The organism is Phycisphaerae bacterium (assembly GCA_041652575.1).
In the GTDB taxonomy this organism is placed as follows: domain Bacteria; phylum Planctomycetota; class Phycisphaerae; order Sedimentisphaerales; family UBA12454; genus UBA12454.
Map to the genome: position 1 here is coordinate 115,343 of JBAZHC010000003.1, position 115,343 is coordinate 230,685.

Annotated in this window: 89 protein-coding genes (1 of these 89 cut by a window edge); 43 read left to right on the plus strand and 46 right to left on the minus strand. The window is 43.8% G+C overall.

Annotated elements, in window-relative coordinates:
• Window positions 1-273: 273 nt before the first annotated feature.
• The 3 genes from WC496_03410 to WC496_03420 form a co-directional block, all read right to left on the minus strand.
• Window positions 274-948, minus strand: a complete 675-nt coding sequence (locus WC496_03410; protein MFA5292061.1) for a hypothetical protein — start codon at window positions 946-948, stop codon at window positions 274-276.
• 11 nt (window positions 949-959) lie between these two features.
• Window positions 960-4,568, minus strand: coding sequence for a pyruvate:ferredoxin (flavodoxin) oxidoreductase (gene nifJ, locus WC496_03415; GenBank protein ID MFA5292062.1), 3,609 nt, complete (start codon window positions 4,566-4,568; stop codon window positions 960-962).
• A gap of 215 nt (window positions 4,569-4,783) precedes the next feature.
• Entirely contained in the window at window positions 4,784-5,857 is a 1,074-nt protein-coding gene (locus tag WC496_03420; GenBank protein MFA5292063.1) for a hypothetical protein, read from the minus strand.
• A gap of 465 nt (window positions 5,858-6,322) precedes the next feature.
• On the opposite strand from WC496_03420, the gene WC496_03425 reads away from it, so the two are divergent.
• From WC496_03425 to WC496_03435, 3 genes are read left to right on the plus strand one after another with little or no spacing between them, the layout of a single operon-like run.
• Window positions 6,323-6,658: a hypothetical protein gene (locus tag WC496_03425; GenBank protein ID MFA5292064.1), complete on the plus strand. Its 336-nt coding sequence runs from the start codon at window positions 6,323-6,325 to the stop codon at window positions 6,656-6,658.
• 2 nt (window positions 6,659-6,660) lie between these two features.
• Window positions 6,661-7,629 carry a hypothetical protein gene (locus WC496_03430; GenBank protein MFA5292065.1) on the plus strand — a complete coding sequence of 323 codons (969 nt, stop codon included), beginning with the start codon at window positions 6,661-6,663 and terminating at the stop codon, window positions 7,627-7,629.
• A gap of 3 nt (window positions 7,630-7,632) precedes the next feature.
• Window positions 7,633-8,871, plus strand: a complete 1,239-nt coding sequence (locus WC496_03435; protein MFA5292066.1) for a hypothetical protein — start codon at window positions 7,633-7,635, stop codon at window positions 8,869-8,871.
• A gap of 1,263 nt (window positions 8,872-10,134) precedes the next feature.
• On the opposite strand, the gene WC496_03440 is transcribed toward WC496_03435, so the two are convergent.
• A complete protein-coding gene (locus WC496_03440) occupies window positions 10,135-10,965 on the minus strand; it encodes an aminotransferase class IV (protein MFA5292067.1) in 831 nt (276 codons plus the stop codon).
• A 27-nt stretch (window positions 10,966-10,992) separates the two neighbouring features.
• Complete coding sequence (locus tag WC496_03445) at window positions 10,993-11,289, minus strand: hypothetical protein (GenBank protein ID MFA5292068.1); 297 nt, start codon at window positions 11,287-11,289, stop codon at window positions 10,993-10,995.
• Between the two features lie 258 nt (window positions 11,290-11,547).
• Here WC496_03445 and WC496_03450 point away from each other — a divergent pair, with 258 nt between their 5' ends.
• The 9 genes from WC496_03450 to WC496_03490 all read left to right on the plus strand — a co-directional run bounded on the left by WC496_03450 (window position 11,548) and on the right by WC496_03490 (window position 20,490).
• Window positions 11,548-12,570 carry a sodium:calcium antiporter gene (locus WC496_03450; GenBank protein ID MFA5292069.1) on the plus strand — a complete coding sequence of 341 codons (1,023 nt, stop codon included), beginning with the start codon at window positions 11,548-11,550 and terminating at the stop codon, window positions 12,568-12,570.
• Window positions 12,571-12,691: 121 nt separating this feature from the next.
• On the plus strand, window positions 12,692-13,078 hold the full coding sequence (locus tag WC496_03455) for a hypothetical protein (GenBank protein ID MFA5292070.1): 387 nt from the start codon (window positions 12,692-12,694) through the stop codon (window positions 13,076-13,078).
• A gap of 47 nt (window positions 13,079-13,125) precedes the next feature.
• A complete protein-coding gene (locus WC496_03460) occupies window positions 13,126-13,668 on the plus strand; it encodes a cob(I)yrinic acid a,c-diamide adenosyltransferase (GenBank protein MFA5292071.1) in 543 nt (180 codons plus the stop codon).
• Window positions 13,669-13,757: 89 nt separating this feature from the next.
• Window positions 13,758-14,516 carry a 2-C-methyl-D-erythritol 4-phosphate cytidylyltransferase gene (gene ispD, locus WC496_03465; protein MFA5292072.1) on the plus strand — a complete coding sequence of 253 codons (759 nt, stop codon included), beginning with the start codon at window positions 13,758-13,760 and terminating at the stop codon, window positions 14,514-14,516.
• 84 nt (window positions 14,517-14,600) lie between these two features.
• Window positions 14,601-15,431 (plus strand): hypothetical protein, encoded by an 831-nt coding sequence (locus WC496_03470; protein ID MFA5292073.1) that lies wholly within the window; start codon window positions 14,601-14,603, stop codon window positions 15,429-15,431.
• A gap of 68 nt (window positions 15,432-15,499) precedes the next feature.
• Window positions 15,500-16,930: a tRNA lysidine(34) synthetase TilS gene (gene tilS, locus WC496_03475; GenBank protein ID MFA5292074.1), complete on the plus strand. Its 1,431-nt coding sequence runs from the start codon at window positions 15,500-15,502 to the stop codon at window positions 16,928-16,930.
• A gap of 82 nt (window positions 16,931-17,012) precedes the next feature.
• Window positions 17,013-18,800 (plus strand): hypothetical protein, encoded by a 1,788-nt coding sequence (locus WC496_03480; protein ID MFA5292075.1) that lies wholly within the window; start codon window positions 17,013-17,015, stop codon window positions 18,798-18,800.
• Between the two features lie 185 nt (window positions 18,801-18,985).
• Window positions 18,986-19,735, plus strand: coding sequence for a PEP-CTERM sorting domain-containing protein (locus WC496_03485; protein MFA5292076.1), 750 nt, complete (start codon window positions 18,986-18,988; stop codon window positions 19,733-19,735).
• Window positions 19,736-19,806: 71 nt separating this feature from the next.
• Complete coding sequence (locus tag WC496_03490) at window positions 19,807-20,490, plus strand: PEP-CTERM sorting domain-containing protein (GenBank protein ID MFA5292077.1); 684 nt, start codon at window positions 19,807-19,809, stop codon at window positions 20,488-20,490.
• Between the two features lie 108 nt (window positions 20,491-20,598).
• Here WC496_03490 and ubiE read toward each other — a convergent pair whose 3' ends face one another.
• The 7 genes from ubiE to WC496_03525 are packed head-to-tail and all read right to left on the minus strand — an operon-like array spanning window position 20,599 to window position 25,789.
• The gene (gene ubiE, locus WC496_03495; GenBank protein MFA5292078.1) at window positions 20,599-21,309 is read right to left on the minus strand and encodes a bifunctional demethylmenaquinone methyltransferase/2-methoxy-6-polyprenyl-1,4-benzoquinol methylase UbiE; all 711 of its coding nucleotides are present in this window, start codon (window positions 21,307-21,309) and stop codon (window positions 20,599-20,601) included.
• A 4-nt stretch (window positions 21,310-21,313) separates the two neighbouring features.
• Window positions 21,314-21,856: a hemerythrin domain-containing protein gene (locus WC496_03500; protein MFA5292079.1), complete on the minus strand. Its 543-nt coding sequence runs from the start codon at window positions 21,854-21,856 to the stop codon at window positions 21,314-21,316.
• A gap of 25 nt (window positions 21,857-21,881) precedes the next feature.
• Window positions 21,882-22,598 carry a DUF1638 domain-containing protein gene (locus tag WC496_03505; protein ID MFA5292080.1) on the minus strand — a complete coding sequence of 239 codons (717 nt, stop codon included), beginning with the start codon at window positions 22,596-22,598 and terminating at the stop codon, window positions 21,882-21,884.
• Window positions 22,598-23,092 carry a hypothetical protein gene (locus tag WC496_03510; GenBank protein ID MFA5292081.1) on the minus strand — a complete coding sequence of 165 codons (495 nt, stop codon included), beginning with the start codon at window positions 23,090-23,092 and terminating at the stop codon, window positions 22,598-22,600. The genes WC496_03505 and WC496_03510 overlap by 1 nt, the downstream gene beginning before the upstream one ends.
• Window positions 23,089-24,327, minus strand: coding sequence for a bifunctional 3,4-dihydroxy-2-butanone-4-phosphate synthase/GTP cyclohydrolase II (locus WC496_03515; protein ID MFA5292082.1), 1,239 nt, complete (start codon window positions 24,325-24,327; stop codon window positions 23,089-23,091). Before WC496_03515 ends, WC496_03510 begins: the two co-directional genes overlap by 4 nt.
• Window positions 24,328-24,335: 8 nt before the next feature.
• Complete coding sequence (locus WC496_03520) at window positions 24,336-24,941, minus strand: CDP-alcohol phosphatidyltransferase family protein (protein ID MFA5292083.1); 606 nt, start codon at window positions 24,939-24,941, stop codon at window positions 24,336-24,338.
• A complete protein-coding gene (locus WC496_03525) occupies window positions 24,938-25,789 on the minus strand; it encodes an SDR family oxidoreductase (GenBank protein MFA5292084.1) in 852 nt (283 codons plus the stop codon). Before WC496_03525 ends, WC496_03520 begins: the two co-directional genes overlap by 4 nt.
• 201 nt (window positions 25,790-25,990) lie before the next feature.
• Here WC496_03525 and WC496_03530 point away from each other — a divergent pair, with 201 nt between their 5' ends.
• The 3 genes from WC496_03530 (at window position 25,991) to WC496_03540 (ending at window position 31,767) form a co-directional block, all read left to right on the plus strand.
• Complete coding sequence (locus WC496_03530; GenBank protein MFA5292085.1) at window positions 25,991-26,728, plus strand: pyridoxine 5'-phosphate synthase; 738 nt, start codon at window positions 25,991-25,993, stop codon at window positions 26,726-26,728.
• A 202-nt stretch (window positions 26,729-26,930) separates the two neighbouring features.
• Window positions 26,931-27,803, plus strand: a complete 873-nt coding sequence (dapA, locus tag WC496_03535) for a 4-hydroxy-tetrahydrodipicolinate synthase (protein ID MFA5292086.1) — start codon at window positions 26,931-26,933, stop codon at window positions 27,801-27,803.
• Window positions 27,804-27,855: 52 nt separating this feature from the next.
• Window positions 27,856-31,767 (plus strand): ankyrin repeat domain-containing protein, encoded by a 3,912-nt coding sequence (locus WC496_03540; protein MFA5292087.1) that lies wholly within the window; start codon window positions 27,856-27,858, stop codon window positions 31,765-31,767.
• A gap of 10 nt (window positions 31,768-31,777) precedes the next feature.
• Here WC496_03540 and WC496_03545 read toward each other — a convergent pair whose 3' ends face one another.
• The 4 genes from WC496_03545 to WC496_03560 form a co-directional block, all read right to left on the minus strand.
• Window positions 31,778-32,848, minus strand: coding sequence for a mechanosensitive ion channel family protein (locus WC496_03545; protein ID MFA5292088.1), 1,071 nt, complete (start codon window positions 32,846-32,848; stop codon window positions 31,778-31,780).
• Window positions 32,849-32,887: 39 nt separating this feature from the next.
• Window positions 32,888-33,988, minus strand: a complete 1,101-nt coding sequence (locus tag WC496_03550; protein ID MFA5292089.1) for a glycosyltransferase — start codon at window positions 33,986-33,988, stop codon at window positions 32,888-32,890.
• A gap of 3 nt (window positions 33,989-33,991) precedes the next feature.
• Window positions 33,992-34,819 carry a 3-methyl-2-oxobutanoate hydroxymethyltransferase gene (gene panB, locus WC496_03555; GenBank protein MFA5292090.1) on the minus strand — a complete coding sequence of 276 codons (828 nt, stop codon included), beginning with the start codon at window positions 34,817-34,819 and terminating at the stop codon, window positions 33,992-33,994.
• 557 nt (window positions 34,820-35,376) lie between these two features.
• Complete coding sequence (locus tag WC496_03560) at window positions 35,377-35,544, minus strand: hypothetical protein (protein MFA5292091.1); 168 nt, start codon at window positions 35,542-35,544, stop codon at window positions 35,377-35,379.
• 126 nt (window positions 35,545-35,670) lie between these two features.
• Here WC496_03560 and WC496_03565 point away from each other — a divergent pair, with 126 nt between their 5' ends.
• From WC496_03565 to WC496_03640, 16 genes are all read left to right on the plus strand, one after another.
• Complete coding sequence (locus tag WC496_03565; GenBank protein MFA5292092.1) at window positions 35,671-36,120, plus strand: hypothetical protein; 450 nt, start codon at window positions 35,671-35,673, stop codon at window positions 36,118-36,120.
• Between the two features lie 268 nt (window positions 36,121-36,388).
• On the plus strand, window positions 36,389-37,918 hold the full coding sequence (locus WC496_03570) for a sigma 54-interacting transcriptional regulator (GenBank protein ID MFA5292093.1): 1,530 nt from the start codon (window positions 36,389-36,391) through the stop codon (window positions 37,916-37,918).
• A gap of 215 nt (window positions 37,919-38,133) precedes the next feature.
• A complete protein-coding gene (locus WC496_03575) occupies window positions 38,134-38,895 on the plus strand; it encodes a hypothetical protein (GenBank protein ID MFA5292094.1) in 762 nt (253 codons plus the stop codon).
• Window positions 38,896-38,935: 40 nt separating this feature from the next.
• A complete protein-coding gene (locus WC496_03580) occupies window positions 38,936-40,288 on the plus strand; it encodes an ammonium transporter (protein ID MFA5292095.1) in 1,353 nt (450 codons plus the stop codon).
• A gap of 12 nt (window positions 40,289-40,300) precedes the next feature.
• Window positions 40,301-40,642, plus strand: coding sequence for a P-II family nitrogen regulator (locus WC496_03585; protein ID MFA5292096.1), 342 nt, complete (start codon window positions 40,301-40,303; stop codon window positions 40,640-40,642).
• Between the two features lie 367 nt (window positions 40,643-41,009).
• Entirely contained in the window at window positions 41,010-42,305 is a 1,296-nt protein-coding gene (locus WC496_03590; GenBank protein ID MFA5292097.1) for an ammonium transporter, read from the plus strand.
• A gap of 27 nt (window positions 42,306-42,332) precedes the next feature.
• Window positions 42,333-42,674, plus strand: coding sequence for a P-II family nitrogen regulator (locus WC496_03595; GenBank protein MFA5292098.1), 342 nt, complete (start codon window positions 42,333-42,335; stop codon window positions 42,672-42,674).
• Window positions 42,675-42,991: 317 nt separating this feature from the next.
• Window positions 42,992-44,314, plus strand: coding sequence for an ammonium transporter (locus WC496_03600; GenBank protein ID MFA5292099.1), 1,323 nt, complete (start codon window positions 42,992-42,994; stop codon window positions 44,312-44,314).
• Window positions 44,315-44,332: 18 nt separating this feature from the next.
• A complete protein-coding gene (locus tag WC496_03605) occupies window positions 44,333-44,674 on the plus strand; it encodes a P-II family nitrogen regulator (protein MFA5292100.1) in 342 nt (113 codons plus the stop codon).
• A 264-nt stretch (window positions 44,675-44,938) separates the two neighbouring features.
• Window positions 44,939-47,047: a glutamine synthetase III gene (locus WC496_03610; GenBank protein MFA5292101.1), complete on the plus strand. Its 2,109-nt coding sequence runs from the start codon at window positions 44,939-44,941 to the stop codon at window positions 47,045-47,047.
• 92 nt (window positions 47,048-47,139) lie between these two features.
• On the plus strand, window positions 47,140-51,696 hold the full coding sequence (gene gltB, locus WC496_03615) for a glutamate synthase large subunit (GenBank protein MFA5292102.1): 4,557 nt from the start codon (window positions 47,140-47,142) through the stop codon (window positions 51,694-51,696).
• Window positions 51,689-53,110 (plus strand): glutamate synthase subunit beta, encoded by a 1,422-nt coding sequence (locus tag WC496_03620; protein MFA5292103.1) that lies wholly within the window; start codon window positions 51,689-51,691, stop codon window positions 53,108-53,110. Before gltB ends, WC496_03620 begins: the two co-directional genes overlap by 8 nt.
• Before the next feature lie 35 nt (window positions 53,111-53,145).
• On the plus strand, window positions 53,146-54,786 hold the full coding sequence (locus WC496_03625; GenBank protein MFA5292104.1) for an NAD+ synthase: 1,641 nt from the start codon (window positions 53,146-53,148) through the stop codon (window positions 54,784-54,786).
• Between the two features lie 22 nt (window positions 54,787-54,808).
• Window positions 54,809-57,994: a carbamoyl-phosphate synthase large subunit gene (gene carB / locus WC496_03630; protein ID MFA5292105.1), complete on the plus strand. Its 3,186-nt coding sequence runs from the start codon at window positions 54,809-54,811 to the stop codon at window positions 57,992-57,994.
• Between the two features lie 10 nt (window positions 57,995-58,004).
• A complete protein-coding gene (carA, locus tag WC496_03635; GenBank protein MFA5292106.1) occupies window positions 58,005-59,120 on the plus strand; it encodes a glutamine-hydrolyzing carbamoyl-phosphate synthase small subunit in 1,116 nt (371 codons plus the stop codon).
• Between the two features lie 99 nt (window positions 59,121-59,219).
• Complete coding sequence (locus tag WC496_03640) at window positions 59,220-60,284, plus strand: carboxypeptidase-like regulatory domain-containing protein (GenBank protein ID MFA5292107.1); 1,065 nt, start codon at window positions 59,220-59,222, stop codon at window positions 60,282-60,284.
• 48 nt (window positions 60,285-60,332) lie between these two features.
• Here the strand turns inward: WC496_03640 and WC496_03645 are convergent, their stop codons facing one another.
• Window positions 60,333-62,753 (minus strand): FAD-dependent oxidoreductase, encoded by a 2,421-nt coding sequence (locus WC496_03645; GenBank protein MFA5292108.1) that lies wholly within the window; start codon window positions 62,751-62,753, stop codon window positions 60,333-60,335.
• A 307-nt stretch (window positions 62,754-63,060) separates the two neighbouring features.
• Complete coding sequence (locus WC496_03650; protein ID MFA5292109.1) at window positions 63,061-63,294, minus strand: DUF559 domain-containing protein; 234 nt, start codon at window positions 63,292-63,294, stop codon at window positions 63,061-63,063.
• A 187-nt stretch (window positions 63,295-63,481) separates the two neighbouring features.
• Between WC496_03650 and WC496_03655 the strand changes: the two genes are divergently transcribed.
• The 11 genes from WC496_03655 (at window position 63,482) to WC496_03705 (ending at window position 75,716) form a co-directional block, all read left to right on the plus strand.
• Window positions 63,482-64,051, plus strand: coding sequence for an RNA polymerase sigma factor (locus tag WC496_03655; GenBank protein MFA5292110.1), 570 nt, complete (start codon window positions 63,482-63,484; stop codon window positions 64,049-64,051).
• Window positions 64,039-64,305, plus strand: a complete 267-nt coding sequence (locus tag WC496_03660; protein MFA5292111.1) for a hypothetical protein — start codon at window positions 64,039-64,041, stop codon at window positions 64,303-64,305. The genes WC496_03655 and WC496_03660 overlap by 13 nt, the downstream gene beginning before the upstream one ends.
• Complete coding sequence (locus WC496_03665) at window positions 64,299-64,721, plus strand: hypothetical protein (protein MFA5292112.1); 423 nt, start codon at window positions 64,299-64,301, stop codon at window positions 64,719-64,721. The genes WC496_03660 and WC496_03665 overlap by 7 nt, the downstream gene beginning before the upstream one ends.
• A 162-nt stretch (window positions 64,722-64,883) precedes the next feature.
• Window positions 64,884-66,791: a TolC family protein gene (locus WC496_03670; protein MFA5292113.1), complete on the plus strand. Its 1,908-nt coding sequence runs from the start codon at window positions 64,884-64,886 to the stop codon at window positions 66,789-66,791.
• On the plus strand, window positions 66,784-68,565 hold the full coding sequence (locus tag WC496_03675) for an efflux transporter periplasmic adaptor subunit (GenBank protein MFA5292114.1): 1,782 nt from the start codon (window positions 66,784-66,786) through the stop codon (window positions 68,563-68,565). The genes WC496_03670 and WC496_03675 overlap by 8 nt, the downstream gene beginning before the upstream one ends.
• 2 nt (window positions 68,566-68,567) lie before the next feature.
• On the plus strand, window positions 68,568-69,245 hold the full coding sequence (locus WC496_03680) for an ABC transporter ATP-binding protein (protein MFA5292115.1): 678 nt from the start codon (window positions 68,568-68,570) through the stop codon (window positions 69,243-69,245).
• Window positions 69,245-70,519: an ABC transporter permease gene (locus tag WC496_03685; protein ID MFA5292116.1), complete on the plus strand. Its 1,275-nt coding sequence runs from the start codon at window positions 69,245-69,247 to the stop codon at window positions 70,517-70,519. The genes WC496_03680 and WC496_03685 overlap by 1 nt, the downstream gene beginning before the upstream one ends.
• 40 nt (window positions 70,520-70,559) lie before the next feature.
• Complete coding sequence (locus tag WC496_03690) at window positions 70,560-72,257, plus strand: family 20 glycosylhydrolase (protein ID MFA5292117.1); 1,698 nt, start codon at window positions 70,560-70,562, stop codon at window positions 72,255-72,257.
• Window positions 72,248-73,351 (plus strand): anhydro-N-acetylmuramic acid kinase, encoded by a 1,104-nt coding sequence (locus WC496_03695; GenBank protein MFA5292118.1) that lies wholly within the window; start codon window positions 72,248-72,250, stop codon window positions 73,349-73,351. The genes WC496_03690 and WC496_03695 overlap by 10 nt, the downstream gene beginning before the upstream one ends.
• Entirely contained in the window at window positions 73,348-74,247 is a 900-nt protein-coding gene (gene murQ, locus WC496_03700; protein ID MFA5292119.1) for an N-acetylmuramic acid 6-phosphate etherase, read from the plus strand. The genes WC496_03695 and murQ overlap by 4 nt, the downstream gene beginning before the upstream one ends.
• A complete protein-coding gene (locus tag WC496_03705; GenBank protein ID MFA5292120.1) occupies window positions 74,244-75,716 on the plus strand; it encodes a sodium/solute symporter in 1,473 nt (490 codons plus the stop codon). The genes murQ and WC496_03705 overlap by 4 nt, the downstream gene beginning before the upstream one ends.
• A 2-nt stretch (window positions 75,717-75,718) precedes the next feature.
• On the opposite strand, the gene WC496_03710 is transcribed toward WC496_03705, so the two are convergent.
• The 9 genes from WC496_03710 to WC496_03750 form a co-directional block, all read right to left on the minus strand.
• Complete coding sequence (locus WC496_03710; GenBank protein ID MFA5292121.1) at window positions 75,719-76,966, minus strand: DEAD/DEAH box helicase; 1,248 nt, start codon at window positions 76,964-76,966, stop codon at window positions 75,719-75,721.
• Between the two features lie 325 nt (window positions 76,967-77,291).
• Complete coding sequence (locus WC496_03715) at window positions 77,292-78,632, minus strand: endo-1,3-alpha-glucanase family glycosylhydrolase (GenBank protein MFA5292122.1); 1,341 nt, start codon at window positions 78,630-78,632, stop codon at window positions 77,292-77,294.
• Window positions 78,632-80,563 (minus strand): hypothetical protein, encoded by a 1,932-nt coding sequence (locus WC496_03720; GenBank protein MFA5292123.1) that lies wholly within the window; start codon window positions 80,561-80,563, stop codon window positions 78,632-78,634. The genes WC496_03715 and WC496_03720 overlap by 1 nt, the downstream gene beginning before the upstream one ends.
• The gene (locus WC496_03725) at window positions 80,547-81,788 is read right to left on the minus strand and encodes a glycoside hydrolase family 99-like domain-containing protein (GenBank protein MFA5292124.1); all 1,242 of its coding nucleotides are present in this window, start codon (window positions 81,786-81,788) and stop codon (window positions 80,547-80,549) included. The genes WC496_03720 and WC496_03725 overlap by 17 nt, the downstream gene beginning before the upstream one ends.
• Before the next feature lie 3 nt (window positions 81,789-81,791).
• The gene (locus WC496_03730) at window positions 81,792-82,931 is read right to left on the minus strand and encodes a glycosidase (GenBank protein MFA5292125.1); all 1,140 of its coding nucleotides are present in this window, start codon (window positions 82,929-82,931) and stop codon (window positions 81,792-81,794) included.
• 18 nt (window positions 82,932-82,949) lie between these two features.
• Window positions 82,950-84,743 carry a sodium:solute symporter family protein gene (locus tag WC496_03735; protein MFA5292126.1) on the minus strand — a complete coding sequence of 598 codons (1,794 nt, stop codon included), beginning with the start codon at window positions 84,741-84,743 and terminating at the stop codon, window positions 82,950-82,952.
• A gap of 43 nt (window positions 84,744-84,786) precedes the next feature.
• The gene (locus WC496_03740) at window positions 84,787-85,644 is read right to left on the minus strand and encodes a prepilin-type N-terminal cleavage/methylation domain-containing protein (protein MFA5292127.1); all 858 of its coding nucleotides are present in this window, start codon (window positions 85,642-85,644) and stop codon (window positions 84,787-84,789) included.
• Between the two features lie 90 nt (window positions 85,645-85,734).
• A complete protein-coding gene (locus WC496_03745; GenBank protein MFA5292128.1) occupies window positions 85,735-87,639 on the minus strand; it encodes a hypothetical protein in 1,905 nt (634 codons plus the stop codon).
• Between the two features lie 72 nt (window positions 87,640-87,711).
• A complete protein-coding gene (locus WC496_03750; protein ID MFA5292129.1) occupies window positions 87,712-88,500 on the minus strand; it encodes a hypothetical protein in 789 nt (262 codons plus the stop codon).
• 277 nt (window positions 88,501-88,777) lie between these two features.
• Between WC496_03750 and WC496_03755 the strand changes: the two genes are divergently transcribed.
• Window positions 88,778-89,962 carry a substrate-binding domain-containing protein gene (locus WC496_03755; protein MFA5292130.1) on the plus strand — a complete coding sequence of 395 codons (1,185 nt, stop codon included), beginning with the start codon at window positions 88,778-88,780 and terminating at the stop codon, window positions 89,960-89,962.
• Between the two features lie 25 nt (window positions 89,963-89,987).
• On the opposite strand, the gene WC496_03760 is transcribed toward WC496_03755, so the two are convergent.
• The 19 genes from WC496_03760 to WC496_03850 all read right to left on the minus strand — a co-directional run.
• Entirely contained in the window at window positions 89,988-91,763 is a 1,776-nt protein-coding gene (locus tag WC496_03760; GenBank protein MFA5292131.1) for an FHA domain-containing protein, read from the minus strand.
• Window positions 91,760-91,912 (minus strand): hypothetical protein, encoded by a 153-nt coding sequence (locus tag WC496_03765; protein ID MFA5292132.1) that lies wholly within the window; start codon window positions 91,910-91,912, stop codon window positions 91,760-91,762. The genes WC496_03760 and WC496_03765 overlap by 4 nt, the downstream gene beginning before the upstream one ends.
• A gap of 24 nt (window positions 91,913-91,936) precedes the next feature.
• Complete coding sequence (locus WC496_03770; GenBank protein MFA5292133.1) at window positions 91,937-93,721, minus strand: protein kinase; 1,785 nt, start codon at window positions 93,719-93,721, stop codon at window positions 91,937-91,939.
• A 24-nt stretch (window positions 93,722-93,745) separates the two neighbouring features.
• A complete protein-coding gene (locus WC496_03775; GenBank protein ID MFA5292134.1) occupies window positions 93,746-95,512 on the minus strand; it encodes an SPFH domain-containing protein in 1,767 nt (588 codons plus the stop codon).
• Window positions 95,513-95,527: 15 nt separating this feature from the next.
• Window positions 95,528-96,175, minus strand: coding sequence for a hypothetical protein (locus WC496_03780; GenBank protein MFA5292135.1), 648 nt, complete (start codon window positions 96,173-96,175; stop codon window positions 95,528-95,530).
• A 19-nt stretch (window positions 96,176-96,194) separates the two neighbouring features.
• Window positions 96,195-97,154: a hypothetical protein gene (locus tag WC496_03785; protein ID MFA5292136.1), complete on the minus strand. Its 960-nt coding sequence runs from the start codon at window positions 97,152-97,154 to the stop codon at window positions 96,195-96,197.
• 20 nt (window positions 97,155-97,174) lie between these two features.
• Window positions 97,175-97,540: a helix-turn-helix domain-containing protein gene (locus WC496_03790; protein MFA5292137.1), complete on the minus strand. Its 366-nt coding sequence runs from the start codon at window positions 97,538-97,540 to the stop codon at window positions 97,175-97,177.
• Between the two features lie 149 nt (window positions 97,541-97,689).
• Complete coding sequence (locus tag WC496_03795; GenBank protein ID MFA5292138.1) at window positions 97,690-99,588, minus strand: hypothetical protein; 1,899 nt, start codon at window positions 99,586-99,588, stop codon at window positions 97,690-97,692.
• Between the two features lie 53 nt (window positions 99,589-99,641).
• On the minus strand, window positions 99,642-102,797 hold the full coding sequence (locus tag WC496_03800; protein ID MFA5292139.1) for an SUMF1/EgtB/PvdO family nonheme iron enzyme: 3,156 nt from the start codon (window positions 102,795-102,797) through the stop codon (window positions 99,642-99,644).
• 58 nt (window positions 102,798-102,855) lie between these two features.
• On the minus strand, window positions 102,856-103,464 hold the full coding sequence (locus WC496_03805; GenBank protein ID MFA5292140.1) for a hypothetical protein: 609 nt from the start codon (window positions 103,462-103,464) through the stop codon (window positions 102,856-102,858).
• A 33-nt stretch (window positions 103,465-103,497) separates the two neighbouring features.
• Complete coding sequence (locus WC496_03810; GenBank protein ID MFA5292141.1) at window positions 103,498-104,685, minus strand: ATP-binding protein; 1,188 nt, start codon at window positions 104,683-104,685, stop codon at window positions 103,498-103,500.
• Window positions 104,686-104,761: 76 nt separating this feature from the next.
• Window positions 104,762-105,385, minus strand: coding sequence for a hypothetical protein (locus tag WC496_03815; protein MFA5292142.1), 624 nt, complete (start codon window positions 105,383-105,385; stop codon window positions 104,762-104,764).
• 22 nt (window positions 105,386-105,407) lie between these two features.
• On the minus strand, window positions 105,408-106,187 hold the full coding sequence (locus tag WC496_03820) for a hypothetical protein (GenBank protein ID MFA5292143.1): 780 nt from the start codon (window positions 106,185-106,187) through the stop codon (window positions 105,408-105,410).
• Window positions 106,188-106,241: 54 nt separating this feature from the next.
• Window positions 106,242-108,983, minus strand: a complete 2,742-nt coding sequence (locus tag WC496_03825; protein MFA5292144.1) for a protein kinase — start codon at window positions 108,981-108,983, stop codon at window positions 106,242-106,244.
• Between the two features lie 52 nt (window positions 108,984-109,035).
• Window positions 109,036-109,545: a hypothetical protein gene (locus tag WC496_03830; GenBank protein MFA5292145.1), complete on the minus strand. Its 510-nt coding sequence runs from the start codon at window positions 109,543-109,545 to the stop codon at window positions 109,036-109,038.
• An 18-nt stretch (window positions 109,546-109,563) separates the two neighbouring features.
• Window positions 109,564-110,688, minus strand: a complete 1,125-nt coding sequence (locus WC496_03835; GenBank protein MFA5292146.1) for an ATP-binding protein — start codon at window positions 110,686-110,688, stop codon at window positions 109,564-109,566.
• A gap of 667 nt (window positions 110,689-111,355) precedes the next feature.
• Window positions 111,356-113,794 (minus strand): beta-galactosidase GalA, encoded by a 2,439-nt coding sequence (gene galA / locus WC496_03840; protein ID MFA5292147.1) that lies wholly within the window; start codon window positions 113,792-113,794, stop codon window positions 111,356-111,358.
• Window positions 113,795-113,875: 81 nt separating this feature from the next.
• Complete coding sequence (locus WC496_03845) at window positions 113,876-114,991, minus strand: glycosyl hydrolase 53 family protein (GenBank protein ID MFA5292148.1); 1,116 nt, start codon at window positions 114,989-114,991, stop codon at window positions 113,876-113,878.
• 5 nt (window positions 114,992-114,996) lie between these two features.
• Window positions 114,997-115,343, minus strand: partial view of a beta-galactosidase gene (locus WC496_03850; protein MFA5292149.1) — the end only. 1,726 nt of this gene lie beyond the right edge of the window; only the last 347 of its 2,073 coding nucleotides appear in the window; the start codon falls outside the window, past its right edge; the stop codon is at window positions 114,997-114,999.

The following is a 115,343-nucleotide window of genomic DNA, read 5'->3' on the forward strand; positions in this document are numbered from 1 at the left end:
CATCTCATCGCACAAAAAATTACGTGATATAATCTTAATGTTATTATCGGCAGTTAATTGCGGCAGACTGAAAAAATAGATATAGTCAGGCTGAAATTAAAAAGCCGTCCTCCCTGAAAGCCATAACTTGTTATGGCATAATCTTCTATGCAAGAATGCCATATAGCGGTTTGAATCAGGCCGCGAAATATGCTACTTATACTCTCCGCCAGTTGAGATTGTTCAATGAATTCCCCATTTCGACAGAGATTTGTGCTGTATTATCGGAAGTTTCTACCTTAAGGAACAGCTTATCTGTGCGATAAGTTCTTTGTCGGAATCGGCATGATAGAGGTAAATGTCGAGCCTTGAAGGATAGAAACCATACTGGCCATCTATTTTTTTCATTTTCCGATAATTAAAACCATGAAAAAGGTAAAGCTTGTCGGCTTTATCGCCGGATGTTACGAGGTCAATTTTGCCGGTAGCCTGATTGCGATAAATATTTACCATGGAACCGGTTTTAGCGGAAAGTTCGTAAGCTTTACCTTCAAAGGTTAATAATTCTTTTCCTGTTTGAGCTGCCGGATTTGCGGTTAAGCCGGCAAGATAAAGTTCAAGCAGCCCCGCGGCGATAGCTTTATCTGTCATAAGACTGTAAAGCTCCTTATCGTAAACCATGCCGGCCGCACTTTTCTGCACGGCATATTGACCGTTTTGTACTGACCAGACAACTTCGCCGAAAGGCTCATCTGCCGTCAGTATTATCGCTTTGGGATTGGAAGAAATTTCATGTTTTTGCTCGGTCAAATACCTGCTGCCATCACTGCGTATGAATTCCGCGACACATGACAACTTCAGGTCGGCCGGAGTGCTGATGTCTCCGGCATTTTTCTTCTGCTGCTGTTGGCAGCTTGTTAAACTGCAAAGCAGTATCGCTGCTGCAAAAACAGAAATTAATTTTTTCATATACTCAGCCTTTATTCTTTCGATTCAGTTTTTTGACACTGGCCGCATTGGAGATTAGCAAGCTGCTGAACAAGATTGAATCTTTCAGCGACATCGGCAGTTGCCTGTTTCATAAGTTCCGCAGCTATCTCGGGCTTTGAATCCTTCAGTGTACGATACCTGTTTTCGCTGTATGCGTAGTCTGCAAAATTGACAGTCGGAGCCTTGGAATCGAGCTGTAGCGGGTTTTTGCCTTCTGCCTTTAAAGCAGGGTTATACCTGTATAACGGCCAATAACCGCTTGCGACAGCCTGTTTCTGGTGTTCATATCCCTGAAGCAGATTAAAGCCGTGCGCTATGCAGTGCGAGTAAGCGATAATCAGCGACGGTCCTTTATAATTTTCAGCCTCGACAAACGCCTTTACCGTCTGAACCGGACTTGCGCCCAGAGCTATCCTTGCGACATAAATACTTCCATAAGTCATCGCGAGCATCGCGAGGTCTTTTTTCGCTACCGGCTTTCCGCCTGCCGCGAACTGAGCGACTGCCGCTCTCGGCGTCGATTTCGACATCTGTCCGCCGGTATTGGAATAAACTTCCGTATCGAGCACAAGAATATTTACATCCTTACCGCTTGCAAGAACATGGTCGAGTCCGCCGTAGCCGATATCGTAAGCCCAGCCGTCGCCGCCGACCGCCCAGACGCTCTTGCGAACAAGATAATCTGCCACGCTCAGAAGCTGACTGCACTCGGCACATTTACTCTTTGTGCAGAGGTCTTTCAATTTCGTAACTCTGACCCGCTGTTTTTCAATTTCGACCTGTGACGGGTCGCCTGCAATCGCAGCCTGGCTAAGTTCTTCGGCAAAGGCCTTTTCAATACAGCCTTTTTCCGCCACTCTGCCAACCAGTTCGACCGCAAATTCTCTGAACTTATCGACAGTCAGTCTCATACCCATTGCAAACTCAGCGTTATCTTCGAACAAGCTATTGCTCCATGCCGGGCCTTTGCCGTCCGGTCTGACGGAATAAGGCGTCGTAGGAAGGTTTCCGCCGTAAATCGACGAGCAGCCTGTGGCATTGCCAATCAGTGCCCTGTCGCCGAAAAGCTGAGTGAGCAGTTTCACATAAGGCGTCTCGCCGCAACCGGCACAGGCGCCTGAATATTCGAACAGCGGTTGAGCAAGCTGGCTGCCTTTTACCGTACTAAGATTGTAAAGAGCAGGGTCGGTATTCGGAATCGAGAGGAAATACTCATAATTTTCACGCTCGGCAATTCGCAGCGGCTCCTGCAGAGACATATTGATTGCCTTTTTGCCTGTAGGCTTTTTCTCTGCGTCTTTTTGCTGCGCCGGGCATACCATCACGCAGTTTCCGCAGCCGGTACAATCTTCAGGTGCGATTTGCACTGTCCATTTCATACCCACAAATTCTTTGCCTTTCGAATCTGCGGACTTGAAAGTTTTCGGTGCTTTATCGAGATATTTTTTATCATAATTCTTTACTCTTATCGTAGCGTGCGGACATACAAGCGAACACTGGCCGCACTGGATACAAACATCAGGCTCCCAGACAGGAATATCGACAGCGATATTTCGTTTTTCGTATTGAGTTGTCGCTGACGGGAACTTACCGTCTGCCGGCATTTTGCTTACCGGTATCGCATCGCCTCTGTCAGCAATAATTTCGCCGACAACTTCTTTTACAAACTTCGGTGCATTAGTCGGCACAGCAGGCGGCATAACCGTTTTGCTCGTAACAGAAGCAGGTACTTTCACTTCGTAAACTTCCGACAAAGCCGCATCGACAGCGGCATTGTTCATATCGACAACTTTTTGGCCTTTTTTGCCATAACTCTTTTGAATAGCTTTCTTTATGTAGTCCACCGTTTTTTCAATCGGAATGATATTGCTGATTTTGAAAAACGCGGTCTGCATAATGACGTTGATTCTGGCGCCGAGTCCGAGTTTTTGTGCGATTGAAATCGCGTCGATGCAATAGAACTTGAGTTTCTTATCTACAATCTGCTTCTGAAGTTCCTGCGGCAGAGTGTCCCAAATTTCATCTTTGCCGTGCATACTCGTCATCAGGAATGTTCCGCCCGATTTGATATTTGCGAGCATATCGTATTTTTCCACGAAGCTCGGATTATGGCAGGCGACAAAATCGGCCTGACGAATCAGGTAAGGCCTGCGAATAATATTTTTGCCGAACCGCAGATGCGAAACAGTTTTCGCTCCCGCTTTTTTCGAATCATATACGAAATAACCCTGTGCGTAATTGTCGGTCAGGTCGCCGATGATTTTGATTGAATTCTTATTTGCGCCAACCGTACCGTCAGAGCCGAGACCGAAGAACATCGCGGTATAAAGACCTTCCATCGGCACAATGAACGAATCATCGACACTAAGGCTGCTGTTTGTTACGTCGTCATTAATTCCGACTGTAAAGTGATTCTTCGGTTCTTTCGCGTCGAGGTTGTCAAATACTGCCTTTGCCATCGCAGGAGTAAATTCCTTTGAGCCAAGTCCGTATCTGCCGCCGAGGACCAGCGGATAATCGGTAAACGGAGCGTATTTATCAGCCATCGCTTCGCCGATTCCTGTTCGTACATCAAGATATATAGGCTCGCCGAGTGAGCCCGGCTCTTTTGTTCTGTCCAGAATCGCTATTTTTTTGACTGTCTTTGGAATCGCAGCCATGAAATGCCTATTGCTGAAAGGCCTGAAGAGTCTTATCTTTAAAACGCCGACTTTCTGGCCTTTGGAGACAAGATATTCGACCGTTTCGTGAACCGTTTCGGCTCCCGAACCCATAATTATAATTATTTTCTCGGCATCAGGCGCGCCGACATAATCGAAGAGGTTATATTTTCTGCCGACTATTTTTTCGAACTTCCGCATCGTTTCTTCGACAATTTGCGGAACAGCCTGATGATATTTATTGACTGTTTCGCGTCCCTGGAAATAAACGTCAGGATTCTGGCTTGTGCCGGAAATCTGCGGACGGTCGGGACTCAACGCTCTTTGTTTGTGCGCCCGTACAAGCTCATCGTCAATCATCGCACGCATCTGGTCGAAACTTATCTCGTCAACTTTTTGTATTTCATGACTTGTTCTGAACCCGTCGAAGAAATGCAGGAAAGGTATGCGGGATTTCAAAGTCGACTGCTGAGCAATCAGCGCGAAATCCATTACTTCCTGTACATTGTTCGAGCAAAGCATTGCGAAACCAGTCTGCCGACAGGCCATAACGTCGGAATGGTCGCCGAAAATAGACAATGCCTGACAGGCAAGCGACCTTGCCGAGACCTGAAAAGTAGTCGGCGTAAGTTCGCCTGCGATTTTATACATATTTGGAATCATCAGCAGAAGTCCCTGCGATGCGGTAAATGTCGTTGTTAAAGCCCCTGCCGCCAAAGCGCCGTGAACTGCGCCGCTTGCCCCGCCTTCGGACTGCATTTCAGTAACACTCGGAATTGTGCCCCAGATATTCTTTTCGCCCGCCGCCGATTTTGCATCGGAGATTTCGCCCATATTCGAGCTTGGCGTAATCGGATAAATCGCGATTACTTCATTTGTCGCGTGACCGACGTGAGCCGCTGCGGTATTGCCATCAATCATTACCTTTTTAGAACTCATAACTACTCCTATTTAACTATTTAAAATTACAGAACTTATAACTTATCAAACGAAAAGACTCTCTACCCTGTCAATGGCTTAGAAAGTCAAGAATACCTGATTTTATACTTATCAGGCGAAATGGCAATTATTTTTTTCCTCCCCCTGCCGGAGAAACAAAAAGGCCGGCTAAAATAACCGGCCTTGGGCCCTGTTTATAGAATGAAAGTTTTATTTTATTTGCCGTAAATCAGTTTCAACTGTTCTTCCGTAGGCATATCAGGATAGCGTTCACCTTTTGGACCTACAAACTCCGAACCTTCTTTTTTCAGAACAACTACTGTTTTGGTGCCGTCATTTTTTGTAATTTCAAAGTTCAGCTCGCCCTGTTGCCCCCCGTTATCTCCCGTACCATACAGAAGCTTAAGCTGTTCTTCTGTTGGCAGGCTGGTATATTTTTCACCTGCCGGGCCTGTGTATACCGAACCGTTTTTCTGCAAAGTAATCGGTGTTTTGGAACCATCGCTGTTGTTAATCCAGATTACAGTATTTCCGGAGTCAACTTTTTTGGGCTTCTGGCCGTAAATCATCTGCAGTTGTTCTTTCGAGGGAACGTTTGCGTAATGTTCGCCTTTTGGGCCGACATAATCTTCGCCCTGCCTGGAGAGAACTATCGGTAATTTATTACCATCAACATAGTCTATCCAGACAGTAACACTATTTTCAGCAGACGTGTTAGTACGCAATCCGTACAAAGCCTTAAGCTGTTCTTCTGTGGGCATCGCCGGATAAAATTCATTCGATGGGCCGATAAAGCCATTGCCTGAGGGAGTAAGCGTTATCGGTGTTTGCGAACCGTTATCATTGGTAATCCAAACCGTAAAGTTAGCCGGTTTGGTCTGAACGGTTTTTATGCCGTACAATGTTCTTAACTGGTCTTCAGTCGGCATATACGAATAATATTCACCTCGCGGGCCAATATATCCGCCGTCGGAAGCCCTGGTTAGTCTGACTTCGGTTTTGGAACCGTTATCATTTGCAACCCAAATAATAACTGTTTCATCAACAATAGTTTCCCTGACAGTAGTCGTAGAGCCGAAGACGATGGTCGGACTGATTATTATTCTTCGCGGCGGGAAAATCACTACCGGCCTTATGCGAGGCGGAATAATTATAACGCCTCCTCTAAAACCGCGATGATAGTCTCGGCCGTGGCCGCCTCTCGAACGTCCGCCGAACGCAAATGTATTTTCTGTAACCGCCAGTAACGCAACACCTGCCAACACAATCAATATTAATTTCTTTGCCATTGTAAACCCCTTTAATCCCGGTATTCCTTATTAATTTTTATAGTATGACGCTTATAAACATCATTCTTATTGCATACCTCAATTTTATCTTTGTCTGTAGTAATAGTGGCCGGCCTGTGTGAAAGGTAACATAAGCGCAGCAGGTTTCTTTTGGGGAATTGAAGAAATGCTTTTTTGTAGCCACTAAGGCATCCCGATGCGTTGGGACTTTCGCTCCGCTTCAGCAAAGACACCCCGATGAGATAGCCGAAGCGGGCATCTCACAGGGCAGGCGAAGAAGGGTTACGCGGATTTTATGGTCTAAATTAAAAACTAAGAACTAAGATTTATCCGCCTAAGGCGGAATTAAAAACTAATTTCCCCCCTTGCTTTTCGACGGCGTTTAAGGATATAATACCCTTTTATAAACTACATTGCCAGTTTATATATAACATATAATCATTCTTATGATTTAAAGGGGAAAATATGGACGGTAATAAAATATCGAAATCATTAAGTTTTTGGAGACACTTTGAAGAACCCATATTAGAAGCGAATTTAAATTCCAGTAACAATTATACTACACATACTAGACAACTGCGTGATGAACCTGAACAACGAAATATATCCATCTCAGGAGGTACGTTAACGATAACGAATACAAGAGAAGAATCAGATCAAGATCCTGGAAATAAACAATATTGTGCAATCCCATCGCATGTTTCCTACGGAACTAAAACACATACATTTACAAGAGAAGAACCTGAACAAGATGAAAGTAGTCACAAATATGCTTTAATGCCTGTTAGTACAAGAGGATAAAAATGAGTGCTGAACATATTTTAGTCCTCACAAATTCGTCAGATGTTACCTCGGATTATATTTGTTCAAAGTTTAAGCAAGAGAAAATCCGTTTCTCTCGATTTAATACTGATAAAGATTGTCAAACAGCTACGTTTTCGTATAAATCAGGAGTTAGTAGGCTAGAATGGCCCCAAGGCACACTTAAACCGGAACAAATAACAACTATTTTGCTTCGTCGGCCTAAACCCGTCAAAGTTTACAAAATTGACGATATATATTCCGAGAGACATGCAGCGGGAGAATGGTCAGAGGCGATAGAAGGATTCTTAGCTCATGTTGAGGAAAAACGTTGGATCAATCATCCAGCAAGAAATAGCGAAGCAAGTCATAAAATAGAACAACTTAGTCGCTCAAAAAGCTACGGCTTAAATATTCCTCGAACCGTTATAACTAACAATATCAGCGAAGCTAAGAAATTTATCCATTCTGAAAATAATAGTGTAATTGTGAAACCATTAAACAGTGGATACATTGAAAGAGAAAGCCCAGAAAAAGATACAATTATTTATACTCGTCAGTTAAAAAAAGAAGATTATCCCTTTCTTGAAGGAATTGAATTTTGTCCCGTTCTTTTTCAAGAAATGATTCCAAAAGTAGTTGATGTTCGTTTAACAATGCTTGACGGAATTATTGTTGCCACAGGAATAAGAGCTGTCGAAGTTGACGGCAATCAACGTTTGGATATCCGACGGAATAACATGTCTGATGTGGAATATTTACCTTTAAAAGTACCGGATAATGTGTCTATATCTGTAAGGTCGTTAATTCGGAGTTATGGATTGCGATTTGCAACCCTCGATTTTGGCGTTACAAAATCAGGAGAATGGTTTTTCTTTGAAATTAACCCCAATGGCCAATGGGCATGGCTTGACTTATATGGTAAAACTGACATTGCGTCAGTATTTATTAAACAATTGAAAGGAAACTAACTTTTGAGAATTTATGATTTTCTTTCAAGTATTTTTAAGTCTCTTGAAAAATACTGCAAAATTTGCGCTAATATAGCAACCTATGTTTTTCTATTTATGCTTAATGGTGGAGGAGATTATACTTATGCCGAAGTCAAGGACGGGAAACTACATGTGAAAGAGGGCTTTGAATCTAAATTTAGAAAAAATGGAATTGTCAAATCTGCTCGTGCATATTTTAAGGAGGAAATTAAAAGAAGTCAAGTCCTCGATGAAAAAAACAAAGTGCTTCTGACTATAACAGCATTACTAGTTGCAGCAAATGCAGCCATTGCGTCTAAAATTGAACCTAAATGGCCTATTCTTATTTCTTTAATTCCAACTATCATTTCAATATTTCTTATTCTGGTTCATTTTGGCGTTCAATCTATTCCTATACCAGATTACAGAAAGTCTGAACAAGAATTAGCAAATTCATATTATGATTGCATGGAAAAATATCAACAAGCTAATTGTTTTAGGGTAGGAGTATATCTTGCCTCATGTCGTGCAACAACTTTTGGTGTTCTATTATTATTAGCTGTCTTTGTTTATTTCGCTTTCGCTAGTAAATCTTTTTCCGAAGATAAGCTTATTGAATCTATGAAAAATAACTCAGAATCAAGATTTATTTTACGTGCTCCACAAGAGGAGTACCTGAGTGGAGAAAAAAACATAGAAGGATTACAGAGTTCTATTAAGCCCTTGTCGAATACAATGAGAGATTATGTGGTAGTTATTGCTGCAATAATTGCAGGTGTATCAGCAATAATATCAGCTATTATTGCATGGAGACTTAATTCATACACGACAGAGAAGTTAAGGGGACTTAGCCTCAAAAAAGAGAAATATGACGAATTTAAAGATTTATATACTAGTACATTTTCTTTGTTTGAAAATACGATTAGACAAATTCTAGATTTTGATGAATATACTTTTGCTCAGGATTTTAGTAAAATGAATGCAAATATTCATCTTCTTGCTTCAGAGAATATTACCAAGCAATATAATCTGACAATTTTAGCTTTGGAAAGCTGGTCTTCTTTATATGTCAAAGCTTCCCCCAAAAGAATGAAGATCGGTGATACTAAGTGCATAATACTACAAGCTCCTGACCCAACCCAAAAATTTATAGAACCTGCCAAAAAAGAATATGAGCATCTGCAAGAGGAAATGGAGAAGCTATTCGACTTAATGCGAGCAGATTTGCATAAATTGCAATAAAATTAATAGTTTTGCTTTGTTTACGCCTAATGTAAGAAAAGAAGTAGTTCTCCGGCGGCCGGTAAGTTACTCAGTTGATTATTACGGAATATTTTTAGCCTGCATATTTATCAAATTTTTAAACAGAGTGGTTTATTATGCTAATAAGATAAAGTATAATATAAATTAAAGCTGCTATTCCTGAGGCAGAAATCGAGAAAAAAATAATAACTTTTGCACAATCTGATTCTGTCCATTTAGAAAATTGTTTGGCTTGGATACGATCAAAGCCTATTATAAAACTTAAAAGTTTCACAACCGATCTCAAGAGAAATCCGATTATCTGCAGAGCCCACCAAACCAGATTGAATGTATTGAACCACGCTCGTAAAGCATTTTTCTTGTAAGTATCTATATCACATCTTAATGCTATACTGATTTGTTGATAATCAAAAAGATTGAACTCGTATCATAGAGGAATTTGCTTAGGAGGAGAATTAGGTTGATTTTTAGACGAAAAAAATTCATAGATTTCGGGCCATTTCTTACAAAGGTCAGCATTAATTCTGTCATCTAAATTTCGGGATAAATAATCTTGTAATAAATTATAGAATTCCTCTAAAGCTTTTATTCTTCGCTTATTCTCCATAATCGAAATATTATGATATACTTGCATAATCTCAGAAATATTTAATCTCAGGCATTATATAAAATCTATATCTAAAGAACAACTGCTATTACATTGCTTGGCAGACTTTCTCCTGCTGCGTTAACGGCTTTAATGCGGTATTCGAACCTTGTCATTTGCGGCTGGAATAAGTTATAGGTCGTTAGCCGCAAGTTACCTGAAATTTTTCAGTCTTATAATGTAAATCCTCATTTTTACTACTGAAAAAGCCTTTTTCAAACTTTACCGTCCGAAAACCAGAGATGAAACGCTGCATATCAAGCATCATATTTCAATTCTCAAGCTTAATATGTCATATATGAAGCTTCATATGCCGTATCTTAAGCTTCATATGTCATAGATGAAGTGTCATATGCCGTATATCAAGCTTCATATGTCGTATATCAAGCTTGATATGTCGCAAAGTAAGCTTAATATGCCGCATATTAAGCATCAAATGCCGTGTTTCAAGTGTGAAATGCCCCGGTTCAAGCTTCAAAAACCTCTTGTCGAACGTAAAAAATCTTCGGGTAAATAAAAAACAGTGTTACGCCGTCGCTAAACAAGTAATCCGCCTTTAAATATCTCTGTGTTTTCTGTGTTCTCTGTGGCTATTTTTATTTGACGAGCTTTTTGAACTCTTCCATAAGCAATTTTGTATATTTGCCGGGCTTGCCGTCGGCAATTTGCATTTCGTTAAATTTTACCACCGGCACAATATCCTTGCTCGAAACAGCGATAAAAAGCTCATCGGCATTTGTGGCTTCTTCGGCTTTTGTTTGTTTTTCGAGAAGTTCAAGGCCGGCGTTTTTGTAAATTTTCAGAACAAACTGCCTTGTTATCGAAGGCAAAATATTCACAGCCAGCGGCGATGTCTGGAGTTTATCGCCGAAGATTGCGAAAAACGCGCTGGACGAGCCTTCTGTTATTCCGCCATTGTCATCGACAAATATCGCTTCATCGCAGCCTCTTTTATGAGCCAAACGTTTGGCGAGCACATTCGGCAGAAGGTTCAGCGATTTGATATCGCATCGTTTCCATCTCTTATCGGGAACGGTCATTGCCGATATGCCGGTTTGCTTTTGCCGGCTCGTATCTTCAATCTCTGTTACCATAAGAAAGAATCTTGGAGTCAGACCTTCGGCGGCGTGGTCTCTGAGGCCTGCGCCTCGTGTAATATGGAAATAAATCTTTGCGTTGGAAATGCCGCTTTTCTGCCAGGTACTTATAACCTTATCGCGGATATCATTAATATCGACGCCTTCGATTTCTATTTCGGCAAGCGAGCGTTTGAAGCGAGCCAGATGTTCTTCGATGGCGAAGAGTTTGCCGTCATAACTTCGCAGAACCTCGTAGACACCGTCGCCGAAAAATGTGCCGTAGTCAAGATATGCCGAATCGAGTTTATTCGCCTCGATGAGTTTGTCGCCAACCATTGCAAGCTGCATTATAAAAATCCCTTTAAAATCAGTTTTTCAAAGAAGCTTATCGTCCTGGCCCTTATCCGGGTCATCGTCAACCTTCCACTTTTCGCTTTCGTCGATATCCCCCATTTCCCGCTCCATATACTTGAATATCTTGTCCTGCAGCGGGGCAATCTTTTCCTGCCAATGCTGCATCCCCCGGTAAGTTACAAGGAGCATATCGAGCCGGATTAGCTGCCATTTTGCGATACATTCCGGCTCTTTGATGTTAATAAACGGGTCACATTTGAAAACCCTGCGGTTATCAGGCCCTATTTCGCAAAACTCACAGTCTTTACATTGTATCATTACTGCACCTGAAAAATAACATTTTATGCCAATCGGCACTTGCAAAAATCTATAATATCATATATCTTACCCGTTTAGAAGTTTTTAGAAAAGCATAAAAATTACCATATATGGAGTGTATTAATGGCTAAACCGAGACGCAGGCGTAAAATTGGCAGCAAGAAAAGACATAATCGCTGGAAAATCAGGCATAACAAATAATAGGCTAATCGACGTATAGTTTTCGATTTTACTTATAAGTCCGTACAGATATGACAGATGCCCTATTTCTTTCCTGATCAGTGGTTTGAATTTCTTGCCGCAAAGGGTATATTCTGGATTTTCTGTGCCCTGCTGGCAAGTTTTCTTGCCCTGTTCAAAGGCTCGGACTGGTTCGTAGAGGGGGCGGCCGGGGCGGCTAAAAAGCTCGGCATTCCCATTGTTATCATCGGCGTAACAATTGTAAGTTTAGGCACAACGAGTCCCGAAGCAACCGTTTCAATAATGGCAGCCTTTGCCGGCAAATCCGGCTTTGCGCTCGGAAACGGTATCGGCTCAATCATCTGCAATACCGCTCTTATCTTCGGGCTGGGCTGCACACTGTCGAAAATACCCGCTGACAGGTTCGTATTCAAAAGACAGGGTATGGTAAAACTCTTCTCATGTATGGGATTTGTTTTGTTATGCTACCTTCTGCTGCTTTTCGGCAGTCATTATATTTCAAGACTGTTCGGCTTTATCCTGCTTGGCGTTCTCATCTGGTATATTTTCGCCTCTTCGAAATGGGCCAAACAGCATCACGAGGCAGGCATCATTGACGAAAAAGACATAAAAGCCAAAAGGCCGCTTTTTATTCTCGCGTTGATTTTCCTTGCAGGTCTGCTTTTAGTAATCATCGCCAGCCGGGTCCTTATCGCTTCCGCAACACAGGTCTGCCTCAGATTCGGCGTGCCTGAAACTGTCATAGCCGCTACGGTAGTCGCATTCGGGACATCGGTTCCGGAGCTTACGACTGGTATGATGGGTTTGATTAAAGGACACAAGGAAATACTCCTGGGCAACATAATCGGGGCGAATATATTAAACATTTTTGTCGTTATCGGTGGCTCAATTAGTGTTGCCGGCCTTAAAATTACGCCGGCCTTTTATTACCTGCATTTCCCGTTTTTTGTGCTGGTCTTAGGCCTTTTCACCATTGCTTCAGCCGTCAGCAAGCAATATTACAGCCGCCTTTTCGGCCCTGTTTTCCTGCTTATTTATGCCGCTTATGTAGCAATCCAGTACGCACTGGGGATAAATTAAGACAACCTCTAAAGATGTCATTAATTTCTGTTTGCAATCGTCAAAAATCTATAGATAATTATAAGAACACAAACCGTCTGTATAAAAATACAAGGATGTCAAATATTTAAGGAGAAACAAAATGACAGACGCTCAAATCTTTCAGATTCTGGGAATCGCCTACCTGATAATCGGCATCGGCATACTTAGCAACCCCGATTTTTACAGAAAAATGATAAGAGACTTTACGGAAAATCCGCCGGCTATTTACCTGGGCGGTCTTATCGCCCTGGTCATAGGATGCTTTCTGGTAGTATTGCATAATAACTGGACCAAAGACTGGTCAGTTATTATTACTATTTTCGGATGGGCCGCCCTTATAAAAGGACTGTTTCTGATTATACTGCCACAGGTATCTGTCAGGTTCAGCAATGCTTTTAAAGAGATGAAGAATTTCCTGAGAATCTGGGGAATCATCGCGGCAATACTCGGCGCCCTGCTCTGCTGGCTCGGTTTTTATGCTATGTAAATAAAAAGACTTTTGCCTTTTTGCCCTTGTATTCTTATCATACTGCTATGGCGGAAAAAGGATTAGTCCAGATTTATACAGGCCCCGGCAAAGGTAAAACTACTGCCGCTCTCGGTCTTGCCCTGCGTGCATCAGGCTGGGGCAAAAGTGTCGTCATTTATCAGTTCCTCAAACCCGGCGACCTGAAACTCGGTGAACGAAGAGCCATTGCAAAGGTAAACCTGCCGATAAAAATTGTACCTGTCAATATCGAATGGAATATGAAAAAATCCCTCGGTGATAAGAAGGTAATCGAAAAGACCTTAAAGAGGATTAACCAGATTTGCGATAAAATCGCAGACGATGCGAAAAAGAAAAAATACGACGTTATAATCCTCGACGAAATAGTATTTTGCCTGTCGAAAAAACTGGTCGGCCTGGAATTGATAAAAAATATAATTAAATCAAAACAAAAATCCGTCGAGATTATCCTTACCGGTCGCGGCGCAACAAGGGAATTAATAAAACTCGCAGACCTTGTAACGGAAATGAAAGAAATAAAGCATCCATTTACTAAAAACGTTAAAGCCCGAAAAGGAATAGAGTTTTAAAATAATCGCTGATTACACTGATTAAAGGATTTTTTATTTAATACTTCAGTGAAATCTGCGTATCTGCGATTAAAAATAGGAATGAGAAAATGAACATTGCGGTAATAATTTGTGCGGCGGGAAGCAGCAAAAGATTCGTTAAAGACCAGAAACATAATCTTGAAAAAGCAAAGAAAAAACAATTTTCTGATGTCGCCGGCAGGCCTGCGTTTTTGCGAAGCGTAGAATTTTTCGCCGGCAGAGATAACGTAAAGCAGATGATACTTACCATTCCCGCTGAAGACGAAGAAATGTTTAAAATTACACACGGCGCAAACTTAAGTTTTCACGGCGTAAAATTATGCATCGGCGGAGATGAAAGATTCGAAACTGTCGCAAAAGCTCTTGTCCTTGTCAAAGACGATATTGACATCGTGGCGGTTCACGATGCTGTCCGGTGCTGCCTGACGGAAAAATGGCTGGATGACGTCTTTAAACTCGCTGAAAAAACCGGCGCTGCGATGCTTGCCTGCCCTGTCGTAGCGACGCTGAAAAAAGTCGAAAACGGTCAAATTATCGAAACTGTTGACCGAACAGGTCTTTACGAAGCCCAGACGCCGCAGGTATTTAAGAAAGATTTGCTCAAAAAGGCATACGAAAATTTGGGTAAATTGGATAAATCTAAAATCAGCGACGATTCACAGCTTGTCGAAGCTTTGGGACAGAAAGTATCGATAGTTGAAACCGATTCGTCGAATATCAAGATAACTACAAAGGCTGATATTGTGATTGCTGAAGCGATAATAAAATCCAGACCAAAACCGAAACCTCAGGGTCCTGCCGGAGCGTATTATGAAGCGGAATGGTAGGCTAATTGAATCTGCTTGACAAGCACTTAGAAGTTGATAATGTTATAACATACTAAGGAACTTGAAGTTGGAAAGGATTTGACTATGAAAAAGACTTTATTTACGACAGCTTTTATTGTTTTCACGTTTGCAGTCGTCGCTTTCGGTGCGAAAGATAAGCGATTTATGGTGGATAAACCCGGCCCGGATGTCTTCGAACAGATAACTCCTTCGGCTGCCACTGAAATTGCTCTGGCTGAGGAACTCGCGCAGAAACGCCTTGCGTATCACAAGCAGCTTGAAAAAATTAAATCCTTCTACGAACAGAGCGGCAATCAGCTCAAGCTCGAATGGGTAACAAGAGAGCTCGGCTCGCTGGACGCTATACCGCGATATCGCTATCTCCTTCAGGCCGAAGTGGCAGGCGACAAACTCCAGGCCAAAGATTCCATTCCAAAGGCCGACTTGCTCTACAAAGACGCTTTAAATATTTATAACCACACAGACCTTATTTTCCCTATTCCGATGCTTGTCAAACACGAAGATATAGCTCTTCATCATCCTACGATGTATGTCAGCAAAAAGAAACTGCAACGTGCTCTTAACAAGTGCAATGACCTGATAAGAGATTATCCGACCAGCGACAAAATTGACGATGCCGCCTATCTGGCCGGGGAAATTCATGAATACTTCGGTGATTATTCTATCGCTGTTCTTTATTACAAAAGAGCCTTCCAGTGGGATTCGCTCACACCGTATCCGGCACGCTACAAAGCAGCGAGTCTCCTGGACTATAAGCTTTCCGAAAGGGATCAGGCCCTGCCGCTTTACAGAGAGTCACTTAAAAAGGAAGCACTGTATCACAACGCCAGCGATGCAATATCGCAGAGAATTAATGAACTGGCAGGCGACCCGAATTCTGTACCAATTAAATAGACTGCTTCCGTTTTAGCGATATATACAACAGGCCTGTAACTGTACTACAGGCCTTTTTTTTGAATGATATGCAGAACGTCGAAAAAAAAACAGATGGCTTTATTAAGCAGAATAATCTTTTGCCGAGCGGCGCAAAGGTTCTTTTGGCGATTTCAGGCGGCGCCGATTCCGTCGCGCTCCTGAAAATATTTTTAAGTCTGAAACTTTCCGGAAAAATAAATAATGATTTCCATATTGCGCACATAAACCATCTGCTACGGGCGGAAAAGAGCCTTGAAGATGAAAAATTCGTAAAGGCCATGGCCCAAAAACACAAACTGCCGATAACCATCGAAAGAGTGGATGTAAAAAAATACGCAAAGGAAAACAAACTCTCGATTGAAACCGCCGCACGCAGCCTCAGGCTTGCCGCATTACGGCGAATCGCAGACAAATACAATTGCGGATATATCGCAACGGCCCATCATAAAAACGACAACGCGGAAACGGTAATTCACCGTATGCTTCGGGGCACAGGTTTTAAAGGCCTTGCAGGAATCAGACCGGCGACGGTTATAAACGGCAAAACTTTTATAAGGCCCCTCTTATGCCTTACGCGTCAGGAAATAGAAGAATATCTCAAAAATCAAAATGTTCCATGGCGGACAGACCATACAAATCTCGATTGCCGTTTTACCCGCAACCGGATAAGGCATAAAATTCTTCCGTATCTTGAAAAAAATGCGCCGAATCTGCCTGAACTGATTTTTTCGCTGTCGCAGCATTGCGCAACTCTTGCAAAAAATATAGAAAAAGATACCGACTCTGCCGCACAAATTTGCATTATTGCCAAAGATAGTTCACAGATAGTTGTCAGCTTAAAAGATTTTATCGGTTTGTACGAACCTGTTAAGGTCGAAATGATTCAATATGCCCTGCGGGAGCTTGGCTGCGGTCTGCAGAAATTCACTTCTGAAAGCTATAAAAAAATTACAGACTTTGTGAAATCAGCGCAGTCGGGCAAAACTTTAACCGTGCCGGAGAAAATAAAAATAACGAAAGGGTATGATAAGTTTTTCATTACCGCCCCATCCAAAACATCCGGCGATATGCCGCGGGAAATTATCTTATCTGTGCCCGGCAAAAATCTTTTTGGAAATCAGTTGATTGAGACTGAAATTCTGTCGGCGAGTAATCTCGACATTAAAAATATAAAAAACAAGAAAAACAATCTTGTCGAATGGTTTGACCTCGAACAAATCAGGATGCCTTTAGTTGCCCGGTCCCGGCGGCAAGGCGACAAATTCATACCTTTTGGACAGGAAAAATTTAAAAAAATCGGCAAATTTCTTACCGCTGAAAAAATCGATGTCAACAGGAGAAAAAGCGTTTTTTTGATTGAGGACAGGGAAAAAATCCTCTGGCTTGTGCCGATTCGCAGGAGCAGAGAAGCGGCAATAACAGCCCAAAAGCGGCCTGTTATGCAAATTAAAATAAGTATAACGCCTTTTAAGCCTTGACTTTATGCTAATCTGTTGGTAAAATTTCTGTTGGAGAGTACGAATATAATTTGTATTTCGGAAGGAAGGAAGAAGTATATCTATGGGGTTCTTGCCCGGAGCAGGCAATCTCAAAGGATTATTTTTCGGGCTTATAGTATGCCTGTTGTGTTCAGCTGTTTTCGGACTTATTGAACCAAATCAGGTTCTCGTATTAGTAAATCAGAACAGCCCTACGAGTATTTATATTGCAAAATTGTACCGGCAATACTATCCCGAGATAACCAATTCACAGATACTTTATCTGTCGAATAATCCAACCCGGCCGGACTTATCTCTGCCGGACTGCAGCGGAACAAACAGCACTCCAGATGATGAAATAATAACACGAGAGGAATACGAAATACTTATTGCCAACCCCGTCAGAAAATACCTTATTGAAAATAATATGGTCAACTCCATATATGTAATTATAACCACTGCCGGTCTGTCCTATAGAATAGAAGACACAACTTACAGTACGATAATAACACCGGCCGGCGGAGTCGCCTATGCCTCAAGTCTTGAAGCTTCCATAGATGCAGCTTCCGTAGAAGCAGAATTGGCGATTCTGTTCCAGAACGACCCCAATAACCCGGCAACAGTCGGTTATTTTGATAGAGTGGTCAACACTTACCAGGGATATCGCAATAGCGGAATTGAACTTTTTAATCACGATATATTAAATAACCTTAACAATCTGGACTGGCATCGCCCAAGAAAATTATTCTCAAGCCATTATCCTCCCTGGATGGAAGGTGACCTTGCAAGGTCGGAAGGTGTGCAGGGACGGAGTTTCTCGGCCGGTGATATGTATCTTACCTGCAGACTCGACGGGCCCAAAAAACAAGGCCAAAGCGCTGTTTTTGCGGTACATGATATGCTCGAAAGGTCACGAAGGGCTTCAAGCCCTGATTATGGAATTAATCCCAGTCAGGCAGTTGTCGTTCTTGACGATGCCCCCCTTGCGGTAAACCATAACTACAACCGTATATATAATGTGAATAGAGATGTCGATTATATAATATGGACAGAAGGAACTCAGCAGCCGCCGAATACTTATTATGCGGAGTATCGAGACGATTATGAGAGCGGATTTTATCAGATGAGCGGCGAGAATATTATGTATGATATTCTTAACGTCGGGACAATGGAACCGGCCGACTATCTGAAAATACTCTGTGACGAAAGGGTAGGTATCCGTACAACTCAAAACGACCTCGGGGCAGGAGAATTGGCAATAGCTGTAGCCTGTTACGGTATAAATGGTGACGAAGCCAGCAATAAATATTATATACTTTCTGCAGGACCTCAGGGCGGAGCTCTATTTAAATTGGCATACGGGGCCGTATTCTGTTCAATAGAAAGCTTCAATGCAGTTACAATGTTTTCCGATGCCTCAAGTGCACAGGCCAAGATAATAGACTTTTTAACAATAGGCGGTTGCGGTGCAATCGGTCATGCGTTCGAGCCCCTCTCCGATGCGACAATCGACACTGAGTTTATGTTTTATAATCTGCTGGCTGACAGCGATGATAATGGTTATGCGGATATGACCTTTATTGAAGCTGCATTTACAGGAATTCCTTATGTAAGCTGGAGCGAAGTTGTTATTGGGGACCCATTAATGAGGATAGCCTACGGCCCCGGCGGCCAGGCACAATCTTTAATATCTGCAGATCTTGATGGCGATGGAATACCTGCTACGCTAAGCGATTTCGCTCTCTGGTCTGATTCTTATCTATACTCTATAAATGATGAGGGCCAATCCTATAACGACCTGGCTGATTTGGATAAAAATGGAGTTGTAAATTTAAAAGATTTTGCTTATTTTGCAGGGCAATTTGAATAACTTGTTTAAAAATATATACTTAAATCGAATAATAAATAAAAAAAAATAGTTTTTTTTCTTGACTTTTTGAGATTATAACTTAAAATTATCTGTAATTATAGGACTCTGCCATTGGTATTGTAGGCGGGGTTTCGTTTCGGAGAAAATGGAAGTCGACCGGATTTTGGGTCTAAAGGAGGAAGAAGATGAGAAGTTATGGATGGTCTATCTTTGTAGTTGGAGTACTCGTTTCAGTTCTGTTTACAGTCCCCGTTAAATCAGCTCAAATCGAAGCCATGCAGTATTTTCTTACTACCGGAGACTTTTTCTTCGGTGGAGAATACGGCGGTACGATGTACGATAGAGAGTTCTTTATCGAACAAACTACTTCTGAGTCAACTTCTACAACGGGCTGGTTAAGACTCGACGATACAAGCGGAACACAATATGAAATCAAAGGCGGTTCGATATACCTATCGCCAAGCGAATTACTTTCAGATTTAAGTTACGCCAATCCAATCCCGTTTTTCAATCCTTATATAGCTCTTGGGCATTTTGCTTCAGGGGCAACTTTAACAATAGAAGGTACTCTTACCGTTCAGGGATCAACTGTCCCCATTTACACTGGTACACTTCTTGAGGCCACAGTAAATGTTAATTTCTATGGAGAAGAACAATCCATGGAATCTAACTATATTTTCTTTCAGCTGCATTTTGATACAACCGGCGGCGAGCTCTCAACTGGAACTAATGTCGGGTTTACCATCACGGACAAGTTTTATATCGATGTGGAATTAAGAAACTGCTCTCCGGCCCCTGTAACAAACTTTCAAAATGATATGGGCTATGCAGCTCCAAGCTGGTTATTAATTAATCCGATAATTCCCACACCAGAACCTGCCACTTTACTTATCTTTGGGTTAGGCGCTATAGCTTTGGTTAGAAGAAAAAAATAAGAATGGAGTCGATATTTTGACGTTCTATACGGAGAAAAAAATAAAAAATAAAAAATAAGGAGTAAGGGAAAATGTTTAAGAAAGTTCTACTGTTGAGTGTATGCATAATGTTTGTTGTAGCTGGTTTTGCTTCTGCTGCTATGGAAAAAATTGAAGTTGTACTTCAATTTGGAACAGCAAATTACTTTGATGCCAGTGAAGAAACACAAAGTATCCAAAGCACAAATGGCGCCTGGACTTATATGGATAATGGTCAGGCTCAGCAATTCAGCACGACAAATACCGGCGCAATAATTACAGGGGCGGCAGATAATTCCAGCGGAGGCATGGCGAGTGCAAACTTCAGCGGCGGAACATGGCTCGTGCAACTGTATAATGGCGCTCTTTTAGAAGAAAACCTTGTTTTCAGACTCGGCGGTACCATAGACTGGTACGTTGAAACTGAAAGCGACCTGTTTGCCAACAAAGTCGATGGTTCAGGAAAACTTACTATCAATAATTCTTTAACTATCATCGATGAAGATTTCTGGGGTACAGGAGTTACCTGGGCATCTACCAATGGCAAAAGCGCTCTCGAAACTTCAATGTCAGGCGCACAAAAGGTCGGCGGCGGCTCACTTGAAAACTATTTAACCGACTGGTATTCAGGTAACGGCACAATGGTTATATGGGCCGATTCAAGCAAGGCTGTTCCTGAGCCGGCAACAATGGCATTGTTAGCACTCGGCGGTTTGCTTTTAAGAAAACGCAGGTAATTTAAAAAGACGCAGTGCAGCGCATTCTCAGCGCTGATATAATATAGATAGCCCGAATCAGAGGCGACCCCTCTGGTTCGGGCGTGCGTTTTTACAGGCAAATCTGCTTTAAGATTTCACACCGGAATAAAGAGTAACAACACCGAAAGTCATTGGAATCTCCCGGACATCTGCGAAACCTGCTTTTTGCATTTGCCGGCAGAAATCTTCGCCTGACGGAAAAGTTTGTATCGTTTTGCTTAAATAACGATAAGCGTTAAAATCGCCGGTGATAATTTTGCCCAAAACAGGAATAATAAACCTCAAATAAACCAAATAGAACATCTTTATAACGCGATTTGATGGTATCGAAAATTCGAGTATCAGTAATTTGCCGGCAGGCTTTAGAACCCTGTGCATTTGTTTTAAACCTTCTGCTGAATCGGTAAAATTTCTTACGCCAAAAGCACAAGTTACCGCACCAAATTGTGAATCTGTAAATGGAAGGTCGACAGCATCGGCCTGTTTCAAAGTGATTTTGCCGGCTAAATTTCGGCGGGCAGTTTTTCTGGCTGCAATTGTCAGCATTTTCCCCGATGTATCAATGCCGACGGCAGAGGAAATATCGCAGCCGAGGTCGAACAGGGATAACAGTAAATCGCCTGTGCCGGTTGCCGCGTCCAGAATATTAAGTCCTTTGCCGCCTCTGAGAGATTTCGCCAATCTGCGGCGCCAGAATGTATCCATACCAAACGATGAAATCCTGTTGAAAATATCGTAGCGACAGGCGATTCGGTCAAATAATTTATGAATATCGGTACGCGACGGCTCTGAGAACATACAATTACTTTTTATGCATTAAATTCAGCTCTAATTCTATAGCTAACGGAAATAATACATTATTCTCAAGATGAATATGTTCACTGAGATGGCTTTCAATATCTTTCAGGCCGTCATAAAGCGATTTTAGGACATCGCCGGAGCCGGTGGGAAGTTTATAGTCGCCTGTTATAGTGTGAAGTTTCTTAAACATAACGCTTTCAGTCTGGTCGTGTTCATATTCCATTCGGCTGATTGGATTTTTTATACTGCCGGTGTGGATTTGCGGCTTGGGGCCTCGATTTTTGTCAAAATCGTCCATCTGACGAATATAAGGGATAAGTATTTGTTCTTCGCTGTCAAAATGTTTCCCCAATTTAGTCCTGAAGTCCGGGAAAAAATCCTGCAAAGAACTGATTATAGCGAAATTCTCATCTTTGTGCAGCCCGGCCGCCTGCTCAAGTAACGTCTGCAATTTCAGCAATTTTTCTTTCATCAGGGAATGATGCTGCTGAATATATTCGGCTAATTCTACCAAAGACGTTTTTGACCAGTTTTTACGATACATACAAACTTCCCGTAAAACTTTATTTTTAATCTGTCTTTATTATATCATCAGACGGCAGGTTCTGTACGATTTTTTCGCCCGGCTTTAGAACCAGGAACTCTTTATCGTTCCAGTCGCCGTTAACAAGCCTCTGCATCAGACCTGAATCGCCTTTTATTTCATCGTAGTTCCAGCCGAGAAACTCGGCGCAGCGTCTTGTATATTCTTTATACTCGTCCGACTCGCCAAGACCCCAGTCCACATACGTAGCCCAATTGTATTCTCTCATCCATTTCTCTTCGATTTCCATTAAATACTTAGCGTTATCCTCGCCGTATTTTTCCTTATACTCCTTAAGCGTTCCTTCGTAACGTTCTTTTCCGGGCTGCCAGCTCGACTCTATCCAGCCGGGGCTATACCAATAAACGCCGCGATGAGCATCGAAGTATTCCTGATATTTATCCTTTGAACCCAAAAGCAGAGTAACGCAGTCGTGTCCTCTGGGTACAACAAGCGGTATCTTCGCAGACAGGCCCACAATTCCATTACTGCAGAGGCCATACCCCAAAAGCGAGGCGTCATAAGGCTGGCCCTGAATGTCGCAGGTACAATCGAGCGCTTTCTGAACTTCGCTCCGAAGTTTATCAGGTGTGTCGTGCAAACCCTGCGGCATCAAAACTATATCGATAATATTCTTTGAGCGGGCGGCGCAGAAATATGCTTCTCTTTGTATAACTTTACAGACTATAAATTGTAGCTTCATTACTTTGACTTTAACTCGATTGTATCGGTGATGCGTTTACCGTCAGCGGTGAAACAGACTGCCTGCAGAATATAAGTTTTATCGCCGGTGAGGTTAATATCGAGACTCAGCTCAAACTTATAGCAATGCAGAAAGTCCTGCCAGAAACTCTGATTCTTTGCCGCATCGGTCAATTCAATGTCCGGCCAGAGATAAAGACGCGTACCCATCGGGTCGGACGAACGCGGGGTATACTCATATAATTCAAACCGCCAAACCCCTGCCGCCTTCATTCTTGAATCGAATTGGTCGAACACGTCAATATAGGCCAAAATCTGCCAGGAAGTAGTAAATTCCGTGAGCTGATTAAACTTAATCTTTTCAGAAGTGAAAAGGCAGGTCTTCTCGAATGTTTTGGAGTATAAATCCGACGACTGGGTTTGCTGGACCTGTTCACAGCCAAACAGAGAGAACATAAGAATCGCAGCGAAAAAGGAAATTATAAATCGCATCATAAATCCTCATTAAGTATATGGCCAAAGCGGTGTTTTTTGGTCTTCAGATAATTTCTATTATGCGGGCCGGGTTCAGCCATTAACGGCACCTGCTCGACAACCTTGATTCCATAAACTTCAAGGCGGGAAATCTTCTTTGGATTATTCGTCAGGATTTTTACCTGCTTCAGGCCTAAGTCTCTTATTATCTGGGCGCCAATTCCGTAATCCCGCCGGTCGGCACGAAAGCCGAGCTTAAGATTGGCATCGACGGTATCAAGGCCTTCTTCCTGCAGTTTATATGCGTGAAGTTTATTTGCAAGTCCAATGCCCCTGCCTTCCTGCCGGAGGTAAATTACGGCGCCAACACCGGCTTTTTCAATCATCTGCATCGCGGTAATAAGCTGATAGCCGCACTCGCATCTTTGCGAATGGAACAAATCGCCGGTGAGGCACTCCGAATGTACCCTTACAAGCACAGGTTCTTTGGTAATGACAGGATTTCCATTTTCATCGAGCTTGCCTACATCGCCTTTGCACAGGGCCAGATGCGGTTCAACTTCTGTTATGCACTTATATGCGATGAGCTGAAACTCGCCATAGTCGGTCGGCAGAAAAACCGATTGTATCCTTTTTACCTGGCTTTCACGCTGAAGGCGGTATTCAATCAATTTTGCTATGGTTGTGATTTTTAGATTATGTTTTTTACAGAAATCCAGAAGCTGCGGGACGCGAGCCATCGTGCCGTCTTCGTTCATAATTTCACAGATAACGCCTGCCGGCTTCATACCGGCAAGACTCATCAGGTCAACCGCTCCTTCGGTCTGGCCTGCGCGGATAAGCACTCCGCCTGTTTTGGCACGCAGCGGAAAAATATGTCCCGGCCGGACAAGGTCTGCCGAATGGACTTTATCCGCTATCGTAACTTTTATTGTATGAGCCCGATCCGCAGCACTGATACCCGTGGTAATTCCATCCCTGGCATCTATACTTACGGTAAAGGCAGTGCCGAGGCGGGCGGTATTTTCGGCTGCCTGAGAATGAAGATTGAGCGAATCGCATTTTTCGCTGGTCAAAGGCAAACATATCAAGCCCCTGCCGTGCGTCGCCATGAAATTTATAATCTCAGGCGTCACAATCTCCGCTGCGCAGACGAGGTCACCTTCATTCTCCCTGTCTTCATCGTCGACAAGGACAATCATTTTACCTTTTTTCAGGTCTTCTAATATTTCCGGAATATTACTGAATTCTGCCATATAACTTTCTATTGTTTATTATTCTCAAACTGTTCAATATACCTTGTTCCGGCATGAATGTAAATAAGCGTTGCGATTATCGCAGTTCCTGCCGCCGACCACCATAAAAATCTTAAAAACCAAATCCAGCCCGTTAAGGCCTTTGAAACTTCCGGTGCAATCAGAATCGCCGCGACCATAGTAAGCTGCAGTACCGTGGCGACCCTTCCTATGTACGCGGGAAATATTTTCACCTGGAAAGTAAGAAAATAAAGTATCAAAAAGCCCAGCAGAAGAAATAAATCCTTGCCGATAATCAGAACTGCAACAGTAGGCGGAAGCTGAAAATCATCTATTTTAGTTGCATTAATCGACAGAAGCACGCAGGCGCAGGCCATAAGAATCTTGTCTGCCATCGGGTCGAGAAACGAACCGAGACGCGTTACCTGCTTTTTCTTTCTTGCAATATAGCCGTCGTAAGCGTCGCTCAATGCCATAATCATAAAAAGCAGCAGCGATACATACCGCATAGTTGTGCCTGTTCCGGGATGATTGACTTTGAGCATACAGATAACAAAAGGGATAATCAGCAATATTCGAAATATCGTTACCCTGTTGGCGTGGTTCAGCGTCATACGGTTGCGCCTCCGTCGATATTAATTATTTGCCCCGTGATATAATCGTTTTCGATTAAAAACTTTACCGCTTGTATGATTTCCTGTGGCGAGCCGGTACGTCCTGCCAGAATGCGGGCGAGTATTTTTTTCTTCAATTTCGCGGAAGTGCCTTTCTGCCAGTTTATAATGCCCGGCGAAACGGCATTTACCGTAAAATCGGGTGCAAGCTCTTTGGCGAGCGATTTTGTCGCGGCAACCAGGGCCGCCTTCGAAGCGGAATAAATGCTAAAACCGGCAGGCGGCCTTTGGACAATAACATCAGTAATGTTTATTATCTTGCCGACGAGTTTCCCCCTGCTTTTTATTTTCTTCCCACTACGGACGATTTCGACAAATTTCTGAGACATTATCATCGAAGCGGTAAAATTAATATCGAATGTTTGCCTGATATATTTACTTGAGATATCTTTTATAGTTTTTTTTTCAAAAACCGCGGCGGCATTGATTAATATCTGCGGGGTTGAGAATTTTTTGAGATGAGCAAAAACTTTTATGATATTTTTCGGCTTTGTGAGGTCTGCCTGAATAAAAATGCTATTTGTCACTGCGAGCCCCTTTGGGGCGAAGCAGTCTCGTTTTTTAAGCGATAATTGAGATTGCTTCATCGTCTCGATTTCATCGGGACTCCTCGCAATGACATTTCCAGTGATACTTTTAATCTTTCGCTCAAGTTTTTTTGCCTGTGCGGAGTTTTTATGATAAATGCAGACGCAGTTTGCTCCGGCCTCGGCAAGGGCCAGAACCATCGCCTCGGCAAGCTTGCCGGTAGCACCTGTGATTATCGCAGTTTTGCCTTTAATATTCATAATTTTCCTGTCATTTCGAGCGAAGGCCCCTTAGAGGCCGAAGTCGAGAAATCTGTTTAAAAGAGATTTCTCCACTTCATTCGTCCCGACATCGGGACTCATTCCGGTCGAAATGACCAACAATCATTTTAACCGCAATTTGCGACTATTAAAAGGGGTTTTTCGCTTGCCGGGCAAATACCATTGGGTATAATCCGAAATATGACACATTTAAGCGTAAATCTGAATAAAATCGCCCTTGTTCGCAACTCACGAGCGCTTGGCATACCGAGCGTTACGAAGGCGGCAAAGACCTGCATCGCGGCCGGTGCCTATGGAATAACAGTCCATCCGCGGCCGGACGAGAGGCATATAAGATACTCCGATGTTTGTGAATTGAAACCAATCGTAAGCAAGGTTGAATTCAATATCGAAGGTAATCCACTCGAAGGCAGATATATGGAAATAATGGCTCTAATCAAGCCGACGCAGGCGACACTTGTGCCGGATGTAATCGGCGCGGTAACGAGCGACCACGGCTGGGACTTGAATGAAGAAAATATAAAGAAACTATCGCCTGTTATAAATAAGCTTAGCGAACTTGGCATCAGGATAAGTCTTTTCGTTGACCCTGTGATTGAAATGGTAGAAAAGGCAAAGCAAATCGGGGCCGACAGAATTGAGCTTTATACCGAGCCGTTTGCCAGTGCCTTTGCGGAGAAAAAAAATCTCAGGGAACTTACCGCAAAATACGCGGCAGCGGCTAAAAAGGCTGCTGAAATAGGACTCGGCATAAATGCCGGTCACGATTTGAATCTTGATAATCTGGCGTTTTTCTGCGAAAATGTAAAGCCGGTGATGGAAGTCTCGATAGGACACGCTCTTATATCGGATGCGATTGATATGGGACTGGCTAATGCCGTCAAGGAGTACTGCAGAATACTTGAGAAAAGTGGATAGTAAATTTAAGATGATGTTATGGGTATAGGTATCGGTAAGGTCGCGTTATCGTTATTCGTTGTTGTGTTTCGTTAACACCAGCACCACAACGAAACCGAAACACAAGACGTTACCATTACCCATACCGACACCTACAAATTTATTTTAAAAATGTTCAATATAAATAGTGTTAATTTACGGTTAAGAAGAATGGGAGATAAGAATGTTTAGTGGAGCAATGGTAGCTTTAATAACGCCGTTCGACGGCGGCCAGGTCGATTTCAATACTCTTGACGAACTTGTCCAGTTCCAGCTCAAAAGCGGTATAGACGGTATAGTGCCCTGCGGCACAACAGGCGAATCGCCGACGCTGAGTCATACAGAACACAAACAGGTTATCGAACGCGTTGTGAAAACTGTCGGCGGAAAAGTACCCGTAATCGCGGGCACAGGCTCAAATAGTACGGCTGAGGCGATTGAGCTTACGGCATTTGCGAAAAAAGTCGGAGCCGATGCATCGCTGCAGGTAACGCCCTACTATAACAAACCGACGCAGGAAGGTTTCTTCCAGCACTTTTCGGCGATAGCCGAAGAGGTCGATTTGCCTGTGGTTCTCTATAATATACCCGGCAGATGCGGAGCGGGAATGACGCCTGAGACGATTGCCAGGCTGGCAAAAATCGAAAATATCGTCGCAGTAAAAGAAGCAACGGGACAGTTGGACTTTTCGAGCCAGATAGCGAACCTTTGTGATATTACAATTCTGTCCGGCGACGATTCGCTGACGCTGCCGATATGTTCGGTCGGCGGAAAAGGCGTAATCAGCGTTGTTGCCAATGTCGTGCCCGGCGATGTGAAAGCTATGACGGATTTGATACTCGAAGGCGATTTCGTATCTGCAAGAAAATGGCACAATAAATTATTCAAACTTTCCAAAACGATGTTAAGTCTTGCGACAAATCCTATACCGGTAAAAGCCGCGATGGCGATGCTCGGCATGGCTTCGGAAGAGATGCGTCTGCCTATGACGCCGCTGGATGACTCGCAGAAAGAAACGCTGCGTAAACTGCTTAAAGATTACGGCCTGAACGCCTAAAATAAATTTCACTATAAAAATACTCAAAGGAAACAGTTTAAAGGAGAGTCTGATGAAACGAATCCTGTTTTCCATAGTGTGTATTTCTATTGTTTCCGCTGCCTTTGCCGAACCAAATGTACCGGATATGAACACTCAATTAATCCAGGCTGCAAAAAAAGGCGACCTTGCGGCCGTACAAAATCTGCTGGATAGCGGTGCCGATGTAAACGCCAAAAGAAACATCGATGGTGTTACAGCCCTTATATGGGCGGCATTGAACGGGCGTACGGAAGTCGTTAAACTTCTTTTGGAAAAAGGCGCTGATGTTAATGCCGTATCCGACAGCGGCCTGACCGCCCTGGATGCGGCAAAAACTCAGGGCCATACTGACATTGTGCAAATACTAAAAAGACCAAACATGGCTATTCCTGTCACAAAAAATGTATCGGACTCGAACACTGAAAATTCTGCTCTGTACAAAGCGACCTATGAAGGCAATCTTGAAGAGGTTAAATCGCTTATTTCCAATGGCGCCGATGTCAATGCCAGATGGCCGAAGCGATTTGATTCTTCGCCGCTGCACTTTACTGTCAGTAAAGGGCATGAAAATATGCGCACATTGTTCGAAATTTCCGGGTTCAAGGCCGATGAGATAAAAGATAGAACAAAAGATGTAAACTATCCCAGATTATATGCGGATATAGTCTCTTTGCTGATTGCCAACGGCGCAGATATCAATGCGAAAGATTCTTTCGGCTGGATGCCTCTGCATACCGCAGCCCAATTCGGCTATTCAGATATGGTAAAACTGCTTGTTGCCAAAGGTGCAAAAATCGATGTTTTTACAGCTTCAGCGATTGGAGATATCAATGCCGTAAAAAGTTTCATAAATAAAGACCCAAACGAAATTAATTTCACAATAAATGGCTATACTCCGCTACATGCAGCCGCACAATGCGGTCGAATGGAAGTAGTACAATATTTAATTGAGAAAGGAGCTGATATCAATGCCGGGTATCCCCAAAAACCTACGCCATTATTTAGCGCAACGACTAAAGGTAATGTTGCTATTTTAGAATTACTTGCCAGCAAAGGAGCCAAATTAGACAGTGAAGAATTTCTCCCGTTGTTTGGCGCAATATGGGCACAAAATAAAGAAGCAATTGATTTTCTCATATCTAAAGGTGCAGATGTCAATGCCAAAGACAGCCGTGGAGCTACCGCCCTGATTATGGCAGCAGATATGGGCTACTATGATATTTGCGAATGTCTAATTGCTAAGGGCGCTGATGTAAATGCAGAAGATAAAAATGGCGGAAATGTTGTAACATCTGCATATATGAAAGAACATTTGGATGTAGTCAAACTGCTGTTTGAAAAAGGAGCAGATGTCAATGAAAAATACAAAGACGGACAGACTGCGTTAATGGTAGCTTCTGAAGACGGGCACCCCGATATAGTAAAATTACTTATAGAAAAAGGCACTGATATTAATACTAAAAACAACAATGGCAAAACAGCGTTAGATATAGCAAAAGAGAAAAACCATACCGACATCGTGCAAATACTTGAAAAAGCTTTAGAGGTTGATAAATTCCCGCTTTGTAATGCTGCTAATAGAGGTAATATAGAAAAAGTCAAAGAACTTATCGCAAAAGGATATAATGTTAACGAACGAGATGACGCCAACTGGACGCCTCTTCACAGGGCTATTCAATCAGGCAATAAAGAAATAGCAGCGATTCTTATAGCTAACGGCGCAGATGTAAATGCAGAAAATAACATCGGCGGTATTCCCATAATGCTGGCTGTCATACGAGATTATAACGACATATTTGAGATGCTCCTCGCAAAGGGGGCACAAAGAACGATTTATGTCGCAGCCGCACAGGGAGATATTGAGGAAGTTCGGGCATTGTTGAAAAAAGACCCAAACCTGATTAATACGCCGGCTAAGAATGATGGCTGGAGTGCACTGCACTGGGCGGCATATATGGGACATTGGGATATGATTAAGTTTCTTATTGAAAATGAAGCAGATACAAATATCCGCGCCATTAGAGAAAACAGCGGCGGCGAGGCTACTCCTTTATTCTGGGCTGTGCGTAAAGGCCGTTTGGATGCCGCAAAATTTCTCATTGACAAGGGCGCCGATGTTAAAATTAAAATAAAAGGTGGTTCAACAATCCTGCACTGCCCTGGGACCTTTGAAACTGCCAAATTGCTCGTTGACAATGGTGCTGACGTTAATGCGAAGGATGATCACGGAATGACGCCGCTGCACAGCATCGCTGACAGAGGCGGCCTTTATGTAGTGCAGAATGTTCTTTTCTGGAACAATGGCGGTAACGCAAATACATGGAAAACGGATTATGATAAATACCGTGATGCCGCGGAGAAGGTTACTGCCCAAATAGCAGCGATGTTAATAGCCAAAGGCGCTGATGTAAATGCAAAAGATGAAAAAGGCAATACGCCGCTTTCTAATGCCAAAGCGACAAATAATAAAGCCTTAATTGAATTGCTTGAAAAATATAATACGACCGCTGCAAGCGGAGAGCTATCGGCAGAACAAACATTGGATTCATCCCTAAATATAGATTGCGGTATCTTATATTGTGCTCGCGATGAAAAAAATAATGTTTCGGATATTTTCATAGCTGACCCCAAACTGCACACAAAAATAAATCTGACTCGCGGCCGGCTTAAAACCGAAGGATGGAGTCAGCCATGGGAACCTGTAGGTTCTCCTGATGGACAAACTGTTGTGCTTCGCCAATTTAAGCGTCTTGATAATGGGAAAAAAATTGAAAACAGGATTTGGCTGCTCGATATGAAAGACCAGAGCCTGCAACAGGTGCCCGGCAATTTCGGTCGTGCAGGCGGGTTTGCATGGTCGCCGGACAGTTCTTCGTTTGCTTTTTACAATGAAAACGAAATCACCGTCTGCGACAAAAAAACACTCAACCTTAAAACCGTGGCGACTGAAGGCGATACGTTCTGTTGGTCGCCGGATGGTCAATGGCTGGCTTTCACGAAAAAAAATGAGAATACTTATGCGCTGCAACTGACATCACAGAAAAATAATGAAAAAAAACAGGTAACTACCGGCCTTGATACAGATAATATCTGTTGGTGCCCGGATTCCCAAAAGCTTGCTATTATAAAAAATAGTCAACTTTCCATAGTATTATTGAATGGTGAGATTCAAAAGCAGTATGGCCAGGCCAGCAATATCTATAGCTGGTCACATAATGGAGCATACATTGCTTATGGAACAAAAATATCTGAAAAACAAAGAAGCTTACGGATACTGTCATTGGCGGATGAACAAAAAATGCAAATCGACTTTCCCGGCGATAATTCAAACGGTATCTGGTCGCCTGAAAGCGATTTGCTCGCGTTCTGGAACATGATGGGAAGCGATACAACTTTGATGATCGTCGGACCTGATGGCAAAAATACTCAAAAAGTAGATTCACCGCATTTGTCAGGTTTTATGCCGCCTTCGTGGCTTCCTGTTCGGCAAACTAAACAGGGATATCAGGACGAAAACAAAATAAAGATCCCTGCCGTGAACGAACCCGGTTCACCCAACAGCATAACATTCAAGTCCGTCGAACCGGCTCCTAACGCCTTCGATGCGTGGTGCCTTGAAGGAATGATACCTATCGGAGACGCCAACGCAGTGTTTTGGTATGTTGTTATCCAGCCGGATGGTCAGGAGTGCGAAAGACGAGATTTCCCCAAATCGGCCGTGAACAGGTATTATAAATCGTACTTCAAGCCCGGCTCTTCAAAATGTACCCCTCGCGTTTTTTACAATAAGTCTATAAAAGTTTGTGTTCGAGCTGACAAAGACAGCGTTGTTTTCGAACAATCAGATATTGATTTTTTTAAATTCCAATTTTTCAAAAAAAATGCCGCTGGCCAGATAGACTGGAATCCATTTAAAACAATCAACGCAGTCCTTGAGCCATAAAACGGAGATATTATTTCGCCTTTTCCTGTTCGTAGTTTACCGCTCGAATAGGATAAGGAATTATTATTCCTTCTTTGGCATATCTCTCATGCAGTCTCTTCACGAATTCGTGCTTAATTATATACTGGTTCACAAACTCGCTGGTCCTGAGGATTACTGTAAAGTTTACACTGAAATCGGCGAATGTATGATACCTGATAAACGGCTGGAAATCCGGAACCCCTCCGGCGACTTCCTTCATTACTTCTTTGCCGACTTCGCAGGTAACGGCCTCGACTTTCTTTAAATCGCTGTCATAATGCACGCCAACATTTACCAATACCGCCATTTCCTTGTCCGGCATACAATAGTTTGTAGCGATGGCCTTGGTCAATCTCTCGTTTGGAATCAGAATCACGTTGTTGGGCAGCGTTCTTATCTTGGTCGCACGCCACGTAATATCGATGACATATCCTTCTTCACCTGTATCCAGCTTGACGTAGTCGCCGACTCTGATTTGCCTGCTCATAGTAATATAAAAACCTGCAAAGACGTTCCCGAGCGTATCCTGAAGGGCTAAAGCTACTGCTAAGCCGCCTACGCCCAAAGTGGCGAGAATCGGCGTTATGGAATAACCAAGTGTATCTATGATAATCAGAATTCCAACCGCGAAAATCGCAACGCGGGCGATGTTTTCGGTCAGTGAGGTCATAGGCATAACCGATTCGAACTTATTCGAATACGCCTTTATCACTGCCGTTGATAAGCTAATCGTTACCAGGATTACAGAAAAAATACCCAGCGACAGAAGAATCTTGCCGGCAATATGAACCACATTCTCCGGCAGATGCGAAAATTCCATCGCAATATAAATACCCAGCATTAGAAACCATATTATGAACGGACCTTTTACAGAGGAAATTACCGCGCCGTTGATTTTCAGTTTGGATTTCATCGACCATCGCACAAACCGTGAGAACAGGACCCCTCGGATGAGATATCCGATTATAAGAGTTACAAGCACAATTGCCGCGGGTATCGCTATTTCGAAAAGAAATTGTCTCAGATGGTTATCTGCCTTTAAAAACGTATCACTAAACATGGTAATTCCTTATTACAAGTTTTCTGCTGTTTTTCTGCTTTAGGACGATTTTGCTTCCGAATAAATTTTCAGCAGGTCATTTATCATTGAACTTACGGAATTATTACTGCGCAGATAATTCTGGGCGGCAGAGGCTGTCGATTGGGCCAAAGCCCTGTCGTCGAGAAGTTTGCCAAGCGATGAATAAATACTTAACTCATCGCTGCCGTCAAATAAAACAGCGGCAGAACTATCCTGCAGAAACTCCTCAACATTATTTTTGTCGGCAGCTATCGCAAGTCCCGCACCGGCGGCTTCAATCACCGCAGGGTCGAATTCGCTCAAACGGCAGGAATGAATGAATATATCACAACCGCGAAAAACGGCACGTAAAGGCCTGATTAACGGCGTAATGCTGACCGTCTGAACAAGACCTGTCGATTTTACAAAAGCACGAATTCGGCCTTCGGCCCGCCCCTGCCCCATAAAAATCACAACAAACTCGTAGCCGTCGACTGACAAGTGCCTGATTGCACCGAGCAGCGGTTCGTAATCACTGAATTTATCGAAGGGGCCGAGAACTATCATGCTCGGCAATCTTTCAGGTTTTGAGAAACAGACGCATCTCTCATCGGCGAATGTACCGATATTCACCTGTGATATTTTTTCTCGCGGAAGACCACTTTGTTCCAACCGTCCGGCAACACGGCCTGACGGAACAATAATCCGCTCAAAACCTTTTTTTATAATCATTTTCGCAGGAAAACCTATATGGCAGGAATTTATGGTAATTACAGCCGGTATATCAAAATGTTCGGCAAGCCATTTGGCAAGCAATACCTTCGACGTGCCGTAACAGTGAATTATGTCAGGCTTGATTTTTTCAATACGCTCAATCAGTCTCCTGCGGTTCTGCATAAAAAACAATGGAAATCTCAGCGCCGGATGCTCGACTACCCCGACACCGGGAAAAAGAAAAGATTCAATATCACTGGCAGGCGGAACAACTATCGCGGAAATTATGCCCTGAGCTTCAAAACCAAAAAGCAAATGCCGAACTGACGAACAATACTGTCTGATAGTATTGATATCGGAAATTATCAACGGACGAATAGTTCCGGCTTCGCTTTGGCTTTCTGTTATTGTTTCGTTTTGCAGCATAAATCAGCTTATCATCTTTTCAAGTTTTTCGTATTCGCCGCTTTTCATATGGTAACTGTGTGAATCGTCGGGGAAAACGCCCTGCTTAATCTGCCTGTCATACAGAGCAATCGCTTCGATAGTTGCTTTGCCGATATCCGCAAAACTTTTTGAAAACTTCGGCATCGTCCCGTCTTTAAGATTCAAAATATCCGGCAGAACCAGAACCTGTCCGTCGCAGTCCGGCCCTGAACCGCAGCTTATCACCGGAATCGGCAGTTTCTCTGTAATTATTTTCGCCGCCTCTCTGGCGGTACCTTCCAGCAAAAGCATTAAAGCTCCTGTTTGATACATCTGCTCGGCAAGTGCGATAATTCCCGCAGCCACCTCGGCTGTCGTACCCTCCGCCTTATAACTGCCCGTCTGCGGCCTTATGCCGAGATGAGGCATAACAGCAATACCGGCATCGACGACGGCCTTAATCGTATCGAGATGAGCCTGGACTATCTCGATTTTTACGATATCGGCGCCGCATTCCTGAACAAATCTCTTGGCATTTTTTACCGTTTCAGCAGTGCCTGTTTTACAGCCCTCGAAAGGCATATCCGCTACCAGCAGCAAATCCGGTGCGGCACGTCTGATTCCGGCGGTTATAGCCGCCATAAAATCCATCGTTACCGGCAAAGTGCTGTCAAAACCGAGTATAAATTGCGATGCTGAATCACCTGCCAGCAGAACATCTACGCCTGCAGCGGCGACAAGCTTTGCGCTGGTATAGTCATAACAGCTTACCGCGGAAAACTTCAGCCCTTGCGCTTTGGCCTTACATAATGTCGAAATGGTTATCTTCATATATACACTTTTACATAATAGGTTTAGATAACTTAAGGATATGTAAGAAAAAGGCTGTTGGCAAGCAGATTTTATAGGTCCATACACGCATTCAGCAAACTATCCGGATAAAAAAGTGAATTATGCCAAAAAATTACAAAAATTACTTGATTTAACCAAGCAGATAGTCATAATTCCCTAAATAATTTTGGGATATCAAACCGAACCTTAATGTTCGGCATACATGAGCTTTTCATCACCCTCCTCCGAAGCCAGGCTCTTTTTATTGGGGTCTGGCTTTCTTGATAAAATCAATTGACAAAATAGACAATACGGGAGACTTGGACGAAATCCTATTTGAGAGATTTAATCGGCACAATGCGGCACATTGACTTTGTTAAGTCTTTAATATATAATATATTTATATGAAAAAAGTAATAAAAGTCATAATTTTTATGTTTTTGATTTGTGGTTTTCTTTTCGGAAATACCTCATCCGTACCACAATATTCTAACCATTCAAATCCATCTTATATATATACGCCGCAATCTGATGGGACTCTACCTGTAATACTGACATCAAAGAATCGACACGATAACCATTTCGACAGATACCGCCTCGCCGACATTTCGACCGTTAATTTTATCGGCAAAGTATCTCTTAAATTGCTGTGGTATTCTGATAATGATAGCGGCTGCAATAATCAGTGCCGGAAAAGTCTCTTTTACCAAGACTGTCTGCTTCAAATTTAATCACTCCATTTTTTCTAAAACACAGTTATATGCTAAAATCGTCCCTTAGGGCAATACTCTGCTCCGGGCGGCGAATTATTAAAATGCGTCTGACTAAAATAGAAATATGGAGTGAAATATATGAAAAACTCATTTGAATATATCGAAAAATTAATTAATGAAAATAATGTCGAAAAAGCACTCGATATACTTAACCACAATCCCGACAGGTCTATATGGTTTCAAAATGCCCGTGCGGTTTGTCTGATGCGATTGAATTCTCCCGGAAATGCCGTAAAAACTCTTACGTCCATCGTATATCCCAACAGTTTCGTGATGATAAATCCCGATGCGCCGGACAAAATCAAACTAAACATGGCCGAAGCAATGCTGCTGACAGGGAATGTGGCTGGAGCCGTTAAATTAATAGAAAACAGTCCACAGGATTGTCCATTGCGAAATAAACTCGAAACAGCCATTAAAAAATGGAAGCTGTCATTGCCTTTCTGGTCTCGTTTAGCGATTACATTATTTGGGACATTACCCTACGATAGACCTATTGCTGTTGAACGTCCCTATGGAGTCATTTAAGGCTATATAGCAATACAATCATTCTTAACAATTAAGGGCAGCTCTAATAATTGCTTTTGAGCAGAAGAGCATAGGTTCTCTGTTTGAAGCCTGGATTTCTCGATAAAATAAATTGACAAAATATACAATACAGGAGACTGGGGCGAAATCCCATTTTAGCTTCAAAACAAAGAAACTTTCGCTTTTTTTTAACAATATTGTAATTTATTGCTTTTTGACTACAATTTCGTATGCTATATTTGTATGTTATAGTCAAAGAGAAAAAAATATGGCAGTCAAACTATCAAAGGAAGTACAGTTGTTAGGCGATATGGCCAGGGCCTTTGCCGAGTCCCTCGACCTTGAGTTTACACTCAAGGCCATCCTGAAATCTCTCGATACACACGTCAAACTGCAAAGAGGAACGATTACCCTGCTTGACCCCGGAACGGAAACGATAAATATAAAAGTGGCGCACGGCCTGAGTGAAGAATCTAAACAATTAGGCAGTTATAAAATCGGTGAAGGCGTTACGGGTACTGTTGTTCAAACCGGCAAAGAAATTGTCGTGCCGGACATTTCAAAAGACAACAGATTTCTTCACAAAACTCATTCCAGAAGTCAGGCACATGGCAAACAAATCGCCTTTTACTGTGTGCCGATAAAACTCGAAGGCAGAACAATCGGAACTCTCAGTGTCGACAGACAGGTTCAAAAAGACGATGACGTGGAAGCAAATCTGAATCTCCTGAATGTCATAGCGACAATGGTCGCACAAGCGGTAAAACTCAATAAACTTGTCGAATCCGACCGAAGACAGCTTTCAGAAGAAAACCTGCGGCTGAGACAGGAATTAAAAACACACTTCAATATAGACAATATGGTCGGCACAAGCAACGCGATGAAACAAATTTACCGCCTTATCGAACAGGTCGCCGACAGCAACGCTACCGTCCTGATTCGCGGAGAAAGCGGAACCGGCAAAGACCTCGTCGCTCACGCAATCCATTATAACAGTAACAGGGCAAGTAAGCCTTTCGTAAAGGTAAACTGCACCGCCCTGCCGGAAACACTGCTCGAAAGCGAACTGTTCGGCCATGAAAAAGGCTCTTTTACAGGGGCAACCGAAAGAAAGGCCGGCAGATTCGAAAGAGCAAACGGCGGTACAATATTCCTCGATGAAATAGGCGATTTTTCCATAAATCTGCAGGTTAAATTGCTCAGGGTTATTCAATTCAGAGAGTTTGAACGAGTCGGCGGAACCGAAACTATAAAGGCAAATGTACGCATTATCGTTGCTACAAATAAAAATCTCGAAGAACAAATTAAGGAAAAACTCTTCAGAGAGGACCTCTATTACAGGATAAACGTTTTTCCAATTTATCTGCCGCCGCTTAGAGAACGAAAAGACGATATCATGCTCCTGGCCGATTATTTCCTTGAACAATTCACGAAAGAAAATAACAAAAGAATCACACGCATCTCAACGCCGGCAATCGAAATGCTTACAAGTTATCACTGGCCGGGGAATATAAGGGAACTTGAAAACTGCATGGAAAGAGCTGTCCTTTTGTGCAATGAAGATGTCATACGTTCCGAACATCTGCCGCCATCGCTGCAAATGATTAAGAAAAGCGAAACCGCCTCGGGCCGTTCACTTATAGAGATCATAGAAAACAAAGAAAAAGAACTTATCATCGACTCTCTCAAAAAATACAACGGACAGCAAAGAAGAGCGGCAAAAGAACTGGGACTGACGGAACGAATCCTCGGATACAAAATCAAAAAATACGGGATATTCCCTAAATTGCTCTCTTAAAAATACAAAATTGTAGTGCAAAAATTCTACTTCTACATTATTGTATTCCAGCACAGCTAAGCCAACTAAAGTTTCTCCACATCGCAACACATTGCAAAACAAGCACTTAAGATTAAATTGAAAATTATTGCATTCTTTGGCACGAAGATTGCTTTATGTAAAACGTTAATTGTTTGTTTTTTTATTAACCGCATTTTTTTAATGGAGACAGAGAAATGAAAAAGTTAGTACTATTGCTGGCATTGTTAGTAGCCTCTTCAGCTGTGTTGGCGGAAGGTGAAGACAAGATTGGATTTACTATTGGCAGTGACTTCTTCAGCAAGTATGTATGGCGTGGACAATTGCTTAATGACGACTTTGTTTTTCAACCGAGCATCGGCGCCAGTTACAAGGGATTTACAGCAAGTATCTGGGGCAATGTTGACACAACAAACTATCATGGCGATAGCGGTGAATTTACCGAGTATGATCTGACATTCGATTACAGCGGTAAATTCAGTGAAGACAGCAAAGTCGGCTATTCGGTAGGTTTAATACATTATCACTTCCCGAGTTTGTCCTATTCGGATACAACGGAACTTTACTGGGGATTCAATTTTGACGTACCATTAAGTCCGACTATCAAAGTGTATCATGGCCTCGGCAACGAAAATGGAATATACGCAAACTTCGGTCTGTCGCATACATTTGAAAAGGTCCTGAAATTTAGCGATACCATTACAGGCGACCTGGCACTTGGAGCTTCTATCGGCTGGGGAAACGGTACATACAATAAAGACTATTGGGGCGTCGATGAGTCCCGGCTGAACGATTTGGCATTTACAGTCGGCATCCCTATCGATCTGGGCAATGGATGGGCCGTAAAGCCGAGCTTTAACTATGTAGTACTTGTCGATGGAAAAATTCGTGATACTGACGCATACGGCAAATCCAGTGACTATTTCTTTACGGGTATAAGCATCTCGAAATCTTTTTAAAAGTTAAGAATCTGATTTGTTAAATTTTAAGGAAATTAAAATGAAAAAGGTAAAAATACCTTTGGTGGTGGTTGTTTGTGCCCTGATAGCGGCAATGCCGGCAATATGTATGGCCGATGAACAAGCGGCACTAACGCTTGAATCCGTCAAAGCGGAACTGCAAAACAACATTAATATCGTCTGGACCTGCGTCGCGGCGTTTCTCGTATTCTTTATGCAGGCTGGTTTCGCCCTGGTTGAAACAGGTTTTACGCGGGCTAAAAATTCAGTTAACATCCTGATGAAAAACCTGATGGACTTTGTGATTGGCAGTCTCGCGTTTTTTCTGCTCGGATTCGGGCTGATGTTTGGCGTCTCAAACGGCTTATTCGGCACCTCTATGTTTGCAATGAACGGGACAGCACCGGGAGACAGTTGGAATTGGACGTTCCTCATTTTCCAAACTGTATTTGCCGCAACTGCCGCGACAATTGTTTCTGGCGCCATGGCGGAAAGAACAAAATTTATCAGCTATTTAGTTTACAGTGCGGTTATTAGCATTGTTATTTATCCCATATTCGGTTCCTGGGCATGGGGCAATCTGCTGCTGACCGACAATCACAGCTGGCTGGCTAACATGGGGTTTCATGATTTTGCCGGTTCTACTGTCGTGCATTCAATAGGCGGATGGCTTGCGTTATCTGGTGCTGTTATGCTTGGGCCGCGTCTTGGAAAATACGGCCCGGACGGCAAACCGCGTGCTATTCTCGGTCACAGTATGCCGCTGGCAACACTGGGCGTATTTATTCTGTGGTTCGGCTGGTTCGGATTCAACCCCGGCAGTACAACCGCGGGTAACGGTCTTGGCGGTTATATCGCGGTTACTACAAATTTAGCTGCTGCAGCGGGAGCTTTAACTGCATTAATCGCATCATGGAAAATCATTAAAAAACCGGATATTGGAATGACACTGAACGGTGCGCTTGCCGGCCTGGTAGCAATAACCTGTCCATGTGACGGAGTTTCGCCAATGAGTGCAATTGCTATTGGCGGTGTCGCAGGAGTTTTGGTAGTTCTCAGCGTATTATTCTTTGATTATGTGCTCAAAATAGATGACCCGGTCGGTGCAGTCAGCGTTCACGCTGTAAACGGACTATGGGGAACCTTGTCATACGGCCTGTTTGCGATAAACGGCGGTCTGTTTAATGGCGGCGGTTTCAAACTTCTGGGCGTACAGTTTATCGGAGCCGCAACTGCCTTCGTATGGGCATTCGGACTCGGTATAATACTATTCTGGATACTTCGCAACTCGGTTGGGCTTCGTACCAGTGCCGAAGAAGAACTTAAAGGTCTCGATATCGGCGAACACGGCAATGAAGCTTATGCCGGTTTCCAAGTATTCACTACAGAATAAGGAGATATAAATATGAAATTGATAATTGCATATATTCAACCACACAAACTCAGTGATGTAAAACAAGCTCTGTACAAAGCAGAGGTTCACAAAATGAGCGTAACGAACTCACTGGGCTGCGGGCAGCAAAAAGGTTACCACGAATCGTACCGTGGGGTTGGCATCGAGGTCAATCTTTTAAAGAAGGTGCGGCTCGAAGTCGCCGTCAATGAAGGCTTCGTCGAAAAAACCGTAAAAGCCATTATAGATGGTGCAAGAACAGGACAAATAGGTGACGGTAAAATATTTATTATTGACCTGCCGGAATGTATAAGAATCCGGACAGGTGAACGAGGAGGTGAAGCAATCGGATAATATTGACCTTAACCAGTCGTCCATAGAGAAGGCACCACTTCCAAAATTGTGCCCTGAACTTTAAGGGGTCCGTAATAGCCGGGCCCCTTGGTTCATAAATCCAAAAAATCTACATTTTCGTATTTCGCCAACAGTTATATTACATTATTGTAATTATCGCCAAACACAACAAGCCGAATAAATTTTCCATAACTTATTTATAAATAAACAGTTAAAAGAATTTATACACAAAAAATAACGATTGGCACAATTATTGCAATTAATAATTCAATAGCTATTCATTAACATGGACGACTGCAAAAATTTGAAAAAGTTTTTGCAGAATTATTAATTTTATTAACTCAATTTTAGGACACAAAAAATGACTATGGACACAAAAGTAATGGTAGACACGATGTGGGTTCTGATAACCGCGTTTCTCGTTTTCTTTATGAACCTTGGCTTTGCCGCGGTGGAATCTGGATTTGCGAGAGCAAAAAACTGCGTAAATATCATGTCTAAAAATTTTGTTGTATTCGCAGTCTCCTCGCTGGGGTTCTTATTTATAGGATGGGGAATAATGTTCGGCGACGGTAACGGCTTTTTAGGATTACATGGTCTGTTCTTCGTCGGCGGTGCGGATAATTCGCCTGCAATAGGAGAGGCTTATAAGGGAGTATATTCCGCTATATCCTGGACAGGTGTGCCGTTATGGGCAAAATTTTTCTTCCAATTGGTTTTCTGCGGCACTGCGGCAACCATCGTTTCGGGAGCGGTAGCTGAACGCATCAAATATATAGCATTCATTTTCTTCTCTTTTGTTATGACAATGCTGATTTATCCGGTCATCGGTCACTGGGTATGGGGCGGCGGATGGCTTGCAAAAATGGGAATGTTCGATTTTGCAGGTTCAACGGTCGTGCATAGTGTCGGCGGATGGGCGGCTTTGGCGGGCGTGATAGTGCTCGGACCGCGAATTGGAAAATACGACAATGGTCATATTAAAGCCATACCCGGCCACAATCTTTCGTTGGCAACTATTGGAACATTCGTTTTGTGGTTCGGCTGGTTCGGATTTAATCCCGGCTCTACAATGGCCGCCGACCCCGGAGCAATCGCACACATTGCTGTAACTACCAATACGGCAGCTGCGGCAGCCATTATGAGCGCAACTATACTTTCGTGGCTATTGATGGGCAAACCTGATTTGGGAATGACCCTTAATGGATGCCTTGCAGGGTTAGTCGCAATTACAGCTCCATGTGCATTTGTCAGCGTCGGAAGTTCCCTGGTAATAGGCCTTGTAGCAGGCGTACTGGTCGTGTTGGCTGTAATGATGTTTGACAAATTTCGGCTGGACGATCCGGTAGGCGCTTTATCAGTCCACCTTGTCAACGGCGTATTCGGAACTCTGTGCGTTGGTCTGTTCGCTCAAGACAAACTCACCGGAACCGCAACAGGCAACGGCCTGTTCTACGGCGGCGGTCTTAAACTGCTCGGAGTTCAATTTACTGCTGTGGTTTCAGTCGGCCTGTTCGTATTCATAGTTGCATTGGTAACATGGTCGATTCTGAAAGCTGTTATGGGCATTCGCGTTTCGCGTGAAGAAGAACTGCGGGGCCTTGATATCGGCGAACATGGAAATGAAGCTTACGCAGGATTCCAGGTATTTACTACAGAATAATAACTTAACTATAAATGGAGATATAATATGAAACTTATAATCGCATATATTCAGCCTCACAAGCTTAATGACGTAAAACAATCTCTGTTCAAAGCTGAAGTTTATAAAGTATCCGTAACAAACTCATTAGGCTGCGGACAGCAAAAAGGCTACCACGAGTCGTATCGCGGCGTACCGATTGAAGTGAATCTTCTAAAGAAAGTGCGTCTTGAAATAGCGGTAAATGAAAACTTTGTCGATAGAACTGTAAAGGCAATCATCGACGGCGCAAGAACCGGACAAATCGGAGACGGCAAAATCTTTGTTATTGACCTGCCGGAATGTATAAGAATCCGCACCGGCGAGCGAGGCGGCGAAGCTATCGGTTAAAAACTGACTTAAACAGTCGTCCGTATAAAAGGCACCACTTCCTAAAGTGCCAAGAGATTAGGGACTCGACTCTCCGAGTCCCTGATTCTCTAACAATGTAGAGAAACTACATAAATGTATTTTTTCTGCGTTTAAATCACAAATATGTATAAAACACAAACTCGCTAAATCTGCGACAAATCATTTAACTTTCTTCATAAGCGGCACTTAAGCGGAAATACATAAACTGGCACAATTATTGCATATAACTAAAGAGTAAAATCTGGATTAATTGACTAACTAAAACATTTGCATAATTTGGAAAGGAAGTGGTGCTAATGAAGGTTAGTGTATGCAAACTGATTTGCTGCGCGATTTTTTTGTCACTTACCGCAGATCTGTGTCTTGCCCAGGAAACGACAACTGTTCTCAAAGTTGACAGCGGAGATACCGCATGGGTTCTTATGTCTGCGGCTCTCGTAATGCTGATGACACCGGGCCTGGCGTTCTTCTATGGCGGGCTTGTTAGGCGTAAAAATCACCTCAGTGTTTTAATGCAGTGTTTCATTGCACTGGCGGCTCTTAGCATTCAATGGGTTGTGTTCGGTTACAGTCTGTCTTTTGCACCCGGCAACGGCTTTATGGGAGGCCTGCAATGGTTCGGACTCAAAGGTGTCAGACTCGAACCTTATGCCGCTTACAGCTCGACAATTCCACACCAGGCATTTATGATTTTCCAGGCAATGTTCGCGGTCATTACACCTGCACTTATTATTGGCGCATTTGCAGAGCGAATGAAATTCTCGGCATATCTTATTTTCATATTGTTATGGGCAACGTTTGTATATGACCCAATCACGCACTGGGTCTGGGGCCAGGGCGGATGGCTTAGGGATATGGGCGTTCTGGATTTCGCAGGCGGAACAGTAGTTCACATAAACGCAGGCATCGCGGCTTTAGTTACCGCGTTAATGATAGGTAAAAGGTCCTGTTACGATAAATACGCCATCGCACCGCATAATCTGCCGTTCAGCGTTTTAGGAGCCGCCCTGCTTTGGTTCGGCTGGTTCGGTTTCAATGCCGGCAGCGCACTGGCTGCAAACGGTATAGCCGTAAACGCATTTGTCGTTACCAATACCGCAGGAGCCGCTGCTGCACTGACATGGGCGTTTATCGACTGGAAACTAAACGGCAATCCGACTATGCTCGGTACGATATCAGGAGCAATCGCGGGTCTGGCGGCAATCACACCGGCGGCAGGATTTGTCGGAATAGGAGCGGCCCTGGTAATTGGTGTCGTCGCAAGCATTCTTTGCTTCATCGCCGTAAGTTTCGTAAAACGAAAATTAGGTTATGACGATTCGCTCGACGCCTTCGGTGTGCACGGCATAAGCGGCTTCTGGGGAACATTAGCTGCGGGATTGTTCGCTTCAAAAGCCATAAACCCGGCCGGTGCCGATGGCTTGATGGCTGGAAATCCAAAACAATTTATGACTCAGCTTATCGCGGTAGCCGTGACTTTGGCTTATGCTTTTATTGGAACATACATTATTTATAAATTAATTGATGTAGTCATCGGCGTACGGGCCACTGAGGAAAATGAAGCGATAGGACTCGACCTGACCGAGCACAACGAACGTGCTTATACTATGCTCGAATAAAAGAAAGGGAAACCAAATATGAAACTGGTAATAGCGATAATTCAGCCTCACAGGCTCGAACAGGTAAAAGAAGAACTCTATAAAGAAGAAGTCAATCTCATTACCGTAAGCGAAGTTTTGGGCCACGGCAGACAAAAAGGCGTTACCGAAATTTATCGCGGTATGAAAGAAACCGGCAACCTGCTGCGGAAAATCCGTATCGAAATAGCGATAAACGAAAACTACGTTGAACGGACAATAAAAGCGATTACCACCGGTGCCAAAACAGGCCAGACCGGAGACGGGAAAATCTTCGTTGTCGACCTGCCTGAATGCGTCAGAATCCGGACAGGTGAACGCGGAGGCGAAGCTATAGGCTAAAATAACGAGGCAAATCAACATATTTGTTGATTTATCCGGCAGTTTGAAACAATTATGTAATAATTACAATTTCGTAGATTCACAGAAGAAAATCTACAATTATGTACTTAATGATAATTTTATATTGAAATAAAATATTTTTGTAATATCTTTAACAGCAAGGCGCTACAATAAAATATTGCCGTAAAATCTGGTTGGTATGATAATTGCATATATGTAGATTACTTGGGATTATAATATCTTTTAAAATACAGGAGTATAAAAATGAGTGAAAATTTAGAACCGGTAACTGCGTTGTTCGGTAAAAATGTTTTTAACGATGGCGTAATGAGAGAACGGCTGCCGAAAAATGTCTACAAAGAATTCAAAAAGACAATAGCCGAAGCCAGATTTCTCGATATGTCTCTGGCCAACGTGGTAGCAAATGCAATGAAAGACTGGGCAATTGAAAAAGGCGCAACACATTTCTGTCACTGGTTCCAGCCGATGACCGGCCTGACCGCCGAGAAACACGATTCGTTTATCTCGCCAACCGCCGAAGGCACTACCATTATGGAATTCAGCGGCAAGGAACTCATCCAGGGTGAACCTGACGCATCGAGTTTTCCGTCCGGCGGCCTAAGAGCAACTTTCGAGGCAAGAGGCTATACGGCATGGGATTGCACAAGCCCTGTGTTCATCAAGGAGACGGGCAAAACCGTCACTCTTTATATCCCCTGCGCATTCTGCTCATACCACGCCGAGGCGCTTGACAAGAAGACTCCCCTGCTGCGGTCCATGGACGCTCTTAATAAACAGGCCGTTAGAGTACTAAAAGCTTTGGGAAATACCACAACCAAAACTGTAGGCGCGACATTAGGACCGGAACAGGAATATTTCCTGATTGACAAGAAATTCTTCGAAAAAAGACTCGATATTCTGCTCACCGGACGCACGCTGTTCGGAGCGGCTTCTCCTCGCGGACAGGAAATGAGCGACCATTACTTCGGCGCCCTGCACGAAAGAGTCGCCTCGTTTATGCACGATGTTAATATCGAACTTTGGAAACTTGGCGTATCGGCAAAAACGCAGCATAATGAAGTAGCACCGGCTCAATATGAACTGGCCCCGGTTTTCAGTACCGTCAATGTCGCTACCGACCATAATCAGCTTGTAATGGAAACCCTGCAAAAGGTCGCATTAAGACACAATCTGGTTTGCCTGCTGCATGAAAAACCGTTCAAAGGCGTCAATGGCTCAGGAAAGCATAACAACTGGAGTATGGTAACCGACGACGGCGTTAATCTGCTCGACCCGGGCAGTACGCCACACGACAATATGGTGTTCCTCGTGATGCTTTGTGCCGTTATCAAGGCCGTAGATAAATATTCCAAACTGCTTCGTGCAACTGTCGCGACGCCTGGAAACGAGCACCGGCTCGGCGCTCACGAAGCACCGCCGGCCATTGTGTCGATATTCCTCGGTGACCAGTTAACTGATATAATAGAACAACTGGCCGTGGGCGGAGCCAAATCCTCTAAATCCGGCGGACAATTGAAACTCGGCGTCTCTTCTCTGCCGCAGCTGCCGAAAGACAGTACCGACAGAAACAGGACTTCACCGTTCGCGTTTACAGGAAATAAATTCGAGTTCCGTATGGTAGGTTCCAGCCAGTCAACTGCCGGCCCGATGTTTGTCCTGAATACCATTGTCGCTGATATATTAAAAGAAATCGCAGACGAGATGGAAAAGAGTTCTAATGTAAAAGTTTCTGTACAAAAGTTCCTGAGCAAAATCGCGAAAGAACACAGCAGAATTATATACAACGGCGACAACTATACTGAAGCATGGGTCAAGGAAGCCGAAAAGAGAGGCCTGCCGAATATTAAATCGACCGTAGATTCCATAAAAACCATTATGGATGACGAAAATGTAAAACTGTTCGTAAACCATAAGGTTCTCAGCAAAGCCGAACTCAAGGCAAGAACGGAAATCCTGCTTGACGCTTACGGTATGACCATTAATTTTGAAGCGAAAACAACTTTGAATATTGCAGAAAGGCAGATTCTGCCGGTCGCAATCGAATATTCCGGCAAACTTGCCAGGGCCGCCGAGCGTATCAGTAACGCGGGAAGCGACCCGGCCACTCAAAAGAAAATACTCGATAAGACCTGCGAACTGATAAGCGAACTGAATAACAGCATTGAAGCCCTGAAAAAAGCAGTTGCCGATGCAAATGATATTGACAACACGGCGAAAAAAGCGGAAGATTTCAGGGATGCCGTTATCCCTGCAATGAGCAGGGTAAGGAAAGCCGTCGATGGCCTGGAAATGATTGTAGATGCCAAAATGTGGCCTCTGCCGACTTACGCTGAAATGCTGTTTGTAAGATAAAGCTTATAAGTGCACAATTTGTTGTTAAATAAATGGCCGATTTTTTTGGGGGAAATCGGCCATTCTATGATATGATTTTATAAAGAAATAAAATGACGATACTACAGAAAGATTGCGGATTATACGAAGTTAAAACCGAGCATGATGCCTGCGGTATAGGCGCCGTTGTAAATATTTCGGGCAAAGCCGACCATTCCATTATAAACTACGGCAAAGAAATCCTGATAAACCTTCACCACCGCGGAGCGGCAGGCGCCGATGAAACAACAGGCGACGGTGCAGGTATTTTATTCCAGATTCCGCACGAGTTTTTTTTTGCACAGGCTGAAAAACTCGGCATAAATCTGCCGCAGGCCGGCAAATACGCCGTAGGAATGATTTTCTCCCCTAAAGATGACCAGCTTCGCAAGAAATGTTTTTCAATTCTCGCCCAGGCAATCGAACTGCACGGAATGAAAATTCTCGGACAGCGTATCGTACCGGTCAAGCCTGACTGTCTCGGTAAAATAGCGCTTCAGGCAGAGCCGCATGTCAGTCAGATTTTTGTAGAGACCGGCGGTTTTCAGGACGCAGAACTCGAAAGAAAACTGTTTCTGGCCCGTAAGAAAACCGAAAAACAGGTAAGAGAAAATTTCGGTGATGCGGGCAGCGATTTTTATATCTGCTCGCTGAGCGGCAGAACAATCTGCTACAAAGGTATGTTTATGGCCTGGCAGTTGTTCGCTTACTATCCCGATTTGGCGGATGAAAATCTCAAAAGCGCTCTGGCTATAGTTCATCAAAGATACAGCACGAACACATTTCCGAACTGGCGGCTCGCTCAGCCTTTCCGCTGCATCGCCCATAACGGCGAAATCAATACTCTCAGCGGAAACAAAAATTGTATGCAGACAAGAGAATATAAAATGTCCTGCGAAAAATTCGGCGAGTATATGCCGGATGTGCTGCCGGTACTTACACCGCAGGGAAGCGACTCGGCATGTTTCGACAACGCACTTGAGCTGCTTGTGCAGGCGGGGCGCACCCTGCCGCACGCTATGATGATGATGATTCCTGAAGCCTTTGGCGCAAAATATCATATAAGCACGGACAAACGTGCATTCTACGAATATCACTCCTCGATTATGGAGCCATGGGACGGCCCTGCCGCGATGGTCTTCACCGATGGTCAAATCATCGGCGGAACGCTTGACAGAAACGGTCTGCGGCCCTGCCGATATATCGTAACAACGGACGGCCTTGCCATTCTGGCCAGTGAAGCCGGTGTAGTGGAATTTCCACCCGAAAAAATCCAGAAGAAAGGCCGGCTTCAGCCCGGTCACATGTTCCTCGTCGATACTGTCGAAGGCCGGATAGTTACCGACAACGAAATCAAAAGCAAAATTTCCCGGCAGACACCGTATCGGCGATGGCTCGAAGAAAACCGCATCGAACTGCGGGGACTTTTCGACAGTCCCAAACTCGTAACGAGCGATTCGGAAACCATTTTCCGGCGGTTGCGTATGTTCGGTTTTACCCGTGAGGAATTAAGAATGATTCTTACGCCTATGGCGGTCAACGGGCAGGAGCCGGTCGGCTCGATGGGCAACGATGCGGCGCTGGCCGTGCTGAGCAATAAACCAAAATTGCTGTTTAATTATTTCAAACAGCTCTTTGCGCAGGTTACTAACCCGCCGATTGACCCGCTGCGTGAAGGTCTGGTAATGAGCCTGATGGGCTTTACCGGCAGAAGACAGAATATTCTCGAAGAGACGCCGCAGCACTGCAGACAGCTTAAACTTCCTCATCCGGTTCTGACAAACGAAGATGTCGAGCGTCTGCGTTCGGTAAAGATGAAAGATTTCAAGGTCGCCACAATATCGGCGCTTTTCGACGCACAAACAAATGACCCTGCAGGTTCCCTGCGATACGGAATCGACAGACTTGTAAGCGATGCCCAGGCAGCCATAAAAAATGGCGCCTGCCTGCTGATAATCAGCGACAGGAATTCGTCTCAAAATCTTGTACCGATTCCATCGCTGCTGGCGACCGCTGCCGTACACAATGGCCTGCTTAAAGTGGGACTAAGAGCCGAGGCGGGTATTATCGTCGAAAGCGGCGAACCGAGAGAAGTAATGCACTTCTGTCTGCTGTGCGGATACGGGGCAAATGCGGTAAATCCTTACCTTGCCTTCGAATGTCTCTACGAATTACAAAGACAAGGCGAGCTATCGGCCAATATGGAGCCTGTTCAAATCGCTGATAATTACATCGCCGCGATTAAAAAAGGCATTCTCAAAACAATGAGCAAGATGGGAATTTCGACGCTGAGAAGTTATCATACCGCCCAGCTTTTCGAGGCGATAGGACTCAATAAAGCGTTTGTAGGCGAATTCTTCACAAATACCAGCTCACGCATTGAGGGCATAGGCCTTGAGGAAATAGCAAAAGAAACACTTCTTCGGCACGGATATGCGTTTGAGCCGAGAAAAAGCGGCCAGCTCGAACTGGATTTCGGCGGCGAATATTATTTCAGAAACTTCGGCGAAGCACATCTGTGGAATCCGACGACAGTCTCCCGTCTTCAGCATGCCGTAAAAAATAACGACCAAAAAGCTTATGACGAATACGCAAACGCGGTCAATCAGCAGGGAGAAAAACTTTGTACCCTGCGCGGCCTTTTTGAATTCAAACAGCCCCAGCCGATTCCTATCGAAGAGGTTGAGCCGGCAGAGGAAATAGTAAAAAGATTCTGCACCGGTGCTATGAGCCACGGCTCGATAAGCAAAGAAGCTCACGAGTGCATGGCGATGGCAATGAACAAAATCGGCGGTATGAGCAATACCGGCGAAGGCGGCGAAGACGAAGAAAGATATATCGAAAAGCAAGGCGAGGTTTCAAAAAACTGCGCTATAAAACAGGTCGCCAGCGGACGGTTCGGCGTAACGATAAATTATCTCTCTCACGCCAAAGAATTGCAGATTAAAATGGCCCAGGGTGCAAAACCCGGCGAAGGCGGACAACTGCCGGGCCATAAGGTAACAGAAGAAATAGCAAAACTGCGATATTCGACTGCAGGCGTTACATTGATATCGCCCCCGCCGCATCACGATATTTATTCAATCGAGGATTTGGCGCAGTTGATATACGACCTCAAGTGCAGCAATCCTGGCGTAAAGGTCTCGGTCAAGCTCGTCGCCGAAATCGGAGTAGGAACCATCGCGGCAGGCGTGGCAAAAGGCAACGCCGACGAAGTTTTAATCAGCGGCCACGATGGCGGAACAGGCGCAAGCCCCCTCAGTTCGATAAAGCATACAGGCTCTCCATGGGAACTGGGCCTTGCAGAAACTCAACAGGTGCTGGTTCAGAACAGCCTCAGAGACAGAATAACCGTTCAGGCTGACGGCCAGATGAAAACCGGCAGAGATATTGTTATTGGCGCGTTGTTGGGAGCTGAAAGATTCGGTTTCGGCACAGCGGCACTGGTTACCCTGGGCTGTACACTGCTTCGCAAATGCCACGAAGGCGCCTGTACCTTCGGAATAGCGACACAGGATAAAGAATTGCGGGCAAGATTCGCCGGTAAACCTGAATACATCGAAAGATTTATGTTTTTTGTCGCCGAAGAAGCCAGACAGATTATGGCCCGGCTCGGATTCAGAAAATTCGACGATATGGTCGGAAGGGTCGATATGCTTTGCACGAAAAAGGCGATCAGCCATTACAAGGCGAAAGGTCTGGACTTTTCGGCAATATTCTACAAGCCTGACATATCGGACGGCAGAGCCATAAGAAAAATCCATCCTCAGCAGGATAAACTGGCCGACCATCTCGATTGGCAGATTCTCGAAAAAATAAAAACCGCTATCGACGGCAGACAAAAAGCGACTGTTGAAATGCCAATCCGCAATGTCAATAGGACTGTCGGTGCGATAATCAGCAACTACATCGTGAAAAAATATGGTCCTAAAGGTTTGCCCGATGATACAATCGAATTAAATTTTACCGGCTCGGCAGGACAAAGTTTTGGAGCGTTTCTCGCACCGGGACTTACGCTTAAACTGACCGGACAGAGCAATGATTATCTCGGAAAGAGCCTTTCAGGCGGCAGAATTATTGTCAAAACCCCTGAAAAGTCGCCTTTTATGGCCCATGAAAATATTATCGTCGGCAACACCCTGCTGTACGGTGCTACGAAAGGCCAGGCTTTCATTAACGGTATGGCGGGTGAGCGGTTTGCCGTCAGAAACAGCGGCGCGATTGCCGTCGTGGAAGGTCTCGGCGACCACGGCTGTGAATATATGACCGGCGGAACAGTTGTTGTGCTCGGGAAAACCGGCTGTAATTTCGGCGCTGGCATGAGCGGCGGTATCGCTTACGTCCTCGATGAGATGCAATTATTCGATACGCTCTGCAATCTCGATATGGTTGAGCTTGAGAGTATGCGGCTGGACGAGGATAAAGAACTTTTAAAAGAACTTATCGAGAAACATTATAAATGGACACAAAGCAAACAGGCTCAGAGGATTTTAAATTCCTGGACTGATATGCTCGGCAGATTTGTAAAAGTTGTGCCGATTGATTATCGAAAGGCGCTCGAAAAGATGCGCGCAGCCGAACAGCGGCATACCGAAACAACGCCTGCGACTGAAGAGGTGTTCTATGGCTGAGATAAAAGGATTTGTAAAATATAAACGTAAAAAAACAGGTTACCGGCCGATTGAGCAGAGAATCCTCGATTATAAAGAGGTCGAACTTGCTCTTACGCCTGAAGATATTATGCAGCAGGCGGCAAGATGTATAGACTGCGGAATACCGTTCTGTCACGGTCTCGGCTGTCCGCTCGGAAATAATATACCCGAATTCAACGATATGATTTACAAAGGTCAGTGGCAAAAGGCCTGCGAACTTCTCCATTCGACAAATAATTTTCCGGAAATCACAGGCCGAATCTGCCCCGCACCCTGTGAAACAGCCTGTACGCTTGCGATAAACGATGAGCCTGTGTTCATAAGACACATCGAATACCAGATTGTCGAACGCGGCTTCAAAGAAGGCTGGATAAAACCGATTATCGCCAGACAAAAAACGGGCAAAAGAATTGCGATTATCGGTTCTGGCCCTGCCGGACTTGCCGCGGCGCAGGAACTCGCAAGAGCCGGACACAATGTTGTCGTATTCGAAAAAGACGATAAAATAGGCGGCCTTTTACGATATGGCATTCCTGATTTCAAACTCGAAAAAAATATCATCGACCGCAGAATCGCTCAGCTTGCCGCTGAAGGCGTCCAGTTTCAGACCGGCGTCGAAGTCGGCAAAGACATTTCGGCTCACTACCTCAAAAAAATGTTCAATTGCATCTGCATTACGATGGGAGCAGGCGAACCGAGGGACCTTGCCGTTACAGGCAGAGGATATGAGAACGTAGTATTTGCCTGGGATTATCTTGTCGGACAGAATAAAATCTGCGCAGACGGACAAATCGAAGGGAAAATAATCTCCGCCCGGGACAAAACTGTCGTCGTAATAGGCGGCGGCGATACCGGAAGCGATTGCGTCGGAACCGCCCGCAGACAAGGCGCCAAAAAGATTTATCAGCTTGAAATTCTGCCCAAGCCCCCGAACGTCCGACCGGAAGATACGCCCTGGCCGAACTGGCCGAGAATTATGAGAACTTCTTCCTCGCACGAAGAAGGCTGCGAAAGACTTTGGAGCGTTAAAACGACAAAAATTTCAGGTACGGATACGAGTGTCAGCGAACTGAACGGCTGCCAGGTCGAATGGATAAAAACGTCCAGAGGCTGGAACATAAAAGAGATTCAGGGCACAGAGTTCAATATAAAGACTGACCTTGTAATCCTCGCTATGGGATTTTTGCATGTAAGGCACAATGGCTTTGTCGAAAGCCTCGGACTCAAACTTGACGAAAACGGCAATATCGCCGTCAGTGATTTCCAGACAAGCGACCCTGCCGTTTTTGCCGCAGGCGACTCTGTACTCGGTGCCTCTCTGGTCGTAAAGGCCATCGACACCGGCAGAAAAGCCGCAGACAAAATTAATAAATGGCTTATGGACAACAGATAAATATTCTGTAAAATAGTCGAAAAACGGGAAATAAAATGAGTTTAAGAACGGGCCTGGCACAAATCAATACCTCCGTTGGGGATTTTGCCGGAAATATTGATAAAATAAAACAGATGTACGTCCGCGCAAAGGATGCGAACGTCGATTTGCTTATTTTCCCGGAATTAAGCGTTTGCGGCTATCCTCCCGAAGATTTATTGCTCAAAAAACACTTCCTCGCTGAAAACAAAAAAGCCGTCGAAAAAATCGCAAATGATTGCCCGGATATTACGATAATGACAGGGTTCGCCGAGGTCGATGACGGACTTTGCCACAATTCGCTCGCCGTCCTGCAATCGGGAAAAATTTTAAAAGTTTACCGAAAAGCCCTGCTTCCCAATTACGGCGTCTTTGACGAAAAAAGATATTTTTCCGCCGGTTCCGAGCCGGTTGTTGTAAAAATAAATAATATATCCGTCGTTTGTACGATATGCGAGGACATCTGGGAGCTTCGCTGGCTCAAAGATTTCCTCTCTCCCGTTTCCGAGAAAAGTCTTATCGTTAATATCTCCGCTTCCCCGTTCCACGCGGGCAAAATCCATCAGAGATTAAGCCTCCTGCAGGACTGTGCAAAAATACTCAACTGCTCTGTCGCCTATTGCAACATCGTCGGCGGACAGGACGAACTCGTATTCGACGGCAGAAGCATTTTCGTTGACTCCGAAGGTAAACTTATCGCAAAAGCAAAGGCGTTTGAGGAAGATTTGCTTATCGCGGATTTGGAAGCCGGCGGGCATATAACATCCCAGTCGGTGCCGGTAAAGACTGATTATATCGAAGAGATTTATAAGGCCCTTGTGCTCGGCACAAAGGATTACATAAGAAAGAACGGTTTCAAAAAGGTTCTTATCGGCTTAAGCGGCGGAATAGATTCGGCCCTTACCGCGGTTATTGCGGTTGACGCTCTTGAGAAAGAAAATGTCATCGGCGTTACAATGCCGACAAGATTTAACGTTTCCGAAACGATAAACGACGCTGGAGTTATCGCGAAGAATCTCGGTATTGAATTTCATAACATCCCCATCGAGCCTGTGCTGGGAAGTTTCAACCAGGAACTTGCCAAAGTCTCCGGCTGGAGCGACAAAGGCCTTGCCTATGAAAATCTTCAGGCCAGAATCAGGGGCACAATCCTGATGTCGATGAGCAATCAGTTCGGCCATCTCGTTTTGACGACAGGTAACAAAAGCGAAACGGCCGTTGGCTACTCGACTCTTTATGGCGATACCGCAGGCGGTTTTGCGGTAATAAAAGATGTGCCCAAAACAGTCGTCTATCAGTTAAGCGAATACGTAAATAAGCTGCACGGCCGGGAAATTATCCCGCAAAGCGTAATCAAGAGAATACCGACTGCCGAGCTTCGCTTCGACCAGAAAGACAGCGACTCGCTGCCTGAATATGATATTCTCGACGGAATTTTAAAGGCTTATATCGAAGAAGAAAAATCGCTGCCTGAAATTATCAGTCAGGGTTTCGACGCTCAAATGGTATTAAAGGTTATTGGAATGGTTGACAGAAATGAGTATAAACGGCGTCAGTGTCCGCCCGGCGTTAAAATCACGCCGAAAGCGTTCGGAAGAGACAGAAGAATGCCGATTACAAATCTTTATCGACAGCAGATTCCAGGAAAAAATATTTAGCTGACAGCACGGATATAAAAAAATGCCCAAACGTACAGATATCCATAAAATAATGATAATAGGCTCCGGCCCTATAGTTATAGGCCAGGGCTGCGAGTTCGATTATTCCGGCGCACAGGCCTGCAAGGCCCTGAGAAAAGAAGGCTATCAGGTCATTCTGGTCAACAGCAACCCTGCGACGATTATGACCGACCCGGAACTTGCCGACCGCACTTACATTGAGCCGATTACTCCGGAGATGATTGAGAAAATCATCCAGAAGGAAAAACCGGATTGCATCCTGCCGACTCTCGGAGGCCAAACCGGACTCAACACCGCTGTCGCCCTCGCCGAAAGTGGCATCCTGAAAAAGTATAACGTAAAACTTATCGGCGCAAACCTTGCGACAATTAAAAAGGCCGAAGAACGGGACAAATTCAAAAAAATAATTATCGATATCGGCCTTGAAGTACCTAAAAGCGGCTACGTACAAACGTGGGAACAGGCGCAGAAAATCGTCCAGCAAATCGGTTTCCCCGCCATTATCCGTCCTTCTTATACTCTCGGCGGAACAGGCGGAAACATCGCGTATAACGCGGAGGAATATAAGGAGTTCATCCATTGGGGCCTGAGTTTAAGTCCAAAAAGCCAGGTTCTTGTCGAAGAATCCGTAATCGGCTGGAAAGAATACGAACTCGAAGTAATGCGAGACAGAAAAGACAATGTCGTGATTGTCTGTTCGATAGAAAATCTCGACCCGATGGGCGTTCACACCGGCGACAGTATTACAGTTGCTCCCGCCCAGACTCTTACTGATAAAGAATACCAGACGATGCGCGATGCCGCCCTGAAAATTATCCGGGCCATCGGCGTCGAGACCGGCGGCTCGAATATTCAGTTCGCCATCAATCCGGAAAATGGCAAGATGTATGTAATTGAAATGAACCCGCGTGTATCGAGAAGCTCCGCACTGGCTTCCAAGGCCACAGGTTTTCCGATTGCGAAAATCGCTTCCCTGCTGGCGGTCGGATATACTCTTGACGAGATACCGAACGACATAACCAAAAAGACGCCGGCCTGTTTTGAGCCGACGATTGACTACTGCGTCGTCAAATGGCCGCGGTTTACATTTGAAAAGTTCCCCGCGACAAATTCAGAGCTTACCGTCCAGATGAAAAGTGTCGGCGAAGCTATGGCTATCGGCAGAACATTCAAAGAAGCGTTTCAGAAAGCCATACGTTCTCTTGAAATAGACCGCTATTCACTCGACAGAAAACATATTGACTCGAAGATTGATAATGAACGGCTGAAACAAATCCTGCGCAAGAGCCAATGGGACAAAATCTGGTATGTCGCCGAAGCCTTGCGAAGAAAATTCTCCATAGAGGAAATTTACAACTTCACAAAAATCGACCCATGGTTCCTGAACAATATCAGTCAAATTGTTAAGTTTGAAGACAAATTAAGCATAAAAAATCTTAAGCAGGCGAAAAAACTTGGCTTCAGCGATAAATACATCGCCTCGAAATTGAATATTCCCGAACCGCAGCTTAGAAAACAGCGGCTCGAAGCGGGAATTTCCGCCGTTTATAAGATGGTCGATACCTGCGGCGCCGAATTCGAGGCAAATACGCCCTACCTGTATTCTACTTATGAAGACCAGTGCGAGGCAAACCCGACGGCAAGGAAGAAAGTTATCATTCTCGGCGGCGGACCGAACAGAATCGGCCAGGGAATTGAATTCGATTACTGCTGCTGCCACGCGGCCTTTGCCTTAAAGGAAATCGGCATCGAATCCATAATGGTAAACTGCAACCCTGAAACTGTCAGTACCGATTACGACACATCCGACAGGCTGTATTTTGAGCCTTTGACTTTTGAAGATGTAATGAACATCATCGACAAAGAAAAACCAGACGGCGTTATCGTCCAGTTCGGCGGTCAGACCCCTTTGAAACTTGCCAACGCCCTGTCGAAAGCCGGCGTAAAAATTATCGGTACAAGTCCCGACAGCATCGATGCCGCTGAAGACAGAAAGCGTTTCAATAAAATAGTTGAAAAGCTCAAACTCAATCAGCCGCCCAGCGGAACCGCGATGAATTATCAGCAGACCGTCAAAATCGCCAAAAAGCTCGGCTACCCCCTGCTTGTCAGACCATCTTTCGTTCTCGGCGGAAGAGCAATGCAAATTGTTTATGACGAAACGGAACTACAGGCCTGCGTTGAAAGAGCTATCGCGGTTTCAGAAGAGCACCCGATTCTTATTGATAAATTCCTCGACGATGCTGCCGAACTCGACGTTGATGCAATCAGCGACGGCAAAATCGTCGTCATCGGCGGAGTTATGGAACACATCGAAGAGGCCGGCATACATTCAGGCGATAGTGCCTGTTCTCTGCCGCCGTTTTCGCTAAATCAGGATTTAATTAAGGAAATCAAACGTCAGACAAAGCTGCTCGCGCTCGAACTGAAAGTAAAAGGCCTGATGAACGTTCAATTCGCCGTAAAGGACGACAAGATTTACATACTCGAGGTCAATCCGAGAGCTTCAAGAACAATTCCATTTGTCAGCAAGGCCATCGGCGTTCCTCTCGCCAAACTTGCCGCCAAGGTAATGGCAGGCAAAACGCTCGAAGAACTCGGATTCACAGAAGAAACGCACCGGAGTCATTTCTCCGTCAAGGAAGCTGTCTTTCCGTTCCTGAAATTCCCCGGCTGCGACACTCTGCTTGGCCCGGAGATGCTTTCTACCGGCGAGGTAATGGGGCTCAGCGACGATTTTGGTATTTCTTACGCCAAGTCGCAGATTGCTTCCGGCAATTCTCTGCCGACGAGCGGAAATATCTTTATAAGCGTTAAAGACGCCGACAAAGCCAAAGGCGTTGAAATAGCGAAAAAGCTTCACCAGATGGGCTTTAAGCTTTTCGCCACGAAAGGCACCTGTATCGAGCTGATTAAGAACAATGTGCCGTCGGAGTTCGTACTCAAAATGAATGAAGGCAGGCCGAACATCGTCGATTTGATTATAAACAATCAGGTCGCCCTGATTATAAATACGACTGTCGGCAAGCAGACTATAAAGGATTCGTTCCTGATAAGACGAACCGCTCTCGACCGCAACGTGCCTTACACCACGACAATCAGGGGCGCTTCAGCGGTTACAAGAGCGCTCGAATCGATGAAGCAGAAAAAAACCGAAGTAAAACCAATACAATTGTATTACAGATAAAGGAAATAAAGTGAAAGGCATATTACTGCTCGAAGATGGAACATGTTTCAAAGGCTCAGGTTTTGGAGCCCAGGGCAGAAAATGCGGAGAAGTTGTATTCAATACCGCCATGAGCGGCTATCAGGAAATTCTCACAGACCCGTCTTATCACGAACAGATTATTACTATGACCTATCCTTTAATAGGTAATTACGGCACAAATTCGCTGGACGTTGAGGCCGAAAAGCTTTATCTGAGCGGCTTTATCGTAAAGGAAAATTGTTCCTTCCCGAGCAATTGGAGAAATACAATTTCGCTCGATGATTATCTTAAAAAACATAAAGTTCCCGCAATCGAAGATATCGATACAAGAAAATTAGTTATGCTCCTCCGCCAAACAGGCTCGATGAAAGGAATTATCTGTACAGACGGCACAACTATCAAAAATCTGAAAGACGAACTTGATAAATACCCTGGCCTTGTCAACAGAGACATCGTCAAGAACGTCTGCGTCAGGAAAAGCTATACCTGGGACAAACCAGTTGAAGACGAATTCGGAATATTACATAAAGCCGAGACGAAATATAACGTAGTCGCTTTCGATTATGGCATTAAGCAGAACATTCTTCGGCTGCTCGTCTCGCATGGCTGCAAAGTTACAGTCGTCCCGGCAAGTACGACCGCACAGGAGGTTCTTAGACTAAAACCGGATGGTGTATTTTTAAGCAACGGCCCCGGCGACCCCGGCCCTATAAGCTACGCCATTGATACGATTCATAAACTGCTCGGCAAGGTTCCCATTTTCGGAATCTGTCTCGGCCATCAGCTTCTCGGCCTGGCCCTGGGCGGAAAAAGTTATAAACTGAAATTCGGTCACCACGGCTCAAATCATCCGGTCAAAAATCTCATTACGGAAAAGATTGAAATCACCAGTCAGAACCACGGTTTTTGCATCGACCCCGATTCTCTGCTCGACAAAGATATACAGATTACGCATATGAATCTGAACGATAATACGCTCGAAGGTTTCCGCTGTAAAAAGGTGCCGGCTTTTGCCGTTCAGTATCACCCCGAAGCATCCCCCGGCCCCCACGATTCAAACTATCTGTTCGACGATTTTATCGAAATGATGGAAAAAGCAAAATAATCTTAGCCTTTTCAGGCCAAACAGCCTGCAGAATATTTATTTGATATTTTATTAATGCAGGATACAATATTCGTATAATAACTTTTGAAGGAGAGCGAAATGAAAAAGGCCATTATTTGTGCTATATTTTTCTTCCTTGGTTTTCCTGCCTATGCAATTGATTACAACGATTTTCCGCCAGAACTCCGGCAGATGCTTGATAAAAATATCAGCAGAATTGAACCCAACCAAATATGCATAGCCGGCCGTGTAACCTTCAGCGATGGCGTAAGCATCAACAGCGGCAAAGACCTAAAAATAAATCTTCTTAGAGGCATTGATATGCCTTTATGGGTCTATGAAGATGGCATGTTTATGATGGATAAGCCTTACAAATATGATTCTGATGCTCCATGGAAAATTTCAATCAATGCTTTTGGATACGAACCTGTTAATTCGACTATTGCGATCCCTAAAGGAAAAATATTTTATATCGAATATATCCTTGCCAAACCGCCGCCTGAAAAACTATCGACCATCACGGGAACTATCGTTAATGAAAACAATGAACCCTTGCAAGATGTTCATATCAGTCTGTCGTTCCCTAATTCCTCTCACGGAACCGGCGAAGAACCCGGTAGAGAGACAATTACAGGATCCGACGGCCGATATTTATTTGATTATCTTTCTTCCGGAGAACATAAAATTTTTATTAGCGTCATTGGTTATGCATCTAATATTGAGTTTTTCAAATTGCCCCCCGGCCGGACCATTACAAAGGATTTTAAACTCTCGAAAAATCTCAGGATTGTTATAGATTATGTTTATCAGGACAACAACTCCACTGATTTTAAAGATGCAAATCTTCAAACATTTACGATAGAATGGCCAAATGGGTGCGAAATGGATTTTTCCGAAGGCCAAACAATTAACATGGCCAATGTAACTAAGCCTGATATCTATTTAAGGCAGGAATTTGATTCATTAAAATTTGAAGTTCATTATGCCAATGGCAAGAATGGTTTTTTCGATTTGGGGCCTCTGGACTTTGATTCTGTTGAAAACGCTCCAAAGTCGAATTACAGTTTAATAACTGTGCCCTGTGAAATCGGACATGTTTATGCCGTTCGAACATACGAAGGCAAATACGCAAAGTTTATAGTGGAAGATATTCTGCAGGAGTAAATATCTTCACCAAAGGCGATACTTCGATAATTTTAGTTTTTGATATTTTTATTGCAATTTCTCATACGGCCACATCTCGATTCCGCCGTCGAGAACTTTAACATCCTTAAAGCCATGATGTTTCAATATAATCGCCGCCTCGTAGCCTCTTAGCGAATAATTACAAAACGCCACAATCGGTCTTTCCTTATCAAGCTCGACGAACCGTGACCGCAGCGAAGCCAGCGGAATAAATACCGAACCGTTCAGCCTCTGCTGCCTGTATTCCGACGGCGTCCTTACATCCAGCAGCACAAAATCCTTCTTGTCCTGTATCATATTCCAGACATCCCGCGGATTTATGCCGTCCATCAGGCCGTCGAGTTTATTTCTGGCGACATTGGCCGCCGTAATAATATTGTCAATCACCGGCGCATAAGGCGGAGCATAGCACAAATCAAGATTCGAAATCTGCTCGACCGTCATCTTGCCCGCAATCGCAGTCGCCGCGACATCGATTCGCTTATCGGTATTGCCCGGGCCTATCGCCTGTGCGCCGAGAAGTCTTCGGCTGTTTTTATCGACAACAAGTTTCATCATCACCATCGCGGCCCCCGGCACAAAATGCTCCCTGTCCGGCGCCGGAACAAGAACCGAAACGACATCAAACCCGTCCCGTTTTGCCATAAATTCCGTCAGTCCCGTAACCGCGACGTTATAATCAAACACCTTGCACGCCACGGTCCCGAGAATCGGGCCGAACATATCGTTTCCGCCGCATATATTTGTCGCCGCAACTCTGCCCTGTTTGTTGGCAGTCGAGCCTAAAGGCACATAACTTGGCTTTTGCGTAATCATATCGATATTCTCAACGCAATCGCCCGCCGCGTAAACATCCGTATCGGATGTCTGCATTTTCGGATTAACCTTTATCGCGCCGGTCGTGCCGATTTCAAGACCCGCCTGCCGTGCCAGACTTACTTTAGGCTTATTACCTACCGCGATTATCACAAGGTCCGCAGGATACGCGCCCTTATCCGTTACTACGCACTCGACAGTATCCGCGCCGTTAAATTTTATTACCTGCGTATCGCTTAGAACTCTCACGCCGTGCGATTCGAGCTGATTTTCAATAAGCATCGCCAACTCCGCGTCGAGCAGCCGGAATATCTGCGGCAATTTTTCAACTATCGTTACCCTGCATCCTTTTTTAACGAGGGCTTCCGTCATTTCAATTCCGATAAGACCGCCGCCGACAATAACGACGTCGCGTGCCTTGCCCCTGTCAAGAGCGGCTTTTATTCCCTCGGCGTCCGTAACGCCGTGCAGCGTAAAAATATTTCCGAGTTTAATTCCTTCAATCTCCGGCTTAACCGGCTCCGAACCGGTCGCAAGTACGAGTTTATCGTAATCCAGCACCGACTTGGCATTATCGACTAAATGTTTTACACGAACCTGTTTTTTCTTACGGTCGATTTCAATCGCTTCGGTCTGATTCATAAGATGAACGTTCTTAACCTGCTGGAAGAATATCGGGTCGCGCACGACGCCCGCCGGCGAGCTCATCAGTTCGTTCTGGTCCTTGACGGTCCCGCCGATATAATAAGGCAGTCCGCAGCCCGCGTAAGATAGCAACCTGCCCTTTTCGATAATCGTTACATCAGCGTCAGGGTCGAGCCGCATAACCTTCGCCGCGACTTTCGGCCCCGCCGCCACTCCGCCAATTATCACTACCTTCATTGGCTTTTTCATCTTTGTATCTCCCGTGATTTGTTCCGCTGCCGTTTGTGCCGCAGCTTTAAGACTTATTACAATTTCCGTCCCGCCAAGATGCGATTTCTCGATATGTACATTCCCGCCCGCCGCGTCGATTATCGCCTTTACAAAAGCAAGCCCAAGTCCCGTACCCGGCCGGGACGAGTCGCGGGCTCCTGCCGTCCTGAAAAAAGGCTGAAAAACTTTTTCATAATTCTCTTCTGAAATTCCAATCCCCGAATCGGCGATTCTTATCTCGTATGCGTCCGCGGTCTTGTCGTACAAAAGAAGCGTTTCAATCCTGCCGTTGTCAGGCGTGTATTTTATCGCGTTTGAAAGCAATGCTTCGATAGCTTCGGTTATCGCCGCTTCATTACCGGCCGACCACGCCGGCTCAGCGTCTATCTTTGCCGTAAGGGTAATATTGTGTCTGCTCGCCTGCTGGGTATAAGCGGCCGATTCTTTGCGGAGAATTGCTGAAAGCTCGACCTGTCCTTTCAACGATGCGGGGTCGTTAACGGCCCTCGATATTACAAGGAGCCTCTGCGCGGTAAGCAGAGATTCGTCGCAGCGTCCGATTGCCCGCTGCAAAAGGTCTTTCTGCTTGGCCGTAACAGGCCCGGCAAATTCGCCCAAAAGTGTCTCAAGGATTGTACTTATGGATGCAATCGGCCCTTTAAGCTGATGCGCTACGAGAGAGGCGAACTTCAAAGGGTCTGATATGATATTCTTCATGAAATACTATTTTACATTGTATTTATGAAATTTCAAACATGATTTTTATGTTGCCCTAATCATCGACAACTCTTTAACCCCCGGACCTTTACCCGCCTTGGCGGCAATCTCGTCTTGTCATTCCCGCGAAAGCGGGAATCCATAAATATTTAGCCCGCCGTTTCACGGCGGGTTCCGTCATTCCTCCGCAACCCTAAGGACTCCTGATGGAGGACACCTTATGGTGGACCTTTACGGAGGAATCTATTAAAACGATTAAAATTATCCTGCCATTATGCTAATAATTTCAACCCCGTTTAGATATATTTTAAGCATTGAGTTTATCAACTACAAGACTTAACGCGGCATCGAAATCATTTACTATCATTGATCCGGGAATCCTCAGTGTCTTGAAACCAAGATTTTTAAGTTTGTCAGTTATTATATTATCTTTTTGTTTGGCTTTTGGAGACCGGTGGTGTTTAGTAGAATCACAAAAAATGGCCAAACGGCAATCAGGAAAATAAAAATCAGCTTCTGTGAGCAATGTTTTATCTTTCAACTATTTTCCCCGTTACCTTCGCCTTAAATATTCCACTAATCAGATGAGAAAGACTCTAAAAACGGAGTATGGCAATATTGCTCTTTTATATAAGAATAGCCACAAAGGCACTAAGACACTAAGTTTATAGAATATTAGCATTTTTTTTCTTTGTGCCTTTGAGTCTTAGTGGCTACTATATCTCGCTGTGGAAATCGATTTCAACGACATTCAGGCCTGTTTAAACGGCGATAATGACGCCTATCGGCGGCTTATGCAAAGGTATGAGCCGCAAATAGTCAGGCTTATGTGGCGTTTTACCCGCGACAGAAATGAGGTTGAGCAGCTTGTTCAGGAGGCCTTTGTCGAGGCCTTTTTCAGTCTTAAAAGTTACAAAGGTCAGGGCCCATTTTTGCACTGGCTCAACAAGATTGCAACTCGTGTCGGCTACAGGTTTTGGAAGCAGCGGGACAGGGCCGGATTATTTGTGCCGATGGATGATATGGACAATTTTGATGCTGTTGACGAGAGTAACGCAAATGAAATTGATTCCGCTCAGGCCGCTGAAGTTTTGCATTCTTTATTTAATCGGCTGCAAGCTACTGACAGGCTGATACTTACGTTGATGTACTTTGAGGAATGTTCTATCGAGGAAATCGCCAAAAGGACTGGCTGGACGAAAGCGGGAACGAAAATGCGGGCGATGCGTGCTCGCGGAAAATTGAAAAAACTTGCGGAAAAAGAAAATTTTTCGGAGAAATTCGAATGGATAAAATAATAAAAATTATTGAAAAACTGGCTAAAACAGCGAGAAATGAGGCTTTGCCGCAATTTGACGTTTCCGATGATGTTATGACACGAATAAGTCTTTTGCAGCATGAAAAAGTCGGCCTTTTGCCGCTTGAAGTATTCGCCGGGCTAACGGCTGTCGCCGCTTCGATTGTAACATTCTTTTCCATCCAGGCTTGGAACTATATAGTTAATCCGTTATTTCAACTATTCGCACCATACCAGGGAGTCTCATTATGGTAACCGAAGAAAATAATATCGCAAAAAGCTACCGTTCCAAAAAGATAACGATATTTTTCCTGTGGGGTCTTGTAATCCTCGTATCAGGCATAATTATCGGGGCCGGCGCAACTGTTCTGATGGTGAAACAGCGAATTATATGGATAAACAAACCAAGCAAAGATGCAAACGAAATTACCCAAATGATAAGCGAAAAATACGGCCTCAGCGAGCAACAGACACAACAGGTACAACAAGTCTTCGACAAGGCTTTTCAGAAAAGAAAACAGTACGTTCAGGAACAAGACCAAAGACGCGAGACCGATACTCAAACAATGATAACGGAAATGAACTCAATCCTGACACCGGAGCAGTTTGAAAAATGGAACAAAGATTTCCAGATTATGCAGGAAAAATTCAAAAAACGATTCAAAAAATAAGGTATATATTTTTAACTTGTTTAAATTGTTATACTTATAAACAAAACCCATAAGCAAGCAAAAATAGCCAAATTTTCTATGTTACCTAACCTATCTCCTTATACACCAATATAATGTAGTCGAAAGTATAGATAGGGAATACTGTATAGTTTTGATGAAAACATGAAAAATATTTCACATAACATATTTAAAAATAAGAAGTTAGACGTAAAAGCTTTTCTCGCGGCCGGTCTAATTGCTCTTATTACATCACAAATCGGATGCAGCCCTGCCAAGTATCGCAGTGATATGGACAAAACCGCTGGGAAGATTATCACCGAAAAACAGCTCGAGGCGACGGGAAAAACAAGCCAATTCAGTATCGAAAGGCCAAGCGATATCCTCCGCAGAAGACTGCTTAAAGACCAGAAATTACCAACTTCGAGCAAGGCTTCTTTCGGAACGGATGCCCTGCAAAAGATAGAACACTGGCCGGAGAAAGATTATCCTGTCGCAACTAATGGCGGCAATGTCGCTGAGGTAAATGACGTTAACAATTCAATCACTATCTCGCTTTTGCAGGCATTACAAATCGGCGCCTATAACAGTTTCGATTATCAAACCCAGAAAGAGAAAGTCTTTCAGTCGGCTCTGTCTCTCGAACTGGAACGGTATGCTTTCAGAAATACATTTATCGCGCAAGTGCAAAATCTGCTCAGTACCGATACGACCGGAAACAGAACCGTCAGCGGAACAATCACAAGCGGCAATGTCGGGGTCAGCAGGAAATTCGAATCCGGAGCGGAAGTAAGTTCGGCACTTGCAATCGACCTTGCAAACCTGCTGACACTTGGCGGAGCTTCATCGGTCGGAATCGCAGGCGAAGGCAGCATCTCGATACCGTTGTTAAGAGGGTCGGGAAGACATATAGTCAGGGAGCCGCTGACACAAGCGGAAAGAAATACGATTTATTCGATATGGAACTTCGAAAGATATAAAGAAGAATTCGCGGTAAATATCGCAAGCAAATATCTTGCGGTTCTTCAGCAGTTAGATTCGATTAAAAACAGCGAAGCGGATTATCGCAGCAGGATAGCGTCAGCGAAACGAAGCAGAAGCCTGGCAGACGCGGGAAGAATTCAGGAAATCGAAGTTGACCAGGCAGTTCAGAACGAATTAAGTTCGCGTCAAAGATGGATTACCGCAACGCAATCATATAAAAGACAGCTCGATTCATTTAAGGTTTTCCTCGGATTGCCGCCGGATGCCGCCATAGAACTTGACCCGAATGAACTTAAGGTACTGGCATCATCGATGGAACAGATTATCCGCCGAATGAACGTACAGGAAGCAAATCTGCCCGACAGCAATCAGGTATTAATAAACGAACTTGTCGAAGTGCTCGAGCCTGATTATAAAAACGCGGGGCCATACGAAATGGAAGAAGCAACTGCGATGAAACTGGCCTTCGATAACAGGTACGACCTGAAATCAGCAGACGGTGCAGTTTACGATTCCCAAAGAGCCGTTATAGTGGCAGCAGATGCTTTGGGGGCGGAACTGACTTTTCTCGGTTCAGCCGATATCGGCTCAAGAAGGAACCGTATTGCGGATACAACTGCCGATAACAGCAGATTTGTAGCGAACAGAGGAGTGTTTTCGACGCTGCTGACACTTGACCTGCCGCTTGATAGAACGACAGAAAGCATCGACTATCGAAACAGTCTTATCGGCCTCGAACAGTCTGTCCGAAATATACAGGCAACGGAAGATACGATAAAAACAGAAGTCAGAAACGCACTTCGCGATTTGCTCGAAGCGCGAGAAAATATGCACATACAGGCGAAAGCCGTAAGTGTCGCTGAAAAACGAGTTAAAAGCGTCAATATGTTCCTTGACGCCGGCAGAGCCCAGATACGCGACCTTCTCGAAGCACAGGATTCTCTTCTGGCGGCACAGAACTCGCTGACTGCTGCGGTCGTTAATTACCGGACAGCGGAACTTGCAATTCAGCGGGACACAGGCGTATTGGAAGTAGATGAAAAAGGGTTATGGAAAGAATATCAGCCCGGAGGAAACCAAAATGACTAAAAATAAAATATATCTCATCGGTATCGCGGCCATTGTTTTAATAGTCGTTCTGCTATCGGCATCATTTTTAACAGGCAAAGATGCTTCCGAACAGGCCGGCCCAACATACAAGGTCCAGCACGGCCCTTTGACCATTAGTTTTGTCGAGTCCGGTACTATCAAGGCAAGAGACCAGATAATACTTAAAAACGAAGTCGAGGGCAGAACATCCATAACTTATGTTATACCCGAAGGTGAGCGAGTTAAAAAAGGCGATTTGCTTATCGAACTCGACGTAAGCAGCCTTGAAGACGAAAAAATCGACAGGGAAATCGCAGTTCAAAACGCCGAAGCTGCATATATAAGCGCAAAAGAAAACCTGGCGGTTGTCGAGAACCAGGCAAAAAGCGATGTGGATCTGGCAACACTTACGCTTGAATTCGCCAAACAGGACCTGGAGAAATACGTAAAAGGTGAATATCTTTCAGAACTTCTGAAAGCGAATACCGACATCACACTTGCCGAAGAAGAATTAACCAAGGCACAGGATTATCTTAACTGGTCTGAAAAGCTTTATGACGCAAACTATATTCCCGAAACGGAATTAAGCGGCGACAAACTCACAAAGAAGAAATGCGAACTAAATGTTGAAATCGCAAGAAACAGTAAAGAGCTGCTTACCGATTACACCTATAAACGAAATCTTGCAAAACTTCAAAGCGATGTCAATCAGGCCGATATGGCTATGGAACGCACCGAACGCAAGGCCAACGCTGACGTAATACAGGCAAAAGCCGAACTGAAGGCAAAAGAAGCGGAATATGGGCGGCAGAAAGACAAACTCGTAAAAGTCGAAGACCAAATAAAAAAGACAAAAATTTATGCGCCTGAAGACGGATTGGTTATTTACGCGACAAGCGCAAAAAATACCGGCTGGCACAATGCAAGCGAGCCTCTTGATGTCGGTAGAGAAGTCCAGGAAAGAGAAGAGTTGATTTACCTTCCGACGGGAAACGCATCGAATGCCGAAGTTATGATTCACGAGTTCAATCTTAAGAAAACCATGAAAGAACTGCCGGTTATTATTACGGTAGACGCACTACAGGGAAAGACCTTCTACGGGACAATAAAATCCATCGCGCCGCTGCCGGATGCCAGAAGTATGTTTATGAACCCGGATTTAAAACTTTACAATACGGTAATCTATGTAGAGGGCGAAGACCCGGCACTGAAAACAGGAATGAGCTGCCAGGCGGAAATAATCGTTAAACAATACGAAGACGCTTTTTATATTCCTCTCCAGGCAGTCACAAAAATCGGGGCCGATTACACGGTTTACGTAAAGAACGGCAAAAAATTCGAGCCAAAACAGGTAAAAATCGGACTTGATAACAACAAGGTTATTCACATCCTCGACGGACTTAAAGCAGGCGAAACAATCCTGCTGAATCCGCCATTGAAATCGACTTCGGGAGTATCGCAGAGCCGCAGCGTATCTGAACAAAACGGCGATGGAAATATCGATGGTATTCAGGGAAAAATATCACAAGGACTGAAAAACGCTGAAAACAATCAAAGTTCGCAGGAGCCAAATCAACCGGCAAACAGCGAAACGGCAAATATAGAGCAAATGAAAAGACAGTTCGAGAATATGACCCCGGAAAAGCTCGAAGAAATGAAGAAAAAATTCGAGAATATGTCACCCGAAGAAAAAGAAAAGGCAATGCAGCAAATGCGGGGAGGCGGCAAAACATCAGGTTCCAGAAGACGGAACAGAAGCGAAGAAAGTCAATAACGATGGATATAGTAAGATTCAGCAATATCCACAAAATATATGAAATGGGCGCTGAGCCGGTAAGGGCACTCGACGGTGTAAGTGTGGCATTTCAGAAAGGAAGTTTCTGGGCAATTATGGGGCCCAGCGGTTCAGGAAAAAGTACAATGATGAATATACTCGGATGCCTCGACCGCCCTACTTCGGGACAGTATTTTCTTGAAAACAAAGACATAAGCACACTTAACGATGACGAATTAAGCGATATCAGACTTAAATATATAGGTTTTGTTTTTCAAAGTTTTAACCTGATTCCACAACTGACAGTTCAGAAAAATATTGAACTGCCTCTTTACTATCTAGGATGGGAAGCGGAAAAAAGCGCAGAAAAAGCAAAAGAACTTGCGGCAAAAGTCGGGCTTGAAACAAGGCTCAATCATCGGCCTTCGGAATTGTCCGGCGGACAGATGCAGAGAGTAGCCGTTGCCCGTTCTTTGGCGGCAGACCCGCATATTATTCTCGCCGATGAACCGACAGGCAACCTTGACAGTCATACCGGCGACCAGATTATGGAACTTCTCACCAACCTTAATAAAGAAGGAACAACTATAATTATGGTAACACATGAGCCTGATATCGCGGCACATGCGCATAACAGATTACATATGAAAGACGGTTTGATAGAAAGAATCGATAACTAATGCCTTTGCATCAATCAAAATTCGCCAGAAATATATGGCTCGGCATTGAAAACCTGCTGCTGCATAAACTCCGCTCGTTTTTGACGATGCTCGGCGTTGTGTTCGGCGTCGGAAGCGTTGTAGCAATGCTTGCGGTCGGAGAGGGAGCAAGCAAGGAAGCATTGCAGCGGATTCAAAAACTCGGTAGTACCAATATAATCATAAACTCAATAAAAGCAATCGAAGACCAGTCTTCAAGCGCACAGCAATCGAGAATGAGTATGTACGGCCTGACATATATGGACTACCAGCGAATCAGAGAGAGTTTCCCGAATGTACAGCAGGTATCTCCGGCAAAATTGATACGCAAGGATTCGCGGGTCGGTTCAAATACACTGGAACTCAGAATAGTCGGCACTACGGAGCAATGGTTCGACCTGGTGCCGCGAGAAATTCTCGCAGGCAGAGTTTTCGAGAAAAAAGATGTAGACGATTTTTCAGCGGTAGCTGTACTGACAGAGTTCGGGGCGAGAAAATTACTGGCAACGAAAAACACCATCGGGCAATCCATTAAAATAGGCGGAGATTCGTTCGAAGTGGTCGGAATAATTAAAACCGAATCCGGCCAGGCCGGCAATATCCAGATACCCGACCAGCAGGTAGATGCCTATATCCCTTTGAGCACTGTACGCAAATACTACGGTGATTTATTTTTTCAAAGATCATCGGGCAGCAGAAGTCTGGAACTGGTCGAACTGCACCAGATTATCGTACAGGTTAACAGCACGGAAAATGTAGAATCTACTGCGGCAGGAATCGAACGAATGCTGCAGAACCTCCATAAGAAAAAAGATTATACCATAAGCGTACCCCTGGCTCTATTAAAAGAGGCAGAGGCGACTAAACAAAGATTTAATATCGTGCTCGGTTCAATCGCAAGCATAAGTCTGCTTGTCGGCGGCATCGGCATTATGAATATTATGCTCGCTTCGGTTACGGAAAGAACTCGTGAAATCGGAATTCGGCGAGCTATAGGAGCCAAAAGACGGCAAATTATCATTCAATTTCTTATCGAGACCGTTGTGCTTTCAACTATCGGAGGAATTGTAGGGCTTATTATGGGAATTATCATTCCTGTTATCATTACTTACTTTGCCGGAATGCCTACCGTTATAACACTTCAAAGCATTCTCCTGCCGCTTTTTATCAGCGTCGGAATAGGCATAGTTTTCGGCTTATACCCGGCGATAAACGCGGCAAGAGTCGACCCTATCATCGCACTCAGACACGAGTAATCATTGTCTTGCGGCAATAATTGTGTTATACTAATCCGAAATGGCTATCAAGGATGAAAAACTGTTTGGAACACTGCTGATACCGGTAAAGAAAGTTACCTTTCAAAAAGGTTCTCTTCAACTGACCGATTCGTCTGTATTGAAAATGTATCAGGATGAATCAATCAAAAACTCCCAAGGCTATAAAATGGAAATTCAGCCTGATGGTATTGAAATTTATTCTTCAACAGAGGCGGGGGCATATTACGCAATCCAAACCTTAAAAGACCTCGCGGCAATTTACGAAAACAAACTGCCCTGCTGTCTGATAGAGGATTGGCCCGACTTTAAAAGACGAGGCGTTTATCTGGACTGTTCGAGAGGGAAAGTGCCGAAATTAAGCACTTTAAAAGATTTAGTCGTGCGTCTGGCACATTGGAAAATAAACGAATTACAGCTCTACATCGAAAATGTCTTCATCTTTAAAAAACATCCCGATATCGGCAAAGGTGACAGCCCCTTTACAGCAAACGAAATCCTTAAGCTTCAGGACTTCTGCAAATTACATCACGTCAGGCTCACTGGCTCACTGGCAAGTTTCGGTCATCTGGAAAAAATACTCGCCCTGCCTAAATATCAGCATCTGGGCGAACTTCCGGGCTATCGCGGCCTGCCGGGCGGTACAACACTTTGCCCTATCGATACCGGCTCAATCAAACTTATCAGCGAACTTTACAGCGAATTTATTCCTCTCTTTGAGGCGGAGGATTTCAACGTCTGCTGCGATGAGACATGGGAACTTGGCGAAGGAAGAAGCAAAAAACTTGCCGGAAAAATCGGTAAAGGCCGAGTCTATCTCGATTTTCTGCTGAAAATTTACCGCCTTTGCAAAAAGCATAATAAACGAATGAATATCTGGGCGGATATTGTTTTAAAATATCCTGAACTATTAAGTAAATTACCGAAAGACATTGTTCTGCTCAACTGGGAATACGAACAGAACGGCAAAAATATATACAGGACAAAAGAATTGGCAAAAGCCGGTCTGCCGTTTATGGTTTGTCCTGGCACGAGCGGCTGGCTGACGCACGGCTCACGAATCCCGAATGCTATGGCCAACATAGCCAATTTCGCCGAGCAGGGACGAAAATTCGGCGCCGAAGGAATGCTTAATACCGACTGGGGCGATAACGGACACAGAAATTTTCTCGGAGTGAGCCTGCACGGCTTCGCTCACGGTGCGGCACAAAGCTGGAACGGCAAAAAAGTAGATAACAATAAATTTACTGAAAACTTCTGCCGATATTTTTTCAAACAGAAAGATAACAAACTTGCCGGCATAATAAAAAAGCTGGGGAATAATTATAAAACCTGCGGGACCAATGTCCCGAATAGAAGCTGGCTGTATTTCGCTCTTGTTGAACCTGTAAAAAATATTAAGTCTGACAGTTATATAAACCAGATGAACGAAAAAGGACTAAAAAAAATAATTGAACAGTTTTCAAATGAGTCTATCTGGTCGAAATTGCCGAGACAAACCGGAAATTTCGAAAAAACTGCCTATGAGGAATTGAAACTTGCCGCAAGAATGGACTGTCTGGCGGCCAAACGCGTCCTGGCGATAAGAGGCGTGAAATCCGGCTTCTCGAAAAAAGATATGCAGAAAATGACAAAGGATTTTAAGAGATTATGGCTGGCTCGAAATAAACTTTCGAGATTAAATGATAATTTAAAATTATTTAAGGCAATATGCGAATAATCGGTCTTATGTCAGGTACGAGCGCTGATGGCGTCGATGCGGCAGTTATCGATATTAAAAATAACAAAGTCGATTTGCTGGCGTTCGATACCTTTGTTTATTCGCCAACTCTGCGAAAAGATATTCTCGAAATGGGCGAACAGAAAATCTGCCGGCCTGCGGATATATCAAGTTTGAATTTTCTGCTCGGCGAAGTTTTTGTTGATGCCGTGATAAAGCTGTGCCGGAAAAATAAAATAAATTTAAAAACCATTGACCTTATCGGCTCACACGGCCAAACTATTTATCACAATCCCGAGGGCAAAATTCATTCAACTTTGCAGATTGGAGAACCATCTGTAATAGCCTATAAAACCGGGAAAACAGTGGTAGCTGACTTTAGACCAAAAGATATTGCCGCGGGCGGACAAGGAGCCCCTTTAGTGCCTTTTGCCGATTATTTTCTGTTTAAAAGCAGAAAAAATCGCGCGATTCAGAATATTGGCGGCATCGCAAATGTAACTTTCCTGCCTGCAAACTGTAAACCGCGGCAGATTATCGCTTTCGATACCGGGCCGGGGAATATGATAATAGACAGGCTCGTATTTCTTTTAACCAAAGGCAGACAAAATTTCGATAAAGACGGTAAAATCGCCGCCAAAGGCAAAAATAATACAAAATTTTTAAATCAAATGCTTAAAAATCCATATTTCCGCAGGAAGCCGCCAAAATCAACCGGCAGAGAATTGTTCGGCAGAGAATATACCGATGCGTTTTACAGAAAACTGCCGAACGAGGATATAATAACAACGGCAACGGCATTTACAGCTATAAGCATCGCGGCGGCTTATAAGAAATTTCTGCCGAAGATGCCTGAAGAGATAATACTTTGCGGAGGCGGCGCAAGAAATAAGACATTAGTTAATATGCTGCGACAGAGCATAAACAGTAAAATATTATTTACAGATGATTTCGGCATAAACAGCGACGCAAAAGAGGCTGTCTCGTTTGCCATACTGGCTTATGCGACGATTAAAGGAATCGCAAATAATATCCCCGGCGCAACGGGAGCAAAACAATCAGTGGTTTTAGGAAAGATAATACCAGCAAAATGAAAAAACAAAGATTACTTCCAATGACCGAAAAACGTAACCGCAAAAGCGAAAATATCGATATATTATCGACTCTGCAAATTGTCAAACTTATAAATTCCGAAGATATGCTTATCGCACCGGCAGTTGGCAAGGAGAGTAAAAAAATTGCCGTGGCAGTCGATATGATAGTTGAACGTTTCAAAAGAAACGGCAGGCTGTTTTATGTCGGGGCAGGCACAAGCGGCAGACTGGGCGTACTGGACGCCTCGGAATGTCCGCCTACGTTCGGAGTAAGCCCGCTGCTGGTTCAGGGAATTATCGCAGGCGGCAAACGGGCACTGGTAAAAGCCGTCGAAGGCGCTGAAGACAAAATCAACGATGGAATAAAAGCCATAAAAAAACATAGAATTTCCTCAAAAGATGTAGTTGTCGGCATCGCGGCCTGCGGATTGACGCCTTTTGTTCGAGCGGCGTTAAAAGAAGCAAAGAAAAAAGGAGCAGGAACTATTTTTGTTACCTGTGCGCCGGAGGCTGTGAAAGATATTCCTGCCCAAATAGTTATAAATCCTGTTGTCGGGCCGGAAGTCGTTACAGGCTCAACACGAATGAAAGCCGGTACCGCGACAAAACTTGTGCTTAATCTTCTCACAACGGGCGCTATGATAAAAATGGGCAAGGTGTACGGCAATTTGATGGTTGACCTGAAAGCGACAAATAATAAATTAAAAGATAGGTCGGTAAGAATTGTCTCGGAAATGACGGAACTTTCAAAATCAGGTTCTGCCAAGCTTATCAAAAAGGCAAACGGAAAAGTAAAAACAGCTATTGTAATGCACTTTTGCAATGTCGATTCAAAACAGGCTGAGGATATTCTCGACAAATGTGGGCAATCTTTGCGAAAGGCCATAGGTAAATGAGCGAAGTCGCACCGATACAACATCTGGCAGGCCATTTGGGCGGAATAGATTTAATAATAGTCGGTTTGGCGGTTCTTTTCCTCTTTGTCATTTCCTATATTTTTGGACGCAAAGAAAAAAATACAAATGATTTCTTTCTCGGTGAAAGAAAAGTTCCTTCGATTGTAGCGTGCCTGTCTTTTGTCGCAACTGAAGTCAGCGCACTGACGATTGTCGGCGTGCCTGCAACTGCTTACAGCGAAAACTGGGAGTATCTTCAGTTCTTTGTCGGTTCGGCAGCAGCGAGAATTCTCGTAGCGTTTTTGTTTATTCCTGTTTTTTACAAATACAACTGCACAAGCATTTATGAGTTTTTAAGGCACCGTTTCGGGCCGGAAACGCAATATGCCGGTTCGATTTTCTTTTTCATTACACGATTGATAGCGTCAGGAGTCAGATTGTACGCCGCCTGTCTGGGAATTGGCATTATCATGGGCTGGAATCTGGCGCAGGCATTATTAGTCTTTACAGTTGTGAGTATAATTTTTATCGCGTTCGGCGGAGTAAAAGCTGTTGTCTGGGCAGGAGCCTATCAAACGATTATCTTTTTCTCGGCAGGTATAGCATTATTGATATACCTTTATTTGCATATTGAAGGAGATCTATCAACCATTTGGCAAACCGCAAACCAGGCAGGCCGATTAAGCATATTCAACTTAGACTTAAATTTCAATGACCCCACAACTTTCTGGGCAGGCACCGCAAACGCCTTTTTTATCGGTTTGGCGGTTTTCGGCACAGACCAGGAACTTATGCAGCGATTGCTTACCGTTCAAACCAGAAGGAAAAGTCAAAATGCGATTTTTATGACGATAGCGGCTGCGTTTCCGATTCTCTGCATATATCTTGCAATCGGCACTTTGCTTTATGTGTTTTTTCAGCAGAATCCTAATATCCCCTCCCCGGACAAGGCCAAAGAGGTTCTTTCCTACTTTACGGCGAATTTCCTGCCTGCAGGATTAAAGGGACTGATACTTTCAGCAATCATATTAGCCAGTATCGATTCGCCGCTTAGTTCACTATCGTCATCGTTTGTGATGGACATTTACCGGCCGCTCATCAAAAAAGCGGCATCAGAAAAACATTATTTAATAGTCTCAAGAACAGGCGTAATAGTCTTCGGTTTGATTTTAGCCGGTCTGGCTTTTGCCTGCCAGCCGGTCGAAAATATTCTGTGGTTCGCGTTCCAGATAATTTCGCTTACCGGCGGAGCTACACTGGGCGTTTTCCTATTCGGCGTTCTTACAAAAAGAAAAGGAAATATGGGCAACGTCGCTTCAATGATTATCAGCACGCTGTCTATGACAGCGCTTTTACTTTTATCTTACAGCGGGCATATAAACCTGGCATGGAGCTGGCTGATAGTCCTGGGAACAGCGGAAACATTCTTTTTGAGTTTGATTTTCAGCAGTTCACAAAGTACTGTCTAATCTTATCTTCTCCGCCGGCGCTGAGGACCGTGTTTTTTGCCGCCATAAGAAAAAACTTTCTTTGTGTGCCCTGATGGGCGAGGTCTGTCTTCGGACTGCCTTTGCGGTGCGGCATGGACAGAGTAATCAAAGTCCGGACATTTTTCCATCTTGAATCTGCGGCCGATAAATTTTTCAATCTGACGAATATATTTTTCCTCATCGCGAGAAACAAATGTAATCGCGTCGCCTTTGGCTGTGGCCCGGCCGGTACGGCCGATACGATGAATATAATCCTCGGCAAATACGGGCACATCGAAATTTATGACGTGTGAAATTCCCTCGACGTCTATGCCGCGTGCGGCGATATCGGTCGCAACCATAACCTGGAATTTGCCGCCCTTAAAGCCATCCATTGCCCTGCGTCGCTGGCCCTGAGTCCGGTCGGAGTGTATCGCAATTGATTTAACGCCTGCCCGCTCGAGGCAATGACTAATTCTATCTGCGCCGTGCTTGGTACGGGAAAAAACAAGTATGCTGTACATTCCGCCTTTTTGAATCATGTGCAGCAGAATATCCAGTTTCTGCTCCCTGGGGACAGGATATATATGCTGTGTAATAGTATCGATTGGGTTATGCTGCTGACCTATCTGAATTATTTTCGGATGATTCTGTATTCCGGCGGCCAGGGTCTTTACCTGTGGCGGTATTGTGGCGGAAAAAAGCAGCGTTTGACGTTTTGTCGGAACGGCGGCAATAATTCTCCGCACATCGTTGATAAATCCCATATCGAACATACGGTCGGCTTCGTCAAGAACAAGCACTTCAACGTGCCTCAGGTCGATGCTCCGCCGCTGCATATGGTCGAGAAGACGACCCGGCGTTGCAACAACAATGTCAACGCCTCTGCGAAGCGCGGTAAGCTGATTCACAATACTCACGCCGCCGTAAACGGTAAGAGTGCGCATATTCAGGAATCTGCCGTAGCCGATGATACACTGTTCGATTTGCAGCGCCAGCTCACGAGTCGGAGTAAGAATCAACGCTTTTATATTTTTGTTTTTGGACGCATGCTCGTGACTGAGCCTATTTAAAATAGGCAGTACAAAAGCGGCGGTTTTGCCTGTGCCGGTCTGGGCGCAGCCGATAATATCACTGCCTTCAATGGCGGCTGGAATAACCTGAGACTGAATTTCTGTCGGAGCCGTATAACCGGTAGCAAGAATACCGCGTACGAGCGGATCGGAAAGACCAAGTAATTTAAATGGCATATTAGAAAATCCTAAAACAAGAACAGTGGGACTTACACCCGGAAAATTAAACGCAGCCAATACAAGGTCAAACGCCTTATTGGCCGCTTATATTATCAATTTATAACTTCAATGTCCAGATTATAACATCTCTTAACATTGAAAGAAGCAAAAACTTTCCCATCTCCGGTCTGGATTATAATTAACCGCTGATATGGCATTTTTAGTGCCAATTCGGGCATTTTTACTTTTGGCAGGTACAGCAATTCTAACGGATTGTTTGGTGGAAACGCTAATAACTCAGACCGCAGGCGTTTTCAACCGTTTATTTTACAAGAGGTGGAGTTTAATCTAAATCCTTCTTTACCGCTTCCGGGAGAAGTTTAAAAATGCCTGTTATTAAATCCTGAGCCTTTTTGGTACTGCCGGACAGTAAATAATCACGGGCTTTATCGATTTGCCCGGCCATATCGGGATTCAGCGATTTAACCATTTTCCTCAAAGAATATATCTGAGACGGAATACGGATGGAATCTTTGTCAAACTCAAAAGACTTCAATTTACCAGCGTATTCCGCAATTGTTTCCAGCTCGCGATAACCATATCCTTCCACTCCGAACTCAGGATGCAGCACGACGTTCCTGACAGGCTCAACTGTTCCGCCTTCATTTAAATCGTTCCATGTAGCAATCTGAATAAATTTGACGTTATGTTTTAAACAATCTTCCCACGTTGCACGAAATTTATCTCCATTCCTGCGAGGTGTAATTCCGATTGCCCCGTCACTGCCCCATCCGCCGCAGCCGCGATTATCAAAACCCGGCAGAACGACACCTGATAAAAATGAAAATCTGTCGTAACTGCCAATCGCCTTTTCGGCATCTTCCCAGAAAACAGGTATCGAGTCGCAATCGCCGTGATAAGTACAGCCCCACGGCATAACCGATTCATATCCCTGAAATTCATTAACGGTTCTGTGTTTGTGCCAGTCGTGAATAAAAACAGGTCCTGGTTTTATGGAATTAAGCACTTCATTCCATTCAGCAGAATTCAGCCATGGCTGATTTATATCTTTCCCCGGACTGCCCCATGCAAAATTAGTCAATACCGGACGATTGTCTATTTTTAAATATGCAGGCGAACTGAACCATTCTTTTTTCAGATACTTAATTATTTCCTTGCCGCGAGTTATGGCATCTTTGCGACTTTTGACTCCTGTGGAAATGGGCGGAAACATTGACCGGTCTTCCCAGCATATCATCACCTTGAAATTTAATTTCTCGGCTGCCTGCCGCATCGCAGCAAAACCAATATTGTCATAAGGATGTTCGGCAGACGGGTCGGGACCATACCAATCGGCCACAAACGCATCTATTCCCGCCAGTTTCGCAAGCAGGATATGATATTCGCATAAATCAGGGTCAGCGGAATCGTAAGGACCAATAACAGGATAATAAACTGAAGATATGTCACGGCAATTGTTCTGCAAAATTTTATCAGGCCGGTGCCAGTATTCTTGTGGAATAGCAGGACGGTTTACCTGCCAGAATCCCCATGAACCGGATATGTCAGGCGTTTGATACCACGACATATAATGAGCAACTATAATTGGTTTGCTTATATCGTTAGAGGCTGTCAGATTGGTGTTTAAGGAAATAAGAATCAAAAAAGCTAAAAAAAAACTCATTATTCCTCGAGCCAATTTTCAGAAATTACAGCTAAATCACGAATTCCATAGCCATTTCGCCAGCTCTGACCGATTAAGACCAAATCCTTAAAATTAACTTTACCATCGTGCGAATAATCACCCGGCTGATAAGCTGTCAGTGAACCTTCTCCTGTCCAATACGTTACCGAATCGATATCAAAGAAATTAGCCCAGAACGAGACAATTTCCCCGGCCTGTGCATACTGACCCGCCTTGATATAATCACAGGCAGTTTGCATATCAGACAATACATAAGGACTGTTTGTAATATCCCTGATTTTATAAATCCATATCGGCACATTAAAATCAGGAATCGGTGAATTGGGAAGATTTTGAAATTCTGCTGTTTTCAAAAATGTTTTCTCAAGATATAAGTTGCCGAATTCAACTGAAGATTCGATTATCGTACCTTCAAACCAATCGTTCCACGTCGCAATCTGCACAACAGGCAGATTATTATCAATCGCCCAATTCCATGCGGCATCATACAACTGACCATTATATCTCGGCATTAAACGGGGCCCATCGCCCCAGCCCCAGACCGCGTAATCATCAAATCCGGGCCATACTCCGGACATATAAAAATCAGCAAGATTGTTTTTAAGAAGATATTGCCCGAACACCCTGTCGTCATACATCGTGCCGTTATTATCCACCATATCACAGTAGCCAACGTAAGGATACAACTCAGGAGGCGCAGAATATAATTGCGGCCAATCGAACTGGCCGTTAAGAACTCCGACATGGTCCGGGTCTTTAAACCACTGACGCATTATAACAGGTCTGTTTTCCGCAGAAAATGTATTCAGCCACGTTGTAATTTCCGCAGGCAGCAGGCAACTTATTCCTTTGCCTGCGATATCATATTCATAACTGAAAAGCAAAAACAACGGCCTTGTGCCGGTAACATAATATTGTCTGCCGGAATTATTAAACAGTGCCAGCCAGTTGTTCATATCACCGTAAGCTCTCGCAACCGCGACCGCTCTTGTCGTGGCACCGCTATCCCATATCCAGTGAGCTTTGTCCTCATAGCAAATCACAGCCTTTAACCCGTACTGCGACATAATATCAAGATAATTGGTTATCATATTAACCGTGTTCATATCCATACTATAATAGCCCAGGTCAAATATGACTCCGCCGATGCCGGCCATCTTTAAACTCTGGCAATGATATTCCACAAGACAAGGGTCCTTCATATCATAGTAACCAACCGAAGGATAATAAACCGACGCGATATCCGGCTTGCCATTGGCATCAAGTACGAGCGGATTATGGCTGTAAGAATTCCATCCCGACCAGCTTCCGCTGTATTGCGGCGTTCTGAATCCGGTCATCTCGTGACCAAAAACAATTTTTGGAGCCGCTGTCGTCAAAGCGGTTGGTTTCCAGTAGCCCGGCCCTTCTTTGACATGTATCTTATCGAAAATAAATCCGCTGCCGATGCTGCCGTAAAGCCTGATTCGAATCCAGTAATATTCTGCGTTCGTTATATTATTCTGCGCAGCCAGAGTCGCAACGCTTTCGAGGACCTGTGTATTTGTATCGTTTCTTTGAGATGCCCACTGAACTTCGCCAATAAGTATCTTGGAGCTGTTGAAATATAAAATCCACAGCGAATACTGCCCTGATGCTATCGAAGCGGAAGGCTTGATTTCCACCCTGTCATTATAGTTGCGAACCCTGACAAAACAGCAATCGTACCAGTTGACTATTGTATCGCCAGAAGCGGTTTTATTCATACTTACAGTACCATTGCCGTTTGCCGTAACCGAGGAATTCAGAGCAGGATTTAAAAGCGTAGTATTGTCGAGGTTGTCTATTATCTCAGCCTGACAGTAACCGCTGAATAAAATTAAAAACAAAAATGTTACTAATCTTTTGCCCATATTAAAGCTTTTCGGCAAGGGTCTTCGCCTTGCCAAAATCCTTTTCAAAAAGGGCCTTGCTTAATTCATCAAGAATTGCCTTGTCAGATTTACTTTCTTTCCTTGCCTTGTAAAGCTTCAGCGGTATTTTCAAAACATCGTTTGGAACATTATCTTCAACACCCTTGTATTTAGCCACGTACTTTTTATTCATCTCAAGATACTTGTAACCATATTTATCGCACGGCTCAATCTGCGTACCCTCGTTCCAGTCGTTCCATGTTATTATTTGAACGACATCGACATTATTATCAATCGACATCTGCCAGGTCAGGTCAAATCTTTTGCCGTCGTATCTCGGCGCTTTTCTTGCACCGGTTCCCCAGCCCCAAACAGGAGTATCGTCAAAGCCGGGCGTTACCCCGCCGAATACAATTTCATCTTTAATCTGCTGATTTTTTACTTTAAAGAAATCAGTATAAACATTTTTGCAAAAATCAAGGTCGCTGCTGTTTGTCTTCGGGTCGAAACTGCCGACCCAGAAATATTTTCCACCGGCGGCTTGACCGAATTGCTGATAAGCGCCGAGGTCAAAAATCAGCTTAACAGGCGTATCTTTGAAAGCTTCCGATATCCTGAGCCATTCAGTAGGATTGAACCACTGATCCGGAACTTTCCTGAAAACAAGAACAGGCTTTACGCCGTTAACCGTTCCATAAAAAGATTTATTCAGAAACGTTTCAGTCATCCACTGCAATTCATCCTGAGCGGCTTTAATTTCCGCCTCCCTGTCGGCAAATGTGCCCTTAGGCCAATAACCGCACCATTCCTCGAAACACATCATCAATTTCATATTATATTTTTCGAGGTACGGCAGAATTGACATCAAACCTTCGTGGCGGTATTTATTTATCCTTCTTCCGTCCCAGTCGACGATTATGCCGTCTATCCCGCTTAACTTCATCAGCAGGAACTGATATTCGAGAATATCGGGGTCTGAAGTATCATACGGCCCTGTGAGCGGATAACTGGTTACCGCCAAATCGCGTTTGCCATCAAGAAAAATAACATTGGGGTCGTGCGGGCTTTGCTTCCAGTCCGAATTCCACATTTCCCATCTGCCGGAAAATTCCACAGTCTTGAACCATGTAACAAAATGAGCGTAAACTTCCTTTTTGCTGCCGCCGGTTTCCTGCGAAAAAACACAACTAAAGCAGAAAATCAAACAGGCAAAAACTACCAGAAGTTTTCTTTTCAATTCCATTTATTAATCGCTTTCATTACCGGGCCCGGTAACTGGACAACTCAATAGATAATTAATTAAATCATCGACTTTACAGGTTGCAAGTCCTACATATTTATCGGCTGCCCCGTAATATACAAATAACTTATTATCAATAATAACTTTGCCGCACGGAAATACCACACCGCCGCCAGAGTAGCAGCCCTGCGTCTCATAATCCGTTTCAGGCTGTAAAATCCAGTCCCTTGTCCTGTATTTTACCTTTGTCGGGTCTTCCAAATCAAGCAGTATGGCCCCAAGACGGTAATATTTGTCTTTTCCGACCGCGTGATATATCGTAAGCCAGCCGGCATCAGTTCGTATCGGCGGCGTATTACCTCCTATTTTCAATTCCCACGGAAATGTCGCCTTCGCCAGTAATTTGCTCTTTTTAAAAGCCAGCATATCATCGGCAGATGAAATCCATATCGCCGGGTAGTCAGTGCCGTATTCTTTTCCGCACCACTCCATCGGCCTGTGAAGCATATAAAATTTTCCGCCGATTTTTTCCGGGAACAGGACAACATCTCTGTCATCCATCATCGGGTCAGTGAGCCGGCCTGCTCTTATAAAATTTTTAAAATCTTTTGTTATCAGCAAATGCGATGTCGTGTGATTTTCTCTGACACAAAGCGGAAACTCATCCGAACAATCCGGGCTTTTATAACATTTGCCGTCATTGAGCCAGTATTCGCCCGGCGGAAAAACTCTTGTCGCATAGGTTATATAATAGAACTGTCCCATCTTCACTATTCGAGGGTCTTCCATACATCCGCCGTCGAGGCCATCGGCACTGGGTGAAATCACCGGTTTATCGAAACGATGAAAATTATATCCATCCCTGCTGACAGCCAATCCAAAACGCACAACATGTCTGGAGTCGTTTCCTGCTGCACGATACAGCAAGTTGACAACGCCTGATTGCCTGTCATACCATGCGCCGGGATTGGTCGTAACAAAGCTTTCCCACTGATTGGCAGGATTCGGCGAAATAACAGGATTGCCTTCGAAACGCTGCAGTTTGACCGAAGCTCTGCGGCTTTTAATGTTCACATAAGCCAAATCCGACTTTACCTTTCCACTGCTCGTCCCTGCATTGTTGGTTGTTTCTTTAAAAATACTCATTCTAAACCTTTTAAATTGTTATTCTTTCTCGAGTTTCCTGAACCAGTTAAAATGCAGGAACACCGACGTTACGAACGTTACAGCGATCGTAATAAACATAGATTTATAATCCTTAATAATCAAATATATCGATATGAGCGGCATTGAAAGCTGCCAGATAATTCCGACGGTAATATTCACCATATCACGTTTGAAATCCTTGTTTTTTTCAAAGGACGGATTATCTTTCAGAACCATCTGATGCACAGGTTTCCAAAAGCCCCACGGCCGAACATCCGAATAAAACTTCTTCAGCGTTTCATCATCTTCCGGTTTTGTAAGCAGACTCACCGCAATGGAAGCGATACCGCTTGCAAGCAGAATAAACGGAAAACTGTTAATTGCAGTAAGTTTCGGAAATGCCATTGGGAACACAAGCGATGCGACGACTCCGGCGGCCATTCCCGCAAAATAACCAAAACCGTTGAGCCGCCACCAGTACCATTTCAGGACATTAGGCGCAAGATATCCGCCATATAATCCCGCGACCAGCCACATAGTAACCGAGCCGATGGATTTGGCCATATATCCGAAGAGAATTCCCACGGTGACAACAAGAATCGTACATATATAACTTACATAAACATATTTTTTCTCATTGGCATCAGGATTTATATAACGTTTATAAATATCTATAACAATATATGCTGTACCGGCGTTAACCGTGGAATCGAAAGTGCTCATAAACGCCGCAAGCAGCCCGGCAAGCATCAGTCCCACAATGCCGACCGGCAAAAAGTTATTAACGATGTAAGGCAGTATCTGTTCAAAATCAACATTGCTGCCCATCGCGTTCAACTGAGGAGTATAATATACGAGAGCAAGTACCGTAACACCTGTTATGAGCATATAGCGGGGTATAAACTGAGTAATCGAAACAAACCAGCTCATAAGAGCGGCTTCACGCGGACTCTTGGTTGACAGAACCCGCTGCATATCATAATTAGGACACGGCCCTGCCATACTGGCTAAAATTCCCTTAAATAAAATCATCATAAAGAAAATCCCAAAAAGGCCGAAGCCGTCCTCAGCCATTTTGCCGTTCAAACTATCCACAAGGCCGGACCAGTCAATATGCAGGTTCCAGCCAAACCCGAGATTGTGCCAATCTGCCGGTACAGCAGCAGTAATCTGAGCCGCTGTAGTCCTGTTCATCGCTATAAATGCGACTATGAACGAAGTAACAACCATTATGACATATTTCAGCGCATCGGTCAGAACCACACTGTACATACCGCCTGTTATTACATACACCGTCGTAATAGCCATAATAATCACGGCATAAGTATTAGGAGATAAATGCCACGGCATGAATATGGCGGCAAACTTACCCACGCCTTTAAAATCATAACCGATGAAACCGACAACAGAAACCAGCGCGAAAAACACAACACTGAGATGTGATAATCTCGCGCCAGAATCGTTTCCGAATCTTGTATTTATCCACGCAGCTCCCGTTAAAACGTTCGACCTTCTTAACCAGATGGAAAGATATACCATTCCGAATATCTGATTAAACGTCGGCCAAATCCACGGTATCCAGGCGCTTTTTAAACCATAAGCAAACAACAGATACACCAGCCACATCGTGCCGGTGATATCGAACATACTCGATGAATTGGATATGCCCAGCAGATACCATGGTATTCGATTGCCCGCGAGAAAATACGAACCGACATTCTTTGATGCAAGTTTGGAAAAAAGGAAACCGACTACTACAACTACTACTATATAAATGCCTATAATTACAATATCAACGGTATGTAAATTCATCAACGATTCATCCTAAAGAATTAAATAGTCGGTCTTAAAAATTTCACTTGTCTTTTTTGGCCCAGAAGCAATTATACACCCAAAGTATATCGTTTTTGCCATCTTCTGTTGCAGCTCTAAACACTCTAAAAGGATATGGTGTTTTAGTTTTTTCATAAGATGCGAAAAGTTTACTAAGTTCTATCGACCAGCTTCTTTGCATAGCATGGCCGTCGGCAAATGCAAAACAACTTCTGCTCGAACGTGAATGTCTGACTGTAATAGGGTCGGCGCTTATAGTCATGTCGGTTTTATTGATATCAGGCATCCAGGAATCCATATTATAATTCCGCGGGTCAGTTTCTTCTACCATTACATATTTTTCACTCGGTCTTCTTATCTGCACCAAATTTGTCAGGCTGTCCCATGCTTTGGCATACGTACTGCTCTTTGGGATAAATGTTTGTTCACCGTTCATAGTATCCGGTATGGAATAACTCCTAAAGTGGCCGCTTTTATCGTCGCTACAATGGAATACATTTAGGTCTGATGCGTAGGAAAACAGTTTGCCTCTTTTTATGCCTTCCTTTTCCTGCTCAATTGTAGGCTTAACATTATCCTTTATTGTTTTGCCGGTGACAGGATCGGTCGGAGCCCATACCCAGGCATATCTGGAGTAGTTTACTCGTAATACATCTCCCTCGTCATCACTTCTATAGTTCAATGCACATACCAGTCTGCCGTCATTTGCCATAGCATAAGCATACCAGGCCGTGCCGAGTTGTTTAAGATTATTCTCGCACATAATGGTTCTGCCCATCTCCCTGGCCTTGTTCAATGATGGCAGCAGCATCGCAAGCAGCAAGGCGATGATGGAAACAACCACCAAAAGCTCAACAAGAGTGAAACCATTTTTCTTCATTTTTAACACTCCAAGCTTAACAAATTCCATTTCTTAATATCCGGTGTGGAACAGACCGCCTGGCCGGTTCCACACCAGTTTTATCCAGTCTCAATACTTTTCATTAAGCCAGTTGCCGGATATATCTTTCAAATCCAGCATATCATACTCATTCATCCACGACTCGCCTATAAAAGCTACATCCTGGAAATTCACAATACAATCTTCATAATAATCTCCCGGCATAACATCTGTGCCGCAATTCATCGCCACCCTGACATCATCAATTGTCGCGGATTTGCCGTTGCCGTTTATCCAGAAGATAACCCTGAACTGCTTATAACCGCTCCAGCCGGTAATATTAGCGATATTAACCTTGAATGTATTCGGCCCTGTAATATTCTGAATAACATCTACATAACTCCAGGCGCCTCCCTGTTCCTGAACGCCAACATCGAGCCATCCGTCGGTATCTACGCCGGTAACCGTGACAGTAAGTTCAGGATAGACCGCCAAATTAACCAAAAGCGTTTCAGACTCAACTTTGCCATAGCTTGCGTATGGATTATCTTCGGTAAGAATCGCAGTAGTACCGGGTATGTCCGTCCAATAAGCATCAAGCTCCGTCCATCCGGTTCTAATAGGGTCAAAGTGGTCTTCCCAGAAAATCGGGTCAGGTCTTGAGGCAAGCTGACTGTTACGAACTTCAATCGTATTGAATGTCGTACTGTCGCCGCCGCCTCCGTTATCCAGCCAAATATTAATCTGGAAAGTTTTAACGCCGCTCCAGCCCATTAAACCTTTAATGTCAATACGGTTTTCCGAAGGCACTCCCATATAACTTACCGCATCAGCATAAGAGCCGGCGCCGCCTACTTCCTGAATTTGAACTGTATACAAACAGCCGGATTCGACATCTGTTGTTTTAATATGTAATTCGTCATAAAAATTAACATCAAGCGTTATAACTTCCGAATTGGTAACGCCCCACCATTCTCCGGGATTCGGATTAATAGTTACAACCGCATTAGGTCCGGCGGTATCAGTCCAGTAACAGGTCGGTTCAATCCAGGTAGTTTTGATAGGGTTAAAATCTTCAACCCAGCCCGCCTGTCCCCGCAGTGATTTTCTTATCTGCAGTAAATCGAACGTAACCGATTTGCTTTCGCCATCAATCCATATATTGATAATAAAGGATTTTACCCCGCTCCAGCCCATAAGTTTGGCTATATCGACGACCTGTGTGCCGGCCTGACCAACATAGCTGACTGCATTGGCATAAGCATTTGAGCCGCCTACTTCCTGAATTTGAACTGTATAAAGAGCGCCGCTTTCAACTTCGGTGGACGCAATAACAAGTTCATTATATTCATTGACATCGACAGTGATTACCTCTGATCCTGCATCGCCATAACTGTTTACAGGATCACTTTCAGTAAGCCTTGCCGTTGAGCCTGTTAAATCTGTCCATGTAGCACTCGGCTGAGACCATGTTGATTTGATAGGGTCGAAATGTTCTGTCCATCCTTCTGAAGCTGCCGCTTCTCTTAACTGAAGAAGACCGAATGTTACAGATTTGGTTTCTCCGTCAATCCATATATTTACCACAAATGATTTTGTTCCGCTCCATCCCATAAGCGCAGCAATATTAACTATCTGTGTGCCGGGAGTACCGACATAACTGACCGCATTGGCATAAGCACCACCTTCGACAGCTTCCTGAATCTGAATTGTATACAACGCGCCGGCTTCCACATCGGTTGAAGTGATAACGAGTTCACTGTAAACGCTTACATCAGCAGTAATAGTTTCTGATGTAGCGACACCGTAACTGTTTACCGGGTCGTTTTCAGTTAGTGTTGCAGTCGGCCCCGCCAAATCGGTCCAGTATGCACTGACCTCATTCCATGTTGTCTTGACAGGATCGAAATTCTCTTCCCACACAACTGCCGCTTTTGCGCCACAGGCGAAAATCATAACCATTGCTGTTATAATTAAAATCAAAAATCTTTTCATATTTTCACTCCTGCTCTCTGCTCATAAATAATATTTCTTGATATATTTATGGCAAACTAAGCTTTCAGATAATTATACCATTTTCTTCCTTAAAAGTAACGCACCAAGCCCGACAAAAACAAGTGTTATTGGCTCCGGAATAACGGCAGTAATTGTGGTTCTTCCGCTATCATAGCTATAAATGAAGCTTCCGATACCGTCATAAGCGGTTACATCGCCATAGGTTGTAACATCAGTAATTTCACCATTAAGAATCAATGAGCCGCCTGTAATATCAATTGAGCCGTTATCAGACATAACAAGTCCCCCGCCGCCGGTTACGTCAATAGTGCCGTCATCCAGTTGAATATGGCCTACGCCGTTACCGTTAGTACCGCTATAACCGCCTGCTACTGCCAACAGCCATGATATATTAACTGTTCCGCCATTCATCAAAAGTGTACCATCTCCCTGTGAACCGTCTGTGTCTCCGCCGCACATCAAAAGAGTTGTATTAACTATACCGGAGTCAACCTGTAATATGCCCTTCTGGTCGGTTCCCCACTGGCCTACAAACAGATGGTCTGAGACCTGAAGCGTACCGCCATTGACAGTCACTTTTGAGCCAGTTGGCGTTGTATCGCATATATGCAGCCAGTTGGCATATCCCGTCTCGCCTGTATTTAGAATCGGCCCTGTTGTATCATATGTGCCGACAACAACATCATCGCCGCTTGTAGGATATGCTGTCCAATTTCCTGTATCAACCCATAGACGATTGGTAGCATCGTTAGTCCACCACAACCACTGCCCAAACGACACGTTCGCCACTATGACAACAATTATCAGGGATGTTAAAAAACCATTTTTTTTCAATAACATAATCCTTCTCCTTTACAAATTAAGTTACATATTTAATACATCCATAACATTTTGCTGTTTTTTAAGTGCACTTCTTACACAGCATCTATGATACCATAATACAGGGCATTCTATATCCATTCAAAGCCAATATACGGATTTTTTTAGCCAAATTACGACAGGCCTAAAAAATAATTTATTGTTTGTATGTCATTCATATACAATTAGTTACAAAAACACACATTGCAATATTCATTATAAAATTTACCATTTTTTCAATGCAATTCTGGACATTTATATGCCAAGTCCGGATAATATATACTGTATGAAAAAACTGCCGCGAATAATTCTAATGGTCGAACCTTTAGGCGAGTATCTCCAGGGACTACTAAGGGGTATTGCGCAATATTCAAACTCAAACGGGCCATGGGTTTTTTACAGGGAGCCCGGCAAACACGAAGGTACACTGCCTCAGCTTAATCCCGAAGAAGCTGACGGCGTCATCGCCAAAATTGCCAACACTGCCGGTGCGAGAAAAAAACTTCCCCGGACAGTTCCGGTAATTCTTATCGGATATAGAGAAATTATTCCTGAGATGCCTCAGATTTTCGGCGACACTGAAGCTATCGGCAAAGTCGCCGCCGAGTATTTCCTCAATAAGGGATTCAGAAATTTCGCTTTTTGCGGCTTCGATGAGTTTCACTGGTCGCGGGAAAGAGGCAAAAGTTTCAAATTGTTTTTAGAAAACAAAGGATACAAAGTTCATTTATACAGAAATCTGAAAGGAGCTATGCGCAAGTCCTGGCAGCTCGAACAGCAGGACCTCGCTAAATGGCTCAGGACTTTGCCGAAACCTGTGGCTATTCTGGCATGTAATGACGACCGCGGACAGCATCTTATAAGCGCATGCAAACTCGGCAAAATGCGAATTCCTGACGAGATTTCAGTCCTCGGAGTTGATAACGACAAATTTGTATGCTCGTTAACTTACCCGCCGCTTTCGAGTATAGCTCTTGGTACAGAACGGGCAGGTTATGAAGCCGCGCAGCTTTTGGCAAAAATGATGCAAATGAAAAAATTCATTAATTCGAGCATTATGGTCAGGCCTACCCATGTTATAACAAGACAATCTACCGATATCATCGCGGCAGAAGATACGCTGCTTTCCGAAGCTATAAATTACATCCAGAAACATTCAAATATGGATATCTCCGTTGATGATGTAGCCGGCGAGGTAATGGTATCAAGAAGAAGTCTCGAAAGAAAGTTTCGCAGGCAGTTGAACAAATCCATTTATGATGAAATCCGGCGTATAAGAGTAAACAGAATTATCTCAATGCTGCTCGAGACCGACCTGACAATAGCACAAATCGGCCTTGCCATGGGTTTTAAAGATATCACACACACAGGCAGGTATTTTAAGGAAGAAACCGGCCTTTCGCCGCTGGCTTACAGAAGAAAATTTATTAACCAATCACTTTAACAAATGTATTTTCAGCCGTGCCGTTTCAAGCATCAATAAACAATTGGGATTTTTTCTGGAATCGCAGTTCCATTCTGTCGATTCGAATCCTGTCGCCAAAGCCAAGCGGAATAAGCTCATTTTTTGAAAGTGTAAAATCATTAACAAAAACATTTGTCAATTCCGTTAAGTTCTCCAGATAGAAACCCTCATCAAGATATAAAATAGCGGCATGTACCGGCTCAAGCCCCCTGTCGGTAAAGCTCAAAGAACAATCTGGTTTTGAGCCAATCGTGGCAATACGATAAATCAAGCAATAACTTTCACAGCCCTGCTTATCATCGGATCCGAGATTGTTCAGCCGTTCCAATGTTACTGAATTCAGTTCAGCCTTTGACGCTGTCTTCCACAGTTCGCCTGACAGCTCACTGATAATTTCTTTGTAAGGAGCGTCTTTCAGCCAATCCCTGAGACGATTTACACATTTAATCGACAAATTAAGCACACCGGCCAATTTCAGTTTTTGACCACTGCCGGTGATTTTCCTGCCCTTTGAATCTACCGTCTTTTCATCCAGCAAAGTTCCGTTGTCTGAATCGTTATCTTTGACCAATAAGCCTCTTTCATTCAAATCGATATAACAGTGCGCATCGCCGGTAATTTTACATGATTGTTTATTATTTTCTTCGCCGCTTGGAAGCAGTCTTGCAACAATATCGTTCTTTCTTGCCCGGCCGATTGTTACAGACGGCTTTGCAATAAGAACAACATTGAGCAGTTTATCCTTTGCTTCTATAAACAGGCTGGCAGTATCTGTTTGCGAGCCTCTGCCGGGGTGTATAACCCTTTTGGCAGACGAGTTGTAACTTGCGGCCGCTGCCAGAGAATCAGTCAATTGCTTACTGCGGCCAGGGTCCGAAACAAGCTTGAGTTCCTTGTAATCAGGATTCAAATTACTATATCCCTTCATAAGGTCGTTGGCCGTGCGGACCCTGTCAAACTTTATGAGATTTTCAATATTATTCCTCACGGAATTGCCCATATATTTGGCGTTATCGGAAACACTGCCGAAATCAATCAACTTCTCCGCCTGAATCAAAACATTATGAAACTCTTTTGTATTTTCAAAAACCGGCAGAATAAAGTCCGACCAGAAGGCATGCCATTTATCTTTTTTTCGAAGAGCTATACTGAATCGAATTAATTTTTCACCTGCCTTCGATGGTTCAACCGGAATACATTCATGTCCCGATGCACACGGGTCAAGACGACTGCAGCACCACAAATAAGTATTTTTCAAAAGATTCCCTGAAATTTCCGTTTTCACTTCATCAAAAACGTCATCGCTCAAGTTCTGAATTTGCAGTTCGATAATCCCGCAAAAACCTTCCATATAAAAATGATTGGTATTTATAGACAGAACCAAACCATGAGAAGTACCTTTGGGCTTATCCTGCAAATCGCCCGGCTGAACGGGGCTGAAAGATTGTATTACTTTTTCAAATAGTTCCTTTGCTCTATCCGCGGTAATACCGAGCCTTTCCCGCAAAGCGGACAGTTTAGAGGCTTCATCGGGCGGAATATCGCCGTCTTTTATCGCTACTTTCATTTTTTCAAGAAAGATGGATTCCTTCTGCTCGGGCGTTAAAGAGAAACCGGCTTTTTGCGGGTTCGCAATTTCAATCTCCGGCTGTATGCTATCCTCAATAGAGACACTGTCCGCCTCAGCCCGCTGATTCAAATCATAGCCGCAGTTTTCGCAAAACTTCGGCCTATCGCCTGTTAAAACTTTTCCACAACCCGGACAAATTTCTGCTGTCACTTGAACCTCTCCTTGTATCTAATATAGTCAACAATTATATCAGGACAACCAAATTTGTCCATACTACGTCTGTCAGGACTTTCGCCACAGTGTTTGCATCTTACGGCTTCGTCCTGAATCTCTTCAGCGAAATACGGACATCGTTTCATCTGCATTCCTTTTACATTTATATTTCATCTTCCTATTATCATAGGAATCCCAAATAAAATCAGAAAAAATACTATCATTATAAGAAAAGCTATTGCCTGACGAATCCATAAAGCTCTTTGAACTTCATCCCTTAGTTTTAACACTTTTTTATTCGTAGAATCGTATTCTAAAGCATGCTCGATAAACTTAAGGGCATTCCAACATTTATCAAAACCATTTCCAAATTTTGTATCAGCCAAAGCCTTTTGAGCTTTTTCGATTTCTCTTTTTATGATAAGACTTGGAAATTCGTCCTGTAATTTTTTTATATCATCAAGAGATGAGTCTTCTTTTAATAATTCAGGGATTAATTGTTGTGCTTGTTCGTAGTTTTGCTGCCCAACTAAAGACATAATCTCTGATTTCAAGGTTTCAATTTGATGAATGGATTCTTCGGATTGTTTTAATATATTGGAGAACTCCTGGTTCATATATCCTGTCTGCATGCCGCGTTTGGCTTCTTTTATAGCACGACTATATTTTTTCTCTTCATAATATTTAAATGCCTGGTCGAAAGCATCGTGGGCTTCCTTAAAGCGGGCAATGTTAACTCCGCAGGAGCCGCAGTGTTTAACTCCAACACGGTCCTCGTGTTCACATTTAGGACATTTTTCAAACAAACCAGCACCGCAGGTCTGGCAAAATTTCACATCTTCAGAATTTACTGCTCCACATTCAATACAGGTACCAATGCCAGTGGTATTTGATGCCGCAGCAATATGAATTTTGTCTGATTGTTCGAGTTCTTTAACAAAATCATCCACGGTAAATTGCCTGTCTTGGGGGTTTGGCTTTAAGGCTCTTTTTAGGGCGGGACAAATTTCGTTTGAAACGGTATCCAGGTCAACTGCATCCGGCAGTTCACCTGTAACCATATGGTATAAAGTTTTGGCCAGCGAATATATGTCTGCACGGTGATCTGCATGCTTGGCATCTCGCTTTTGTTCAGGAGCCATATAAGCCAGCGTTCCCATACCATAGCCGGTAACAGAAAGCTCAGATTCCCTGCCTAATTGGGCCAAACCAAAATCCAGCAGTTTAGGAGTCCCATCTTCGGAAATAATTATATTAGACGGTTTGATGTCTCTGTGAATGATACTCCGCCTATGAGCATAAGATAAGGCCTGGCCAATTTCCTTGATTATAGAAAGAGATTTTACAAGTTCTATTTTTCCATTTTTCTCAATTCTATCCTGTAGATTCTGCCCCTGAATATATTCCATTACTATAAAAGGGGAAGCATTATCTTCGTTGACATCATAAATTGTAACTATGTTTTCGTGGTTCAGTGCGGCGATTACCTGAGCTTCCTGAAGAAACCTTTCAATTCCCTTCTTCTCGGCATCGGCTTTACCATGCAATCGTTTAATTGCAACTTCGCGTCTCAATTTACGGTCACGGGCTTTGTATACTACCCCCATGCCGCCTGAACCAAGAATGTCTAATATCTCATATCGAGATTCAAATGTATCAGATTGCTGAATTTGCCCTGATGCAATAGGGGAAATATTCTGATTGTCCAATTGAGAATTTACTAATGTCGGTTCTCCATCAAGTGAACCAGTTTGGTTGTTTTTGAAGGTATTGCTCTTGCCAAGCAAAGTCTCAGCCCCACCGAGAGTGTCATATTGAGACTCATCCTTTTTCGCCTGGATTGTAAAGGCTTTATCGAGCGTGTCCGTACTGTGTCCTGCGAGATTTTCGCCGCAGTGTTTGCACTTTACGGCCTCATCCTGAATCTCTTCAGCACAATACGGACATCGTTTCATCTGGTCTCCTCAACAGTATTCCTGTTACAGTTTTTCCTTACAATTAGGACAGAAACGACTGTCAGATGATACTGCTTTACCGCATCGCGGACAACTCTTTTCGGCATCCGGTCTTTGCGGGTTTATGACAATCGGCGAACCGCCTATTCCGCCGGGAGTAACGACCGTCTGGCTGCCTGCACTATGAGCCTTGGCACGAGTCGCGGCAGTTTCTCCCATTTGCTGTAATGCGGCATTCATAACTCGTTCGAGCCTGTCGGCGGCATCTTTATTGGTTTGTTCCTGCCTGGACATAAAATCCTGCATCTGTTTGAATCTCGTATCGTTTATAGTCGCCTCTGTTCTATATTTTTCAGCGAGAATTTTTGCTACGTCCGGACTTGCGGCCGCTGTCATAACAAGTATCTGTTCCGGAGAAAGTTTTTCTCTGGCTCTGTACGCTTCGAGCTTCATTAGTCTTTCGGCAGAAGGACCGTCCAGAATACTAATCAGAGCCGCAGCAGACGCCTTTGAACGCTGTTCGAGTTTCTGAGCTTCGGTTTCAAGCTCAACAAGCTCGGTCTTCTTCCGAAGTTCAATCGCCTTTTCAGCTTCCCAGAAATCCCGCTCGGACTCGATTCTTTCGACCTGGTCTTTTGCCTTCGCCTCGTCGATGTCTTTTTCTATTTTCGCTATCAAATCGAGTTTGGCCTGATTTCTTGTATGCCCGTTTTTAATTCCCTCGATTTCTATCTGCTGTGTAACCAATTCCTTATTACGGTTAAAAACAAACTGTCGTTTTATTTTGTCCAGCTCATCTTCTCTGAGTAAGCCTTTGATGCCAAGCTCGTGTTCAGTTTGCCTGATGAAATCTTTAAAGTCGTTCTCGTCCTTTATTTTATCCATCTGGTCAGTGGTCATAGTCTTGCGGAGTCGTTGTGCCAGTTTCAATCTATCAATGTCGATATCTGCTTTTTGAGTATCTACATAAATTTTGGCTTCATCCGCTCGAATCGGGTCATAGGCCGGACAGAAGAAATCGACAAACCGCAACTGCACCATTTCGAGGCCGACTCTTTCCAAAATCGGCTCAAGCTCAAGCTGCATCTGGCGTTCGACATCCTTTCGGATTTCCGTATTATTGTAAAGCTCCCTGACGGATTTGGAACCGACATAAGTCTGCAGGACAGAATGCAACTCATTTGTAAGAGAACCCGCGAAATATCCGACTGTCAGTTTATTTCTGCTCTTAAAGGCATTTGTGTAGAGCTTGTCCGGGTCCTTTAGCTGCACCATCGCCTTAAAAATCGCGTCAACTTCCACATGGTCTTTACTGTACAGCTTTATGGCCTCAAGATGCAGTTCGACATCGCCGGCATCGACCAGAACGACAGAGGTTGGCGTAGTTTGATTGAAATTATTTACTTTTCTGAGGAATCCGTTGACGTCATATTTGCCTTCATCGACATAACCGCAAAACCTGCCTTGCTGGAATATCATTCCTTTTGTGCCGTGCTCCACTATCAGGCCTTTGCTGAGGAAGCCTTTGACATCGCATTCATCGACTCTGACAGCAAAATCATCCTCGCCCCGAACCCAGCGGTTGCCGAATAAAGGCGCCTTTTGCTGCTGGTCGAGGTTGCATCCGCACTTCCAGCAATATTTACTCTGTGCTCCGACTACGGCGCCGCATCTGCCGCAATTGGTATCGGTTGAGGACGCGGACGTGCCGCAAACATTACAGAACTTTGCAGTTTTAGGAACCCTCGCGTTGCAATCCGGATTCGCACATCTGTTTGAAAAAATTCCCATTGTTATCTCTCCTTTCTATCTCGGCCGCGTCGCGGTACGAATTAGTTTTTTAAAAGAAACCCAGACTATCGACAAAACTATCAACCCTGCAACAACCCAGACAACAGGATGATAAACAGCCAACTGCAGCATTTCAGGCCATTCCAGCCAGACTGACGCGGTAACAGGTTTACTGCTCCAGGCTATCTGACCTGTTTCCACATCGGCCATATGCAAAGTCATTCGGGCAATTGCGTGAAATGTCCAGGGATTCACCTCTCTTTGCCTTACAGTTCCATACACTATGGCGTCGCAGCCTTCAATCTTGCCGAAACTCTGTACGGTCTGAGGATTCATTATATCCTCACGTAAGGTATTCCACTTAATTTCGCCGAGAAGTTTGTCCCATTCCTCCGTTGAACGTACCATAATTTTATAAGGTGAATTGCTCAGATAGCTTTTTACCGTGTCAAGAACATAGCCATCTTTGTCTTCTCCCCATAAAGGAAGCACCGCGACAGTATTAATATCCTTAATTTGTGTCGCTTTCAGTTGTTCCGCAGCCTGGCCGCAAACCTGGTCAACAGCTTTATCGAGAGTACGTTTTACATTCGCCCCTGCATTACCCGCCAACAGAATTGTTAACGAAATCACAAAAAATATTATTTTTTTTAAGCGTACCATAAGATTATCTCCTGATTTTTTATTCCAATAAACCTTTCTTGTGTGTTTCTATCTCCGCTTTATCCAGTCTTTCCACTTTCAGTTTTATATTTTCGATTTCTTCCAGATAAGCTGCCAGATTTTCCTTAACACTTGCATCCAGTCTTATCCAGAAAATTGCCCTGCCGGATTCGGCATCCCAGCTTTTGAGCGTTACAGATTGTATACCGGACTTTTTAGACAGACCAAGCCTGACATAATCGACATATTCAGCCTTACTCAATCCGTCGATTCTAACCCGCCTCAGCAAAACTCCCCGTGCGCTTTTGCGAAGTATCTCATCGCTGAGCTTCTGCGCGAGTTCCTTTCCGCATTCGGTCATCGCACTTTCCGCGGCCCGCTGCTGGTCCAAAGCACGTTTACCGCGAACCAGTGCGCTTTTGACGGTCAATACTTCCTTGTCGCTGATTTGTGCGACCTTGCCCCGGCCGTCAGCTTCGAATGAATAAAAATCCCCAAACTTATCAACCTGTTTTACTTTGGCCTTAATGAGTACATACATATCCACGTCTCTTTGGTTCGCAACAGCCCCTAAGGTTGCAGCCGTTGAAGAATAATCAGGACAAGGCGAACCGTCTATCACCCTGAATCCGAGGTCTGTGAAATGCTCCGTAGCCGACTGCAATAACGCATCAGTACTCATCGTCTCGCCGTCCGACTGAACCTGCTCATCCGAACAAATGAGTATTCGCAGCAAATCAAGCTTAGCGTAATACATGAGCGATGCCTTGTCTTCATTCGACACCGCCGGCTCGGATGAAGGTTTAACCGATTTTACCTGATAGGCATCCTGCCGTTCAGACTGCGGCGGCACATCCTGGGCCGGCGTTGTACTCGCCGGCGCCATTACTACAGGTTCTGTCCTTTGATTCGATCTCTGACAGCCTGTTACCAGCACAACACAAAAAAGCAGCAACATATAACTGATTTTGTTTCGCATAATTTTCTCCTTACAATATTTTATTTACTTCCCTCTTTTTCCTGATGAGGCTTACAATGTTTTAACTTTTTAATTCCAAAGCACTCTGTGCATATCGCGGCCTGACAGATTTCACACCTGCCGGCAATGCCAAGCTCGCTGACAATTCTTGCCCCACAGCTTCCGCAGCGAATCTCGCGCAGCGCTACAGGCTTTTGGCCGGTAGCTTCTTCGTGAACAGCCTGCTTTTGCCGTTCGAGATAGGACTCCAAATCAGCCATATAAACACGGTAAACCCGGCCGACTTTTGCCGCAGGCAATTCCCCGCCGCGGATAAGGCGATAAATCGTCTTGTACTCCAATCCTAAGATTTCCGCCACTTCTTCAATACTTAACAACTTTTCCATTTACACCTTTCATTCATAGCTATTTAAATTCTATCACACTAAACTATGCGTAATTATACACACTTATAAAGTACTTTACAACCTTTTTTTTACTTTATTTTACTTTAAATTCCAAATAGCTATAACTGTCTATAAAATAACAACTTACATTATTCAGTCAACTCGCACAGTACCTTTTTACGAATTTTTTGAAACCATTCATCGTTTTCAGGAATGTTATCCTTAAGACAATACAAGTATCCCTGCGCCAATACTTTGACTGCTTCGTTATATTCTCTGCGTTCTATAAAATTTTCTGCTTCTTTATAATAATGTTTCTGGCGTAATTGAAAAAAGCCAAGATTAAGGTCAAGGTCGCGATCGAGTATCCATTTTGATGCCTTTTCAACCATAGCCTGCTTCAGTTCCTGTTTCATTTCAAGTTCGCTGGGTAATTCAAGCGAGTCTGCTGGAATTCCGGCACATGGGACACCTTCCTGAAAAGTATCGGAAAAGTCGCGCTGAACCGAGAAAGTTTCGCTTCCAATAGAGGCATTTGATGCGGCCGAGTAAGGTCGTAATGAAACAACCATTCTTCCTTTTACCTGCTTCTCACCGGACATATAATCAATAGTTTGAATACGAGGCCTTGTAATGGTCGGAGACGGCAGAGGAGGAGGCCATTTGCCTCTATCACGGCCATAACGTGCTCTCATATCTTCACATTGCTGACTATATTCCGGATTCGGGATTTCTTCTTCTCCTACCGTACACGCAACAAAATTCTTTTTCTCAGAAACATTACGCAGCGGGCTAATATCCAAAGTAGAAACATCTCCGAAAATAGCAAGCTTTTGACCCAACTGCACAGGAACATCACTTTCTGAAGTCCCGCGTTCTATTACAAGTTTTATTTTTTCCGGTTCGTCAATGCTTATCCCATAAGGCAATAATTTTCCTAAATGACTGATGAGCATTCCGGCAAATTCCTTCCCCGCTCCTGATTCTGCTGTTGGCGACCCCAAAAAGGCAATACCGATTTTAATTTGAATAGAATCATTAACTATATCTGTCATATCCTGATGCAGATTGAAAATTTCATTGTCGCCGGGATTAAGTTGTTTAGCCTTGACTGCGGCTATATACGCGTGAAAATCATTAACTTTGTTGGTTTTTTCCTCTTTGGCCAAATTCTTGTAAAACTCACTGCCTTCACGCCGGATAACCTTAAGCAGGTCCTGGCAGTTAGCTACCCCTGTCTCCTGAATCTGACTGTAAGCGGCAAAGTATTTCTTATCCGTTATCAATTTCCCAGCCTCACTTCGCACTACTTTCCCCTGAGTCTCATTCACCAGAGAGTCCATTAACATCAAGACTGAGGTGGATGGAGCCGGCTGTTCCTCTTTGAAAGTTTTTAATATTTTAGATGCCCCATCATAGTCATTATCACTGCATGCTTTTCTAATAAGATTCTTAAAGTATTCGTTACGTTTTTCAATAACATTTGCCAGACGTGCCGTAATAGTACTATTACTCGGATCCAATATCATGGCCTGATTTACCGCCTGGACGGCTTTGCCCCAATGTTCCCGTGTTTCCTCGGCCAGGGCCGTTTCGAGGTATTTTCTTATTTGCCCGTGAAGATTCTCTATCTCATTGCGATAGCCCTCAATACGTGCTGCCATAATATTGCCCCGGTCGTATCGTTTTTTAGCATCGAGTATGCGAATTGCATTTTCATAGGCGGTTATGTTCTGACCATTTCCAAATGCCGATGCTGCTTCTTCAAGAGTTTTTGAAACGATTTCAGTTTTCAGCAAATCAATATCTTTCTGAATTTGCTGCTTTTGTTTTTTAGACATCGACGTATTCACACACGCTTCGTATGCGTTGACTGCCTGCTCTAATTTCTTTTCTTGTTTGTAACTCTCAGCTTCCGGACATAGTGGCTGCTTTTTAAAGAGCTGATCTAAAAAACCGGCTTTTTTTGCCTCAGCTCCCGACGCCTGGCAATCAAAAAGAGATAGACACATAAAAAAACATCCAATCAGTAAAAAATTCCTCTTCATAAAATATCCCTTAAAAAATTAATTAATATTTTTTGATTTTTCTCAGATTTTATCTAATTCATTTCGAAAACAACTCTAAACCCTATCCTGTCACGGCTATTATCAGGTTTCAGATAGTAACGTTTGGCAGACCTGCAGTCTTTCGGAGTATCGTACCATGAGCCGCCGCGAAGAACACGATATTGGCCGGAATCCGGCCCATGCGGGTCAACTGAAGGACTCTGTGAATAATAATTTTCATCATACCAATCCTGACACCATTCCCAGACGTTACCAGACATATCATATAATCCCCACGTATTGGGAGTGAAACTGCCAACGGGTTTTGTCCGTCGGGCACCGCCCGGCCTTCCATCGTAACTGCACCAGCAAATTTTCCGCACTTCCTGCAAGCCGTTCTGTCTATTGTTAAAAGCAGTATCTGTGCCGGCTCGGCAGGCATATTCCCATTCCGCTTCTGTAGGTAATCTGTAATACCCGCCTTTTTTTTGCTCTTTTAGACTTAACTTCATACAAAATTCATTCGCATCATTCCAGCTCACCTGTTCGACAGGCAGATTATCATTGCCTCTAAAATCGCTTGGATTTCTACCCGTAACATCTTTGAACTGTTTTTGTGTTACCTCATATACTCCTATATACAACCTTTTGCTTATTTTCACTTCATGCTGAGGGCTTTCATCGGGGGTTCGCTCCTCACTAAGCGGGCTGCCCATGATAAATTTATCCACAGGAAGTAAAACCAACTTCATCCCTATGGAATTAGTAATAATCTTGTCGCTGCAACCGGAAGCTATTTCATTCTTCCAGAAAATAGCTTCCTGATTATCGGGAAACAAATCAATGGCATCTTTAATGGCCGCTGATGCTTCTTCGCACTGTTTCTTATTGTATTTTTCTATGGCAAGAGATAACAACTCCTTAAATTTCTTCTGTTTTTCAATTTTGGCTATCTGCGATTTCAGGGATTCTATCTTTTCCTTCAGAGATTTATTTGTATATTTTTGAGCCTCTTCGTAACATTTTAATGTCGTGTATAATGCGGGCAAAGAGCCTTCTTTTTCTGCATTTTTTTCCGCATCTTTTTCTGCTCGCTGGGCCTCCCTGATCCATTTTAAATATTCCTGCAGGTTCCGCCATTCTTGTTCAGCAACAATCAATTTTGCTCGTGTATCTGGAACATCTTTATATTCAAGAGCCTTTTTGTAATTGGCAATTGCTTCTTCCCAGGCCTCTCGCTTCTGTGCAGCTTCCGCTTTTGATAAATATATATTATGGTTACAGGTATCAAGTTTATCTTTTACTTCGATGTTATTCGGCTTGATTTTCAGTGCCTGATTATACGCTTCTATAGCCTTTTCCCACTCCCGCAGAGTTTCAGCGTCATTACCATCCCTTAAAAAGGCTCTGAATTGCTGCTCCCGCCCTATTACGGCTTGAAGTTTTTTGGCCTCTTCATTCTCAGTATCGATTTTTAATACTTTCTCCACACAATCAGAGGCTCTGTTGAACTGCTCTTTACTTATTAAGTCTCGAGCCTGAGAAAGTAAATCTGTTATCTGCTTTTTATCTTCCCATTCAGGTTTTGTCGCCAATGCCCATTTTGCATACTCGGTGTTTGGATATTCGGCGATTAAATCATCGAGCTGATTGATAGCCTGAGCATAATCACCTTTCTGGAAAAGTATTTTTGCATACTCCTTTTTCCACGCAGGCTTTGTCGTCACTGCCCACGGTACATACTCGGTATTGGGGTATTTATTGCGTATCTTATCCAGCAGCTTGATAGCTTGAGCATAATCACCCTTTTGGGCAACCATTATAGCATTGTCCTTTTCCCACTTAGGTTTTGTTGCCAATGCCCACTTTGCATATTCGGTGTTTGGGTATTTGGCGATTAGCTTATCAAGCAGTTCAATGGCTTGAGTATAATCACCTTTTGAGACGGTTATTTTCGCGTTCTCTTCTTCCCATTCAGGTTGTGCTGCCAATGCCTGCGGTGTATATTTGCTGTCAGGATATTTGGTGATTAACTTATCAAGCAAATCGATAGCTTGATCATAATCTCCTTTCTGGGCGGATATTTCCGCATTTTTCCAAATTTTCCCTGCCCCGAAGAAAACATCTATCTTTTCTACAGTATAATTCTTCAGTTCCTGCCACTTATGATTTAAATCATATTTTTTATCAATCCCAAAAACCCCGGCCATGAGCAAGACAAAAATTATCATCACGGCAAAGGCTTTTATCATTGCGATTTTAGGCTTCCGCTCCTCTTTAAACGAAATTGTTTTGGCATAATCTATTGTACCTTTATATGCTTTTTTCCCGCGTATCCTTAATGACTGCCAATTAATAGTTTTGGAATCTGCGCCGAGGTCGACTAACAATTCTTTGGCACTATTTTGCCGTTTACCCGGCTCTTTGGAAAGGGCTTTCAGCAAGGCTGTATTTTGTTTTTGGCTAAGTTTATCCAATGGCCGTGGCGGTACATTCACAATCTGATATTCTATCGATCCCCGCCAGAAAGGCGGTTTGCCGGACAGGCTCTCATATATACTTGCGGCCAGCGAATAAATATCGCTTCGATGGTCTGGTTCGCCGCCGCGAAATTGCTCCGGAGCCATATAAAGTAATGTGCCGGAAGTTTCCTTGCCGGTTATGCGAGTCATAGAATCTTTAAGCTGCCTTGCGATGCCAAAATCAGCCAATTTGGCAGTACCAGACTTGGTAAGCATTATATTGGCAGGTTTAATATCTCTATGCAGGACATTCTGTGAATGTGCGTAATCCAGACCTACAGCTACTTGTGAAAATATCTCAATAGTCTCATCAACACTCAATGTACCGGCAGAAATGATTTTTTCCTCTAAACTGCCGCCATCAATATACTCCATTACCAGGTATTTTATCGCTTCATCAGACTGGAAAGTACGCAGTCTAACGATATTATGATGCGATAATTTCAGGGCTGTTTTTGCCTCTTTGCGAAGATTATCTATTGCCCGTTTATTATTGGCCAGAATTGTCGGTAAAACTTTAACAGCAACTTTGTCATCAAGCTCTATATCCTGCGCCAGATATACCATACCCATTCCCCCGTAACCAATCTGGCGGATGATTTTATATTGCCCACTTAGAATCTGTCCTTCCTGCTCACCAGGCATTGTCGGGGCATTGTCTAATGTGTCAAAACCATCCTCACTCATTTACAATCCCTTTTAATCATTAGCTTAATTTTGTATATATCTGTGCTCATCCGTGGGTTTACTCTTTTTCTTTCTTCAATTGTTTTTCTATTTCGCCGAGCATCTCATCGATTTTGCCGTCAACCTGGCCCTCGGCCATCTGGGCACGCTCTGAAATCATCGAATCAATCTGGTCAAAGCTTACCGATTCTTCGTCGCCTTCGTAATCAGTTTCAAATGCGGTATCGCTAACCCTGTCGAGCACCATAGTCATCGCTCTATCCATTTGTTTTGCCTGTCCCATCGCCATGTTGAGGTCTGTAACAGTTTTGGAAAGATCGATATTCTTAAAGACCGCTGAAATCGATTTCGTAGCCGACTGCAGGCCTTTTGCGAACTGGCCATAACCTTCTATCCGCTCCTTTGTCTGAACGAGGGCTTCAAATGTAAGCAAGGCACTTTCGAACCGCCTGCGTTCATTCATTGTCTGCACAAGCAGCTTGGCAAGTTTCTGATAGTTTGTCTTATCGCCCTGCCTTTTCGCCCTTATTGCCTTTTCGCAATAGCCGTGTTCGTGCTTATTGAGGTCGCGAATCCTCCTCCTATGCAAATCGAGCACATTTTGAATAGCCATATCGCGTTCAAGCTGCCGCTGCTGTTTACTTTTAAATAATCCGCCAAGTGCCATATTTTATCTCCTAATCAATTTTAAACCGCAGATTTATACGGATTTATTCTGCCATTTTTCATACTTTGTTAAATCGTTTTTATTTGTCAGAGGCGGCATATGGGCAATAACGTTATCCAAATCATCAGGAGAAATTACTGTCATTTTCAGTGTGTAATTTTCCAGTGCCGCTTTGCCTTTATCCACTAAATCGAGAAGGTCGGGATTGGCCTTTGAAATCATATTCCGTATAAGCTCCTTGCAAATCTGCTCTATTTCCCGACCGCTGTAGCCGGCTGTTTTATCAGCACACTGTTCCACGGTTCCTGTGATTTTGTAACCTTTTTTAATCAGCAGCAGCTCGAATATTTTTTCTCTCGCTTTCTTATCAGGCAGACCTACATAAGCAAGCTTGCCGAAACGTGAAAGCACCGCCTGGTCAATCAGCCACGGTTTGTTGGTAGCGGCTATGACTAATACGAGCTTATCGGAGCTTTTGCTTTCGAAGCCGTCCATACAGGTTAAAAATTCGGCAAGAACCCTTCGCTCCGCTCCATTGCTGTCGGAATCTCTATTGGCTACAAGCGATTCAAAATCGTCGAGAAAGATTACCGCAGGACTGCTCTGTTCGGCCAGTTCGAATATCGCGTTTACGAGTCTGCTCGATTCGCCGAAATATTTGCTGAGCATATCGCTTATTTTGCAGGAAAAAAATGTCGCCTCAAGTCCTTTCGAAACGGCCGCGGCGATAAGAGTTTTTCCTGTTCCGGGCGGACCATATAAAAGCAGATTGGCCGCCTTTGAAACTCCCATTTCCGCAGGTCTTTTGGCAAAAGACAAAGCGTAAGATTCCTTCACAAACTTTTTCACATCATCAAGACCTGCAATATCGTTCCAGCCGACTTTTGCCTGCTTTATCAAACCGCGGGCATTTTCAATATAATTTCCTTTTTCGCCTGCAATTGTCTGATTATCCGCCGGTATGGTAACCCCGTTTTGCACGCCCGGTTTTTTGCCGTTACGAAGCTGGTCGGCGTAAGTCTGCAATTTTTCCGCTTCAGCCAGTCTTTTCTTTTTAACTTCACTGCTGGTCGCACTCATAGCATATTGTTTCATCAATTTTGCCGCTCGTGCATAACTTGAAGCCGCCTTCGCCCAATTTTGCAGGTCCACGAGCCTTCTGGCCGTGCCTATCGCGCCTTCCAAAAGGTCAACCAATACACCGCTTAAATCAATAGACATATCATTAAACCTTTCTTTATCCGCAGATTAACGCAGATTCACTGGGCATCTTGTTTTCATCTGCGATTATCTGTAATTACGCTTTTTCCGGTTCTTCTTTTTCCTTTGGTTTAAAGACCTTCTCTTCGATATTTTCCCAGGCATCTTCGGTCAGTTCCTCTTCGCCGGCTTCTTCCATCGCAGCGACTATCTTTGAAATTTCCGGGTCAATCGCTTCGATTTCGGCGTCGCTTTCGCCAAGAATATCCAGCAGTCTTTTGGACTGAGCGTCGCCCTGTTTGCTCTTTACTTTAATATCGAGCATAAATTTTTCGAGCTTCTCCGGCTCAAGGGAACTTATCATTCCCCACAAGCCTTCTGTCTTTAAGAGTTTCTCACGCTTCTTAATCTGGGACAGCTTGCCGGTAACGAGAATCTGCCTGCTTATCAGATTATTGGCCTTGACAATATCTCTTGCCTCATCGTCAACCTGTTTTATCTGAATGGCGAGAGTTTGTTTTTCAAGAACGCTTTTCTTTTTTCGTCCTTCCTCGAACAAAGTCCGTTTTTTACCTTCCAGTTGTCTTACCTCGCTGATAAAACCTTCCTGAATCGTCTGCAGTCTGATTTTTTCGTCCTCGAGCTGATTAGTGGTAAGCTTTTCTATCTTCATCAGCTTTCCGCCAAAAAGTCCTGTCACCTTGCTCAACCAATTTTTCATAACTGTATCTCCTAATAAAGTGTTAAATTTTCTTTTTCAATACAAAGCCCACGCCCGAAACTTTACTCAAAACCATATCTTCGGATTCGGCTGCAAATTGCCCCGCTATATCCTTCACAAACTCAAGACTAAAACTGTTTTCGATTGCTATCTTTTCCAGATTTGCAAACTCCCGCACCATAACAGCCCGTTTGATAGCGTCCCTGCAAACCCTGCCGCGCTCATCCAGCGTCAGTCCGCAGAAATACTGGATATATTCGCTTAGTCGCGTACTTTTTCTGTCCCAAACCAATTCCGGAATCTCCGGCCCAGCCAGAATTGGATAGACTGCATTAGACGCCCAGCCTGAACCGCTCGGCTCATTTATTACAAATCGTTTCGCTTCATCATTCCAGCCGGTCGGACTAAACAGGCCTAATATGCAATCAAAACAGCCGCGTGTTGCCAAATCTGATTCTTTACTGAGAATTGCGCTAAGTTCGCCAAGCGAAATCGGCTCATCATCATTGCCGGATTTTACAAGTCTATCCAGCCGAATAATAACTTTGCCTGTAAGTTCAATCGGCCGTTGTCGCTTTCCAAAAAGTCCAGCCCTTGTTGTAATACGAATTGATATGAATTTACCTGACGGGAATTTGCTCTCCAATTCGCTTCGCAGCATTTTCCCCTCGGTCAGTTTGCGTAATTCAGATAGATTATCACCTTCCTGAATTGGCCCGTGATTCTCTACCATAGCCAAATTCTCTCTTAACCGGCCAATAAACTTATCCTCACAAATTTTCTTCTTCGCACTATTTATCATTCTTACTCCATTGTTCTTTTGTTACGATCTGTCTTCATTGCAATTCCGGATAGTTTATTTTATTGTATTGAATTCTATCTTATCACTTTCATTAGCAAATTTTATATCAGCTTCCGCTTTAATCTTCTGAATGTAATCCAGAACTATCTGTTCTTTCTGCTTGTTGGTAAGAACCTCTACAATTTGACCTTTTGCCTTATCGAGACTACAGGTATTGGCATTGGCATATTCGACAAGTTTTATAATATGGAAACCGAAATTAGTCTCTACGACATCGCTTACCTGACCCGGTTTAAGTGAATAAGCCGCCTTTTCAAATTCTGAGACAAAAGTGCCTTTGGGCTGCATACCCAAGTCTCCTCCATTCTTTGCTGAAGGACATTGTGAATATTGTTTTGCAAGTTCTTCGAAGTTTCCACCGGCTTTTATCTTCCCCAGAATTTCCTGCGCCTTCATTTTAGCTTGTGCTTTGGCTCGTTCAGGGCGATTGTTATTCTTTTCAGGTATTATAAGTATATGCTTTGTGTGCATCTTTTCAGGTTCCTGGAATTGCTGACTATTTGCGTCATAGTACGCCTTAATCTGTTCATTGGTGGGGGCTTTTATTTTATTGGCAAACTCGCCTTCTATCAATTTTTCAAACATTAATTTCTTGCGCATATTCGATTCGAATTCGCTTAAAGTTGTGCCATAAGACTTGAGAAGCGATTTGAATTCATCAATTGTTAAATTCTGCTCGGCAATTTGTTTGTTAGTCTGCTCATCTATGTCAGATTGGCTGACGGTAATATTCTCCTGCCTTTCCTTCTGGGCCAGAAGCTCTTCGATTACCAATTGCTCTACGATGCGTTTTCTCAACTGCTGACGATATTGATCCTGCATATTCAGAGGAATCCTGCTTGTAAGTTGTTCCATTCTTGCCTGCAGCATTTTTTCTATCTGCCCTTCAGTAATTTTTGTGCCGTTAACCGTTACAACAGCGGCACTTGAATCAGTTATTTGTTGTGGTTGCGGAGGTTCAGTTAAATTTCCGGTATTAGGACTGTAATAGCCGTCTATCTTCTTTTTCAAAGTTAATGCTTCGCTGTTATCAGGATATAATTCAAGTGCTTTACCTAAAGCCTTTAACGCCTCTTTACTTTGTTCCTTATTGTCTCTTGCTTTAGCATAAGATAATAGTTCATCGAATTCTTTCTGATTTTCCTTTTCAACTATTTTTTTTCTCTCCGCTTCAATATTATACTGCACAGTCTTTTTAACAGAATCAAGCTTAAGTTGTGTTGAAGTAACCTGCTTGAAAGATAATGCTTTTGTGTAATTTTCAATCACTAAATCAAGGTTATTTGCTTTTTCCGCACCTTCCGCCTTGGCTAAATATAAATTATGCTGACAGGTCGCGAGTTCATCTTTAATTTCGCTATCTTCAGGCTTTATTTCTAGTGCTTTTTGGTAAAATTTCACGGCATCAGATAAATTACCTTTTTTTTCAGAGGCTTGTGCCTGAGCAATCCATTTGTCATATTCTTGTTTTTTCCTATCAGCCTCAATCTTATCCTGTTCTAACTTTTTCTCTTTTTCCTCTACCAATTTCTTTTGTTTTTCAGCTTCGGCTTCTTTTGCAATCTCCTGGGCAGTCTTTTCAACCTGCTTTTGAACGTTAGGTATAGTTATCGGTTTTATAGGAGACTGCGGCTCTATCGCTGATTTTTCAGAAACAGGCCTCTGCGTAATATCTGCTGCCGTCTGTTGAGCATTTTGACTACGGTATTTCACAAAAATCATCAAGGAAATAATCACGGCAATAGCCAGAACCGCTGCGACCAAAGCTCCTATCTTCTTTTTTTGGGCTTTTTGTCTTTCAACTTTTATATTTATCGTTTGGGCATAATCCAGCGTATCTTTATAATGCTTTGGCGTATCTTTTTTAACCGGCTGCCAATTAAGAATTGCTGAATCTGCACCAAGGCCAGCCAATAATTCTTTGGCGCTTTCCTGCCGGTCATTCGGTTCTTTGGAAAGGGCTTTCAGCAGAGCCGTGTTTTGCTTTTGGCTAAGTTTATCCAAGGGCTGGGGCGGCACATTCATAATCTGATATTCTATCGAACCACGCCAGAAAGGCGGTTTGCCGGACAGACATTCGTATATACTTGCGGCAAGAGAATAAATATCGCTGTGATGGTCGGGTTTGCCACCGCGAAATTGTTCCGGAGCCATATAAAGCAGTGTCCCGCTTGTTTCTTTGCCGGTAATATGAGTCATAGATTCTTTAAGCTGCCTTGCGATACCGAAATCGGCAATTTTTGCAACGCCGTCTTTAGTAAGCATTATATTGGCAGGCTTTATATCCCTGTGCAAAACATGCTGTGAGTGTGCATAATCAAGCGCTGCGGCAACTTGTGTAAATATTTTAAGAGTTTCGTCAACGCTTAATACTCCGTCAGCAGTGATTTTATCCTCTAAGCTTCCTCCATTAATATATTCCATTACAAGGTATTTTATGGCTTCATCAGACTGGAAGTTATGCAAACGAACAATATTATGGTGAGACAATGCAAGGTCTGTTCTTGCTTCTCTGCAAAGATTATCTATCGCCCTTTTGTTATTAGCCAAAAGTGTCGGCAAAACTTTTATGGCTATTTCAATATCAAGTTCCAAGTCTTTGGCCAAATAGACTGCCCCCATTCCGCCGGAGCCGATTTGGCGGATGATCTTATATCGTCCGCTTAGAATCTGCCCGCCCGGTTCACCCGGTATCGTTGGGGCATTGTCTAAAGTGTCAAAATCATCCTTACTCATTTATCTTTTCCTTTTTATTCCATCAGCATTTATCCGCGTTCATCTGCGGTTACTAACCGGCACTAAAGGTATCCTGTATTCGCATTTTCTCGAGTTCGCCGGCAAGCCAGATTATGAAAAAAACTGAAAATACAAAAGCCGCAATCAGCATCACATCAATAAGCTTACTGAACTGAAAAGCCGCAAACACAAACGCCAGTAACAAACCTGAACCTGAATAAATGATAATTAAAATCGCATTAACAAAATTCGACTCCTGCGCTAGCATCTTATTTATTAAAGGCACCGTAGCCAAACAGAGCAGCGAATATATCACAAGCCAGGATAAAATCCGCATACACGGATTAACCTTTTGTATCGCCGCAATAGCCGGATTAGCTGATAATTGCTCTGCTTGAACCTGCTGGGGTTCAGCAGGCTGATTTTTTTGTTCGTTATGAATTTGAATGGTGCCGAACGGCAAAGAAACTTTTTGCGGAATAGATTTAACAAACGTATAACCCTGCCAGGAGCCGAATACAATCAAGGCTGTTAAAGCGTAACCCGGTCTTAATAATTTCAAAATTGTTCCCAACACTTTTTAGTCTCCACTTCGGTTTTGCCGATAAATTTCATACTTTGTGAGTATTTTCGCATCTACGCTCGGCCTTGCTTTTTGCAGTGCCTTTTCGATATCTTCTGCGGTTACGATTTGCTCATCGCCGGTATCAATCTGTCTTTGATACGGCAAATCAGTTACCGCTTCGGTAAATCCTTTAATATCTGCGCCGGAGAAACCTTCAAGATGCTCTGCAAGTATGTCAACGTTTATATCCTCGGCCTTTGGTACATCTTTAAAATTGTCTTCAATCATTTTTAGCCTTGCCTTAACATCCGGCAGAGGAACATAAATCAGTTCATCGAACCTGCCCGGCCGAAGTGCCGCCTCGTCCATATCCCACGGTCGATTTGTCGCTCCCAGAAGCAGCAGCATATTCTCCCGTTTTTCAAGACCATCGACCTGTGAGAGAAATTCCGGAATGACACGGTTCATAACCGTTGAATCGCCGCCGCGTTTGGCGACAATGGCCTCTGTCTCATCCATAAAAATTACACATCGCGGATACTTTTTAGCCGCACTGAATAATTCGCAAACATTCTTTTCGGCAGAGCCTACCCATTTGCTCATAATATCGCTGCATTTTACGCTCATAAACGCAGCGTCTAATTCGCAGGCGATAGCGCGGGCAATCATCGTCTTTCCCGTTCCCGGCGGGCCATAAAGCAAAACACCGCCGCCGGCTCTCTTCCTAAACTTCTGCGTAATTTCCGGATGTTGCAGCGGATATATAACCCTTAATTGAATCACCTTTTTAACATCTTCCAGCCCTGCCACATCGTTAAAGCTGGTCTTTGGTGGATTAGTTACTATCCATTTATCCGCTTTCGTTTCAACCTCTTCATCATCAACAGTCTTTATCTGAGTTGATTTGTGTTTATCTGCTGTCATCTGCGATTTGTTTTCTAATTCTTCAGCGATATCGATAAGACGCTGTGCTTTATTTAATCGTTCCTGCTTGAATTCCGCATCAGTTTCTCTTGCAAGAGAGCAGAGGTATTTAGCCGCCATAAGATAGTGCATCCTCGCATTGGGATAGTCCCCTGCCTTATGGGCCGCTATTCCTTCATTATGATGACTCTTATATGTCTCGAACAAAAATCGCATTTACTCTCCTGCCGCCATAACAACACAATTGGTGTTGATGACCCGATTGATAAACGATTTCCTGCCGGTGGCAACGATTAAATTAAGGATATTGTGTAGGAATAGGGTTTGTCCTGACCCAATTGTAACCGCACGGTCAAGGGCTTTCTTGCCTCTGCTGTCAAGCATTGACCCACAATGCTTACACTTTACGGCATTATCTCCAACTTCCTCAGGACAACGCTTCAAATTATTCCTCTGTACAAAATTGTTGTCGATAAACGTCATAAAATACCAAACATTCTAATAACTGACCAGTAAATTCCACTAAAACAATCCGATATATTACTTCTTAGCTTGCTCCGATAAAATAGCACTTAAAGTATATAGTGTCAAGTAAAAAACTATAAAATATTTAAAAATTACATAAAAGATAACAAAATCAAATAAAATACCTTAAAAAACAGGCATATTTACATTAAAATTCCTAAAAATTGATGTTTTATATCTAACAGATAGGTGTTAAGTCCATCATTCAGGAGATAATTTGTCGCAAAAAGGCTTTTTGTATGTTTTATGCAGGGATAAAGAAAGTGTTGGCACAATCCAGAGAAAAGTTGACGAATGGTTCAAAAGCTCTAAATCTGAACAAACAGCAAATAGTAATCCTTGTAATCGTACCTGACTGTTATGGAACTGCCGGACGCAGCGGGCACTGCTGAGCTTTAATAATTATATCAGTCTGCCCCAGGCCATCGCTTTGAGCTGTGAGTTTTATATCGCCGGCGGTTTTTCCAGACTGGACAATTACCTGAGCCAGGCCGTTAAATACTTTTCTTTGAGAAGCTCTATCCGATTCGTGGCTGCTCGGGTCGCCGTTGCCTACGCCGATGATTTTTCCATTTTCGCTTATTTCAAATTTCACCAGGTTGTCGGCCGGCGAACAGATTCTATCATTCGCATCGCGTATCTCAACCCGCACCATCGAGACATCTTCGCCATCGGCGTTAATCGATGCGCAATCCGGAATCAGCGATATTTTCGCAGGCGCACCGGCAGTTTCGACTTTGGCCTGAGCTATTTCCTTGCCATCCTTATATCCTTTCACAAGAAGTGTGCCGGGGACATATTTAACTTTCCATCGCGCATCGCCGTATTCGACGACAGATTGTCTGCCAAGACTTTTGCCGTTAAGAAATAATTCCACTTCGCTGCAATTAGTCAGGCACCGCACGTCGATATCCTGCCCTTCTTTTCCGGCCCAGTTCCAGTGCGGCAGTATATGCAGCACCGTTTTATCGCCCCACCATGCCTGATAGTAATAGAAATTATCTTTCGGATAGCCGCAGGTATCCATAATGCCGAAATGCGAACTGATACACGGCCAGCGATAAGGCGTCGGTTCGCCGCGATAATCGAAGCCGGTCCAGATAAATGTGCCCATAATCCATGGACGCTCGGCGTAAAATTTCAGGCAATCCATCGCGTTATAACCCCATCTCGGGCCGTTTGCGTCGTAAGCAACGACGTATCCTTTTGTTTCGTCATTCTGATAAATACCGCGCGTGCATAATGTGCTGGCGTCTTCCGACATAAGAATCGGCATTTTCGGATGAGCTTTTCTGAACGCGTCTATATTCTGATGATTATAATTGAATCCCTGAATATCAACGACATCCGTCATACCTTTGCCGTATCCGCCGTTCATCGCCATTGTTATAGGTCGGGTAGAGTCAAGATTTTTGACGGTTCTTAACATTGTTTTCCCGATTCGCAGGCCGTAGTCGTTGCCCTGAATACTTCCTTCCTCATTGCCGAGCGACCACATAACTACACACGGATGATTGCGGTCGCGCAGAATCATACTTTCAAGCTGACCGAGTACCTCCGGAGATGAGCCCATCGTTCGAGTCTCGTCCATAACGAGCATTCCTAACTTATCACAGGCTTCAAGAAGTTCAGGAGTCGGCGGGTTATGTGAAGTTCGGTAGGCATTGCAGCCCATTTCCTTAAGCTGTTTGATGCGATAATACTGGATATGGTCGGGCAGAGCCGAGCCTACCCCTGCGTGGTCCTGATGATTGCAGGTTCCTTTTAAGAATATTTTTTTGCCGTTCAGGAAGAAACCTTTGTCGGCATCGAAAGAAATCGTTCGTATTCCAAATGGCGTTTCATAACGGTCAACTATTTTGCCGTTTTGTTTTACGACTGATACGAGTTTATAAAGATATGGCGATTCGAGAGACCATAATTTTGTGTCTTTGATTTTAATTTTGCAGGATAATTGACTCTGATTCCACGGTTCGACAGTATTGTTTGCGATGGTAATTTCAGCGATATTTTTCCCGTCGGCATCCTCAATAAAAGATTGCAGTTCGACAACTGCTGTTCCATTGTTTTCATTAATAACTTTAGTCTGCACATTTATTGTCGCGTTAGAATCTTTTATATCAGACGTAACGAAAGTTCCCCAGCGGGCAATATGAACAGGATTGGTTTTTGTCAGCCAGACGTGGCGGTAAATGCCGCCGCCTTCATAGAACCAGCCTTCCTGATTTGTGACATCAGCGCGCACGACAAGCACGTTTTTGTCGCCATATTTTATATTATCGGTAACATCGAAACTGAAGCTGTTATAGCCGCTGAAATTTCTGCCGAGGAGGAAATCGTTCAGCCAGACATAACAATCACGGAAAACGCCATCAAATTCGAGCAACATTCTTTTGCCTTCATCTTCTTTGGGTATGTCGAATGTTTTTCGATACCAGCCGATTGTGTTTGTAGGGAAATTTCTGCCAACAGGTTTGAAACCATGATTTATCTCTGCGCACGGGTCGAATGGCAGTTCAACAACCCAATCGTGCGGCAGATTGATTGATTCCCAATCACTGTCATTAAAATCATCTTTGTTAACTTTGAGCCAAGTGGTGGCTTTGCCGAACATGCATTGTTTGCCAAATTCAAAATCTTTATTTATGTCTGAGTTGTGGCCAGGGTGGAACCGCCAGTTAAAATCCATTAATAAATGCTGACGCGGATTTTCTGCAGCGGTACTGGCTCCTGTTATGCAGGTAAAACATACGATTAGCGAAATAATCAGTTTTATGGAAATTGATTGCGGCTTCATAATTTATCTCCTGTGCTATTCCTTAAAGATTATAAAATCAGAGCAGGAACATAACAACTGCTTTGGCAAAACCACCAGTTATTATTTTGCTTTTTTAACGGCTGAATCGGCAGCATCCCTGAAGGCGCGAATGCCGGGCAGTGCATTTCCTTTGGAATTAAACAGAGCACAAGCACCTGACATCCAGCTTCTCTGTTTCCCAACGGGTACAGACTCAGGAAACCAATAATATACTCCGATGCCGTGATTATCCGGGGTTTGGCGCACTGTTTTCGCAACGGTGCGAAGCATATCATACTGCCCCTTCGGCGTCAGCGAAAATTCCAGTTTTTGGGCCGGCGGATGACCGTGCCAATCGACATTTTTGGTATGCGGATATGCCGCTTCTACAACTACCACATCTTTTTTCAGTTCTGCGGCAATGTAATGAAGATTTTCTCGCAGATTTTCAATCGTCCCGTGCCACCATGGATAATAACTTACAGCAATAATATCATAAGAAACCTGATACTTATTGAGATTGCCGAAAAACCATTGACTGACGCTTTTCTTGCCGCCCTGGTCGATATGAATCATTATTTTAAGATTAGGGTCAGGAACAACACTTCGGACGCCTGCGATGCCGGCCTTGAGCAAAGATGTAAATTTTTCCCATTGAGCTTCAGTGTCGTATTTTTCACTGACTTTTCCATCCGGCCAAAGCATACCGGGTGTAATTTCGTTGCCAATCTGCACAATATCGGGAAGCACATTTTCTTTTTTGAATGCCTTCATAACAGAAGCGCTATAGGTTTGCACGGTTTGTTTCAGTTCTTCAAAAGGCATATTTTCCCACGCTTTTGGTTTTATCTGCTGCTGCGGGTCTGCCCATGTATCTGAGTAGTGAAAATTCAGCAGCAGCTTCATACCGCCGGCTTTGGCTCTTTTTGCAAGTGCGAGGGTATAAGGCAGGTCGTTGGTAACGCCGCCTGTTCCGTTGGGATTCACGAATAGACGCAGCCGAACGCTGTTGAACCCGTTATCCTTCAAAATAGCTATCAGGTCTTTCGGCTTGCCCTTTTCACGATACACCGCTCCCTGTTTTTCAAGCACAGTAATCGCTGAAATATCGGCGCCGATGTAAAATTCTTTCGCGTCAAGAGCCTGCGTAATACAACAAATCATAATCGCCACAAAAATATAAGGTTTCACAGCCATTTTATTTACTTCGCTACCAAAATAGATACACCATATTTCGATAAAGTCAAATTTCTTTCGACAATTTCACCGGAAAGAATATCCTCATATCTGCCCGAAGGCAGTTTTATTGTCTTTTCAGTTACTCCATGATTCATATAAAAACAATAGGACTTGCCATTTTTGGACCTTGTCATCATTTCAACTTCCTGCGGCAAATCAGACATATCAATCTTCTGTTCTTTTAAAATATTCGTCAGAAAATCTTTCATAAAATCTTTATCCGGCCTTGTGCCCACATAGTAGGCTTTTCCACTGCCGAACTTATTTTCCGTAATACAGGGACTGCCGGCATAATAATCATTCACAAACG

Bases quoted from the DNA above. Each gene is read 5' to 3' on its own strand.
- WC496_03410 (MFA5292061.1), bottom strand. From the start codon at position 948: ATGAAAAAATTAATTTCTGTTTTTGCAGCAGCGATACTGCTTTGCAGT.
- nifJ (MFA5292062.1), bottom strand. From the start codon at position 4,568: ATGAGTTCTAAAAAGGTAATGATTGATGGCAATACCGCAGCGGCTCAC.
- WC496_03420 (MFA5292063.1), bottom strand. From the start codon at position 5,857: ATGGCAAAGAAATTAATATTGATTGTGTTGGCAGGTGTTGCGTTACTG.
- WC496_03425 (MFA5292064.1), top strand. From the start codon at position 6,323: ATGGACGGTAATAAAATATCGAAATCATTAAGTTTTTGGAGACACTTT.
- WC496_03430 (MFA5292065.1), top strand. From the start codon at position 6,661: ATGAGTGCTGAACATATTTTAGTCCTCACAAATTCGTCAGATGTTACC.
- WC496_03440 (MFA5292067.1), bottom strand. From the start codon at position 10,965: ATGCAGCTTGCAATGGTTGGCGACAAACTCATCGAGGCGAATAAACTC.
- WC496_03445 (MFA5292068.1), bottom strand. From the start codon at position 11,289: ATGATACAATGTAAAGACTGTGAGTTTTGCGAAATAGGGCCTGATAAC.
- WC496_03450 (MFA5292069.1), top strand. From the start codon at position 11,548: ATGCCCTATTTCTTTCCTGATCAGTGGTTTGAATTTCTTGCCGCAAAG.
- WC496_03455 (MFA5292070.1), top strand. From the start codon at position 12,692: ATGACAGACGCTCAAATCTTTCAGATTCTGGGAATCGCCTACCTGATA.
- WC496_03460 (MFA5292071.1), top strand. From the start codon at position 13,126: ATGGCGGAAAAAGGATTAGTCCAGATTTATACAGGCCCCGGCAAAGGT.
- ispD (MFA5292072.1), top strand. From the start codon at position 13,758: ATGAACATTGCGGTAATAATTTGTGCGGCGGGAAGCAGCAAAAGATTC.
- WC496_03470 (MFA5292073.1), top strand. From the start codon at position 14,601: ATGAAAAAGACTTTATTTACGACAGCTTTTATTGTTTTCACGTTTGCA.
- tilS (MFA5292074.1), top strand. From the start codon at position 15,500: ATGCAGAACGTCGAAAAAAAAACAGATGGCTTTATTAAGCAGAATAAT.
- WC496_03480 (MFA5292075.1), top strand. From the start codon at position 17,013: ATGGGGTTCTTGCCCGGAGCAGGCAATCTCAAAGGATTATTTTTCGGG.
- WC496_03485 (MFA5292076.1), top strand. From the start codon at position 18,986: ATGAGAAGTTATGGATGGTCTATCTTTGTAGTTGGAGTACTCGTTTCA.
- WC496_03490 (MFA5292077.1), top strand. From the start codon at position 19,807: ATGTTTAAGAAAGTTCTACTGTTGAGTGTATGCATAATGTTTGTTGTA.
- ubiE (MFA5292078.1), bottom strand. From the start codon at position 21,309: ATGTTCTCAGAGCCGTCGCGTACCGATATTCATAAATTATTTGACCGA.
- WC496_03500 (MFA5292079.1), bottom strand. From the start codon at position 21,856: ATGTATCGTAAAAACTGGTCAAAAACGTCTTTGGTAGAATTAGCCGAA.
- WC496_03505 (MFA5292080.1), bottom strand. From the start codon at position 22,598: ATGAAGCTACAATTTATAGTCTGTAAAGTTATACAAAGAGAAGCATAT.
- WC496_03510 (MFA5292081.1), bottom strand. From the start codon at position 23,092: ATGATGCGATTTATAATTTCCTTTTTCGCTGCGATTCTTATGTTCTCT.
- WC496_03515 (MFA5292082.1), bottom strand. From the start codon at position 24,327: ATGGCAGAATTCAGTAATATTCCGGAAATATTAGAAGACCTGAAAAAA.
- WC496_03520 (MFA5292083.1), bottom strand. From the start codon at position 24,941: ATGACGCTGAACCACGCCAACAGGGTAACGATATTTCGAATATTGCTG.
- WC496_03525 (MFA5292084.1), bottom strand. From the start codon at position 25,789: ATGAATATTAAAGGCAAAACTGCGATAATCACAGGTGCTACCGGCAAG.
- WC496_03530 (MFA5292085.1), top strand. From the start codon at position 25,991: ATGACACATTTAAGCGTAAATCTGAATAAAATCGCCCTTGTTCGCAAC.
- dapA (MFA5292086.1), top strand. From the start codon at position 26,931: ATGTTTAGTGGAGCAATGGTAGCTTTAATAACGCCGTTCGACGGCGGC.
- WC496_03540 (MFA5292087.1), top strand. From the start codon at position 27,856: ATGAAACGAATCCTGTTTTCCATAGTGTGTATTTCTATTGTTTCCGCT.
- WC496_03545 (MFA5292088.1), bottom strand. From the start codon at position 32,848: ATGTTTAGTGATACGTTTTTAAAGGCAGATAACCATCTGAGACAATTT.
- WC496_03550 (MFA5292089.1), bottom strand. From the start codon at position 33,988: ATGCTGCAAAACGAAACAATAACAGAAAGCCAAAGCGAAGCCGGAACT.
- panB (MFA5292090.1), bottom strand. From the start codon at position 34,819: ATGAAGATAACCATTTCGACATTATGTAAGGCCAAAGCGCAAGGGCTG.
- WC496_03565 (MFA5292092.1), top strand. From the start codon at position 35,671: ATGAAAAACTCATTTGAATATATCGAAAAATTAATTAATGAAAATAAT.
- WC496_03570 (MFA5292093.1), top strand. From the start codon at position 36,389: ATGGCAGTCAAACTATCAAAGGAAGTACAGTTGTTAGGCGATATGGCC.
- WC496_03575 (MFA5292094.1), top strand. From the start codon at position 38,134: ATGAAAAAGTTAGTACTATTGCTGGCATTGTTAGTAGCCTCTTCAGCT.
- WC496_03580 (MFA5292095.1), top strand. From the start codon at position 38,936: ATGAAAAAGGTAAAAATACCTTTGGTGGTGGTTGTTTGTGCCCTGATA.
- WC496_03585 (MFA5292096.1), top strand. From the start codon at position 40,301: ATGAAATTGATAATTGCATATATTCAACCACACAAACTCAGTGATGTA.
- WC496_03590 (MFA5292097.1), top strand. From the start codon at position 41,010: ATGGACACAAAAGTAATGGTAGACACGATGTGGGTTCTGATAACCGCG.
- WC496_03595 (MFA5292098.1), top strand. From the start codon at position 42,333: ATGAAACTTATAATCGCATATATTCAGCCTCACAAGCTTAATGACGTA.
- WC496_03600 (MFA5292099.1), top strand. From the start codon at position 42,992: ATGAAGGTTAGTGTATGCAAACTGATTTGCTGCGCGATTTTTTTGTCA.
- WC496_03605 (MFA5292100.1), top strand. From the start codon at position 44,333: ATGAAACTGGTAATAGCGATAATTCAGCCTCACAGGCTCGAACAGGTA.
- WC496_03610 (MFA5292101.1), top strand. From the start codon at position 44,939: ATGAGTGAAAATTTAGAACCGGTAACTGCGTTGTTCGGTAAAAATGTT.
- gltB (MFA5292102.1), top strand. From the start codon at position 47,140: ATGACGATACTACAGAAAGATTGCGGATTATACGAAGTTAAAACCGAG.
- WC496_03620 (MFA5292103.1), top strand. From the start codon at position 51,689: ATGGCTGAGATAAAAGGATTTGTAAAATATAAACGTAAAAAAACAGGT.
- WC496_03625 (MFA5292104.1), top strand. From the start codon at position 53,146: ATGAGTTTAAGAACGGGCCTGGCACAAATCAATACCTCCGTTGGGGAT.
- carB (MFA5292105.1), top strand. From the start codon at position 54,809: ATGCCCAAACGTACAGATATCCATAAAATAATGATAATAGGCTCCGGC.
- WC496_03640 (MFA5292107.1), top strand. From the start codon at position 59,220: ATGAAAAAGGCCATTATTTGTGCTATATTTTTCTTCCTTGGTTTTCCT.
- WC496_03645 (MFA5292108.1), bottom strand. From the start codon at position 62,753: ATGAAGAATATCATATCAGACCCTTTGAAGTTCGCCTCTCTCGTAGCG.
- WC496_03660 (MFA5292111.1), top strand. From the start codon at position 64,039: ATGGATAAAATAATAAAAATTATTGAAAAACTGGCTAAAACAGCGAGA.
- WC496_03665 (MFA5292112.1), top strand. From the start codon at position 64,299: ATGGTAACCGAAGAAAATAATATCGCAAAAAGCTACCGTTCCAAAAAG.
- WC496_03670 (MFA5292113.1), top strand. From the start codon at position 64,884: ATGAAAAATATTTCACATAACATATTTAAAAATAAGAAGTTAGACGTA.
- WC496_03675 (MFA5292114.1), top strand. From the start codon at position 66,784: ATGACTAAAAATAAAATATATCTCATCGGTATCGCGGCCATTGTTTTA.
- WC496_03680 (MFA5292115.1), top strand. From the start codon at position 68,568: ATGGATATAGTAAGATTCAGCAATATCCACAAAATATATGAAATGGGC.
- WC496_03685 (MFA5292116.1), top strand. From the start codon at position 69,245: ATGCCTTTGCATCAATCAAAATTCGCCAGAAATATATGGCTCGGCATT.
- WC496_03690 (MFA5292117.1), top strand. From the start codon at position 70,560: ATGGCTATCAAGGATGAAAAACTGTTTGGAACACTGCTGATACCGGTA.
- WC496_03695 (MFA5292118.1), top strand. From the start codon at position 72,248: ATGCGAATAATCGGTCTTATGTCAGGTACGAGCGCTGATGGCGTCGAT.
- murQ (MFA5292119.1), top strand. From the start codon at position 73,348: ATGAAAAAACAAAGATTACTTCCAATGACCGAAAAACGTAACCGCAAA.
- WC496_03705 (MFA5292120.1), top strand. From the start codon at position 74,244: ATGAGCGAAGTCGCACCGATACAACATCTGGCAGGCCATTTGGGCGGA.
- WC496_03710 (MFA5292121.1), bottom strand. From the start codon at position 76,966: ATGCCATTTAAATTACTTGGTCTTTCCGATCCGCTCGTACGCGGTATT.
- WC496_03715 (MFA5292122.1), bottom strand. From the start codon at position 78,632: ATGAGTTTTTTTTTAGCTTTTTTGATTCTTATTTCCTTAAACACCAAT.
- WC496_03725 (MFA5292124.1), bottom strand. From the start codon at position 81,788: ATGGAATTGAAAAGAAAACTTCTGGTAGTTTTTGCCTGTTTGATTTTC.
- WC496_03730 (MFA5292125.1), bottom strand. From the start codon at position 82,931: ATGAGTATTTTTAAAGAAACAACCAACAATGCAGGGACGAGCAGTGGA.
- WC496_03735 (MFA5292126.1), bottom strand. From the start codon at position 84,743: ATGAATTTACATACCGTTGATATTGTAATTATAGGCATTTATATAGTA.
- WC496_03740 (MFA5292127.1), bottom strand. From the start codon at position 85,644: ATGAAGAAAAATGGTTTCACTCTTGTTGAGCTTTTGGTGGTTGTTTCC.
- WC496_03745 (MFA5292128.1), bottom strand. From the start codon at position 87,639: ATGAAAAGATTTTTGATTTTAATTATAACAGCAATGGTTATGATTTTC.
- WC496_03750 (MFA5292129.1), bottom strand. From the start codon at position 88,500: ATGTTATTGAAAAAAAATGGTTTTTTAACATCCCTGATAATTGTTGTC.
- WC496_03755 (MFA5292130.1), top strand. From the start codon at position 88,778: ATGCCAAGTCCGGATAATATATACTGTATGAAAAAACTGCCGCGAATA.
- WC496_03765 (MFA5292132.1), bottom strand. From the start codon at position 91,912: ATGAAACGATGTCCGTATTTCGCTGAAGAGATTCAGGACGAAGCCGTA.
- WC496_03770 (MFA5292133.1), bottom strand. From the start codon at position 93,721: ATGAAACGATGTCCGTATTGTGCTGAAGAGATTCAGGATGAGGCCGTA.
- WC496_03775 (MFA5292134.1), bottom strand. From the start codon at position 95,512: ATGGGAATTTTTTCAAACAGATGTGCGAATCCGGATTGCAACGCGAGG.
- WC496_03780 (MFA5292135.1), bottom strand. From the start codon at position 96,175: ATGGTACGCTTAAAAAAAATAATATTTTTTGTGATTTCGTTAACAATT.
- WC496_03785 (MFA5292136.1), bottom strand. From the start codon at position 97,154: ATGCGAAACAAAATCAGTTATATGTTGCTGCTTTTTTGTGTTGTGCTG.
- WC496_03790 (MFA5292137.1), bottom strand. From the start codon at position 97,540: ATGGAAAAGTTGTTAAGTATTGAAGAAGTGGCGGAAATCTTAGGATTG.
- WC496_03795 (MFA5292138.1), bottom strand. From the start codon at position 99,588: ATGAAGAGGAATTTTTTACTGATTGGATGTTTTTTTATGTGTCTATCT.
- WC496_03800 (MFA5292139.1), bottom strand. From the start codon at position 102,797: ATGAGTGAGGATGGTTTTGACACATTAGACAATGCCCCGACAATGCCT.
- WC496_03805 (MFA5292140.1), bottom strand. From the start codon at position 103,464: ATGGCACTTGGCGGATTATTTAAAAGTAAACAGCAGCGGCAGCTTGAA.
- WC496_03810 (MFA5292141.1), bottom strand. From the start codon at position 104,685: ATGTCTATTGATTTAAGCGGTGTATTGGTTGACCTTTTGGAAGGCGCG.
- WC496_03815 (MFA5292142.1), bottom strand. From the start codon at position 105,385: ATGAAAAATTGGTTGAGCAAGGTGACAGGACTTTTTGGCGGAAAGCTG.
- WC496_03820 (MFA5292143.1), bottom strand. From the start codon at position 106,187: ATGATAAATAGTGCGAAGAAGAAAATTTGTGAGGATAAGTTTATTGGC.
- WC496_03825 (MFA5292144.1), bottom strand. From the start codon at position 108,983: ATGAGTAAGGATGATTTTGACACTTTAGACAATGCCCCAACGATACCG.
- WC496_03835 (MFA5292146.1), bottom strand. From the start codon at position 110,688: ATGCGATTTTTGTTCGAGACATATAAGAGTCATCATAATGAAGGAATA.
- galA (MFA5292147.1), bottom strand. From the start codon at position 113,794: ATGAAGCCGCAATCAATTTCCATAAAACTGATTATTTCGCTAATCGTA.
- WC496_03845 (MFA5292148.1), bottom strand. From the start codon at position 114,991: ATGGCTGTGAAACCTTATATTTTTGTGGCGATTATGATTTGTTGTATT.